General features: G+C 59.2%; 98 protein-coding genes, 1 tRNA gene and 7 pseudogenes (1 of these 106 running past the window's edge). 55 read left to right on the forward strand and 51 right to left on the reverse strand.

The genetic code is table 11. From position 1 onward, the window contains the following. The 9 genes from pdxA to KUIN1_RS24345 form a co-directional block, all read left to right on the forward strand. A protein-coding gene (gene pdxA, locus KUIN1_RS24305) for a 4-hydroxythreonine-4-phosphate dehydrogenase PdxA (protein ID WP_152092338.1) crosses the window boundary here: on the forward strand, positions 1–518 show its 3' portion. 472 nt of this gene lie to the left of the window's left edge; 518 of the gene's 990 nt are visible here — the last part of the coding sequence; its start codon lies beyond the left edge, outside the window; it ends in the stop codon at positions 516–518. Further along, a complete protein-coding gene (gene rsmA / locus KUIN1_RS24310) occupies positions 515–1,321 on the forward strand; it encodes a 16S rRNA (adenine(1518)-N(6)/adenine(1519)-N(6))-dimethyltransferase RsmA (RefSeq protein WP_011269133.1) in 807 nt (268 codons plus the stop codon). The genes pdxA and rsmA overlap by 4 nt, the downstream gene beginning before the upstream one ends. 116 nt (positions 1,322–1,437) lie before the next feature. Then, positions 1,438–1,818: a Co2+/Mg2+ efflux protein ApaG gene (gene apaG, locus KUIN1_RS24315; RefSeq protein ID WP_024639778.1), complete on the forward strand. Its 381-nt coding sequence runs from the start codon at positions 1,438–1,440 to the stop codon at positions 1,816–1,818. Further along, complete coding sequence (locus tag KUIN1_RS24320; protein ID WP_011269135.1) at positions 1,818–2,693, forward strand: symmetrical bis(5'-nucleosyl)-tetraphosphatase; 876 nt, start codon at positions 1,818–1,820, stop codon at positions 2,691–2,693. Before apaG ends, KUIN1_RS24320 begins: the two co-directional genes overlap by 1 nt. A 23-nt stretch (positions 2,694–2,716) precedes the next feature. Further along, positions 2,717–3,037, forward strand: coding sequence for a thiosulfate sulfurtransferase GlpE (gene glpE / locus KUIN1_RS24325; RefSeq protein ID WP_011269136.1), 321 nt, complete (start codon positions 2,717–2,719; stop codon positions 3,035–3,037). Between the two features lie 287 nt (positions 3,038–3,324). Further along, complete coding sequence (locus tag KUIN1_RS24330; RefSeq protein ID WP_003316247.1) at positions 3,325–5,247, forward strand: PrkA family serine protein kinase; 1,923 nt, start codon at positions 3,325–3,327, stop codon at positions 5,245–5,247. A gap of 120 nt (positions 5,248–5,367) precedes the next feature. Next, a complete protein-coding gene (locus KUIN1_RS24335) occupies positions 5,368–6,639 on the forward strand; it encodes a YeaH/YhbH family protein (protein WP_011269137.1) in 1,272 nt (423 codons plus the stop codon). Next, a complete protein-coding gene (locus KUIN1_RS24340; RefSeq protein WP_003402050.1) occupies positions 6,636–8,198 on the forward strand; it encodes a SpoVR family protein in 1,563 nt (520 codons plus the stop codon). The genes KUIN1_RS24335 and KUIN1_RS24340 overlap by 4 nt, the downstream gene beginning before the upstream one ends. Before the next feature lie 97 nt (positions 8,199–8,295). After that, on the forward strand, positions 8,296–9,522 hold the full coding sequence (locus KUIN1_RS24345) for a multifunctional CCA addition/repair protein (RefSeq protein WP_152092339.1): 1,227 nt from the start codon (positions 8,296–8,298) through the stop codon (positions 9,520–9,522). A gap of 98 nt (positions 9,523–9,620) precedes the next feature. Here the strand turns inward: KUIN1_RS24345 and folK are convergent, their stop codons facing one another. Together folK and folB are read right to left on the reverse strand one after the other, a co-directional pair. Beyond that, positions 9,621–10,145: a 2-amino-4-hydroxy-6-hydroxymethyldihydropteridine diphosphokinase gene (gene folK, locus KUIN1_RS24350; protein ID WP_096127038.1), complete on the reverse strand. Its 525-nt coding sequence runs from the start codon at positions 10,143–10,145 to the stop codon at positions 9,621–9,623. Continuing rightward, a complete protein-coding gene (gene folB, locus KUIN1_RS24355; protein WP_003316242.1) occupies positions 10,136–10,489 on the reverse strand; it encodes a dihydroneopterin aldolase in 354 nt (117 codons plus the stop codon). Before folB ends, folK begins: the two co-directional genes overlap by 10 nt. Before the next feature lie 74 nt (positions 10,490–10,563). On the opposite strand from folB, the gene plsY reads away from it, so the two are divergent. Then, on the forward strand, positions 10,564–11,133 hold the full coding sequence (gene plsY / locus KUIN1_RS24360) for a glycerol-3-phosphate 1-O-acyltransferase PlsY (protein WP_003402056.1): 570 nt from the start codon (positions 10,564–10,566) through the stop codon (positions 11,131–11,133). A 23-nt stretch (positions 11,134–11,156) separates the two neighbouring features. On the opposite strand, the gene tsaD is transcribed toward plsY, so the two are convergent. Beyond that, the gene (tsaD, locus tag KUIN1_RS24365) at positions 11,157–12,182 is read right to left on the reverse strand and encodes a tRNA (adenosine(37)-N6)-threonylcarbamoyltransferase complex transferase subunit TsaD (RefSeq protein ID WP_003394970.1); all 1,026 of its coding nucleotides are present in this window, start codon (positions 12,180–12,182) and stop codon (positions 11,157–11,159) included. Between the two features lie 198 nt (positions 12,183–12,380). On the opposite strand from tsaD, the gene rpsU reads away from it, so the two are divergent. From rpsU to KUIN1_RS28155, 7 genes and pseudogenes are all read left to right on the forward strand, one after another. Further along, a complete protein-coding gene (gene rpsU / locus KUIN1_RS24370) occupies positions 12,381–12,596 on the forward strand; it encodes a 30S ribosomal protein S21 (RefSeq protein WP_002551877.1) in 216 nt (71 codons plus the stop codon). Between the two features lie 476 nt (positions 12,597–13,072). Beyond that, entirely contained in the window at positions 13,073–15,028 is a 1,956-nt protein-coding gene (gene dnaG / locus KUIN1_RS24375; protein WP_032655936.1) for a DNA primase, read from the forward strand. Positions 15,029–15,095: 67 nt separating this feature from the next. Further along, positions 15,096–16,946, forward strand: coding sequence for an RNA polymerase sigma factor RpoD (gene rpoD, locus KUIN1_RS24380; RefSeq protein WP_003411788.1), 1,851 nt, complete (start codon positions 15,096–15,098; stop codon positions 16,944–16,946). 268 nt (positions 16,947–17,214) lie between these two features. Continuing rightward, a complete protein-coding gene (locus KUIN1_RS24385) occupies positions 17,215–19,701 on the forward strand; it encodes a bifunctional diguanylate cyclase/phosphodiesterase (RefSeq protein ID WP_024642071.1) in 2,487 nt (828 codons plus the stop codon). A 15-nt stretch (positions 19,702–19,716) separates the two neighbouring features. After that, a tRNA-Ile gene (locus KUIN1_RS24390) sits at positions 19,717–19,793 on the forward strand. A gap of 105 nt (positions 19,794–19,898) precedes the next feature. Further along, a pseudogene (gene trbL / locus KUIN1_RS24395) lies at positions 19,899–20,891 on the forward strand (P-type conjugative transfer protein TrbL); the annotation flags it as partial. Positions 20,892–20,958: 67 nt separating this feature from the next. Beyond that, positions 20,959–21,417: a hypothetical protein gene (locus KUIN1_RS28155; RefSeq protein ID WP_232059987.1), complete on the forward strand. Its 459-nt coding sequence runs from the start codon at positions 20,959–20,961 to the stop codon at positions 21,415–21,417. A gap of 123 nt (positions 21,418–21,540) precedes the next feature. On the opposite strand, the gene KUIN1_RS24405 is transcribed toward KUIN1_RS28155, so the two are convergent. Both KUIN1_RS24405 and KUIN1_RS24410 read right to left on the reverse strand, forming a co-directional pair. Further along, a complete protein-coding gene (locus KUIN1_RS24405; protein ID WP_003304103.1) occupies positions 21,541–21,891 on the reverse strand; it encodes a type II toxin-antitoxin system RelE/ParE family toxin in 351 nt (116 codons plus the stop codon). A gap of 12 nt (positions 21,892–21,903) precedes the next feature. After that, complete coding sequence (locus KUIN1_RS24410) at positions 21,904–22,152, reverse strand: type II toxin-antitoxin system prevent-host-death family antitoxin (RefSeq protein WP_002556076.1); 249 nt, start codon at positions 22,150–22,152, stop codon at positions 21,904–21,906. 337 nt (positions 22,153–22,489) lie between these two features. On the opposite strand from KUIN1_RS24410, the gene KUIN1_RS24415 reads away from it, so the two are divergent. Continuing rightward, on the forward strand, positions 22,490–23,452 hold the full coding sequence (locus tag KUIN1_RS24415) for a tyrosine-type recombinase/integrase (RefSeq protein WP_103714631.1): 963 nt from the start codon (positions 22,490–22,492) through the stop codon (positions 23,450–23,452). A gap of 25 nt (positions 23,453–23,477) precedes the next feature. On the opposite strand, the gene KUIN1_RS24420 is transcribed toward KUIN1_RS24415, so the two are convergent. The 5 genes and pseudogenes from KUIN1_RS24420 to KUIN1_RS28830 form a co-directional block, all read right to left on the reverse strand. Continuing rightward, positions 23,478–23,798 carry a hypothetical protein gene (locus KUIN1_RS24420; protein WP_011269145.1) on the reverse strand — a complete coding sequence of 107 codons (321 nt, stop codon included), beginning with the start codon at positions 23,796–23,798 and terminating at the stop codon, positions 23,478–23,480. A gap of 66 nt (positions 23,799–23,864) precedes the next feature. After that, on the reverse strand, positions 23,865–24,104 hold the full coding sequence (locus KUIN1_RS24425; RefSeq protein WP_011269146.1) for a hypothetical protein: 240 nt from the start codon (positions 24,102–24,104) through the stop codon (positions 23,865–23,867). A gap of 79 nt (positions 24,105–24,183) precedes the next feature. Next, entirely contained in the window at positions 24,184–24,630 is a 447-nt protein-coding gene (locus KUIN1_RS24430) for a GNAT family N-acetyltransferase (RefSeq protein WP_172980081.1), read from the reverse strand. A 55-nt stretch (positions 24,631–24,685) separates the two neighbouring features. Next, positions 24,686–25,429: pseudogene (gene tnpC / locus KUIN1_RS24435) on the reverse strand (IS66 family transposase); the annotation flags it as partial. A gap of 361 nt (positions 25,430–25,790) precedes the next feature. Continuing rightward, positions 25,791–25,901 (reverse strand): annotated as a pseudogene (locus KUIN1_RS28830) (TrfB-related DNA-binding protein); the annotation flags it as partial. Between the two features lie 405 nt (positions 25,902–26,306). Here KUIN1_RS28830 and KUIN1_RS24445 point away from each other — a divergent pair. Together KUIN1_RS24445 and KUIN1_RS24450 are read left to right on the forward strand one after the other, a co-directional pair. Continuing rightward, on the forward strand, positions 26,307–28,043 hold the full coding sequence (locus KUIN1_RS24445; RefSeq protein WP_232059988.1) for an S-type pyocin domain-containing protein: 1,737 nt from the start codon (positions 26,307–26,309) through the stop codon (positions 28,041–28,043). 1 nt (position 28,044) lies between these two features. Beyond that, complete coding sequence (locus KUIN1_RS24450; RefSeq protein ID WP_011269149.1) at positions 28,045–28,320, forward strand: bacteriocin immunity protein; 276 nt, start codon at positions 28,045–28,047, stop codon at positions 28,318–28,320. 138 nt (positions 28,321–28,458) lie between these two features. Here KUIN1_RS24450 and KUIN1_RS28160 read toward each other — a convergent pair. The 8 genes and pseudogenes from KUIN1_RS28160 to KUIN1_RS24485 form a co-directional block, all read right to left on the reverse strand. Next, positions 28,459–28,590, reverse strand: a pseudogene (locus KUIN1_RS28160) (IS5/IS1182 family transposase); the annotation flags it as partial. After that, positions 28,541–28,681: a hypothetical protein gene (locus tag KUIN1_RS28835; RefSeq protein WP_154686162.1), complete on the reverse strand. Its 141-nt coding sequence runs from the start codon at positions 28,679–28,681 to the stop codon at positions 28,541–28,543. The pseudogene KUIN1_RS28160 and the gene KUIN1_RS28835, both read right to left, overlap by 50 nt. Positions 28,682–28,784: 103 nt before the next feature. Beyond that, a complete protein-coding gene (locus KUIN1_RS24460) occupies positions 28,785–29,033 on the reverse strand; it encodes a hypothetical protein (RefSeq protein WP_011269150.1) in 249 nt (82 codons plus the stop codon). Between the two features lie 51 nt (positions 29,034–29,084). Then, entirely contained in the window at positions 29,085–29,336 is a 252-nt protein-coding gene (locus tag KUIN1_RS24465; RefSeq protein WP_024650832.1) for a hypothetical protein, read from the reverse strand. A gap of 136 nt (positions 29,337–29,472) precedes the next feature. Continuing rightward, a complete protein-coding gene (locus KUIN1_RS24470) occupies positions 29,473–29,769 on the reverse strand; it encodes a hypothetical protein (RefSeq protein WP_024650833.1) in 297 nt (98 codons plus the stop codon). An 81-nt stretch (positions 29,770–29,850) separates the two neighbouring features. After that, positions 29,851–30,207, reverse strand: coding sequence for a hypothetical protein (locus tag KUIN1_RS24475; RefSeq protein ID WP_011269152.1), 357 nt, complete (start codon positions 30,205–30,207; stop codon positions 29,851–29,853). Between the two features lie 282 nt (positions 30,208–30,489). Continuing rightward, a complete protein-coding gene (locus tag KUIN1_RS27845) occupies positions 30,490–30,789 on the reverse strand; it encodes a hypothetical protein (RefSeq protein ID WP_197739787.1) in 300 nt (99 codons plus the stop codon). Further along, positions 30,786–31,097 (reverse strand): hypothetical protein, encoded by a 312-nt coding sequence (locus tag KUIN1_RS24485; RefSeq protein ID WP_232059989.1) that lies wholly within the window; start codon positions 31,095–31,097, stop codon positions 30,786–30,788. The genes KUIN1_RS27845 and KUIN1_RS24485 overlap by 4 nt, the downstream gene beginning before the upstream one ends. A gap of 55 nt (positions 31,098–31,152) precedes the next feature. On the opposite strand from KUIN1_RS24485, the pseudogene KUIN1_RS24490 reads away from it, so the two are divergent. Beyond that, a pseudogene (locus tag KUIN1_RS24490) lies at positions 31,153–31,699 on the forward strand (IS66 family transposase); the annotation flags it as partial. Positions 31,700–31,743: 44 nt separating this feature from the next. On the opposite strand, the pseudogene KUIN1_RS24500 reads toward KUIN1_RS24490, so the two are convergent. Together KUIN1_RS24500 and KUIN1_RS28405 are read right to left on the reverse strand one after the other, a co-directional pair. Continuing rightward, positions 31,744–31,920 (reverse strand): annotated as a pseudogene (locus tag KUIN1_RS24500) (ExeA family protein); the annotation flags it as partial. A 181-nt stretch (positions 31,921–32,101) separates the two neighbouring features. After that, on the reverse strand, positions 32,102–33,652 hold the full coding sequence (locus tag KUIN1_RS28405) for an Effector protein hopAB1 (protein WP_152092341.1): 1,551 nt from the start codon (positions 33,650–33,652) through the stop codon (positions 32,102–32,104). Positions 33,653–34,377: 725 nt separating this feature from the next. Between KUIN1_RS28405 and KUIN1_RS24520 the strand changes: the two genes are divergently transcribed. After that, positions 34,378–35,193 carry a formate/nitrite transporter family protein gene (locus KUIN1_RS24520; RefSeq protein ID WP_011269155.1) on the forward strand — a complete coding sequence of 272 codons (816 nt, stop codon included), beginning with the start codon at positions 34,378–34,380 and terminating at the stop codon, positions 35,191–35,193. A 146-nt stretch (positions 35,194–35,339) separates the two neighbouring features. Here the strand turns inward: KUIN1_RS24520 and KUIN1_RS24525 are convergent, their stop codons facing one another. From KUIN1_RS24525 to KUIN1_RS24545, 5 genes are all read right to left on the reverse strand, one after another. Further along, on the reverse strand, positions 35,340–35,972 hold the full coding sequence (locus KUIN1_RS24525; RefSeq protein WP_152092342.1) for a 4'-phosphopantetheinyl transferase family protein: 633 nt from the start codon (positions 35,970–35,972) through the stop codon (positions 35,340–35,342). Continuing rightward, positions 35,969–40,009: a Pls/PosA family non-ribosomal peptide synthetase gene (locus KUIN1_RS24530; protein WP_116887015.1), complete on the reverse strand. Its 4,041-nt coding sequence runs from the start codon at positions 40,007–40,009 to the stop codon at positions 35,969–35,971. The genes KUIN1_RS24525 and KUIN1_RS24530 overlap by 4 nt, the downstream gene beginning before the upstream one ends. Before the next feature lie 255 nt (positions 40,010–40,264). Then, positions 40,265–40,768 carry a GNAT family N-acetyltransferase gene (locus KUIN1_RS24535; protein WP_103754745.1) on the reverse strand — a complete coding sequence of 168 codons (504 nt, stop codon included), beginning with the start codon at positions 40,766–40,768 and terminating at the stop codon, positions 40,265–40,267. 215 nt (positions 40,769–40,983) lie between these two features. After that, positions 40,984–42,210: a type II toxin-antitoxin system HipA family toxin gene (locus KUIN1_RS24540; RefSeq protein WP_103754746.1), complete on the reverse strand. Its 1,227-nt coding sequence runs from the start codon at positions 42,208–42,210 to the stop codon at positions 40,984–40,986. Continuing rightward, positions 42,210–42,533, reverse strand: coding sequence for a helix-turn-helix domain-containing protein (locus tag KUIN1_RS24545; RefSeq protein ID WP_003316216.1), 324 nt, complete (start codon positions 42,531–42,533; stop codon positions 42,210–42,212). The genes KUIN1_RS24540 and KUIN1_RS24545 overlap by 1 nt, the downstream gene beginning before the upstream one ends. 308 nt (positions 42,534–42,841) lie before the next feature. On the opposite strand from KUIN1_RS24545, the gene KUIN1_RS24550 reads away from it, so the two are divergent. The 11 genes from KUIN1_RS24550 (at position 42,842) to KUIN1_RS24600 (ending at position 55,231) form a co-directional block, all read left to right on the forward strand. After that, on the forward strand, positions 42,842–43,945 hold the full coding sequence (locus KUIN1_RS24550; RefSeq protein ID WP_032619928.1) for an FUSC family protein: 1,104 nt from the start codon (positions 42,842–42,844) through the stop codon (positions 43,943–43,945). 10 nt (positions 43,946–43,955) lie between these two features. Further along, positions 43,956–44,417: an Lrp/AsnC family transcriptional regulator gene (locus KUIN1_RS24555; protein ID WP_003402109.1), complete on the forward strand. Its 462-nt coding sequence runs from the start codon at positions 43,956–43,958 to the stop codon at positions 44,415–44,417. Positions 44,418–44,569: 152 nt separating this feature from the next. Beyond that, on the forward strand, positions 44,570–46,249 hold the full coding sequence (locus KUIN1_RS24560) for a flavin monoamine oxidase family protein (protein WP_024650573.1): 1,680 nt from the start codon (positions 44,570–44,572) through the stop codon (positions 46,247–46,249). A 15-nt stretch (positions 46,250–46,264) separates the two neighbouring features. Further along, positions 46,265–47,059 carry a carbon-nitrogen hydrolase family protein gene (locus KUIN1_RS24565; protein WP_060406099.1) on the forward strand — a complete coding sequence of 265 codons (795 nt, stop codon included), beginning with the start codon at positions 46,265–46,267 and terminating at the stop codon, positions 47,057–47,059. Positions 47,060–47,736: 677 nt separating this feature from the next. Continuing rightward, positions 47,737–50,025 carry a pyrroloquinoline quinone biosynthesis protein PqqF gene (gene pqqF / locus KUIN1_RS24570; RefSeq protein ID WP_152092343.1) on the forward strand — a complete coding sequence of 763 codons (2,289 nt, stop codon included), beginning with the start codon at positions 47,737–47,739 and terminating at the stop codon, positions 50,023–50,025. A gap of 135 nt (positions 50,026–50,160) precedes the next feature. Continuing rightward, positions 50,161–50,235, forward strand: a complete 75-nt coding sequence (gene pqqA, locus KUIN1_RS24575; protein ID WP_003422658.1) for a pyrroloquinoline quinone precursor peptide PqqA — start codon at positions 50,161–50,163, stop codon at positions 50,233–50,235. Positions 50,236–50,323: 88 nt separating this feature from the next. Continuing rightward, positions 50,324–51,235: a pyrroloquinoline quinone biosynthesis protein PqqB gene (gene pqqB / locus KUIN1_RS24580; RefSeq protein WP_024640643.1), complete on the forward strand. Its 912-nt coding sequence runs from the start codon at positions 50,324–50,326 to the stop codon at positions 51,233–51,235. Between the two features lie 8 nt (positions 51,236–51,243). After that, positions 51,244–51,999 carry a pyrroloquinoline-quinone synthase PqqC gene (pqqC, locus tag KUIN1_RS24585; RefSeq protein ID WP_003402120.1) on the forward strand — a complete coding sequence of 252 codons (756 nt, stop codon included), beginning with the start codon at positions 51,244–51,246 and terminating at the stop codon, positions 51,997–51,999. Next, positions 51,996–52,280, forward strand: a complete 285-nt coding sequence (gene pqqD, locus KUIN1_RS24590) for a pyrroloquinoline quinone biosynthesis peptide chaperone PqqD (RefSeq protein WP_011269164.1) — start codon at positions 51,996–51,998, stop codon at positions 52,278–52,280. The genes pqqC and pqqD overlap by 4 nt, the downstream gene beginning before the upstream one ends. Continuing rightward, positions 52,273–53,442 carry a pyrroloquinoline quinone biosynthesis protein PqqE gene (gene pqqE / locus KUIN1_RS24595; protein WP_011269165.1) on the forward strand — a complete coding sequence of 390 codons (1,170 nt, stop codon included), beginning with the start codon at positions 52,273–52,275 and terminating at the stop codon, positions 53,440–53,442. The genes pqqD and pqqE overlap by 8 nt, the downstream gene beginning before the upstream one ends. Further along, positions 53,405–55,231 carry a S9 family peptidase gene (locus KUIN1_RS24600; RefSeq protein ID WP_011269166.1) on the forward strand — a complete coding sequence of 609 codons (1,827 nt, stop codon included), beginning with the start codon at positions 53,405–53,407 and terminating at the stop codon, positions 55,229–55,231. The genes pqqE and KUIN1_RS24600 overlap by 38 nt, the downstream gene beginning before the upstream one ends. 55 nt (positions 55,232–55,286) lie before the next feature. On the opposite strand, the gene KUIN1_RS24605 is transcribed toward KUIN1_RS24600, so the two are convergent. The 10 genes from KUIN1_RS24605 to bioB form a co-directional block, all read right to left on the reverse strand. Next, positions 55,287–55,448 (reverse strand): YqaE/Pmp3 family membrane protein, encoded by a 162-nt coding sequence (locus KUIN1_RS24605; protein WP_002555565.1) that lies wholly within the window; start codon positions 55,446–55,448, stop codon positions 55,287–55,289. A 403-nt stretch (positions 55,449–55,851) separates the two neighbouring features. Then, on the reverse strand, positions 55,852–57,630 hold the full coding sequence (locus KUIN1_RS24610; RefSeq protein ID WP_011269167.1) for an acyl-CoA dehydrogenase C-terminal domain-containing protein: 1,779 nt from the start codon (positions 57,628–57,630) through the stop codon (positions 55,852–55,854). Positions 57,631–57,799: 169 nt separating this feature from the next. Continuing rightward, positions 57,800–59,098 (reverse strand): GGDEF domain-containing protein, encoded by a 1,299-nt coding sequence (locus KUIN1_RS24615; RefSeq protein ID WP_024650702.1) that lies wholly within the window; start codon positions 59,096–59,098, stop codon positions 57,800–57,802. 1,120 nt (positions 59,099–60,218) lie between these two features. Continuing rightward, on the reverse strand, positions 60,219–62,024 hold the full coding sequence (locus KUIN1_RS24630; RefSeq protein WP_011269169.1) for a phenylacyl-CoA dehydrogenase: 1,806 nt from the start codon (positions 62,022–62,024) through the stop codon (positions 60,219–60,221). A gap of 334 nt (positions 62,025–62,358) precedes the next feature. Continuing rightward, positions 62,359–62,655 (reverse strand): hypothetical protein, encoded by a 297-nt coding sequence (locus KUIN1_RS24635; RefSeq protein WP_003419817.1) that lies wholly within the window; start codon positions 62,653–62,655, stop codon positions 62,359–62,361. 153 nt (positions 62,656–62,808) lie between these two features. Beyond that, positions 62,809–63,489, reverse strand: a complete 681-nt coding sequence (bioD, locus tag KUIN1_RS24640; RefSeq protein ID WP_116829382.1) for a dethiobiotin synthase — start codon at positions 63,487–63,489, stop codon at positions 62,809–62,811. A 25-nt stretch (positions 63,490–63,514) separates the two neighbouring features. After that, positions 63,515–64,324, reverse strand: a complete 810-nt coding sequence (gene bioC, locus KUIN1_RS24645) for a malonyl-ACP O-methyltransferase BioC (protein ID WP_116886911.1) — start codon at positions 64,322–64,324, stop codon at positions 63,515–63,517. Then, positions 64,317–65,048: an alpha/beta fold hydrolase gene (locus tag KUIN1_RS24650; protein WP_116886910.1), complete on the reverse strand. Its 732-nt coding sequence runs from the start codon at positions 65,046–65,048 to the stop codon at positions 64,317–64,319. The genes bioC and KUIN1_RS24650 overlap by 8 nt, the downstream gene beginning before the upstream one ends. Next, the gene (gene bioF, locus KUIN1_RS24655) at positions 65,041–66,231 is read right to left on the reverse strand and encodes an 8-amino-7-oxononanoate synthase (protein ID WP_011269172.1); all 1,191 of its coding nucleotides are present in this window, start codon (positions 66,229–66,231) and stop codon (positions 65,041–65,043) included. The genes KUIN1_RS24650 and bioF overlap by 8 nt, the downstream gene beginning before the upstream one ends. Positions 66,232–66,295: 64 nt before the next feature. Further along, positions 66,296–67,354: a biotin synthase BioB gene (gene bioB / locus KUIN1_RS24660; protein ID WP_003372416.1), complete on the reverse strand. Its 1,059-nt coding sequence runs from the start codon at positions 67,352–67,354 to the stop codon at positions 66,296–66,298. 90 nt (positions 67,355–67,444) lie between these two features. Between bioB and KUIN1_RS24665 the strand changes: the two genes are divergently transcribed. The 3 genes from KUIN1_RS24665 (at position 67,445) to KUIN1_RS24675 (ending at position 71,080) form a co-directional block, all read left to right on the forward strand. Further along, the gene (locus KUIN1_RS24665) at positions 67,445–68,179 is read left to right on the forward strand and encodes a ComF family protein (RefSeq protein WP_003402142.1); all 735 of its coding nucleotides are present in this window, start codon (positions 67,445–67,447) and stop codon (positions 68,177–68,179) included. A 138-nt stretch (positions 68,180–68,317) separates the two neighbouring features. After that, complete coding sequence (locus KUIN1_RS24670; RefSeq protein ID WP_024641367.1) at positions 68,318–69,082, forward strand: TOBE domain-containing protein; 765 nt, start codon at positions 68,318–68,320, stop codon at positions 69,080–69,082. A gap of 81 nt (positions 69,083–69,163) precedes the next feature. Then, complete coding sequence (locus KUIN1_RS24675; protein ID WP_162885999.1) at positions 69,164–71,080, forward strand: PhoX family protein; 1,917 nt, start codon at positions 69,164–69,166, stop codon at positions 71,078–71,080. 268 nt (positions 71,081–71,348) lie between these two features. Here KUIN1_RS24675 and KUIN1_RS24680 read toward each other — a convergent pair whose 3' ends face one another. From KUIN1_RS24680 to KUIN1_RS24705, 6 genes are read right to left on the reverse strand one after another with little or no spacing between them, the layout of a single operon-like run. After that, positions 71,349–72,182, reverse strand: coding sequence for a phosphodiesterase (locus KUIN1_RS24680; RefSeq protein WP_152092345.1), 834 nt, complete (start codon positions 72,180–72,182; stop codon positions 71,349–71,351). A 25-nt stretch (positions 72,183–72,207) separates the two neighbouring features. After that, entirely contained in the window at positions 72,208–73,239 is a 1,032-nt protein-coding gene (locus KUIN1_RS24685; protein WP_011269175.1) for an ABC transporter ATP-binding protein, read from the reverse strand. Further along, complete coding sequence (locus tag KUIN1_RS24690; protein WP_003316181.1) at positions 73,236–74,030, reverse strand: ABC transporter permease; 795 nt, start codon at positions 74,028–74,030, stop codon at positions 73,236–73,238. The genes KUIN1_RS24685 and KUIN1_RS24690 overlap by 4 nt, the downstream gene beginning before the upstream one ends. Further along, on the reverse strand, positions 74,027–74,896 hold the full coding sequence (locus KUIN1_RS24695) for an ABC transporter permease (RefSeq protein WP_116800391.1): 870 nt from the start codon (positions 74,894–74,896) through the stop codon (positions 74,027–74,029). The genes KUIN1_RS24690 and KUIN1_RS24695 overlap by 4 nt, the downstream gene beginning before the upstream one ends. After that, positions 74,896–75,897: an ABC transporter substrate-binding protein gene (locus tag KUIN1_RS24700; protein WP_003402156.1), complete on the reverse strand. Its 1,002-nt coding sequence runs from the start codon at positions 75,895–75,897 to the stop codon at positions 74,896–74,898. Before KUIN1_RS24700 ends, KUIN1_RS24695 begins: the two co-directional genes overlap by 1 nt. Continuing rightward, positions 75,881–76,900, reverse strand: a complete 1,020-nt coding sequence (locus KUIN1_RS24705; RefSeq protein WP_011269176.1) for a LacI family DNA-binding transcriptional regulator — start codon at positions 76,898–76,900, stop codon at positions 75,881–75,883. Before KUIN1_RS24705 ends, KUIN1_RS24700 begins: the two co-directional genes overlap by 17 nt. A gap of 193 nt (positions 76,901–77,093) precedes the next feature. On the opposite strand from KUIN1_RS24705, the gene KUIN1_RS24710 reads away from it, so the two are divergent. Further along, entirely contained in the window at positions 77,094–78,068 is a 975-nt protein-coding gene (locus KUIN1_RS24710; protein WP_011269177.1) for a serine/threonine protein kinase, read from the forward strand. 813 nt (positions 78,069–78,881) lie between these two features. Beyond that, positions 78,882–79,769, forward strand: a complete 888-nt coding sequence (gene rarD, locus KUIN1_RS24725; RefSeq protein ID WP_024638690.1) for an EamA family transporter RarD — start codon at positions 78,882–78,884, stop codon at positions 79,767–79,769. 197 nt (positions 79,770–79,966) lie between these two features. On the opposite strand, the gene KUIN1_RS24730 is transcribed toward rarD, so the two are convergent. Next, entirely contained in the window at positions 79,967–80,509 is a 543-nt protein-coding gene (locus KUIN1_RS24730) for a glycine cleavage system protein R (RefSeq protein ID WP_103360286.1), read from the reverse strand. 322 nt (positions 80,510–80,831) lie between these two features. On the opposite strand from KUIN1_RS24730, the gene KUIN1_RS24735 reads away from it, so the two are divergent. Next, the gene (locus KUIN1_RS24735; RefSeq protein ID WP_152092346.1) at positions 80,832–83,009 is read left to right on the forward strand and encodes a malate synthase G; all 2,178 of its coding nucleotides are present in this window, start codon (positions 80,832–80,834) and stop codon (positions 83,007–83,009) included. A 66-nt stretch (positions 83,010–83,075) separates the two neighbouring features. Here the strand turns inward: KUIN1_RS24735 and KUIN1_RS24740 are convergent, their stop codons facing one another. Further along, positions 83,076–83,522 carry a response regulator gene (locus KUIN1_RS24740; protein ID WP_003402175.1) on the reverse strand — a complete coding sequence of 149 codons (447 nt, stop codon included), beginning with the start codon at positions 83,520–83,522 and terminating at the stop codon, positions 83,076–83,078. 231 nt (positions 83,523–83,753) lie between these two features. Here KUIN1_RS24740 and KUIN1_RS24745 point away from each other — a divergent pair, with 231 nt between their 5' ends. Both KUIN1_RS24745 and KUIN1_RS24750 read left to right on the forward strand, forming a co-directional pair. After that, positions 83,754–85,688 (forward strand): DUF294 nucleotidyltransferase-like domain-containing protein, encoded by a 1,935-nt coding sequence (locus KUIN1_RS24745; protein WP_152092457.1) that lies wholly within the window; start codon positions 83,754–83,756, stop codon positions 85,686–85,688. Then, positions 85,685–86,398, forward strand: a complete 714-nt coding sequence (locus tag KUIN1_RS24750) for a 3'-5' exonuclease (RefSeq protein WP_024641619.1) — start codon at positions 85,685–85,687, stop codon at positions 86,396–86,398. The genes KUIN1_RS24745 and KUIN1_RS24750 overlap by 4 nt, the downstream gene beginning before the upstream one ends. Positions 86,399–86,423: 25 nt before the next feature. Here the strand turns inward: KUIN1_RS24750 and KUIN1_RS24755 are convergent, their stop codons facing one another. Together KUIN1_RS24755 and KUIN1_RS24760 are read right to left on the reverse strand one after the other, a co-directional pair. Then, on the reverse strand, positions 86,424–86,726 hold the full coding sequence (locus tag KUIN1_RS24755; protein ID WP_003316170.1) for a cell division protein ZapA: 303 nt from the start codon (positions 86,724–86,726) through the stop codon (positions 86,424–86,426). Continuing rightward, on the reverse strand, positions 86,723–86,956 hold the full coding sequence (locus KUIN1_RS24760) for a hypothetical protein (RefSeq protein ID WP_003402183.1): 234 nt from the start codon (positions 86,954–86,956) through the stop codon (positions 86,723–86,725). Before KUIN1_RS24760 ends, KUIN1_RS24755 begins: the two co-directional genes overlap by 4 nt. 477 nt (positions 86,957–87,433) lie before the next feature. On the opposite strand from KUIN1_RS24760, the pseudogene KUIN1_RS28840 reads away from it, so the two are divergent. Beyond that, positions 87,434–87,850 (forward strand): annotated as a pseudogene (locus KUIN1_RS28840) (MCP four helix bundle domain-containing protein); the annotation flags it as partial. 90 nt (positions 87,851–87,940) lie between these two features. After that, the gene (locus tag KUIN1_RS28845; protein WP_404944247.1) at positions 87,941–88,993 is read left to right on the forward strand and encodes a methyl-accepting chemotaxis protein; all 1,053 of its coding nucleotides are present in this window, start codon (positions 87,941–87,943) and stop codon (positions 88,991–88,993) included. 162 nt (positions 88,994–89,155) lie between these two features. Here KUIN1_RS28845 and KUIN1_RS24775 read toward each other — a convergent pair whose 3' ends face one another. Further along, a complete protein-coding gene (locus KUIN1_RS24775; RefSeq protein WP_011269184.1) occupies positions 89,156–89,614 on the reverse strand; it encodes an REP-associated tyrosine transposase in 459 nt (152 codons plus the stop codon). Between the two features lie 126 nt (positions 89,615–89,740). Next, positions 89,741–90,844 (reverse strand): GlxA family transcriptional regulator, encoded by a 1,104-nt coding sequence (locus tag KUIN1_RS24780; RefSeq protein WP_003402189.1) that lies wholly within the window; start codon positions 90,842–90,844, stop codon positions 89,741–89,743. A gap of 783 nt (positions 90,845–91,627) precedes the next feature. Here KUIN1_RS24780 and KUIN1_RS24790 point away from each other — a divergent pair. The 10 genes from KUIN1_RS24790 (at position 91,628) to fdhA (ending at position 103,826) form a co-directional block, all read left to right on the forward strand. Further along, on the forward strand, positions 91,628–92,575 hold the full coding sequence (locus KUIN1_RS24790; RefSeq protein WP_011269185.1) for a choline ABC transporter substrate-binding protein: 948 nt from the start codon (positions 91,628–91,630) through the stop codon (positions 92,573–92,575). Positions 92,576–92,639: 64 nt separating this feature from the next. Next, entirely contained in the window at positions 92,640–93,488 is an 849-nt protein-coding gene (gene choW, locus KUIN1_RS24795) for a choline ABC transporter permease subunit (RefSeq protein ID WP_170846044.1), read from the forward strand. After that, a complete protein-coding gene (gene choV / locus KUIN1_RS24800; protein ID WP_011269186.1) occupies positions 93,485–94,663 on the forward strand; it encodes a choline ABC transporter ATP-binding protein in 1,179 nt (392 codons plus the stop codon). Before choW ends, choV begins: the two co-directional genes overlap by 4 nt. A 258-nt stretch (positions 94,664–94,921) precedes the next feature. After that, the gene (gene glyA / locus KUIN1_RS24805) at positions 94,922–96,175 is read left to right on the forward strand and encodes a serine hydroxymethyltransferase (protein WP_152092348.1); all 1,254 of its coding nucleotides are present in this window, start codon (positions 94,922–94,924) and stop codon (positions 96,173–96,175) included. 17 nt (positions 96,176–96,192) lie between these two features. After that, positions 96,193–97,443: a sarcosine oxidase subunit beta family protein gene (locus KUIN1_RS24810; protein WP_024640218.1), complete on the forward strand. Its 1,251-nt coding sequence runs from the start codon at positions 96,193–96,195 to the stop codon at positions 97,441–97,443. Positions 97,444–97,458: 15 nt separating this feature from the next. Next, positions 97,459–97,755, forward strand: coding sequence for a sarcosine oxidase subunit delta (locus KUIN1_RS24815; RefSeq protein ID WP_003316160.1), 297 nt, complete (start codon positions 97,459–97,461; stop codon positions 97,753–97,755). After that, complete coding sequence (locus KUIN1_RS24820) at positions 97,752–100,772, forward strand: sarcosine oxidase subunit alpha (RefSeq protein ID WP_003402200.1); 3,021 nt, start codon at positions 97,752–97,754, stop codon at positions 100,770–100,772. The genes KUIN1_RS24815 and KUIN1_RS24820 overlap by 4 nt, the downstream gene beginning before the upstream one ends. A gap of 50 nt (positions 100,773–100,822) precedes the next feature. Further along, positions 100,823–101,455 (forward strand): sarcosine oxidase subunit gamma, encoded by a 633-nt coding sequence (locus tag KUIN1_RS24825; protein ID WP_003402202.1) that lies wholly within the window; start codon positions 100,823–100,825, stop codon positions 101,453–101,455. Between the two features lie 205 nt (positions 101,456–101,660). Then, positions 101,661–102,518 (forward strand): formyltetrahydrofolate deformylase, encoded by an 858-nt coding sequence (purU, locus tag KUIN1_RS24830; RefSeq protein WP_152092349.1) that lies wholly within the window; start codon positions 101,661–101,663, stop codon positions 102,516–102,518. A gap of 108 nt (positions 102,519–102,626) precedes the next feature. After that, positions 102,627–103,826, forward strand: a complete 1,200-nt coding sequence (gene fdhA / locus KUIN1_RS24835) for a formaldehyde dehydrogenase, glutathione-independent (protein WP_003316157.1) — start codon at positions 102,627–102,629, stop codon at positions 103,824–103,826. Between the two features lie 31 nt (positions 103,827–103,857). On the opposite strand, the gene KUIN1_RS24840 is transcribed toward fdhA, so the two are convergent. Both KUIN1_RS24840 and KUIN1_RS24845 read right to left on the reverse strand, forming a co-directional pair. Then, the gene (locus KUIN1_RS24840) at positions 103,858–104,904 is read right to left on the reverse strand and encodes an RHS repeat-associated core domain-containing protein (protein WP_103378574.1); all 1,047 of its coding nucleotides are present in this window, start codon (positions 104,902–104,904) and stop codon (positions 103,858–103,860) included. Between the two features lie 109 nt (positions 104,905–105,013). Beyond that, positions 105,014–110,839: a hypothetical protein gene (locus tag KUIN1_RS24845; protein WP_152092350.1), complete on the reverse strand. Its 5,826-nt coding sequence runs from the start codon at positions 110,837–110,839 to the stop codon at positions 105,014–105,016. Positions 110,840–111,063: 224 nt separating this feature from the next. On the opposite strand from KUIN1_RS24845, the gene KUIN1_RS24850 reads away from it, so the two are divergent. Then, positions 111,064–111,627 (forward strand): DUF2780 domain-containing protein, encoded by a 564-nt coding sequence (locus KUIN1_RS24850; RefSeq protein ID WP_003402209.1) that lies wholly within the window; start codon positions 111,064–111,066, stop codon positions 111,625–111,627. Here the strand turns inward: KUIN1_RS24850 and KUIN1_RS24855 are convergent. After that, positions 111,607–112,653 carry an RHS repeat-associated core domain-containing protein gene (locus tag KUIN1_RS24855; RefSeq protein ID WP_232059991.1) on the reverse strand — a complete coding sequence of 349 codons (1,047 nt, stop codon included), beginning with the start codon at positions 112,651–112,653 and terminating at the stop codon, positions 111,607–111,609. The genes KUIN1_RS24850 and KUIN1_RS24855 overlap by 21 nt on opposite strands. Positions 112,654–112,724: 71 nt before the next feature. Continuing rightward, complete coding sequence (locus KUIN1_RS24860; protein WP_152092351.1) at positions 112,725–113,618, reverse strand: acyltransferase; 894 nt, start codon at positions 113,616–113,618, stop codon at positions 112,725–112,727. 193 nt (positions 113,619–113,811) lie between these two features. Here KUIN1_RS24860 and rloA2 point away from each other — a divergent pair, with 193 nt between their 5' ends. Continuing rightward, positions 113,812–114,315: a retropepsin-like aspartic peptidase RloA2 gene (gene rloA2, locus KUIN1_RS24865; RefSeq protein ID WP_003402218.1), complete on the forward strand. Its 504-nt coding sequence runs from the start codon at positions 113,812–113,814 to the stop codon at positions 114,313–114,315. Positions 114,316–115,343: the final 1,028 nt, after the last annotated feature.

Consider the following 115,343-nt stretch of genomic DNA (forward strand, 5'->3'; position numbering starts at 1 on the left):
TGCGCGTGGCACTGGTGACCACTCACCTGCCGTTGCGCGATGTGGCCGACGCTATCACAGCGGATCGTCTGGAGCGCGTGACACGCATCCTGCACGCTGATCTGGTCACCAAGTTCGGCATTGCCCACCCACGCATTCTGGTCTGCGGCCTCAACCCTCATGCCGGCGAAAGCGGGCATCTGGGTCGTGAGGAAATCGACATCATCGAACCTGCTCTGGAGCGCCTGCGCAGCGAAGGCCTGGACTTGCGCGGCCCGCTGCCTGCAGACACTCTGTTTACCCCCAAATATCTGGAGCACTGCGATGCAGTGCTGGCGATGTACCACGATCAGGGCCTGCCCGTGCTGAAATACAAAGGTTTCGGCGCAGCGGTCAATGTGACGCTCGGCCTGCCAATCATCCGCACCTCTGTCGATCACGGCACGGCGCTGGACCTGGCTGGCACCGCGAACATCGACACCGGCAGCCTGCACGTCGCACTGCAAACCGCCTACCAGATGGCCGAGCCCCATTCATGACCGAGCAATACCAACACCGGGCGCGCAAGCGCTTCGGGCAGAACTTCCTGCACGACGCAGGCGTTATCGACAAGATCCTGCGTGCCATCCGTGCCAGACCTGAAGACCGGCTGCTGGAAATCGGGCCGGGCCAGGGCGCACTGACCGAGGGCCTGCTCGACAGCGGCGCTCAGCTGGACGTGGTCGAGCTGGACAAGGACCTGATCCCGATCCTGAACGGTCAGTTCGCCAGCAAGCCGAACTTCAACCTGCATCAGGGCGATGCACTGAAGTTCGACTTCAACACCCTCGGCGCAGACCCGCGCAGCCTGCGGGTGGTGGGCAACCTGCCGTACAACATCTCGACACCGCTGATTTTTCACCTGCTGCAGAACGCCAGCCTGATCCGCGACATGCACTTCATGCTGCAAAAGGAAGTGGTCGAGCGCATGGCTGCCGGACCCGGCGGCGGTGACTGGGGTCGTCTGTCGATCATGGTCCAGTACCATTGCCGCGTGGAACACCTGTTCAACGTCGGACCGGGTGCGTTCAACCCGCCGCCGAAAGTGGACTCGGCCATTGTGCGCCTCGTCCCATACGAAACACTGCCGCACCCTGCCAAGGATCACCGTGTGCTGGAGCGCATCGTGCGTGAAGCGTTCAACCAGCGTCGCAAGACCTTGCGCAACACGCTCAAGCTGCTGTTGACCAGCGATGAGATCACCGCTTCCGGAGTAGACGGCAGCTTGCGCCCCGAGCAGCTCGATCTGGCTGCATTCGTTCGTCTGGCGGACACTCTCAGCGAAAAAGTTGTGACAGAGTGAACCCTGGGGACAAGTAAACGGCAGGCTCAGTCGTCATTTTCCGCTTACTTGTCCTAGACTGATCTACCTGCCGCACACGCCCTTTTTTCGCAGCTATGGATTTCAAGGCCTATTGCATGCCCGATTCTCGTTACAAGGTCGACGTCAGCGTCGTCACACGCTTCCTCTCGGAACAATCACAACCCGAGCAGAACCGCTTCGCTTTCGCCTACACCATCACCGTGCACAACAACGGCGAGTTACCTGCCCGACTGCTGTCGCGGCACTGGGTCATCACCGACGGTGATGGCAATGTCGAGGAAGTGCGTGGCGAAGGCGTGGTTGGCCAGCAGCCACTGATCAAGAACGGCCACAGCCATACCTACAGCAGTGGTACGGTCATGACCACCAAGGTCGGCAACATGCAGGGCACCTATCAGATGCTGGCCGAAGACGGCAAACGCTTCGATGCCGTCATCGAGCCATTCCGGCTGGCCGTTCCGGGCTCGCTGCACTGATGGCGGTGTACGCCGTGGGTGACCTGCAAGGCTGCCTCGAACCTCTGCAATGCCTGCTCGAGCACGTTCACTTCAACCCGGAGCAGGATCGCCTCTGGCTGGTAGGTGACCTCGTCAACCGTGGTCCGCAATCGCTGGAAACGCTTCGCTACCTGTACAGCCTTCGCGAATCGCTGGTGTGCGTGCTGGGTAATCATGACCTGCACCTGCTTGCAGTGGCGCGCAAAAAAGAGCTGCTGAAAAAAGGCGACACGCTGCTTGAAATCCTTGAAGCGCCTGACCGTGACGACCTGCTCGGCTGGGTGCGTCGGCAAAAGCTCATGCATTACGATGCTCAACGCAATGTCGCCATGGTGCATGCCGGTATCGCACCACAGTGGACGCTGAAAAAGGCCTTGAAGCACGCTGCCGAAGTCGAGCACGCGCTGCAGGACGAGCAGTTGTACGGCGCCTTTCTTGACGGCATGTACGGCAATGAACCGACCAGGTGGGACAACGACCTGCAAGGCGTGACGCGTCTGCGGGTCATCACCAACTACTTCACGCGTATGCGCTTCTGCACCAGCGACGGCAAGCTCGATCTGAAGAGCAAGGAAGGGGTCGGCACCGCGATACCTGGCTACGCGCCCTGGTTCAGCCACCAGAGCCGCAAGACCCGCGACGTGAAAATCATTTTCGGCCACTGGGCTGCGCTTGAAGGCCGCTGCGACGAACCGGACGTCTTTGCCCTGGACAGCGGATGTGTCTGGGGCGGTTCAATGACGCTGCTCAATGTCGATACGCTTGAACGCCATCAGTGCAATTGCGATGCTATGGGCAATGCCGCAGACGGGCTTGTTACCCGAGTGCAACCCGGCGCTACTCCCCTTCCGTAACCTCAGGCTCAGGAGCCCAGGCAATGACTGAATTCAAACGTATCCCACCCGAACAGGCCCAGGCTCTGCGCGAGCAAGGCGCCGTGCTGGTCGATGTCCGGGATCCGCAGGCTTTCGAGAGCAATCACATTCCCGATTCCGTGCATCTGGACAACCACTCGATCGCCGACTTCATCCGCGAAGCCGACCTGGATAAGCCGCTGGTGGTCGTCTGCTACCACGGCAACTCCAGCCAAAGCGCTGCAGCCTATCTGGTCGGCCAGGGTTTCTCGGATGTGTACAGCGTGGACGGCGGTTTCGAGCTGTGGCGCACCACTTACCCGCAAGAAACCGTGCAAGGCTGATAGAAAATATTTTTATGACAGCTGATCCCGCGTTCTACGCGGGCTCGCGAGCCATCTGACGAACGGTCAGCCCGTCTTCTCGCGCATCCCTTCTTTATCTTTCCGAATCCGAACTATCCTTAGCCTAGGCCATCCGTATTCAGGGGAGAGCCGGTACACCGGCGCGTGGGTCATCGGTAGTTACTTTTAGGGTGTTCTGGGGGGAAACAGCGACCGTAGTAATACGGTTGTTGCCAGCATCGACTGACGATCCGCCGCCGGCTCCACGTATCGAGCGAGGTGACGTCATGAGTATATTCAGCCACTTCCAACAACGCTTCGAAAGCACGAGGCAAGAAGAGCTCTCGCTACAGGAGTACCTTGAGCTCTGCAAACAGGACCGCAGCGCCTATGCCTCTGCCGCAGAACGTCTTCTGCTGGCTATCGGCGAACCTGAACTGGTGGATACCTCCACCAACTCCAGGCTGTCGCGCATTTTCTCCAACAAGGTCATACGCCGCTATCCGGCCTTTGCCGACTTCCACGGAATGGAAGAATGCATCGACCAGATCGTTTCGTATTTCCGCCATGCCGCCCAAGGCCTGGAAGAGAAGAAGCAAATCCTGTATCTGCTCGGCCCGGTGGGTGGCGGTAAATCGTCCCTGGCGGAAAAACTCAAGCAACTGATCGAAAAAGTCCCGTTCTACGCCATCAAGGGCTCGCCAGTCTTCGAGTCGCCCTTGGGCTTGTTCAACGCCACGGAGGACGGCGCGATTCTCGAAGAAGACTTCGGGATTCCGCGACGCTACCTGAGCACCATCATGTCGCCCTGGGCGACCAAACGCCTGGCCGAGTTCGGCGGCGACATCAGCCAGTTCAAGGTGGTGAAGCTCTATCCGTCGATTCTCAACCAGATTGCCGTGGCGAAAACCGAGCCTGGCGACGAAAACAACCAGGACATCTCTGCGCTGGTCGGCAAGGTGGATATCCGCAAACTGGAAGAATTCCCGCAGAACGACGCCGACGCCTACAGCTACTCGGGCGCGCTGTGCCGGGCCAACCAGGGCCTGATGGAATTCGTCGAGATGTTCAAGGCACCGATCAAGGTCCTTCATCCGCTGCTTACCGCAACCCAGGAAGGCAACTACAACAGTACCGAAGGGCTGGGCGCGATCCCGTTCACCGGTATCCTGCTGGCGCACTCCAACGAGTCGGAATGGCACAGCTTCCGCAACAACAAGAACAACGAAGCCTTCATCGACCGTATCTACATCGTGAAGGTGCCGTATTGCCTGCGTGTCAGCGACGAGATCAAGATCTACGACAAGCTGCTGTTCAACAGCTCGCTGTCCAAGGCGCACTGCGCGCCGGACACCTTGAAAATGCTTGCGCAGTTCACCACGCTCTCGCGCCTCAAAGAGCCGGACAACTCCAACATCTACTCCAAGATGCGCGTGTATGACGGCGAGAACCTGAAAGACACCGACCCGAAAGCCAAGTCCATCCAGGAATACCGCGACAGCGCGGGCGTCGACGAAGGCATGAATGGTCTGTCTACCCGCTTCGCGTTCAAGATTCTGTCCAAGGTCTTCAACTTCGATCCGCATGAAATCGCGGCCAACCCGGTGCATCTGCTTTACGTGCTGGAACAGCAGATCGAACAGGAGCAGTTCCCTGCCGAAACGCGCGAACGCTATCTGCGCTTTATCAAGGAATACCTGGCACCGCGCTATATCGAGTTCATCGGCAAGGAAATCCAGACGGCGTACCTGGAATCCTACAGCGAGTACGGTCAGAACATTTTCGACCGCTATGTGCTGTATGCAGACTTCTGGATTCAGGATCAGGAATACCGCGATCCGGAAACCGGCGAGATTCTCAACCGTGTGGCCTTGAACGAAGAACTGGAAAAGATCGAGAAACCGGCTGGCATCAGCAACCCGAAAGACTTCCGCAACGAAATCGTCAATTTCGTGCTGCGTGCCCGCGCCAACAACAATGGCAAGAACCCGACCTGGCTCAGCTACGAGAAGCTGCGGGTGGTGATCGAGAAAAAAATGTTCTCCAACACCGAGGACCTCCTGCCCGTCATCAGCTTCAATGCCAAGGCCAGCAAAGAGGATCAGCAGAAGCACAACGACTTCGTGACACGAATGGTCGAGAGGGGCTACACGGACAAGCAGGTACGTCTGCTTTCCGAATGGTATCTGCGCGTGCGGAAATCGCAGTAAAGCAGCTGCAAGCTTCAAGCTATCAACTGCAGGCGAAAAGCGATCACCACCCGGGCTCGGGATTGATCGCGGCTCGCCTGCAGCTTGAGGCTTACAACTTGAAGCTCCCCGGAGGAGCCTATGAGCTATGTGATCGACCGACGTCTCAACGGCAAGAACAAGAGCACGGTAAACCGCCAGCGGTTTCTGCGGCGTTACCGTGACCACATCAAGAAGGCAGTGGAGGAAGCGGTCAGCCGACGCTCCATCACTGACATGGAACACGGCGAGCAGATCAGCATTCCCGGACGTGACATCGACGAACCGGTCCTGCACCACGGTCGCGGCGGCAAGCAGACCGTTGTTCATCCTGGCAACAAGGAGTTCACCACAGGTGAGCACATCGCCCGCCCTCAAGGCGGCGGTGGCGGCAAAGGCCCCGGCAAGGCAGGCAACTCCGGCGAAGGGATGGATGAGTTTTCGTTTCAGATTACTCAGGAAGAATTTCTCGAATTCATGTTCGAAGACCTGGAGCTGCCGAACCTGGTCAAGCGCAACCTGACCGGCACCGATACCTTCAAGACCGTGCGCGCCGGGATCAGCAACGAAGGCAACCCGTCGCGGATCAACATCATCCGAACCCTGCGCTCTGCGCATGCACGCCGCATCGCGCTGTCCGGCAGCAGTCGCGCGAAACTCAGGGAAGCGACCGCCGAGCTTGAGCGCATGAAGCGCGAAGAGCCGGATAACTTTGGTGACATTCAGGAACTGGAAGTAGAGATCGACCGACTGAAGGCACGCATTCGTCGTGTGCCCTACCTCGACACCTTCGACCTCAAGTACAACCTGCTGGTCAAGCAACCCAACCCCAGCTCCAAAGCGGTCATGTTCTGCCTGATGGACGTCTCCGGTTCCATGACCCAGGCGACCAAGGACATCGCCAAGCGCTTCTTCATCCTGCTGTACCTGTTCCTCAAACGTAACTACGACAAGATCGACGTGGTCTTCATTCGTCACCACACCAGCGCCCGCGAAGTGGACGAGGAAGAGTTTTTCTATTCCCGGGAAACCGGCGGCACCATCGTTTCCAGCGCCTTGAAACTGATGCAGGAAATCATGGCCGCACGCTACCCGAGCAGTGACTGGAATATCTACGCGGCACAAGCGTCGGATGGCGACAACTGGAACGATGATTCGCCCATCTGCCGGGAAATCCTCACCAAACAGATCATGCCCTTCGTGCAGTACTACACGTACGTGGAAATCACGCCGCGTGAGCATCAGGCCTTGTGGTATGAATACGAACGCATCGGTGAAGATTTTGCCGACACGTTTGCCCAGCAACAGCTGGTCTCTGCCGGTGATATCTACCCGGTATTCCGCGAACTCTTTCAGCGAAGGTTAGTGTCATGACCGCCAGAGAGCAGAAGCGCCAACCCCTCTCCACGGGGTCAGAGTGGACATTCGAACTGATCCGCGCCTACGACCGCGAAATCGGCAGGATTGCCGAGCGGTATGCGCTGGACACCTACCCCAACCAGATCGAAGTGATCACGGCCGAGCAGATGATGGATGCCTATGCCTCGGTGGGTATGCCTTTGGGCTATCACCACTGGTCCTACGGCAAACACTTCCTCAGCACGGAAAAATCCTATTCGCGAGGCCAGATGGGCCTGGCCTACGAGATCGTCATCAACTCCGACCCGTGCATCGCCTACCTGATGGAAGAGAACACCATCTGCATGCAGGCGCTGGTCGTGGCTCATGCGTGCTATGGCCATAACAGCTTCTTCAAGGGCAACTACCTGTTTCGCACCTGGACCGACGCCAGCTCGATCATCGATTACCTGGTGTTTGCCAAGCAGTACATCATGCAATGTGAGGAACGGCATGGCATCGATGCCGTGGAGGACTTGCTCGACTCCTGCCATGCACTGATGAACTACGGGGTGGATCGCTACAAGCGCCCCTACCCGATTTCCGCCGAAGAGGAGCGGCGTCGGCAGAAGGACCGGGAGGAGCACCTTCAGCGGCAAATCAACGACCTGTGGCGCACCATCCCGAAAAGTGCCGACAAGAGCAGCAAGGAAGACAACGCGCGCTTTCCGGCAGAGCCGCAGGAAAACATTCTCTACTTCATCGAGAAACACGCCCCGCTGCTGGAGCCATGGCAGCGTGAAGTGGTGCGCATCGTGCGCAAGATCGCGCAGTATTTCTATCCACAGCGCCAGACCCAGGTGATGAACGAAGGCTGGGCGACGTTCTGGCATTACACGCTGATGAATGATCTGTACGACGAAGGCCTGGTCACCGACGGCTTCATGATGGAGTTCCTGCAGTCGCACACCAGCGTGATTTTCCAGCCCGGTTTCGACAGTCCGTATTACAGCGGTATCAATCCCTACGCGCTGGGCTTTGCCATGTATCAGGACATCCGCCGGATGTGCGAAAACCCTACTGACGAAGACCGCCAGTGGTTTCCGGAAATTGCCGGCAGCGACTGGCTCACGGCGATCAAATTCGCAATGACCAGCTTCAAGGACGAGAGCTTCATCCTCCAGTACCTGTCGCCCAAGGTGATTCGCGACCTCAAGCTGTTCAGCATCATGGACGACGACCAGCAGGAGGACCTGCTGGTGCCCGCCATTCATGATGAAAACGGCTATCGGACCATTCGCGAAATACTCGCTGCGCAGTACAACCTGGGCAATCGGGAGCCCAATGTGCAGATCTACAGCATCGACCGCCGAGGCGATCGCTCGCTGACCCTGCGCCATCAACAGCACAATCGCAAACCACTCGGTGACTCGACAGACGAGGTGCTCAAGCACCTGCACCGGCTGTGGGGCTTTGACATCCACCTGGAAACCCTGCAGGGCGATCAGGTGGTCAAGACTCATCACGTCCCCCCGAAAGGCGAGCATGCCGACAGTGAATATCCCCGGCTTGATATGGCGGTCGTTCACCTTTAAGCACTAGGGGAATAGGGTTTTAAACGCTTGTTCATGCAGCTTTAGCCTCCGCAAGTACGACACAAGGTTTATCCTGTCGCGCTTACGGAGGCTTTTTATGCAGATTTATAAAGTGGGCGGTGCTGTACGCGACCGTCTTCTGGGTCAACCTGTCACGGACATCGACTGGGTCGTGGTCGGCGCAAGCACCGAGGACATGCTGATCAAGGGCTATCGCCCGGTCGGTACAGATTTCCCGGTGTTTTTGCATCCGCTGACCAATGAGGAATACGCGCTGGCACGCACCGAGCGCAAGAGCGGCGTGGGCTATGGGGGCTTTATTTTCCACGCCAGCCCCGAGGTGACGCTTGAGCAGGATTTGATTCGGCGTGACCTGACCATCAATGCCATGGCTGAAGACAAGGACGGCAATTTAACCGATCCCTACAACGGCCAGAAGGATTTGCAAGCGCGGATATTGCGTCACGTTTCACCCGCATTCGCCGAAGATCCGCTCCGGGTCTTGCGTGTGGCTCGATTCGCAGCACGCTACGCCGGTTACGGTTTTACCATCGCGCCCGAGACCCTGGGACTGATGCGACAGCTCAGTGCATCCGGCGAACTCAAGGCGCTGACTGCCGAGCGAAGCTGGAAGGAAATCTCGCGCGCGCTCATGGAAGAACAGCCTCAGGTGTTCATTCAGGTGCTGCACGACTGCGGCGCGCTCAAAGAGCTGATGCCCGAAGTCGAAGCGTTGTTCGGTGTACCGCAGCCGGCGGCGCATCACCCGGAAATAGACACCGGCGTACACGTGCTCAGTGTTCTTGAGCAATCCGCACGCCACAAACACCCGCTGACGGTGCGCTGGGCCTGCTTGCTGCACGACCTCGGTAAAGGGCTGACGCCGGAAGCCGAATGGCCAAGGCACATCGCTCATGAACACACCGGCCTGCGCCTGATAAAAGCGGTCAACGAGCGTTTTCGTGTGCCGAGGGACTGCCAGGAACTGGCGCTGCTGGTCGGCCAGTACCATACCCACGGCCACCGTGCGCTGGAGTTGAAACCTTCGACCCTGCTGGAGTTGCTGCAAAGCTTCGACGTCTACCGCCGCCCGCAGCGCTTTGAAGAGTTCATTGCGGCGTGCGAGATGGACGCCCGAGGACGTCACGGCTTCGAACAACGCAGTTATCCACAGGCCGACTACCTGCGCGGCGCCGCCGAGGCCGCACGCGCGGTATCAGTACAGCCGTTGCTGGAACAGGGTCTGAAGGGCAAGGAACTGGGTGACGCGCTGAAGAACGAGCGCTTGAAGGCACTGAAAACCTACAAGACCAGCACTGTGTGACGCGGAGCGTGAGGAACGAGAGGTGTCCGGGGGAGCACCTTTCGTACCTATGCGCAGCCATGGACGCTCTGCACTCGGGCTGAAAGACGAGGATGACCTCAGCTACGCAGCAAATCCTCAGGCGTCAGTGCCAACCCACGCCATTCAAACGCCACCGGCCAAAGCTGCTGATCGATCTGCGCGTCAGCCCAGAGTTTGCTGAAGGCAATGCCCACACCGGGATGCAGACGTTCAGGGGCAATCAACGCCAATGGCCGCAACACAAAGGCATTCTTCAGAATTTCCGCCCTCGGCAAGATCAGCCCGTCGAAATTACCGACCTGCTCGCCGTACAGCAGCACATCGATATCCAGCGGCAAACCTTTGCGATCCGGGGCGTAGCGGCCATTGTCCGCTTCGATGAATTTCAGGCGACGATCCAGCTCCATCAGGGGCAAATCAGTCAGCGCCGATACGACGAGATTGAAGAACGGCCCGCTCTTGATACCCACGGCATGGCTTTCAAAAACCGGCGAACAGCTCAGATCGGTCAGGAAGCCATCCAGCGCATCGAGCCCCGCAATCAGGTGGCGCTCACGCTCGATGTTGCTCCCCAGGCCGAGGAAAATCCGCGTCAGCGACATCCGCGCTCGATCTCCACGCCCACACCGGCAGCGGCCGCTACCGCACCGGGCTTGGTCAGTTTCAGGCGCAGCCAGGGAATATTGAATTCACCCATCAGCACTTCAGCCAGTCGCTCGGCGAAGGTCTCCACCAACTGGAACTGTGCCTGCTCGGCGAACGCCTGAATACGTGTCGAGACACTGGCGTAGTCGAGGGCCTTGCTCAGATCGTCGCCTGCGGCTGCGGGGCGATTGTCCCAGGCGAAGCTGAGGTCCAGACGCAGGCACTGACGAATGCCGCGCTCCCAGTCATAGGCGCCAATGACCGTATCGACCTCAAGGCCCTCGATGAAAACTCTGTCCAAGCACTACTCTCCACTGCACGACAAGGGCGCGATGCGCCGTTAGAATCAGGGCATCCTCGCCCGGAATGGTTCGCATGTTTTGGTTACTGGCCACCTTCGCCTACCTGCTTGGCTCGCTGTCCTTCGCCATCCTGCTCAGCCGCCTGAGCGGCAGGCCGGACCCGCGCGCCAGTGGCTCCGGCAATGCCGGCGCGACCAACATGCTGCGTCTGGCCGGGAAAAAACTCGCCATCCTGACCCTGCTCGGCGACCTCTGCAAAGGCCTGGTACCGATCCTGATCGCCAGCACCTTGAGCATGGACATCGCACAACAGGGCTGGATCGGCGTCTGCGCAGTGCTGGGCCATCTGTTCCCGGTGTACTTCCGCTTCCGCGGTGGCAAAGGCGTAGCGACCGCCGCCGGTGTGCTGCTGGGCCTGTATCCGCCCGCCGCTGCCCTGGCGATAGTCGCCTGGCTGCTGACGCTCTACCTGACCCGCACCAGCTCGCTTGCCGCCCTGATCGCCACACCCCTGACCCTGCCATTGCTGGCGTGGCAGGAGCCTCATGCGCTGCTGCCGATGAGCGTGTTGACCCTGCTCATCGTCTGGCGCCATCGCGGCAATCTACGCGACCTGCTCGCCGGGCGCGAACGACATTTCTGAGGCGTACCCCGCCTGGTCTGCCGTCACAGCCCCGACAACTGCTCCATGGGCCAGCGTGCCTGCACGCTGATGCTCAAATCTTCCTTCTGCCCGACCTGCAAACGCTGGCACCCGGCAAACGCGATCATCGCGCCGTTATCGGTACAAAACTCGGGCCGTGCGTAATAGACATGGCCGCGCAGGTCGCCAAGCATGCTTTCCAGCGAAGCGCGCAGTGCCTTGTTGGCGCTGACGCCACCGGCAATCACCAGGCTCTTGAGGCCGGTCTGCTTGAGCGCGCGCTTGCATTTGATGGTCAAAGTCTCCACTACCGCCTGCTGGAAGGCCAGAGCGATGTCGCAGCGGGTTTGCTCACTGTCGTCTCCAGCATTCCGGCATTGCTGCCAGGTATTGAGCGCAGAGGTTTTCAGGCCGCTGAAGCTGAATTCCAGCCCGGGACGATCGGTCATCGGCCGAGGGAAGACAAACCGCCCCGCCACACCCTGCATGGCCGCCTTTGAAATCTCCGGGCCGCCGGGGTACTGCATGCCCATCATCTTGGCGGTCTTGTCGAAGGCCTCGCCTGCGGCATCATCCAGCGTCTCGCCCAGCAGTTCGTACTGACCGATGCCGTCGACGCGCACCAGTTGCGTATGGCCGCCCGACACCAGCAAGGCGACGAACGGGAACTGTGGCGGGTTTTCTTCCAGCATCGGGGCCAGCAGATGACCTTCCATGTGATGCACGCCCAGCGCCGGGATATCCCAGGCGAACGCCAGTGCCTGAGCGCACGAAGCGCCGACCAGCAAGGCGCCGACCAATCCAGGGCCGGCCGTGTAGGCAATGGCGTCGATATCAGTGGCCACGCAGTCCGCCTCGGCCAGTGTCTGGCGAATCAGGGGCAGCATGCGCTTGACGTGATCGCGCGAAGCCAGCTCCGGTACCACACCGCCATAGGCACGATGCAGGTCGATCTGGCTGAATAATGCGTCCGCAAGCAAACCGCGTTCGCTGTCGTATAACGCGACGCCGGTTTCGTCGCAGGAGGTTTCTAATCCCAGTACTAGCATGGGGTTGCGCCTTGTAGGGGGCAGATTTGAAGGCGCGCATAATAGTCGCCGACCGAGGTGCCGACCAGCGGTTTTCGATCAGAGGCTTTGCATTCCTCTCAATGAGGGGTTAACATCCGCAACCCTTAAAAACCGACGTACTTTTGTGCAGTGTTTGCACTGAGCGTTGACCCCGGTAATGAATGAAGGTAGCTCTGGATGCCAGCCGTCAAAGTTAAAGAGAACGAACCCTTCGACGTAGCTCTGCGTCGTTTCAAGCGCTCCTGCGAAAAAGCCGGTGTTCTGGCTGAAGTTCGTAGCCGCGAATTTTACGAGAAGCCGACTTCGGAGCGTAAGCGCAAGGCAGCAGCTGCTGTCAAACGCCACGCCAAGAAAGTCCAGCGCGAACAGCGCCGCGCCGTTCGTCTGTATTAATTTACAGACCTTCGTCGCAAGCTTCTGCCTTGCCCGGCCAACCAGCCGGGCTGTCGGCAGTTACAGCTTCGCTGTTTTGCGTTCGCCTTATTGATTGACCCTGTCCAGGCCGCCGATGCGACTCAGACATTCATTCAAGCACGTCCAGCCTGCTCACAGGCTACATCGGTCATGCCCACTCGGGCAGCACATCGACCGATGACAAGACGAGTATGCCTTGATGACTTCGCAAGAAGCTCAGCCAAGGCAGCGTCTCCGTGTCCCCAGGCTCTGACCACTCGCGTGGGCAGCGAAGCTTGGCCTTTCCGATCCTCTCGCGGGATCAAGCTTTATTCCTTTCAGGCCAACACCGTCCTTCGGATGCAAAGACGTGCCCGTTTATTGCCGACGTCTTCAAAAAAGACGGCTGACAGGCTGACGGAACGCTCGTAGAGTCGTCCGATACTTTTGCACCACGCTTGAATGATGAGAACGCCATGGCCGGGCTGATTCCCCAGAGCTTTATCGACGACCTTCTGAACCGCACCGATATTGTCGATGTTGTCAGTTCGCGCGTGCAGCTCAAGAAAGCCGGGAAGAATTACACCGCGTGCTGCCCGTTCCACAAAGAGAAAACCCCCTCTTTCAGCGTCAGCCCGGACAAGCAATTCTATTACTGCTTCGGTTGCGGCGCAGGCGGCAACGCGCTCGGCTTCATCATGGACCACGACAACCTGGACTTCCCCCAGGCTGTCGAAGACCTGGCCAAGGCCGCCGGCATGGAAGTGCCTCGCGAACAAAGCGTAAAAGGCCAGAAGCCCCGGCAACCGACCGATTCCCCGCTCTACCCGCTGCTGACCGCCGCCGCCGAGTTCTATCGCCAGGCCCTGAAAAGCCACCCGTCACGCAAGGCTGCGGTGGATTACCTCAAGGGCCGCGGGCTGTCCGGCGAAATCGCCAGAGACTTTGGCCTGGGCTTCGCCCCTCCCGGCTGGGACAACCTGTACAAGCACCTGAGCAGCGACTCCTTGCAGCAAAAGGTGATGATCGATGCCGGGCTGCTGATCGAGAACGCCGAAACCGGCAAACGCTACGACCGCTTCCGCGACCGGGTGATGTTTCCGATCCGTGATTCGCGCGGGCGCGTCATTGCCTTTGGCGGCCGCGTACTGGGTGATGACAAACCCAAGTACCTGAACTCCCCGGAAACACCGGTGTTCCACAAGGGTCAGGAGCTGTACGGGCTGTTCGAGGCGCGCAAATTCAATCGCAACCTCGATGAAATCATCGTCGTTGAAGGCTACATGGACGTCATCGCCCTGGCCCAGCAAGGCTTGCGCAATGCCGTGGCGACGCTGGGTACTGCAACCAGCGAAGAGCATTTGAAGCGCCTGTTCAGGGTGGTGCCCAACGTGCTGTTCTGCTTCGACGGCGATCAGGCCGGACGCAACGCTGCATGGCGTGCGCTGGAAGCGACCCTGTCGAACCTGCAGGACGGACGCCGGGCGCGCTTTCTGTTTCTTCCCGAAGGCGAAGACCCGGACACGCTGGTGCGCTCCGAAGGCACCGACGCGTTCAAGGCACGCATCAATCAGCACGCGCAGCCGCTGGCCGATTATTTTTTCGAGCAACTGACCAAAGAGTCCGACCCGCGCTCGCTGGAGGGCAAGGCGCACATGGCCACCCTCGCCGCGCCATTGATCGACAAAGTGCCCGGCGCGAACCTGCGTATTCTGATGCGTCAGCGCCTGACCGAAATTACCGGGCTGACCGGCGAGGCCGTCAGCCAGCTGGTGCAGAGCGCGCCGGCAGAGGCGCCACCGAGCTACGACCCGTATGTCGACTACGACGCCATGCCTGATTTTGCCGATTACCAGCCACAAGGCGGTTACGAGCCTCAGCAGGAATGGACGCAAAAGAAAACCGGCGGTCAGAATCAAAAAAAATGGGACAACAAATCCTGGGGCAAAAAAGGCAAGCGCCAGGACTTCGAACCTCGAACGCCGCGTGTACCCACCGCCGTCGAGCCGCCCATGCAGGCCGCACTGAGAACCTTGCTGCATCACCCCGAATTGGCGGAAAAGGTCGAAAATGCCAGCCATTTCGCTGCAGAAGACCAATCCAACGCACAACTGCTGGTCGCTCTTATCGAGGCCCGGCAAAAGAATCCGAACCTTCGGTCGTTACAGTTGATAGCGCGATGGCACGGGACTGAACAGGGCCGCTTGCTGCGCGCACTGGCAGAAAAGGAATGGCTGATTGAGGCCGATAACCTTGAACAACAGTTTTTCGACACTATAACTAGCTTATCCGCTCGCCAGCGCGAGCGCAGTCTGGAACATCTGATCAGCAAGGCTCGGCAGACCGAGCTGAGCGCAGAAGAGAAAATTCAGCTTAGGGAACTGCTAAATCGCAATGTTCCCGCACAAACCCCGACCTCAACTGGCGCGTGAGGTCATAGCTCGGGTATAATCCTCGGCTTGTTTTTTGCCCGCCAAGACCTTCAGTGGATAGGGTGTTATGTCCGGAAAAGCGCAACAGCAATCTCGTATCAAAGAGTTGATCACCCTGGGTCGTGAGCAGAAGTATCTGACTTACGCAGAGGTCAACGACCACTTGCCCGAGGATATTTCAGATCCCGAGCAGGTGGAAGACATCATCCGCATGATCAACGACATGGGGATCCCGGTACACGAGAGTGCTCCGGATGCGGACGCCTTGATGCTGGCCGACGCCGATACCGACGAGGCAGCCGCAGAAGAAGCGGCTGCAGCGTTGGCAGCGGTCGAGACCGACATCGGTCGTACCACCGATCCTGTTCGTATGTACATGCGGGAAATGGGCACCGTTGAACTTCTGACCCGTGAAGGCGAAATCGAAATCGCCAAACGTATCGAAGAAGGCATCCGTGAAGTGATGGGCGCAATTGCGCACTTCCCAGGCACGGTTGACCACATTCTCTCCGAATACACACGCGTCACCAGTGAAGGCGGTCGCCTTTCCGATGTCCTGAGCGGCTATATCGACCCGGACGACGGCATTGCGCCGCCTGCCGAAGTCCCGCCGCCTGTCGACCCCAAAGCCGTCAAGGCCGAAGGTGCCGATGACGACGAGGAAGAGTCGGCAGACGCCAGCGACGAAGAAGACGAAGTCGAGAGCGGTCCTGATCCGGTCATCGCCCAGCAGCGCTTCGGTGCGGTTTCCGATCAAATGGAAATCACCCGCAAGGCTCTGAAGAAATTTGGTCGCGACGACAAGCACGCCATTGCCGAAATGGTTGCACTGGCCGAACTGTTCATGCCGATCAAACTGGTTCCAAAACAGTTTGAAGGTCTGGTAGAGCGTGTACGCGGTGCCCTCGAGCGTCTTCGCGCCCAGGAACGCGCCATCATGCAGCTGTGTGTACGTGATGCACGTATGCCGCGCGCCGATTTCCTGCGCCAGTTCCCGGGCAACGAAGTCGACGAAAGCTGGACTGACGCACTGGCCAAGGGCAAGAGCAAATACGCCGAAGCCATCGGTCGCCTGCAGCCTGACATCCAGCGTTGCCAGCAGAAGCTGTCTGCACTGGAAGAAGAGACTGGCCTGAAAATCGCCGAGATCAAGGACATCAACCGTCGCATGTCGATCGGTGAGGCCAAGGCCCGCCGCGCGAAGAAAGAGATGGTTGAAGCGAACTTGCGTCTGGTGATCTCCATCGCCAAGAAGTACACCAACCGTGGTCTGCAATTCCTCGATCTGATCCAGGAAGGCAACATCGGCTTGATGAAGGCTGTGGACAAGTTCGAATACCGTCGTGGCTACAAGTTCTCGACTTATGCCACCTGGTGGATCCGTCAGGCGATCACTCGCTCGATTGCCGACCAGGCACGCACCATTCGTATTCCGGTGCACATGATCGAGACGATCAACAAGCTCAACCGTATTTCCCGGCAGATGTTGCAGGAAATGGGTCGCGAACCGACCCCGGAAGAGCTGGGCGAACGCATGGAAATGCCTGAGGATAAAATCCGCAAGGTATTGAAGATCGCGAAAGAGCCGATCTCCATGGAAACCCCGATCGGTGACGACGAAGATTCGCACCTGGGTGACTTCATCGAAGACTCGACCATGCAGTCGCCAATCGATGTCGCCACTGTTGAAAGCCTCAAAGAAGCGACACGCGAAGTGCTGTCGGGCCTTACCGCCCGTGAAGCCAAGGTTCTGCGCATGCGCTTCGGCATCGACATGAATACCGACCACACGCTTGAAGAGGTTGGTAAGCAGTTTGACGTGACCCGCGAGCGGATTCGTCAGATCGAAGCCAAGGCACTGCGCAAGCTGCGTCACCCGACAAGAAGCGAGCACCTGCGCTCGTTCCTCGACGAGTAATCGCACCCGCGAGTCAACAAAACCCCCGGCATGCCGGGGGTTTTGCGTTTCCGGGCAGAAGAAAATTCAAAATTTGCAGGCCCAGTTGTCAATTCACCGAATCAATAAGAGGTCAGACATCAGTCTAATTGCAGCGCCTGAAAAATTGACCTACAACTATGTATCACACCAGACACCAGCGCTCTTCGAATCAAGCCTTGGATCATTGTAGTTACAAGGTTACGCCACACCATCATCAGCGATAGTCAGACACGGACGTAAGCCGCATATGCGTGGAGTAATCAACACCAGTGACCGGGAAGCGTCATGCCTGTCCGAGGGGAAATTCGCCTCGATCTTCGCTCAATGCCCGGATGCCATGCTTATCGTCAGCCTTGCTGACGGGCACATCATGGATGCCAACGAAGCGTTCGTAGAGCGAACCGGTATCCCCCTTGATGAAGTGATTGGCAAGACACCCACAGAACTGAATCTGTGGGCAGTGCCAGGCATCGGCCCAAAAGTCTTGCTGCAATTGCAGACCGGCGATATCCATAATCTGGAGATACCCTTTCGGCGCAAAAACGGCGAAACCTTTTCAGGACTCATGTCCGCCCAGCCGTTCGAGCATAGCCCGATACCTGCCGTGCTGGTGATAGTGCGTGACATCACCCAGCTCAAACTGGCCCGACAACAATTACAGCTTTCCGAAGAGAAGTTCGCCAAAGCCTTTCATGCCTCGCCTGAGGGGATGGCGATTACCCGGCAGCAGGACGGCATGCTTCTGGAGGTCAACGAGGGGTTCTGCCGCTTGACCGGTTATAGCGAAAAGTACTGCCTTGACCACTCGACATTCGAGCTGGGCATTTGGGTCGACCTGAGCGAGCGTTCAAAGCTCATCGAACGTATGAAAAAGCATGGCTTCGTCAAGGACTTGCGGGTCCGGATTCGTCACAACAATGGTGATATTCGACTGTGCGAACTGTCCTCTCAACCCCTCATCATTTCGGGTGAAGACTGTCTGCTGACGATTACCCGGGATATCACCGAAAGCAGGCAAATGCAGGAGAAGCTCCATCTGGCGGCGACAGTTTTCGAGAGCACTGCCGAAGGTGTGCTCATCACCAATACCGACCAGAGCATCAGCGCCGTCAACCGCGCGTTCACGGAAATCACTGGCTACAGCGAAAGTGAAGCCATCGGCCAGACCCCTCGCCTGCTTGCCTCTGGCCAACATGACAGCGCGTTCTATGCCGCGATGTGGCATCAACTGGCAGCCGAGGGCCACTGGCAGGGCGAAATCAGCAACCGTCGAAAGAACGGCGAGCTTTACCCGAGTTGGCTGACCATCAGCGCCGTGCGCAATAAAGACAACCTCTTGACCCACTTCGTCGCCGTGTTCGCCGATATCTCCAGCCTCAAACAAGCACAGGCGCGGCTCGACTACCAGGCGCATCATGACCCGCTCACCGGCCTGCCCAACCGAATACTGTTCGAGAGCAGGCTTCAAGCCGCTCTGCTGCACAGCGAAGAATCCGGCAGCCTCGGTGCAGTTCTGTTTCTCGACCTGGACCGCTTCAAGCACATCAATGACAGCCTGGGCCACCCGGTCGGCGATCTGCTGCTCAAAGGCATCGCACACCGGCTCAAGGAGACCCTGCGCGACATCGACACCGTTGCACGCCTGGGTGGCGACGAGTTCATCGTCCTGCTGCCCGGCCTGCTGCAAACCAGCGACGCACAGGCCATCGCCAATAAATTACTGGCCTGCTTCAGCACGCCCTTTGAAGCTGGCGAACATGAGCTCTACATCAGCCCCAGCATCGGCAGTTGCGTGTTCCCCACCGACGGCACCGACGTGGCCACGCTGGTCAAAAATGCCGATGCGGCGATGTACCGCTCCAAGGCAAAAGGCCGCAACCGGGTCGAAAGCTATACCTGCGACCTCAGTGACCAGGCCAGCGAGCGCATCGCCCTCGAGCAGGAACTGAGAAGAGCTCTGGAGCGCAATCAACTGACACTGGCCTACCAGCCCAAAATCGACCTGCTGACCCACACAATGGCAGGCGCAGAAGCCCTGATCCGCTGGAACCACCCAACCTTTGGCGAAGTGCCGCCCGAGCACTTCATTCCCCTGGCTGAAGAAAACGGCATGATCCTGCAGATCGGCGACTGGGTGCTGGAGCAGGCCTGCCGCCAGATGGGTGTATGGCGCAAGACCTGTCAGCCGTTCGGCCCGCTGTCGGTGAACCTGGCAGGCGCGCAACTGCGCCAGACCAACCTGCTCGAACGCATCGAACAGCTGCTCACGGACAACGGCCTGGAACCCGGTTGCCTGCAACTGGAGATCACCGAAAACTTCATCATGAGCCAGACCCAGGAAGCACTGGCCGTGCTGCACCAATTGAAAACACTCGGCGTGCAACTGGCGATCGACGACTTCGGCACCGGTTACTCCTCACTGAGCTACCTCAAACGCCTGCCACTGGACATCCTCAAGATCGACCAGTCCTTCGTCCGCGGCCTGCCGGAAGACACCCACGACGCCGCTATCGTCCGCGCCATCATCGCCCTAGGGCGCAGCCTGCAACTGACCGTGATCGCCGAGGGCGTGGAGAACAGCGAACAGCAGCAATTCCTGACCAGCGAAGGCTGCGAACAGATCCAGGGCTACATCATCAGCCTGCCCCTCGACGCCGAAGAATTCCGCGCAAGATTTCTTCTGATGAATCTTTCGGACTTTTCGGATAGCACAGCCGCGAAACCGCCGTTATAATCCGCGACCTACTGAGGGCCCATAGCTCAGTTGGTTAGAGCAGAGGACTCATAATCCTTTGGTCCACGGTTCGAGTCCGTGTGGGCCCACCACCTTTGAAAGCCGCGCATTGCGCGGCTTTTTTGTTTTTGGGTAAGACGTCACGAATACAGGCTTCATGGTCATAGCCTTCTGTGCCATAGAGCGGATTTTCGCCATCAAGCACCGTAGAGAACGGCTTGAGTATCCTCACCACAGTCAGCAGACCAGCCTCATTACTATACCCGGTCAGCATCTTGATGCTCCTAACAGCTATCGCAGTGCCGATGATCCTTGCACTGATCGCGCTGAACATGCTTCTGCTGCTCATCTCGGCATGGTTGCTGGCCTACGCCGGGATCTTCCTTCTAGGGTTTGGCGGTAGCCAATGGGTCTCGGATATAGCGATCAACTACTACAAAACTGTACTTGGCGTCGGCATCCAACTTTTCACCATGACGTTTCTGATCGGTGTAGAAAAATCATTTTTGGGCCAGTACTACCAGGCCTTTTCAGTTGGGACGCCTGACCTGAATAGCCTATGCGTACTGCTGGTCGCATCCGTGGTATTGCTCACCTTGATCAATAAGCTACCTCCAATGTTTGCCGGCATCATCAGCTCTGGAGGGCAGACTTCAGACATCGGTAGTTTCGGCGCTGGAGCTACGATAGGAGCAGCAACCATGGCTGCTTCTACCGTATCTTCGGCAGCGAGCACCGCGTTGGCGGTAGCCAACGAGATAGCTGGAGGCACTTCAGCACTCAAGGCTGCCTTTAAAGCTGCCGAAGCTCACATGGACAGCGGCTCCACTGACACAGGTAACTTTGAATATGGTTCCGGCAGCGAGCAGGACACAGCGAGTGGTTCGGGACAATCGGCTTTTGGGCAAGCCACGGGCAATGGACAGAACACAGGCTATGCTTCGAGAGTGGCCCAGACTGGAAGGTTGGCAGCAAGTGCCGGGGCGCTCATCGCTGAACAAGTGGGCCAGAGCATAAGCAGTCGAGCCAGTGCAGCGGTAGCAGATACGGCGGGCGGCAGGGTCGCGGTTTCGATCAATGATAATAGCAAAACGTTACATTCCGACAAGACCGAGAGGTTCGACGGTGATAGTGTGAGCGGATCCGATGAGTTTGCAGATTTTATTGATAGAGATCCTACTCCGGATTAAGTATTACGGAGACCGCCGCAACTGAGCTGCTGCGGGTATCTGTGTCATTTAGGCTCAAGATGAAATCATGGAAAAACAGACACCTACTACAGAACCACGATTCGTGGATGATAAAAACGGTCTAATCGAGCCTCTACCTATCTTCGTCACGCGCACGACCCTACGAGCGATTCTCAACAAACAAGGAGCAAAAATATCGGATTGTGACACGGGTTCAACATCTTCAAAGACTGACGAAATGATGCCCTCCGATGCAACAATGGATGAGCTGTTGCCTGGGAAAATAGATAGTCATTCGCGGCAAAGGAGCTGCCCAACGGGGCCCACGTTACCTGACGGCAAAAGCTCAGCGTGGTCCGAGGCGTCTTCGCATCCCTCCTTTTTGTCGCTAGAATCACAGGAACACTCAATAGCAATCTGGCGAAGGCGAATGAACAGAGGCTTTTTATCATCCGTGGTCAACACCAAGGCCTACATGGATGTTGCCGCTGATGCAGAATTGACCCAGCTGCCGAAATTTCGCTGACCCAAGCTTCTACTTCGTAAAGCGTTTGCAGGTCTGACTTAATGCTGAGTGCTTATGGGCAACACCAAGTCGGCAGCTGGGTAAATTCTGCATCAGTGATAACAGTGTCGATGCCATATACTGCTATATAGCCTGAAGCAGGCAGTAGCGGATGAGGGCCTGTTCAACACTTTGCTTGCTACCTAACACGAGCGCCACGACGATGACATTTATATCGCCTGCGTCCCTCACCTCGTAAAAGATCCGGTATCCGTCAGTGTTCAGCTCACGATAGTGCAGTACACCCAGCTCACTCAATTGATGACTGACCGGGTAACCCAACGGGGTAGACAGGAGCTTGTCTTGGATGGCATCGATAAGGGTATCTATACGTTGAGCAGCTGATGAGAATCCCTGATGGACAGCCAGGTGTTCAACCTGATCCTCAAGGCTTTGCTGGGCAACATCGGTAAAGCGCAGTGCAAACGTATTCATTAATGCTCCTATTTATTTCTGGGTAAACCTCCTGCTCAATCGGGCTTTGAGTTCGTCAGTGGAACAGTGCTTGCCTTGGGAGTACTCGCGGGAGCTGATTGCCAGGAGCTTCACCAAGGCGATTGACTCATCGCGGCGCTTACGATCAGCGTAAGACTCCACCACGTAGGCCGGGACACCATTTTGCGTGACGACCAATGGCTCATCGAGAGGCAGGTCGGCTGCGTTGCGTTTCAGAAAACTGATTGTTTCAACTCGCATGAGTTGAGACCTCCTTCATGTTTGTATTTGCACCGCGAAAACTGGTGCATAACGCTTGGTTGTCTTAGGCCGAGGATCACCTAAGCTAATGTTAGAAGCCCAAATATAGACCAAATATAGGCTATTCACTAGTTTTATTTTTCCTTCAGAGTCAAGACCATTGTTTGGTAATGCAAAAATATCACACCGTCTAATTTTTATGGTTACTGGTGATAAAATACGTTATCAACACTTATTTCGTATTTTTCAGGATCGTGTACGCTGCTGGGCATTGGCGTATTTTTTGTGACCGAAATGACGATTCTTGTTCGCCGATGATCCAAAAGATGGGTTACACATACAGGAAGTGACAAAAGTAGTCTCCGACGACCACCGCAGGCTAACGGCGGTCGAATTTCAGCAGCTGGCCAGAGTCCCGTCAGCGGTCGAGTGGTTTGCCAACTTGGACAACCCGCGCACACGCCGTGCTTATCAAAATGACCTGACGGATTTCTCTTCCTTTATAGTGCTCGCCAGCGCCGATGATTTTCGCCAGGTCACCCGGTCGCACGTATTGGCCTGGCGCGCCGATCTGGAACAACGCGGCCTAGCCGGGGCCACCATCCGGCGCAAACTGGCCGCGCTGGCCAGCCTCTTCGATCACCTTCTGGAAAACAATGCCGTCGTCGGGGGCAACCCGGTGCACGGGGTCAAAAGACCCAGGATAGAAAGCAACGAAGGCAAGACCCCCGCGCTGGGCGATCACCAGGCCAAGGCCCTGCTCGATGCACCGGATGAAAGCACGCTGAAGGGACTGCGTGATCGGGCCATGCTGGCCGTGCTGCTCTACCATGGCCTGCGCCGCGAAGAAGCCGCGCAGTTGCAGGTCAGCGACATCCAGGAAAGGCGGGGTATCCAGCACTTGAAAATCCACGGTAAAGGCGGGAAGGTGCGGTATTTGCCACTGCACCCCGTCGCGGCCGGGCGCATCCATATGTATCTGGAACGTTCGGGGCATCATCTGGTAGACAAGAAGGTCCCGCTATTTATATCGCTACGAGGCAAATCGACCGGTGCCGGCGTTTCGGCCAACGGGATCTATACCGTGGTCGGTGCCTACGCGAAGAAGGCAGGGATTAAGGTTGACGGCTTGGGCGTTCATGGCCTCAGAGCAACCGCAGCCACCAACGCCCTGGAGCACGAAGCAGACATCGCAAAGGTCCAGGCATGGCTGGGTCATGCCAACATCAGCACGACCAAGATCTATGATCGGCGCGAGAACCGGCCGGAGGATTCACCAACCTTCAAAGTGAAATACTGAAACACTGCCTGTGTAATTAGCAGATTTAATTGGCGTGCTTGACCGATACCAGCTTCACGTGCCTGTATTTCTTGCGTGCAATCTTCATCGCATCGATTTCAGCCTGAAGGCGGCTGAGCGTGTCAGCTTCGTGTGTGATCAACTCTGTGGTGCCTTCATACTCGTTACCCACACGGAGCGTGACTATGAGCCTGGGCACAAAATTCTTGGCTATCTTTCGCTTGGCAGCTGCCTTCGCAGATGGGTTGTTGCCTGTATTTGTCTGGGGCTGTGGAGCGGCTAAGCGCACTGTCGACCCTCCCGAGCCAAACAATGCTTGACGCATTTCTTCTTCGGTCATAGTCATTCTGTTTCCTTTGTACGTTGAGCTGGTGGTGGACGGGGGGCTTGCCGCGTCTTGGTTCGGCCCCCTTTATGAGTAGCGTCCCTCGCCCATCTTGACCAGCATATGCACAACGCGGCCTACTTCCTGGGCGGCAACTCGCCAGGCCTCACGCGCCCTTTGTTCCGCTGCGCGAGCTGCTTCGCAGGCGGGCTCGTCATCATTTTCTTCAGCCAAGGCCAGCGCCTTCGACGCTTGATCAAAAGCCCATGCGGCAGCATCCATGTCGGCCAACTGGGCGGCATACGGAGATGTATCAATCATCGGCATGGTGGGAATTCCTCATGGTGGTAAGCGTCCTGGGAAGTCACATTGCGATGGCCTAGCTGCAACCCTTTTAGGGGTGAGGTCACTGCCTCGTCCACACCATAGTCTGAACAGTAATATGCGGATGACTTTCCAATGGCTCCCATTCATCCAGGAAGACAAAACCCTGTTTCAAATAGAAGCTTGAGGCTCTAACGTTTTCAGGAGAGACATCCAGAAAAACGCCGTCAAAACCTCTCTCAGTGGATCGAGCCTTTACGATATCCACCAGTTCTTTTGCGATGCCAGACCCCCGAGCTGCGGGCTCAACCCACATCCCAATCAAATTGAAGTGCTCTGACTCACTGACTGCGGCACCGACCATCCCGACGGGCCTGCCTTCCTCGAACGCCAGCCAGAACTCAGTGCCCTTAGATGAGGCTCTTTGTTTCCACTGGTCACAGTCATAGTCAGCAGCAGTCTTGTAACTGACGCCAAAGGCTGTTGGCGTATCCAGAAGCGCGGCAAGCCCGACGCGCTTGAGTAGCATATCTGTCCTTAGTATCGTTTGTCCGTGAGGGTACGGGAAATAGGCCTCGCGCAGATCAGCCACCTATCCAATGATGCGGCAGCAGTTGTTCGATCTGACTTGCCTTTTGCGTTGGCACCCGCGTCAGTACATCCTTGAGATAGGCATACGGATCATGCCCATTCATGCGCGCCGACTGGATCAAACTCATGATCGCGGCCGCCCGTTTGCCACTGCGAAGCGATCCGGCAAACAACCAGTTTGAGCGCCCAAGTGCCCATGGTCTGATCTGGTTCTCCACTTGGTTATTGTCGATGGGTACAGCACCATCGTCCAGGCAGCGCGTTAGCGCTACCCAGCGTTTAAGGCTGTAATCCAGGGCTTTGGCTATTGCCGATCCGTTGGGCACCAGATCACGCTGGGCCAACATCCAGTCATGCAGCGTTTTGATGATCGGGGCTGCCTTTTCCTGGCGTATTCGCCAACGATCCTCATCGCTCATGTCCCGAGCCTGGCGTTCAACTTCGTACAAGCCGCCAATCGAGTACAGCGCTTTTTCAGCCAGCTGGCTTTTGTTCGCCACGTGCAGATCGAAAAACTTGCGACGGGCGTGGGCCATGCAGCCAATTTCGGTGATGCCTTTCTCGAAACCGGCTTTGTAGCCAGCGAAATCGTCGCATACCAGCTTGCCGTTCCACCGCCCAAGGAAGTTGCGCGCCTGCTCGCCTGCACGACTGGGACTGAAGTCATAAACCACAGCCTTGAGCGCCGAAAACGGCGTGGTGCTGTAGGCCCAGACGTAAGCGCGGTGAGATTTCCGTCAACTTTTCGGTGATTGATCTTTTGAGGCCAACAGGCGCTCGTCGCACCACAAATCCAGCCCACCTGCACGGTGCACCGTCGTTCCTTCCCCGATCCGCAAGGTGCGCAGCAAAGCCTGCAGGTGATACGGGAGGTACAGGCAGCGACGGCAAGCGGAGCGCGCAGGCCGAGAGGCCGGAGGCGTTAGTGCCGGCTTGCCCGCGAGGATTGAAGCCCGAAGGGGAGAGACGGGCCGGCTTCATGGCTTGGCTCGATGCGCAGCACGAAAGCCCGGCCCTGAGCGCAGCGAAGGGAACGCACGTCAGAGGTTGTCAACGATCGAGCTGCACCGAGGCCCAAACAGCCAGGGCACTCCTTTCCTATTGCGATTGAGCAGATCTGAGTGATTGAGCTAGTGCCAGAACATCACCTGCAGCTGCAGGGGGCAGACAGGCTTCGACATTGTCCCAATCAGCCGGCACACCCTCTAGAAGCACGAGCAGGCCCAACGTATTGACGATCAAACTCCGTTTAAGCCACTTCACTTTTTGCCTACGCCGTCTTCAGATATGCGAAGCCTATAGATCTCTGAGTTGACGACCGTCATTTTTACTGTATATATATACAGCTATCTCATGCCTCGATACTATCCGTGCTGAGAGTTAGATTTAGCAAGGTGACCCACAAATCAAGGAGAAAGACATGTCACAGAACGAGATTACACTGCCCCCTATCATCGTTACACCTGATCCACCACTGCCTCAGCCTCCAGGTCCTATTCCAGGAGGTGGTGTGATTGCCAAGCCGCTGCCATGGGACGGTAAAGTGCCTGCAGACGCTGAAATTGATAAGTTCTTTAGTCAGCAAGGAAAGGTGAGCAGTACACGATTTCTGTGGTGGCAACGGTAGCCACTACTCAACGAAACATTGAGCAAGCCTTTACGGCCTATTTGCCGCAATTACCGGCAGACATTGACGCAGAAATTGCTGCTGCAGTCGGGCCCAATCCTTTATCCGCACTTGAAAAGGCCAAAACTGAAAAAAGTGTGGTGGATAACCTGATCACGCAGAACACTGCAGAACTGGCAAATGCCAACGCAGCAGCCAGCGCTTTTTTTGGCAGAAATGTGTTGGCAGTAGAAATTAAAAAAAGCGCAGTAGATTTTGTAAATATCTTTCAATCAAGACAAGATCGTGGCACCCCGCTCGAGGTTTTCAAAAGTTGGGAAGCGTCAGCTACCGCCGCCTATGCTGCGAAAATTATTGAGGAGAAGATCCGAATACTCACGGAAAAGTCAGCTGCACTTTTACAGACCGTGGCTACGGCGCAGGCTGAAGAGGATGCTCGCATTGCTGCAGAGGCAGAAGCTAAACGTTTGGCTGATGAAGCAGCGGCTGCAGAAGCCAAACGCTTGGCTGATGAGGCAGCGGCTGCAGAAGCCAAACGCTTGGCTGATGAAGCAGCAGCTGCGGAAGCCAAACGCATTGCCGAAGAGCAGGCTCGTATTGCTGCAGAGGCCGTTCGGACAGCTAATACATTCCGTGCGCCTGGCCCGCTTTCAGCTACCGCTCCCGTTATCATGACGGCTGCGGGAACGATTGCCGTTATCGAAGCAGCGACAGTTACCTTGCAAGCAGCTATCCGCTCCGCTGTTGCCGCGCTAACTAATTTAGCCGCTGGTACGGCTTCGGGGCTTTTGGTCGGCGTGTCAGCTTTGGTCTATTCACCCAAACTGGCTAACGGAGAGTTACCTGAGCGTTATGCTTTCAACACACCATTGTCGGATCTGACGCCTGAGCTTGGTAAAGACTTGCCAGCGATTGCGGCATCTGGTGGTACTGTTGATTTGCCATTTCGACTTAGCTCTAAAACAGCAGCAGATGGGCAGTCTGAAGTTTTTGTTGTCAAGACCGATGCTTTGACAGCATCCTCGAAAGTAAGAGTGGTATCAGCTGTTCTTGATGTAGAGCAGAACACCTATAGCGTGACAACGGGAGATGTACCACCCAGGATATTGACTTGGACACCGATTGTCAGTCCTGGGAATAGCTCAACAACATCGCCTGCTGAACAGCCAGCTCCACCCGTGTATACGGGGGCTGCAGTAACGCCCGTTGAAGGGAGGATAGATGCATTCCCGGCTGTTTCAGAAGCCAGTTTTGATGATTTCATTACGGTTTTTCCGGCAGACTCTGGTTTACCACCCATCTATACGATGTTCCGGGATCGGCGAGAAGATCCGGGCGTTGCAACAGGTGTCGGTCAACCTGTATCGGGGATCTGGCTAGGGGCTGCATCGCAAGGTGAAGGGGCTCCCATTCCATCGCAGATTGCTGATCAGCTTCGCGGCAAGGAGTTCAAGAACTTCAGAGACTTTCGGAAAGCTTTCTGGCTCGCTGTCGGTGCTGATCTAGAGTTGTCAAAACAATTCAAAGGTTCAAATAATACTCTGATTAAAGGAGGCACTGCGCCATTTGCAATTCCGAGCGAGCAAGTTGGAGGGCGTGGTCAATTTGAGATTCATCACGTCATACCTGTTCATCCAGCCGGAGCGGTTTACGATGTGGAAAACATGCGTATAATGACCCCCAAACTACATATTCAAACTCACACCAAGAAAGAGGGATCGTGAAATGGAATTTAAAAATAAATATGAAGAGTATACAGAGGCTGAATTTTTAGCGTTTCTTGAAGAGTTTTTTGTCAACAAACAAAATCTAGAGGGTGATGAGTACGGACAGTACATAAGTAAGCTTGCTAAGCACTTTGATGACATCAGTGAACATCCAGAGAAGAATGGGCTTATTTTTTACCCCGCAGAAGGTGTAGAGGACAGTCCTGCAGGTGTATTAAAGGTTCTTAAAGAGTGGCGAGCCGCCAACGGTAAGCCAGACTTCAAAAAAGCTTAGTTTAAGGAAATGCTGTTTTATTTATTGCCCGCTACAAATCAAGGCGTGAGGCTTGACGGAGTGAAAATGGAATAAATCCACGGTTCCTCAAGTCAATTTAACCCAGTTACCGAGTAAACTTCGGTAACTGGTTTTTTGTTAGGCTTTGTACGTAAAGTATTGTCGCAAGCACCGCATAGCACATGCCAATGAGACTATCGCCGCAAAACTTGTTGCGCGTTTATCGAAGCGCGTCAAGATGCGCCTGTTCTCCTTCAGCCAGCCGATCATCTGCGCCGGCAAACATCTCCGTTAGGCTTACCTGCCGCTGATCAAGTACCAGCATGCCGGCAGGGGCATCGGGGGTTTTGTGGTGGCTCATGAGGTTTTTCCGTTGTTCGTGGAGCTGGTAGTGGACGGGGGCAACGTCACCCTATAGAACAGCTGCCTGCAAGCCTGCGAGTGCTGGATGGTTTGTAAAGCATTTAGCACCTCCTGCGGGGCCTCATCTTCCACCAAAAAAAAGATGCTGTGATCACTGCGCCGATTACGGTTGCAGGTGCGACAACGAAGAGTCCTATGATGCCAAGGCCAAAGTCATCTGCCAGCTCAGCTCTTGATTTGGCTCCCGTGCTCGCCATTTCAAACATCATTGCCGCTTCGCAGAGCAACCAGTAGATTGATGGGAGTGCGATCAGGAAGGCCATTGTTGTAATTGCAGCGCGCTTCATCATTCCTCTTTTTCCTTCCTGGCTGGATCAGCGACCCACCCTCTTAATTCTGCCTTACACGGTAACGCGAGGCCTGACCTCGACAGAGCTTTCCACTTTGGCAGCCAACTCGTCATAGACTGTAATGCTCAACACCTCACACGTTCGTAGGGCGAATAGGTAGCCCAGTTCCCACATCACAGCACTGTGCATCAGCTCTGTCCCGTGCTCGTCCATCTTGAGCTCCAATTCAGCGTGACGCTGTTGCGCTGCGGCGATCACCTTGGGGTCGTCTTGTTCGATTTGGATCAGGGTGGTGGTTGCCATGTATTCATCCCTTCGATTGGGTGGATCTGCGTGCCGAAAGTGGCCTGTCTTTACGGCCTCGGCCCAGCGCATGGCTGGGCTTGGGCGTACCTGGGCGCTTTCCTATGCTGGAGCGTTGACTCAGGATTTTGCTCGGCTACCTGCCCGTGTCGCTCAACACCCCTTCACGGTCTGCTTGTGCGGCGTCGTAGATGTCATACAGCTTTAAAGCTTGGGCTGGCGTGATGTTGCCACCTACCTCCAAGCCTCGCACCAAACCTTTCGCATATGTATGGTGCTGCCACACCTCTGCGTCGGTTGCCGCCTGTAGGATTTGGTCCCGCCGCACCTCCAGCTCGTTGTGAAGATTCCTGTGAAGACTCATGTCACCGATGTCAGTTTGAGCAAATTCGGGGGAACGATGGATCTGGTTGCCAGTTATGTCAGTATTCATTCTCTAATTACCAATTAGTGATGCAGCGATTTTTTATTGAAGATCGGCTACAACTGCTATTGAGCCTCATTTTCCGTGGATTCAGTTCTGATTGCGCAGGGCTGCGCTTGCCATCCCTGCAATGTCTGCTTTCGCAAGGTTTGCGGCGTGCTTCAGCCAGAGAGGGAAAAATTGATCGAAGGTAAATTCGATCACCTTGTCTTCGTCCAGCGAATCGGACGAACCGAAGTCTATAAACTCGGCCGTGTCACCAACACGGCAAAGCCCGTACTCGTTTTTCTGGTGAAACCATGACAAAAAAGCCTCGGCCGGGCCGTGTTCCACCGTCACAGTGAAGCTGTCGAATTCAGGCCCGCTGTAGAAGTCAGCGGGGTCATCGCAGGGTTCGACGTTCTCGACATGGCGAATTGTTGCCCGAACAAAGCTATCCAGAATCATGCGGTTTTTTCCTCTGTACCTACATGCGGTGTCGATCGCAGCTGCCGACGACACAAGATGTAGTGTCGCCGGCAATTACCGCTACCGGACCTTGGAAGCCGTCGGTATGTGCTGAAGAGTGGCCAAGTCGCTGTCCAAGGACCAGACAAAAATTTCGGTCATCGGGAAGCGTGCTACGCATTTCTCGTACTCTTTGATAATGCTCATATCGCCAAAGCTTGTGCCTTCATTGGTTCTGGCAGGCGATTTGTTCTGACCGGCCTTTTCAGGGAACTCCGCCAACTAGCCCATTACATCTGCCGTATTGGGAAACTCCGTTAAACGATAAGGAGGTTCATCACTAAAGGCTGCCGCCACGGCTTCGCAAAAACGCTGTGCCGTTTCGCGACGGACCGAACCATTGCCGTTCTGGGCAATATGGTTGCCGGTTTCCAGAATAGTCGCCATTGGTAGAATGAAGGTGCAGTTGATAGCGGCGTATTCTCCAAAAGCAGTTACGACCGCAGCCGCATCCTGACTTCGTCCAGGCACCTTCAGCAAATTGAGAAGCACGCTAGTGTCGATCAGACAGACCGCACTCATAGAGAGTCTCCCTGCATTCGCTTCAGCCAAGCCAGCGCATTCTGGCGCTTCTGCTCCACCGTAATTGGCGATTTCACAAAGCGATCCACCACCCCGCGAGTCACTAGCTCGCCTAGTGGTCCTTGGGAGACCAATCCGGCGTAGTCCTCCAGATCGGCAAGGCGAACCAAACGGCTATCCCCGTCTTGCGGATCGCGGTAGCAAAACATTACGTCTCCCAGCGCACTGTCGGGCAGGGCATCCATCAATGCCGGATTATGCGTGGTTAAGAGTAGGCGCACGTTACGTAGTTCGGCCTGTTCACGCATGGTGCTCAGCAGTTGCTTGGCCCTGGAGGGATGCACACCGTTATCGACTTCCTCAAAGTTCGTGGAGGCAAAGAAAGTGCAGCCTCAAGGCAAAACGGGCCGCGCCGATGCTGCACTGGCATGCATTAAACAAACTGTACGGCATCGAGCGTGAACTCAAGGATGTCAGCGATGAGCAGCGTTACATCGGCCGTCGGGAAAAAAGCCTGCCTGAGTTGGCGAAGCTGAAAGCATGGATGGAAAAAACGCAGCCGCAGGTCACGTCGCAAAGTGCCTTGGGTAGAGCGGTGAGTTATCTGGCCAACAACTGGACCCGGCTGGAGCGTTATATCGAAGCTGGTTTTTTACCCATCGATAACAACGCTGCCGAAAGAGCAATCAGGCCGTTTGCCATAGGAAGAAAAGCCTGGCTGTTCAGCGATACGCCCAAAGGCGCCACAGCCAGCACCCAGATCTATAGCTTGGTCGAGACCGCCAAACTCAACGGCCAAGAGCCTTATACGTGGCTGCGCCACGTACTTGAGCGTTTGCCACATGCCTCGTCGGTAGAAGACTACGAAGCGTTGTTACCGTGGCACTGCTCGCCAGAGATGCCTCGCTAAACCCAGTCCTCATTTTTTGCCAGGTGGGGTTTGTGGCGCGGATACATTTCCTCCATCGTTGGGCGACGCAGATCGTTGCGCAGCTTGGGATGCCTGGCCAGCACTACCGACAATCGACCCTCGCCGTCCTCAACCAGCTCAATCAAGCGCTTAAGCCCTGTCAAGATGTGGCCGTTGAGGTCATGGGCCTCATCGACGAACAGGGCCACTGGGCGTTTGTTCACCCTGCAAGCTGCTGGATACGCTTGTCACCCAGGTTGACCAGTAGCTGCACGGTGGCGAAAGCTATGTATCGGGTGACGCTGGATACTCCGGTGTGGCCAAGCGACCGGAGCATGCAAGCGCTGCCATCTGAGGATGAGGTGCTGCCGTCTCCCCAGGTGGCGGCAAAGACTGTCTGGTTCAGTCAGGAACGACTCTAAAGGCATAACCAGCGATATTTTTGTCGTCAAGCCTGTCTCTGTTCATGGGATGCACAGGTTTGCTCGCTAGGTGTTCAGCAAGTTTCTTCATATCCATGAACCTCAGGGCTTTATTTCCCTCTTGGCTATAAGGCTGCAATATGTCTGTCGATTCACCCGCCAGGCCGATCACCTGCTGATGCGGATTACTCAGTGACAAATCTTCACCAAAAAGGCAAGACGTCGGGTCGTCCGGGTAATCTGCCGCATCCCTGAAGTCCTGAGACTCAGCATCGGCCTTCGAAATCGTACGCAGTTGTCTGAATTGTGAAGTGATAGAGCGTAGTACTGCGTGGATGTCGGCCACAACTTCCGGCCGAGACGACGGGTCGGTTATAAAGGCTTCAACGACCCTTTCTACCTCCGCTTCAGGGTTCAGCCTAAGCAAACGCACTCCGTAAGCAACGTTATTTTCGTTGTCCTCCCGCTCCGGCATTACCGGCAACGTCCTGACACGCGTGTCACCTGCTCGGCTTGGGAAGACCGAGCTCGACTCGGTAGTGGCCTGACGCGACGCCAGCATGCGATTCAGCGCAACATTGAGGTTCAATACGGGGTTATTCACCAAGGTCAACTCCTCTGGTATATCGGGGTCAATGCCCACACTTTCTAACACGCGCCTCAAATCTGGGGGTGCCGGTTGAAACGAATGTATATAGCGGCCAAGGGAGGTGCTCAGGCGCTCCATATCCACTCCCGCTTGAGTCAATCTGCGCAGGGCTTCGTCAGTGTCAGTCTGGTTGGCACTACGATTACGCCTCTCAGCATCGGCGAGGCGTAGTGACTCCAGCTGGTTGAGGTCTTGAGGATGCCTGTCGACCGATGTACTAGAAGTCGCCTGGCTCGAAGACGATGTTTGACGCGGTGCCATCCATCCAGTGAACCGCCCAAGTAACGTACGCTGACTGCTTCTCGATGATGAAGCTACGGGGCGGGAAGGGGCTGGCGAAAGTATCGGTGCTAACGCTCTCTGAGTTCTCTGTTGGTGAACCACCTGACGAAGCGTTTGACGGAGCTCGTTAGCGAGCACCGAATCACTGCTGATTCCATTCGTATGCATGTCAGGAAAATGCTGAAGCAAGATATTCCATTCGACTCGAGAAAAAGCTACCGCGTTGTTATCCATTACATTTCTGAGCATGGTGCGAACACTATTAAGATTAGCGCCCGCCCTGACCAACTCCTGAACGATGCGCTCTGCAACGATGCGCTCTGCCGGTTGTGCCTCCGGCGGCTGCCTGGGCTCTACAGGCGGAGTGCCACGCTCGGCACTGGCAGACGTCGTCTCCTGCCATTCTCTGGTTTGTCGCGACAACGCGTTGGATCGTAGCAGCCTCCTCCCGGATACTGTCGGGGATTCGGGCCGCAACTGCGGACTGTTCGTCAAGTTCGCACCGCTACTGGAGTCACGTTCGCGCTCCGTTACTGGCTCGTCGTCTGCGCGCCAACGCCAAAAAAAGTTTGATGGCCCTGCTCCGTTGATACCCGACATATATAGACTCTCCACTCATGATTTCATGGCTGCGGACTGTTCCGTCCTCCGCAATTGGACATGAGTCGGCGATCGGACAAGAAAGGTTCCACTGATGCGTATCGGGGTCTGGCGAGCAATGGAACAGGGAAGTCAGTTAAGCGCAATTTTCTGATGGTCAGTGCATCGTTGGGGAATTGTATCCGCAGCCATGCTTGAATTTGCGTCCATGCATAGGGATTTCAAAATGCCTATGCATCAAGTTGATGCTATGAAAAAGGCTTCATGTCTTCATAGGGATGCGTAGGCAGACCTACGTTACTCTACAGACGGTTTTATTAAGCTTGCGTTTATAGGCAGCTCATAATCCGTTGGTCCACGGTTCGGTCCGTATGGGCTCACCACCTTTGAAAGCCGCGCATTGCGCGGTTTTTGTGTTCTTTGGCGATTCAATTGCAGCTCATCTGCTAACTACAAAAAAACCTCGTAAACTCGTCCCCAAAAACAGTCCGTTGTCGCACTCGAAACGGAATCTACAGACCTCAACAACCTGCTCACCAACGCTACCACAAGCCCACCCCCCACATAAACCTGCCCAGTCATCGACCCTCTCAATCACCCGATCAAAACATCCGATTGGCCATCTTCCGAAACATTCCGTAACGTTGTTTCCCGGTGCGACAGATGCGCGCACCGCTTGAGCTTTTAATCCCCACGCTCAGCCCACGACCACGCACGAGCCCACCATGTCTTTGAACACCCCGCAGCAAATCGCTGAAATTGCCGTCGAAAGCGGCGTCAAGAAGGCCCACTTGGGCCTGTCGTCGTTGATGATCCTGGGCTTTCTGGCAGGGGCTTTCATTGCCCTCGGGTTTCTTCTCGATATTCATGTCAGCACCATGATCCCTCACGAGTGGGCGTCGCTGGGCAATCTGCTTGGCGCTGTGGTGTTCCCGGTCGGGCTGATTCTGGTGGTGCTGGCGGGCGGTGAATTGCTGACTGGCAACATGATGAGCCTGCCCATGGCGCTGTTCGCCGGGCGTATCGGTCTGGGTCAGTTGGTGCGTAACTGGGTGCTGGTGACGCTGGCCAACCTGATCGGTGCGCTGTTCGTCGCCTATTGTTTCGGCCATGTGGTGGGGCTGACTGAAGGCGCCTTCATGGCCAAGACTGTGGCCATCGCCAATGCCAAGGTCGGGGCCAGCTTCGAACAGGCCTTCATCTCGGGTATTGGCTGCAATTGGCTGGTGTGCCTGGCGGTGTGGCTCAGCTACGCGAGCAAGGACGTGATCGGTAAAGTGGTCGGCATGTGGTTTCCGGTGATGGCATTCGTAGCAATCGGCTTTCAGCACATCGTCGCCAACATGTTCGTCATTCCTGCAGCGATCTTCGCTGGCGCCTTGAGCTGGGCGCAGTTCGGTGACAATTTCGTTCCGGTATTTTTGGGTAACGCAGTGGGCGGCGCGGTGTTCGTCGGCCTGGCCTATCATTTGGCCTTTTCCAATAAGGCAACCCAACCTGCTGAGCTGTCCAGGACCAGTGGCGCGCAAACACCGGAATAATCCGGTCCAACGCCATACAGACGCTGCGGTGATAAGAGATTCTGACCGCAGAGCGAAAAGCTCTGCGGGGTTAGTGTCAATGCGGCTCAACAGGCCACAACCCCTGATAGCGGAGAGCAACGCCTGAGTTCAGAGGGCGAGATCAATCAAGGTGCCGTGCGCCGCTCAGCCTGATTCATGTACTCCATCAAAACCTGACTCAACGCCACCACACCCACCATCCCCTCCTCCAATTCAACCTCAACCCCCACACCCTGCAACCCTCCGACTGCCGTCCATTCCTCAAGCGCCAAGCCGTGCAACTTCAAAAACGCTTCGCGCCTGCACCATGCCTTGGCGAACGCAATCGTGCGAACCGACTCGGGTAAGCCTGACAGACGGGTAGCAACATCAGCCCCCAGATAATCCTGCGCGACAGCATGCCAGTCCGGAACCGCCTGAATCTGCATCAAGTCCACGCCGACTGCGCCTTGGAGATTGATGGCAGCCAGCGAGCATCCCGCTTCGTGGCTGATGGAAAACCCGGGCTCCGGCAGCCCGTCGATAAGCAGTCGCGGCGCGGCACCTGGAGCGCTGATGAACGTGATCGCGCCTGATGGCAATTCGAGCCACTGTTCCACGGCGGTACGCAAGCAGGCTCGAATGTGGCTTCTGGCCTCATCTCTTGCACAACCCGGCCTGGTAACGCAGCTGACCAGCAATACATTCTGCCGAGGGAAAGGCTTTGGCGGGGCAAGCTGGCCATCTTCATCGAATGCCCAGCTTGCCCCGCGCTTCATGCCCTGTCAGGTGACGCGGGACAACCGGCCCAGCGGCTGCCGGCAGGGATGTGCTCGCCCTTCATCACCAGGGTCAGTGCGCCAAGGTGCGCATCGTTGCCGACGACGGCGCTGTATAGCACGGCGCTGCGTGGGCCCATGTACACGCGTTTGCCGATGCTGACGTGGTCGATTTTCATGACTCGGTCTTCGAACAGGTGGGTCTGCGGGCAGGCGCCGGCGTTCAGTTCGCTATCTGCGCCGATGCTGACGCAGTCGAATTCAGTGATGTCGGTGGTGTCCATGTAAACCCCGCGACCAATCTTGCAGCCGAGCACATTGAACGCCAGTGGCAACCATGGTGTGCCGCGCAGGTAGCGCATGAAGTTTGGTGCGGCCATGCCTTCGTACAGACTGGTGATGCCCTCTGAAAGCCATACGAAGGGCGTCCACATCGGGTCAGCGCGTTTGCGATAGCGGCCCATGACCAACCACTTCAAGGCCACGATCAGCAGAAAGTTACCCACGCTGTACGCCATGCCGATGACGGCGAGGTAGGCCAGCACGGCGCCCCAGCGCTCGTCATCAGCGAGAGGCATCAGGTCAAGCATGACCGTGTAGCCAACGGCGATCACTACCGCGTGCGGGGTGACGATGCGCACGCCTTCGACAAGACCTCGGGCCAGGCGGCGCAGCGGTGAAGGCTTGAAGGTCAGCGACTCGGGGGCGCCACTGACCTGCTCGCGGGCCGGCAGATGGATCGGTGGTGAGCCCAGCCAGGTGTCGCCGTCGACTATTTTGCTGTTGTGCGGCGCACAGGAATGGACGCCGATCAGGACGTTTTCCGGCAGTACTGTGCCGTCCGCGATGTATCCGCCATTGCCGACAAAGCTGCGATGCGACACGACCGTGGGTTGCATGGTCATCCAGCCGCCGTCGATGCGCTCATCACCGAGCATCACCGCATCGGCGATAAAGGTTTCATCGCCCAGGGTCAGCATTTCCGGGATGACGCCTTGTGCGCTGGAAATCTCGGCGTCGCGCCCTACTTTCGCGCCCAGCAGCCGATACCAGAAGGGCGAATACACTGTGGCGTAGATGCCGGACAGCACGTTGAGGCTCGCTTCCTGAATCTGGCTGATCAGCCACTTGGCGCAGTAGGTATTGCTGTGCACCTCATAACGGCCCGGTTTGAGGCGCGGGAAAACGAGCCAGCGCAATGCCGCAGATGCCAGAACAGTCGCGACAATCAGCACCGCACTGGCCGGGAACGCGAGCAGGAAATAGCGCGCCAATTGTCCCAGTGGTCCGCTGCCCTCGAACCATGGCAAGACGTTCTGTGTGTCGAACCAGTCGATCAGGAAGAAGGTCGGGAAGACCGGGATAAAGAATAACGTCGCGATCAGCAGTACGCCGAAGGCGAAGAACAGTTTTTCTGCCCGCAAACGCGCAGGGCTGGTCACGGGCCGCGCAGGTTGACCGAGCGTATCGAACGCGCCGACATCACGCGCTGGCGAGCCCTGCCAGATGCGCCCGGCTGGAACCTCCCGACCGTCAGCCATGGCCGATTGGGCTTCCAGATGCCCCCACGGGCCTACGGCAGTATTGCCTTCCATGATCACGTAAGAGCCGACACAGGCATTGTCCTGCAGGGCGATACGCCCCAAATGCAACTGGCCCCGTTCGACGCGCGCGTTTTCAAAGCTGACACCGTTGCCGACGCTGACCCCGTCGCCGATTTCCAGCAGGTCATGAGCCCGTACTGTCGCCCCGCCGATAATCACGTCCTGCCCGATCTTCGCGCCCAGTGCGCGCAGCCACAGGGGATAAAGCGAGGAACCGCTCAGCAGGTAAGTCGGTGCCGATTCGACCATGCGGTCTGCGGCCCACCAGCGAAAGTAAGTAACGCCCCACAACGGATAGATCCCAGGCTTCAGGCGGCCGACGATCAGCCACTTGGCCGCCAGCGCGATGAAAAACTGCAGAACGGTGGCAATCAGGAACACCGAGATCGACGCCAAAGTCGCCAAGGTGACAGAGTCGTCGGGCGAGCCGGTGAGCAGGTGATAGGTAAAGAACGGTGCGAGCCATTGGGTCATGCGCAGGCTGACCATGACAGGCAATGCCAGCGCCTGGGCCACGCCGCAGCGCCAGCGACGCCAGGCTGACGGAGGCGTCCAGTCCACCGGCGCATCCATCTCTTGTGGCGCCTGATCCAGCACTTCGGCAATCGCACCGATACGCCGATGCTGGTAAATGTCGCGCACCGTGACTTGAGCGAAACGCGGGTTGGCACGCAGCGCCGAGGCCAGACGCGCAGCAAAGAAGGAATGCCCACCCAGATCGGTGAAAAAATCCGCATCGCGGCGGATCGGCATGCCAGGGAACAGTGTGCTCAGCGCAGCAAACAGTGCAATCTCACCTTCGGTTTGCGCCACATCGGACTCTGCACTGGCAGCCTTGGCGTCGACCGTCAATGGAAGGACCTTGAGCGCTTTACGGTCGATTTTGCCGGAGGTGAGGCGCGGCATGCTGTCGAGCAGTTCGAAGTGCCCCGGCACCATGTACGGCGGCAACTGCGCCTGCAGGGTTTTGCGCAACTGGCTCGTGAATGCGGAAGGCGTCGATGTGTCGCTCACCAGGTAAGCAATCAGCTGATCAACGCCCGCCTCGTTGCGCAACAGGACGGCCACAGTGCCCACGCCAGGCTGCTGCGCCAACAGCGCTTCAATCTCGCCCAGCTCGACGCGAAAGCCACGAATTTTTACCTGATCATCGGCACGCCCCAGGCACTGCACCTGGCCATCATGGTCGATTCGGGCAAGGTCGCCGGTTCGATACAGGCGCGCATCGTGATAGCCGGTGGACCACGGGTTCGGCAGGAATTTTTCCTCGGTCAGGTCCGGCCGTCCCAGATAACCCTCGGCCAGACCGGGGCCAATAATGCACAGCTCGCCAACTTCACCACGCGGCAGCAGGCTGGGCGCCAGGCTGCTCCCGACCGCAGGGTCATTGGCGATGACCAACAGCCCGTAATTGGGTAGCGGTGTACCGATCGACACCGGGCGACCACGCGACAGACGCGCCAGGCTGGCCGATACGGTGGCTTCGGTAGGGCCGTAGGTGTTGAACATCTGCCGGTTCGGCGTGGCCCAGCGATCGACCAGCGATTCAGGGCACATCTCGCCGCCCAGATTGATCAGGCGCAAGCCGGGAACGTCTTCGCTGAACAGCGCCAGTAAAGTCGGCACCGCATGCAAAACGCTGATGCGCTGCTCGTTCAGCAAGCGCGGCAGGGTTTCCGGGTCACCGCTGGTTTCCTTCGGGCCTATCCACAGCGTCGCGCCCACCAGATAGGCAATCCAGATTTCTTCGAAGGACATGTCGAAGGCCACGGAAAAGCCCTGGTAAACACGGTCGTTGGCCCGAATGCCGAGTATCGCGTTCTCGCTGCGTAGAAAATGGCAGATGCTGCGCTGGGAAATCAGAATGCCCTTGGGCTTGCCCGTGGAGCCGGAGGTGTAGATCACATAGGCAGGATGGTCGGGAAGCACCCCACTGCGGCGCACCAACGCTGCGTCGGTCGGCGTCAACAAGTGTTCGGCAGTCCACACCTTCAAACCGGTATCGGCCAACACCGGCATCAACGCATCGCAGGAAACCAGCCCCACTGCACTGGCGTCGTCCAGACAAATCTGCAGGCGCTCCACCGGCGTGTCCTGATCCAGAGGCAGCCAGGCGGCGCCCGCCTTGGCGATACCGGCCTGCATGACCAGCAGCTCGATGCCGCGCGGCAGCCACAGACCGACAATGTGCCCCGGTCGAACACCCGTACCGATCAGCGCCGAAGCCACCTGATCGGCCTGCCGGTCCAGCTCGCCATAACTGATCTGGCGCTCGCCGAAGATCAATGCCACGTGCTGCGGATTGCGCCGGGCACTGGCTTCGAGCAAATCGGCCAGCACTTCCTCGCGTAGCAGCTCATGTTGAATAGGACCGTAAATCACGTCCAGCGATTGTTCGTTCTGGCCTAGCGTCGACAGGTTCAGGTTATTCATGGCAGCAGGTATTAGCTCGTCTGAAGGAGGTGCCTGAGATTTTCTGGTTATGAGCCGGTCCGTCAGCGATTGGCGCGAATTCTGTGGTGGCGGTTACGTGTCCGGTATATGTCAGTTTTGATACATTCTGGCTGGAGCGCTGCAGCTCTCACCGGGGCAAGAGAACAGGCTGACAAGGCGAATATGGCAAAGGCTGGCTGTACGAATCTTGAACAACAAAACGAAGGTGGCGGATTGCCCCCATTGCTGCGCGGGTTACAGCAAACGCCACAAGGTCTCACGCGTTGCAGGGTTGAAAGACTGCGCCTGACGGTCCATGACGCCTCTCAGTCCATCGCCAATACGCTCCGTCGGCATCGGGTGAAAGCCATGTTGCCGAAACCATGGACCGTTCCAGCGCGGCTCGCGAAATGTCGTCAGGCTGATCGCGTGCAACTGGCAAACCTGCGCGTACGCCTCGACAGACGCCAACAGGCTTTTTCCGACACCCTTGCCGGATGCACCTGGCTCGACCGAGATGTTGTCCAGGTACAGGAAGTCATCCAGCAAGCGCATGGCTGCAAAACCGATGATGTCACCGCTGAGCCTGTTGACAGCAACCACCACCCGGCAGGCTTCGAACCTGTTTGCGCCCAGCGGAGGGTTTTCGGCGACATGCGCCAGGGAAGGAATGCTTTTGTAACGGTGACGCGCCTGCACTGACAGGCGCTGTAACGAGTCCAGGTCGCTGTGTTGCGACACACGCAGATCAAATTCCACCCGCTTTTCCTCCCTGGCCTGATATTTAAACCAGACGCCGATGAGCACATCTGGACGGTGAGCCGAATAATCACCACAATCGGCTCATCCCATAAGCCGATTAACTTTACCTGCTTGCCAAAAACTGCCTGGTTCGCCTGCCCGGTGGAGGCCGCAGCACTCGCTACCAGATCAATCGGCCCTTGCCATAGAGCGCTACGCAGCAGAAGGGACTGCTAGCGCTTCAGACGTGCGCCACTGGTCGCATCGACCGCAGCATCCAGTTCCGCACCGGACAGAAACTGGCTGTAGTAATCATGCAGTTCGGCTTCCCAACCGGCCACCTCGTCCAGCGCCGCCTCGGCTTGTTCCTTGCTCAAGGCAAAGTGAGCGTGCTGACTGAGCAGATTGCCTCGGTTGAGCCGCGACCCTTCGATGCCGACTGACATGGCAAGTGCCTGAGCAGGCCCTTCGTCCAGAATGGGCAGTACGTCGTACATCGGCGATAACCTCCAGCCACCTTCTTTCCAGATGACTGCATGGTTACGGGGATGATCATCGGCATTGCCGACGAGCACGTTGTAGGCCATGCGCCGATACAGCTCCTGCCGATCAACGTCAGGCGCACCACGACGATACAGCTCATCGGCGAGTGCCGCATATTGCCAGTCGGGGTGCGTACGGGCCTTCCACTCGGCGTCCAGCAAGGTCAAGCCGCTGAGCATCGGCAGTCGGCGGAAACGATGGGTTTGCTCATCAAAAGCGCGGTCGAAACGCTCGACCAACAGTGTATTGATCCGCTCGCCGCGATACAGAGAGGTGTTGGCCGCCTGCAACCCTTTAAGCCCTGCGAAGGTCATGCAGGCGTGCTCAACGGAGGGCAGGTCATAGTGATCGAATTTGTCGCGAGGCTTGGCCAGAATCAGTTTTCTGTCGCCCAGATAAGTTCGCTTGGGGCGTGCGCCGCCAGCGGAAGATCGCTGATCCCTTACCTTCAGAACCTCCAGCTGCTCGGCGCTGAGCTGGCTGTCATAGATCGCTTCACAGGCATCGACGAAATGATCAAGCCCTTTGGCATGAAAGGCCTTGGGAGGCGTGTGGCCCAGCCCGTCCTGCGCGACACGAGACAGGCCGGCCATGATATTGCCCGCTCTGTCGCTGTTGGGCGACTTGAGCAGCAGCTGTATCGAGTCCAACGGACCTTTTTCGACCCGGTGCAGCAACCGCTCTCCCCAACCATCGGGCATGGCATCATCGATAAAACCCGGGACGCCACCATTTTTAGTCACGGTGTAGGACCGCGTAGACAGCGGATACCTGAAAGGGTCCGGCACCCAGATGTTTTCCTGCACCGCGTCCGGTGCATATTGGAATGTTCCGACGCCAGCCTGAATCGTCAGCTTGCCCAGCGTCAGTGTCTCTCCGCTGACAGGGCATTCCATGTAGATATAAGCCTGGGCCATCAGAAGTCCTCCGGCTTGTGTCGAGGCAGGCGGACACGCTTTCGGTCGGCAGCTTCAAGCTGCTCGACACTGAACGACTCGTCATCCCGAAGCCCTTGAAACAATCGCTCCGACACCCCCAGCCCCCAGACCACCAACATGAAGTCACGCAGCGATACGCCTTCGGCATTGCCTGCCTCGATACGTCGAAACGTACGAAGCGAGATGCCCAGCCTTTCGGCAAGATCGACCTGGCGGATGCCTTGCTGCAACCTGGTCTGCTTTACCAGCAGCGCAATGCGCAAAAGCGTGTCAGTGCACTGAACGGGGAAAAAAGCCTTCATGAGCAGTTACCAGCGGGCATGCGCAGGAGTTCGAGAAAACAAAGTAACACGGATAGCTACGTGGACCCGAAAATAATAGCTCACGAAAGAACACATTAACTCTCATAAAGTGTCATTAAGTAACATCTTAATGGCTCATAAAAATCGTGATGACTGCCTTCAATACATCATTCCTACACCTTGAATGCGCAATACCACGTCACTGATCATCGACATACGTCACCCATCCCCCATCAAAATGTGGCTTACTGCGGACTGCCATCATCCAATCAGGGAATCTCTTCCCTACCCTCGCGGTCTCTTTACGCATGACGAATTCGCGCTCTGCTTTCATACCCTCCTGGCTTCGCCCTGTTCTGCGTCCTTTGCTGGACCCGTATCGCCGTTATCGGCATGCGCGGCTGATCCACGCGGCGCGGATTGCGGTGGGCTTGCTGGTGACTATCCTGTTGACCACCGGCCTCAACCTGCCCCATGGCGAGTGGGCGTCGGTGACCATGCTGATCGTGATCGGCGGTTTGCAGCATCACGGCAATATCGGCAAGAAGTCGGTCGAACGTGCCTATGGAACGTTGATCGGTGCCGGCCTCGGTCTGATCGTGGTGGTCCAGCAGGGCTATCTGGAAATGCCGCTGCTGACCTACGCAATGATGTCGGTGATGTGCGGTTTCTTCGCCTATCACGCCATCGGCAAAGGGGGTTACACCGCGCTGCTGTCGGCGATCACGCTGTTCATCGTTGCCGGTCATGGTTACAACCCGATCAGCGACGGGCTGTGGCGTACTGTCGATATTCTGATTGGTATTGCGCTGGCCCTGGCGTTCTCCTTCGCTCTGCCGCTGTATGCGGTGTTTTCCTGGCGCTACAACCTGGCCAGCGGTTTGCGTGACTGCGCCAAGGTCTACGGGCGCATCGTGCAGGGCCAGCCGGTTACCGCCGATGAGCATTTGAAACTGACCGCCAGGCTCAACGGCACGATGCTGCAATTGCGCTCGCTGCTGCCGTCGGTGTCCAAGGAAGTGAAGATGTCCATGGTCGAGCTGGACGCCATTCAGGGCCACTTCCGCATGTGCCTGAGCACCCTGGAGATTCTCGCCAATATTCGCCCTGCGAATCTGAATCAGCTTGCTGACGAGACGCTCAAGGCATCGCTGGACGCTGACTACCGCCAGATTCGCCGGCAACTGATCGGCATGGCCCGCGCCCTGCAAACCGGCGCCACCGAACGTCTGGCACGCACGACCGAAACACCTGAGACACCTGAGACACCTGAGACACCTGAGACACCTGCAGTGAAGGCCGTGATTCCTACCGAGTTGAAGGGCTACCACTTGATGACCCAGCAGTTGGCGCTCAACCTCGACGGCCTGCAGGCGCGTCTGGCCAAGACCGCCAAACGCTGGAAGTTTTAAGGAACCGCCCGTGCCCGATACCCGCCCGCCTGTGCTGGATGAAATCGATCGCCAGCTGATTGCCGCGCTGCAAATCAACGCGCGCGAAAGCGTCGCCATGCTCGCCCGGCAACTGGGCATCGCCCGCACCACCGTGACCTCGCGGCTGGCACGCCTGGAAAGCAGCAAAGTGATTACCGGTTACGGCGTGCGCCTTGGCCAGCGCGTGGTCAGTGGCGGGTTGCAGGCGTATGTCGGCATCACCGTGCAACCTCGCTCAGGCAAGGAAGTGGTGCGGCGCCTCAGTGCCATGGCGCAGGTTCAGCAACTCTGTGCCGTGAGCGGCGAGTTCGATTATGTCGCTTGGTTGCGCACGGATTCTCCCGAGCAACTGGACCAGTTACTCGACCTGATCGGCAGCGTGGAGGGTGTCGAGAAGACCACCACATCGATCATCCTCAGCAGCAAGATCGACCGCGGCCAGCCGGTGTAACCGAACGCTTCTATCAAGCAGCCATACAAACCGACCAGCAGATTCGTCACTTAGCCCAAACAAACAGCATATCGACGACACTTTGCGTCTTATTAACGTGTCCGCCCTTCTCTAGACTGTTGTTTTTTCGCCGTTGCCCATCAAGGTCCGTCATGAAGAACAACCGTCACCCCGCCAACGGCAAAAAGCCGATCACCATGTTCGGCCCCGACTTCCCCTTCGCCTTCGATGACTGGATCGAGCACCCTAAAGGCCTGGGCAGCATTCCGGTGGAGAACCACGGCGCTGAAGTGGCAATTATCGGTGCAGGGATAGCCGGTCTGGTGGCAGCCTACGAATTGATGAAGATAGGCCTCAAGCCGGTGGTGTACGAAGCCTCGAAAATGGGTGGCCGCCTGCGCTCCCAGGAGTTCGAAGGCGCCAAAGGCATCGTGGCCGAACTGGGCGGCATGCGCTTTCCGGTGTCCTCGACGGCGTTCTTCCATTACGTCGACAAGCTGGGCCTTGAGTCCAGGCCGTTCCCCAACCCGCTGACTGCGGCGTCCGGCAGCACCGTTATCGACCTGGAAGGCACCACCTACTACGCCCAGATGCTCTCGGACCTGCCGGCGCTGTTTCAGGAAGTCGCCGACGCCTGGGCCGACGCCCTGGAAAGCGGCTCGCAGTTCGGCGACATCCAGCAGGCGATCCGCGACCGCGATGTGCCGCGTCTCAAGGAACTGTGGAACAAGCTGGTGCCGTTATGGGACGACCGCACGTTCTATGATTTTGTCGCTACTTCCAAGGCCTTCGCCAAGCTGTCTTTCTTTCACCGCGAAGTATTCGGCCAGGTGGGCTTCGGTACTGGCGGGTGGGATTCGGACTTCCCCAACTCGATGCTGGAAATCTTCCGCGTGGTGATGACCAACTGCGATGAACACCAGCACCTGATCGTCGGCGGCGTGCAGCAAGTGCCGGTCGGCTTGTGGAGCCATGTACCCGAGCATTGCGCGCACTGGCCCAAGGGCACCAGCCTGTCGTCGTTGCACCGCGGCGCACCACGTCCCGGCGTGAAGCGCATTGCACGCGCAGAGGATGGCAGTTTTGCGGTGACCGACAATTGGGGCGACACCCGGCAGTACGCCGCTGTGCTGACCACCTGCCAGAGCTGGCTGCTGACCACGCAGATCGAGTGCGAAGAGTCGCTGTTCTCGCAGAAGATGTGGATGGCCCTGGACCGCACCCGCTACATGCAGTCGTCAAAGACCTTCGTGATGGTCGACCGCCCGTTCTGGAAGGACAAAGACCCGGAAACCGGCCGCGACCTGATGAGCATGACCCTCACCGACCGGCTGACCCGTGGCACGTACCTGTTCGATAACGGCGACGACAAGCCAGGCGTGATCTGCCTGTCCTACTCGTGGATGAGCGATGCACTGAAGATGCTCCCGCAGCCCATCGAGAAGCGGGTGAAGCTGGCGCTGGATGCCTTGAAGAAGATCTACCCGAAAGTGGACATCGCAGCGCGGATCATCGGTGATCCGATTACCGTGTCATGGGAAGCTGATCCGCACTTCCTGGGTGCGTTCAAGGGTGCGCTGCCGGGCCATTACCGCTATAACCAGCGCATGTACGCGCACTTCATGCAGCAGGATATGCCCAGCGAACAGCGCGGCATGTTCATCGCCGGCGACGATGTCTCCTGGACACCGGCGTGGGTCGAAGGCGCTGTGCAGACCTCACTGAACGCCGTGTGGGGGATCATGAACCACTTCGGCGGCAAGACTCACGCCGAGAACCCCGGCCCCGGTGATGTGTTCCACGAAATCGGCCCGATAGCACTGGGCGACTGACAGAAGGAAAACCCCATGCGCGTTGCGCTGTATCAATGCCCGCCATTGCCGCTGGATGTCAGCGGCAACCTGACTCGCCTGGAACAGCAGGCTCAGGCCGCCGCCAAGCAAGGGTCACAGGTGCTGATCTGTCCGGAAATGTTCCTCAGCGGCTACAACATCGGCGCTCAGGCTGTCGGTGAGCTGGCGCAGGCGCAGGACGGTCCGGCAGCGACGCGCATTGCCGCCATCGCGCAGGCCAGCGGCATTGCGATCCTCTACGGCTATCCGGAGCGCGCGGGCGATGGGCAAATCTACAACGCCGTGCAGTTGATCGACAGCCAGGGCACGCGCCTGTGCAACTACCGCAAAACGCACCTGTTCAGCGAGCTGGACAAGTCGATGTTCGCCGCAGGCGACGATCATTACCCGGTGGTCGAATTGAATGGCTGGCGCCTGGGCCTGCTGATTTGCTACGACGTGGAATTCCCCGAAAATACCCGTCGGCTGGCCCTGGCCGGGGCCGAATTGATTCTGGTCCCCACCGCGAACATGCTGCCTTACGATTTCGTCTGCGACGTGACGGTTCGGGCGCGGGCTTTCGAGAATCACTGCTACGTGGTGTACGCCAACTACTGCGGCAGCGAGGGCGCGATTCGTTACTGCGGGCTCAGCAGCCTCTGCGCACCGGACGGCAGCCGCCCGTTGCTGGCAGGTCAGGACGAGGCACTGCTGGTCGGCACGCTGGACAAGATACTGCTGGCCCAGGCCAGAACCGCGAACGACTACTTCGTGGATCGCCGCCCGGCGCTTTATACGTCGCTGACTTGATCAGATTAGCCGGATGGATAATTCCCACGCAGGAGCGTGCGGAATAATCCTATAACTATCGTGCCCACGCTCCGCGACCATCGTCATACACAAGCCCGCTTTTGATTCTGGCCGGAGCCCGTAGCGAACTTGTTCGCGAAGACGGTCGCATCAGGCGATGCATTTTCGGAAAGCTTGACGGCCCCTTCGCGGACAAGTCCGCTCCTACGCCCGTTGGGCAGAATCAAAAACGGCCTCCTGCCCGAGGGGTAGGGGCGAACTTGTTCGCGAAGACGGTCGCTCAGGCGATGCATGTCCGGAAAGCTTGGCGGCCCCTTCGCGGACAAGTCCGCTCCTACGCCCGTTGGGCAGAATCAAAAACGGCCTCCTGCCCGAGGGGTAGGAGCGAACTTGTTCGCGAAGACGGTCGCTCAAGCGATGCATGTTCGGAAAGCTTGGCGGCCCCTTCGCGGACAAGTCCGCTCCTACGCCCGTTGGGCAGAATCAAAAACGGCCTCCTGCCCTAGGGGTAGGAGCGAACTTGTTCGCGAAGACGGTCGTTCAGGCGATGCATTGTCGGGAAGCTTGACGGCCCCTTTGCGTCCTCTATTTCGCAGGCTTGAGCAGCAGGCTCGCGAACGGGTCGGCTAATCCGCTAGCATGACGCTTCGCCTTGCAACGCTTTCCGGACGCCCCTCATGCCTGCCGCACACTCCGCCGACACTCAACGCCTCACGCTGGCCAACGGCCTGAATGTGCTGCTGTGTCACGAGCCACGGCTCAAGCGCTGTGCGGCCTCATTGCGCGTGGCAGCCGGCAGTCACGATGCGCCGCAGGCGTGGCCAGGGCTGGCGCATTTTCTGGAGCACCTGTTTTTTCTCGGCACCGAACGCTTCCCGGCCGGGGACAACCTGATGACCTTCGTGCAGCGTCATGGCGGGCAGGTCAATGCCAGCACCCGCGAGCGCACCACCGACTTCTTCTTCGAACTGCCACAGGCGGCCTTCGCCCAAGGGCTGGAGCGACTGTGCGACATGCTTGCCCGGCCGCGCATGGACATCGCAGATCAATTGCGCGAACGCGAAGTGCTGCACGCCGAGTTCATCGCCTGGCTCGGCGATAGCGCATCCCGCGATCAGGCGCGCCTGCTGACAGCGATCACGCCTCAGCATCCGCTGCGTGGCTTTCACGCTGGCAATCGCTACAGCCTGTCAGTGCCTAACCCGGCGTTTCAGCAGGCATTGCATGACTTTTATCGAGGCTTCTATCAGGCCGGGCAGATGACCCTGTGCCTGACTGGCCCGCTGCCGATGGCTGAATTGCAGGCGCTGGCGATAAACCACGGCGCGGTTTTCGCCACTGGGATAAAGGTCACACAGCGCCCGCCTCCAGCATTGATGACCAGCCCTCGACAGGCTGGCGAGCAAAACCATCTGCTGTTTGCCTTCGAGGACTTGCCGGACAAGGCTGACGAAGCGGTGGCCTTCTTCTGTCACTGGCTGAACGCAGCGCAGCCTTGCGGGCTGGTTGCCGAGCTGGTCCGCAGGGGCCTTTGCACTTCACTGCACGCCGCGCCGCTTTACCAGTTCGGCGGACAGCTTTTGCTGGATATCGACTTTAAGGGCGCCCCGGCGAACGCGACCGCTATCAGCAGCCTGCTTTTCAGCTGGCTCGGTTTCTTCGAGGCTCACTGGCCGACGCGAATTGAGGAATACCACCGTCTCGAACAACGCCGTCTGCAGATGTGCGGAGCATTGGCTCTGGCCAACCATCGCTGTCGCGAAACGCCCGCGCAGCTGAGCGAGCAAGGCCAAAAAGCCTTAAGCGCATTTCTCGCAAAACTCACGGCTGACGTGGATAACCTCGATCCAGAGCCGGTCGACTGGCGCCTGCCCGCCCCGAACCCGTTTCTTGGTACGGCAGTGGACGACCCCGCTGAAGCCGCGCTGTACCTGCGCTGGCAACTGCCGTCCCCACAGCCCGCCTTTTGGCGGATGCTCGACGCCGCGCTCAAGCCACTGGCCGAAGACGCACGTCAGGCCGGGGTAACACTGACCTTCACCGCGTACGGCCCCTACTGGCAGCTACAGTTGAACGGTTTGCGCGAACCCATTGTGGGAGTCCTGCAACAGAGCCTGCTGCGCTTGCAGCACCCCGATGCCCGCGCGCAGGAACACGACGAGCCAGTGTTGATCCCGATTCGTCAGTTGCTCAAGCAGCTTGCCGATCACTTCCTGCGCAGTAACCCGGAGGTGAGCATAAGCGACCTGCCAGGCGTATGGTCGGCTTCGCGCTGGATCAGTTTCACCAGCGGTTTCGGCCCGGCCAGCCAGTCAATGCTGGACGCGGTGTTGAATGCAGCACCCGGCGTTCGGCAAACTTCCCCGGCCGATCTGCCAACCATTCGCGCTGGCAAGCACTGGGCAGCGCAAGCATCGTCTTCCTCGGAAGACGCCGTGCTGGTGTTCTGCCCGGCGCCCACGACTTCCATCGAAGATGAAGCCTCCTGGCGTTTGCTCGCGCACCTGGCCCAGACGCCGTTCTATAAGCGGCTGCGGGTCGAGCTGCAATTGGGTTACGCGGTGTTCAGTGGCCTCAGGCAGATCGACGGAAAGACCGGCTTGCTGTTCGGTGTGCAATCGCCCACCTGCAATGCGCAGCAACTGTTTGAGCACATCGAGGCCTTTATCGGCAGATTGCCGCAACTGGTTCGCGGCGCAGATTTGCCTGAACAGACAAACGCCCTTGCAGCGCAGTTCGAGCCGTCGAACCTGCCGCAGCAACAGCGTGCCGACCTGCAGTGGCAGGCACACCTTGCCGGGCATCAGAGCGACCATGCGCCCACCTTGCAGCGGGCGCTGTCAAATCTGGAAACACACTCGTTGCTGGCCTCTGCGGATCAATTGATCAAGGCCACAGGTGGCTGGCTGATTGTGGCCAATCGCCCTGCCAGCGCGGCCGTTCCGCAATCCTTACCTGAACAGTAACGGTCTTTCATGCAGATTCTAGCCCTGCTGAATTGTGAAAATGAGTAACATAGCTCCCTAAGCATCTGAACGTATGCCTCCAGCGATGCACTAAGATGTAGTCACCCACCGCTGCACTTATCCGAGGAGATTTTTATGTCGTGGACTAAACCTGCTTACACTGATCTGCGTATCGGTTTTGAAGTCACCATGTACTTCGCAAGCCGTTGATTTCAGTGCGCTGTGAAGCCTCGGTTCGCCGGGGCTTTTTTTATGGTTGTGGCTGTTTTTTATTTCAGAGCGTGTCCCAGGAGCTGTCATGTACATCCAGATTCTAGGTTCTGCTGCTGGCGGTGGATTCCCCCAGTGGAACTGCAACTGCGTCAATTGCGCGGGCTTTCGCGACGGCAGCCTGCGTGCCCACGCGCGGACCCAGTCGTCCATTGCGCTGTCCGACGACGGTATCAACTGGGTGCTGTGCAACGCCTCACCGGACATTCGCGCGCAATTGCAGGGCTTTGCGCCGATGCAGCCGGGTCGCGCATTGCGCGACACCGGCATCAGCGCGATCGTGTTGATGGACAGCCAGATCGACCACACCACCGGCCTGCTCAGCCTGCGTGAAGGCTGCCCGCATCAGGTGTGGTGTACCGACATGGTCCATGAGGACCTGAGCACCGGCTTTCCGCTGTTCGAAATGCTCAAGCACTGGAACGGCGGCCTGAGCTGGAACCGCATCGAGTTGCAGGGCAGCTTCGTGATTCCTGCCTGCCCGAACCTGCGCTTCACGCCCTTCCCGCTGCGCAGCGCCGCGCCGCCCTACTCGCCACACCGTTTCGACCCGCACCCGGGCGACAACATCGGCCTGCTGGTCGAAGACACCCGTACTGGCGGCAAGCTGTTCTATGCCCCGGGCCTGGGCAAGGTCGATGAGGCACTGGCCGAGAAGATGCGTGACGCCGACTGCCTGCTGGTCGACGGCACAATGTGGGACGACGACGAAATGCAGCGCCGTGGCGTGGGCACGCGCACCGGCCGGGAAATGGGCCATCTGGCACAGAATGGTCCCGGCGGCATGCTCGAAGTCCTCGAAGGCTTCCCCGAGCAGCGCAAGGTGCTTATCCACATCAACAACACCAACCCGATTCTCGACGAAGACTCCCCGGAACGCGCGGAGCTGGTTCGTCGCAACGTCGAAGTGGCCTTCGATGGCATGAGCATCGAGCTTTAGGAGCTGACATGAGCGAAGCGACTGCGCTGTCCCCCGCCGAATTCGAACAGGCCTTGCGCGCCAAGGGCGCCTATTACCACATCTATCACCCGTTCCATGTGGCGATGTACGAGGGCCGAGCGACCCGCGAGCAGATTCAGGGCTGGGTCGCCAACCGTTTCTACTATCAGGTGAACATTCCGCTCAAGGACGCGGCGATTCTGGCCAACTGCCCGGATCGCGAGATCCGTCGCGAGTGGATTCAGCGCCTGCTCGATCATGACGGTGCGCCCGGCGAAGACGGCGGCATCGAAGCCTGGCTGCGCCTCGGCCAGGCCGTGGGACTGGACCCGGACCAGCTGCGCTCGCAGGAACTGGTGCTGCCAGGCGTGCGCTTTGCCGTCGACGCCTACGTGAACTTCGCCCGCCGCGCCAACTGGCAGGAAGCCGCCAGCAGCTCGCTGACCGAACTGTTCGCCCCGCAGATCCACCAGTCGCGTCTGGACAGCTGGCCGCAGCACTACCCATGGATCGACCCGGCAGGCTATGAGTATTTCCGCACTCGCCTGGGTCAGGCCCGACGCGATGTAGAGCACGGCCTCGCCATCACGTTACAGCACTACACTACGTACGAAGGTCAGCAGCGTATGCTGGAAATCCTGCAGTTCAAACTCGATATCCTGTGGAGCATGCTCGATGCCATGTCCATGGCCTACGAGCTGAACCGCCCGCCGTATCACAGCGTCACAGACCAAAGGGTCTGGCATAAGGGGATTACCCTATGAAGCACGATCCGCAGTTCCGAGCGTTGACACCCAAATGGCATCAAGGCTATCGCTTTCAGTACGAGCCTGCGCAAAAGGCGCATGTGGTGCTTTACCCTGAAGGCATGATCAAACTCAATGAAAGCGCGGCCCTGATTGGCGGGCTGATCGATGGCAAGCGCACCATCGCCGCCATCATTGATGAGCTTCATCAGCAGTTCCCCAATGTTCCCGAACTGGGCATGGACGTCGACGAGTTCATGGAAGGCGCCAAAAAGAAAAACTGGATCGATCTTGTCTGACATAGCACCCGTCACCAACACCCCGTACATACCGCCCACTCCCGAGGTCGGGCTGCCGCTGTGGCTGCTCGCCGAGCTGACCTATCGCTGCCCGTTGCAATGCCCGTATTGCTCCAACCCCCTGGATTTCGCCAAACAGGGCCAGGAGCTGAGCACCGAGCAGTGGTTCAAGGTCATGCAGGAAGCGCGGGAAATGGGTGCGGCGCAGATCGGTTTTTCCGGCGGCGAGCCGCTGGTGCGCCAGGACCTCGCCGAACTGATCGCCGAGGCGCGGCGTCTGGGCTTCTACACCAACCTGATCACCTCGGGCATCGGCCTTACCGAAGAGAAGATCATCGCCTTCAAGGAAGCAGGCCTGGACCACATCCAGATCAGCTTTCAGGCCAGCGACGAGCAGGTCAACAACATGCTCGCCGGCTCGAAAAAAGCCTTCGCGCAGAAGCTGGAAATGGCCCGAGCGGTGAAAAGGCATGGCTACCCAATGGTGCTGAACTTCGTGACCCACCGTCACAACATCGACCGTATCGACAAGATCATCGAGCTGTGTCTCGCGCTGGAAGCGGACTTCGTCGAACTGGCGACCTGTCAGTTCTATGGCTGGGCGCACCTGAATCGCCTCGGCTTGCTGCCGACCAAAGATCAACTGGTCCGCGCCGAAGCCGTCACCAACGAATACCGCGCCCGGCTGGAGGCAGAAAATCATCCGTGCAAACTGATTTTCGTCACCCCTGATTATTACGAAGAACGTCCCAAAGCCTGCATGAACGGCTGGGGCAATATCTTCCTGACCGTGACACCGGATGGCACGGCGCTGCCCTGCCACGGCGCGCGGCAGATGCCGATCCAGTTCCCCAACGTACGCGATCACAGCATGCAGCACATCTGGTACGACTCGTTCGGCTTCAATCGCTTCCGCGGCTACGACTGGATGCCCGAGCCGTGCCGTTCGTGTGACGAGAAGGAAAAGGACTTCGGCGGCTGTCGCTGCCAGGCCTTCATGCTGACCGGCGACGCCGCCAATGCCGACCCGGTGTGCAGCAAATCCTATCACCACGGGATTATCACTCAGGCTCGTGACGAGTCCGAAACCGCTACTCAAACCATTGAAGAGCTGGCCTTTCGCAATGACCGAAACTCACGACTCATCGCAAAATCCTCCTGACCGCCTGAGCGCCGCCCAGGCGGTCGCTGCAGGCGTCGACTTCGCCGAACTGGATGTCAGCTCGGCGGGCCTGTTCTGGAACGAATACCGCCCCGAAGACGGCGCGAGCCGCATCTGGCACTGGTACGCCAACAGCAAGCGCTGCCTGACGCCACAAGGTTTCAGCGTACGCAGTCGGGTGTATGAATACGGTGGTGGTTCGTTCTGCCTCGCCGACGACGCCGTAGTCTTCGTCAACGAGCGCGACCAGCAACTGTATCGACAGGCCCTGGACGCCAGCGAGCCGGTGGCGCTGACCGAGGGCGACAAGCGCTACGGCGGCGTGTTCTTCAGCGGCGGCCGGATTCTGGCCGTTGAAGAGGACCGCAACACGCATCGACTGGTGGCTATCGAGCTGGCTGACGGCAAGCGCCAGTTACTGGCCGAAGGCGCTGATTTTTACTCATCGCCAATTGTCAGTGCCGACGGCAGGCGCCTGGCCTGGATCGAATGGCAGCGCCCGCATCAGCCGTGGACCAGCACCCGTTTGATGTGTGCAACGAAACAGGACGACGGCAACTGGGCCGCTGCGCAGTGCATCGCAGGTGACGGTGCGCAAGAGTCTCTGCAACAGCCGCGCTTCGATGCCCATGGGCGTCTGTATTGCCTGACTGATCGCGCGGGTTTCTGGCAGCCCTGGGGCGAATCGCCTTCCGGGTTTGCGCCGCTTCCCGCCCGTCCGGCGGATCATGCTTCCGCGCCGTGGCAAATGGGCAGTTGCACCTGGCTGCCGATCAACGATGGTTACCTGGCGAGCTGGTTTGCAGACGGTTCAAGTGTTCTTGGGCTGTGTCAGGCCAGCGGCAGCGTCGAGGATTTCAGCGCGGGTTACAGCCGCTTTCGCAGCCTCGCCATTGACGAAGAGTTCGTCTATTGCATCGCCGCCTCGGCCATCAGCACCTCAGCGGTACTGGCCATTTCTCGCCACGACGCCAGTGTTCAGGTGCTTGCCGGAGGCGGGTCGCCGCTGCCGGCCGATCAGATCAGCCGTCCTCAGACGTTGCGTTACCCCAGTGGCGGGGCCGAGGCTCATGGCTACTTCTATCCGGCCATGACCGGCGCAGAAAAACCGCCGCTGGTGGTGTTCATCCATGGCGGCCCGACCTCTGCGTGCTACCCGGTGCTGGACCCGCGCATTCAGTACTGGACGCACCGCGGCTTCGCCGTCGCAGACCTCAATTATCGCGGCAGCAGCGGCTACGGTCGCGTGTACCGGCAAGGCCTGCACCTCACCTGGGGCGTGGCGGACGTCGAAGATGCCTGTGCAGTCGTGAAACATCTGGCCGAGCGCGGCTTGATCGACGAACGACAGGCTTTCATTCGCGGCGGCAGTGCCGGTGGCTACACCACGCTCTGCGCGTTGGCCTTCCGCGACGTATTCCGCGCAGGGGCCAGCCTTTACGGCGTCAGCGACCCGGTAGCACTGGCCAGGGCGACGCATAAATTCGAGGGTGATTATCTGGACTGGCTGATCGGCGATCCCGACAAGGACATCGAGCGCTATCAGGCTCGTACGCCCCTGCTGCACGCCGACAGCATCAAAGTGCCGGTGATTTTCTTTCAGGGCGAACTGGATGCCGTGGTGGTTCCGGAACAGACCCGGTCCATGCTCAAGGCCTTGCAGGACAACGGTATCAAGACCGAAGCGCACTTCTATGCGGACGAGCATCATGGGTTCCGCAAGGCAAACAACCTGGCAGATGCGCTGGAGAAGGAATGGCGTTTCTATCGGGATGTGCTGGATGCCTGATCAGGCCGTGTGATCGTTCCCGCGTCAGGGAACGATCAGCGTGTGCAGCGAGGTGTTACTTGCGCGAAACGATGATGTAGATCGCGTGGATGATGCCGGGGATGTAACCCAGCAGGGTCAGCAGGATATTCAACCAAAAAGCGCCAGCAAAGCCTACTTGCATGAACACGCCTACCGGAGGCAGCAGAATGGCGAAAATGATACGAATGATGTCCATGAAAAGCTCCTGATTGATTGGCTCTGATTGGCCATACAGCTAATCGACCCTGCCCGGCGGCGAGGGTTCAACCAGCTCTGGCACCGCGCCATTATTCTTTCTCGGGAGAGGATCAGGACAAGCATTGCACTGCGGGCACAACATCGTGTGCTGCGAGCAGAAAGAACATCGAATCGTTAAAACGCAAACAAAGAAAACCCCGCCGAAGCGGGGCTTTCCAGACTGTTTCCCTGATTTCCCTTTCACCCCGCCATCCTGGCAGGCTTCCCTACGTGTCCCTGTTATGTCTTGTTGCGCGTCCTGCGCTACGTCCATGAACAAAGATTAACTTTGGATCCCTTTCTTGGGAAGAGGCCAATTGGCGTCACGTAGTGTAAGCAAATGCTTACAAGACTTTTCCAGGTCAGAATTGTGACGCCTTCAACAGGTACAGCGACTCGCTGCCCGCGCGTACCGAGGCATCCAGCGAGTGAATACGCGGCAGCAGACGTGCGAAGTAGAAGCGTGCGGTCCCCAGTTTGCTTGCGTAGAACTCCTCCTGCTGCTCTTTACCCAGTGCTGCCTTGGCCATCATGGCCCACATGTAGGCATACGCGGTGTAACCGAACAGATGCAGATATTCCACAGAGGCCGCACCGATTTCATTGGGGTTGTTGCGCGAGCGATCCAGCACCCAGCCGGTTAGCTCATCGAGCATGTTCAAGGCTTTGCTCAGCGGCTGAGTGAACTCGCTGAGCGCGTTGTCCGAGCCGGTGATGAACTGGCGGACTTCATCGGAGAACAGCTGATAGAACGCGCCATTCGAGCCGACGATCTTGCGCCCGACCAGGTCCAGCGCCTGAATGCCGTTGGTGCCCTCGTAGATCTGCGTGATACGCACGTCACGCACCAGTTGTTCCTGGCCCCACTCGCGGATGTAACCATGGCCGCCGAATACCTGCTGGCCATGCACGGTGGTTTCCAGACCGATATCACTCAGGAACGCTTTGGAGACCGGTGTCAGCAGCGCCGCCAGATCATCGGCACGCTTGCGCGCGGTATCGTCTTCGCTGAACTTGGCAATATCCAGTTGCAGGGCGACGTAGCTGGAAAACGCCCGACCGCCTTCGTTGAAGGCTTTCATGGTCAACAGCATGCGACGCACGTCAGGATGCACGATGATCGGGTCAGCGGCCTTGTCCTTGTTCTGCGCACCGGTCGGGGCGCGGCTCTGCAGACGGTCCTGCGCATACTCGACGGCGGCCTGATAAGAGCGCACGCCAGACGCCAGGCCCTGGATACCGACGCCGAGGCGCTCGTAGTTCATCATCGTAAACATCGCCGCCAGCCCTTTGTTAGGCTCGCCGATCAGGTAACCGGTGGCGGCGTCGAAGTTCATCACGCACGTCGCCGACGCCTGGATGCCCATCTTGTGCTCGATCGAGCCACAACTGACGGTGTTGCGCTCGCCGAGGCTGCCGTCGTCACCAACCATGAACTTGGGCACCAGAAACAGCGAGATGCCCTTCGGGCCAGGCGGAGCATCCGGCAACTTGGCCAGTACCAGATGGATGATGTTTTCGGTCAGGTCGTGTTCGCCACCGGTAATGAAAATCTTGCTGCCGGTGATCTGGTAGGCACCGTCCGCCTGGGGTTCGGCGCGCGTGCGAATAATGCCCAGGTCAGTACCGGCGTGGGCCTCGGTCAGGCACATCGACCCGGCCCAGACGCCCGAATACATATTGGGCAGAAATTTGTTCTTGAGCTCCTCGGTCGCGTGGGTGTCTATCGACACGCAGGCGCCGGAGGTGAGCATCGCGTACAGACCGAACGCCAGGCTGGCAGAGTTGAGCATCTCTTCGACCTGAGCCGACACCACCTTGGGCATGCCCATGCCGCCAAATTCGGGGTTACCGCCCACACCGACCCAGCCGCCTTCGGCGTAGATCTTATAGGCCTCGGGAAAACCGGCAGGTGTGGTGACGACGGTGTCCTTCCAGTGGCAGCCCTCCTCGTCACCGTTGCGGCTCAGCGGCGCAATGGTCTTGCTGGTCACTTTACCGGCTTCTTCGAGAATGGCTTCGACCGTTTCGACGTCGACTGTTTCGGCCAGCTCGGGCAGTTGAGCCCAGAGCTTTGAAACCTCGAAGACTTCATTGAGGACGAAGCGCATATCGCGCAGTGGCGCTTTATAGTCAGCCATGGCAAACCTCGTGAACACGGATCGAAATGCTTTGGGAAGCCGATCGATGCATCCAGCGACGCAGATCAGCAGTCGAGTTCCACGAGTCTAACCGAACAACATTTCAGAGACATAGGGTCGTGTCATGACTGAATAGTCATAACAGGTCACGGGAAGTACCAGGGTTTGCTCAGGTTGCCGCTTCAGTCGTGCGCACAGCGCCGCGTCGGTTCAACTGCCCGTAAGCCACCACACAATTGCGCCCGGCGCCCTTGGCTGCATACAGCGCCTGGTCGGCGCTTTTGAGCACTTCTTCGGGCGTGCGATGCTCCGGCTGGCGTTCGGCAACGCCGATACTCACCGTCACCGACACGCTGCCAGCCTGCGCGCCGCTTCGACGCTGTCGGCCTTGCTGGTCGTCCTGAGGGCGATTGTCCTTGTTGCGCAGCTGAATCTCGTAACTGGCGATGGTCTCGCGGATGGCTTCCAGATGCGGCATGCACTCATCGATGCTCTTGGCGGCGAACACAATGGCGAACTCCTCACCCCCATAGCGATAGGCCTTGCCGCCACCATTGGTGATTTTTGACAGCTTGCTGGCCACCAGACGCAGCACCTGATCGCCCACATCGTGGCCGTGGGTGTCATTGAATTTCTTGAAGTGATCCACGTCGCTCATCGCCAGCACATAGTTGCGACCCAGACGCTGCATGCGCTCATTGAGCGCCCGACGCCCAGGCAGCCCGGTAAGCTCGTCGCGGAAGGCCATCTGATAAGCCTCGTGAGCGACGGCAGCGGCAATCATCAGCATCACCTGGCTGCAAAGTATGTTCAGCGTGAACGGCAGGATGAAGGTCTTGGGCAATGCCCAGAGCAAACCCAGCAGGCCGACGATCTGCGCCGCATGCAGCGGTCGCGGCTTTTCCAGGTATTGCCAGATCAGCACCGCGAACGACACCAGAAACATCGCATAAGACAGCTGAATCAGGCTCATCCATGCGCCATGCAGGACAGGCCAGCGGATGTCGGCCAGCCAGACTTGCAGCTCGACCGGATAACTTTGCTCAAGCCCCACCGCCACGCCGCCCAGCGCCACCAGCACCGCGAGCCGCGCAACCATGTCCTGGAACAGATGCGTTCGTTCCTCCCATGCCGCATATAACCCGAACAGCAGCGGCAGCAGCAGGCAGACCAGGTGAAAGATCACCGCCGCATCCTCGCGGACCTTGCCGTGGTCGCGGTAGTAATCGGTCTGGGTGTCGAGCAGGTAGTAGGCGATATACACCGTGAGCATCAGAAACAGCTCGCGCTGACGTCGATAAACACAGCAATACGCACCGCCCAACAGAAGAACCAGAGTAGGAAGCACGTTGAACAGCGAGGTGAAGAAGACGTTCAGGTCCTTTACGTACGCAGCCGCCAGCCCCGCCACCAGCAAACCCAGTGAAGGCAGAAAATGACTCAAGCGTGCAGCTGATGGACGCAACAAAAGGGGTTATCTCCTACCCGGCATCTGGATGACTGGCTGGCCTAATGGCATTGTGCCCTTCGTCAGCGAACAATGCATCGGCAGGATCAATAAACAACTTAATTTCTGTAACGGCAGGAAGTGGGAAATGTTTATTGCGGGCTTCCCGTGCCCGTACGTTGGCATGCAGTTCGTGACGCTCTAGGTCGTGCTGCAGCGCAAAGTCATGCTTTACCTGTCATCACTGCACATAAAAGCGCTTTGTTATCGCGATGGCACAGACGACGCAGAGTGCGACGTTAGTGACGGCTGAGTCCTGGCGCTGATCCGGCGGTAACTCGGCAAGGATGCCGAGTTAGCCGCATCCGGGCCATGGATGGCCCGTTGCGGCGACCCCCGGATCAGTGACAGGGCAAAGGAACCCGACGAAGTCGGGCCGGAAACGGAGCTGCGGGCTTTGCCTACTTTGGCCCCATCAAAGTAGGTCGCCGAGGGGCGAAAAGGTGACCTGAGTCGAACCCCAATCCACCCGACATCGCAGAGCCCTGTGTGACGCAGAGCGTCACGAACTGCATTCCCACGCGGAGCGTGAGGAACGATAGTCATCAGGTTCCGGGCCGTGCCTCTAGCCCGACTACTCTAAAGTGCTTTTCGGACACGATGGCATAGACGACGCAGAGTGCGACGTAAGTGACGGCTGAGTCCTGGCGCTGATCCGGGGGTAGCCTGGCAGGACGCCAGGCTAGCCGCACCGGGCCATGGAGGGCCCGTTGCGGCGACCCCCGGATCAGTGACAGGGCGAAGGAACCCGACGAAGTCGGGCCGGAAACCGGAGCGAAAGGTTTTGGTTACTTTGGCCTCATCAAAGTAACTCGCCGAGGGGCGAAAAGGTGACCTGAGCCGAGCCCAAACCCACCTGATGTCGCAGAACCGCTGTGTGACGCAGAGCGTCACGAAATGCATTCCCACGCGGAGCGTGCGGAACGAGAGGTCTCCTGGAGAACACGCCTCGTGACTATGCGCGTGGCCAGGGTTCCTTCTCAGGTCTCGCCAGGGATTCGATTACAGCCATGCGCTAAAACGCACCCATAAAAAAACCGCCTGATCAGCGATCAGGCGGTTTTCATGACAGCAGCGACGCTTAGTAAGCCAGGCCGAAGTCTTCTTCTTTCATGTCCATCAGGTTGGCAGCGCCCGACAGAATGGCCGCCACGTGGGTGCGGGTGCGCGGCAGGATGCGCTGGAAGTAGAAACGCGCGGTCTGGATCTTCGCGCGGTAGAACGCCTCGTCCGACGCACCGGCCGCCAGCTTCTCGGCCGCAACACGCGCCATATCAGCCCAGAAGTACGCCAGGCAGGCATAGCCGGAAAACATGATGTAATCCACCGATGCAGCACCCACTTCTTCGCGATCCTTCATCGCCGCCATGCCGACTTTCAGAGTCAGGTCGCCCCACTCCTTGTTCAGCGCAGCCAGTGGCGTCACGAACTCCTGCACAACTTCGTTGCCTTCATTGCTCTGGCAGAACTTGTGCACGATCTTGGTGAAGCCCTTGAGCGCTTCGCCCTGGGTCATCAACACCTTGCGGCCCAGCAGGTCGAGCGCCTGGATACCGGTGGTGCCTTCGTACAGCATCGAAATCCGGCTGTCGCGAACGTTCTGCTCCATGCCCCACTCGGCAATGAAGCCATGGCCGCCGTAGATCTGCACACCGTGGTTGGCGGCTTCAAAGCCCACTTCCGTCATGAACGCCTTGGCGATCGGGGTCATGAACGCCAGCAATGCATCAGCGGCTTTCTTTTGCTCCGGGTCTTCGCTGTACTTGACGATGTCGACCTGCTTGGCCGTGAAGTACACCATGGCACGCGTGCCTTCGGCGAACGCCTTCATGGTCAGCAGCATGCGACGCACATCAGGGTGAACGATGATCGGGTCAGCGGCTTTTTCCGGTGCCTTGGGGCCGGTCAGCGAACGCATTTGCAGGCGATCACGGGCATATTGCAGGCCGCCCTGGAAGGCGACTTCGGCGTGCGCCAGACCTTGCAGTGCAGTGCCCAGACGCGCAGTGTTCATGAACGTGAACATGCAGTTCAGGCCCTTGTTCGGCGGACCGATCAGGTAGCCGGTAGCGCCGTCGAAGTTCATCACGCAGGTGGCGTTGCCGTGGATGCCCATCTTGTGCTCGATGGAGCCGCAGTTCACCGCGTTGCGCTCACCGATGCTGCCATCGGCAGCCGAGAGGAACTTGGGCACGATGAACAGCGAAATGCCTTTGGTGCCAGCCGGTGCGTCCGGCAGGCGAGCCAGCACGATGTGGACGATGTTATCGGCCATGTCGTGTTCGCCGGCGGAAATGAAAATCTTGGTGCCGGTGACCTTGTAGGTCCCGTCAGCCTGAGGTTCGGCCCGGGTGCGCAGCATGCCCAGGTCGGTACCGCAATGCGACTCGGTCAGGCACATGGTGCCGGTCCATTCGCCGGACACCAGCTTGGTCAGGTACGCGTCCTGCTGCTCGGGCGTGCCGTGCTCGGAGATCGTGTTCATCGCGCCATGCGACAGGCCCGGGTACATGCCCCACGACCAGTTGGCTTCGCCGACCATCTCGCTGACCGCCAGGCCCAGCGACTCGGGCAGCCCCTGACCGCCGTGCGCAACGTCATGCGCCAGACTCGGCCAGCCGCCTTCGACGAACTGTTTGTAAGCCTGTTTGAAGCCGTTCGGCGTCTTCACGCCCGACTCGCTCCAGGTGCAACCCTCGGTATCGCCCACACGGTTCAGCGGCGCCAGCACCTGCTCACAGAACTTGGCGCCCTCTTCAAGAATGGCGTCGACCATGTCCGGAGTGGCGTCATGACAGGCTGGCAGACTCTGATAGTGCGCTTCATAGCCGAGCAGTTCATCACGAACAAAACGAATATCACGCAAGGGGGCCTTGTAGTCAGGCATAGCGATAACCTCTGCTGATGAATCCTGGAACGAATGACCGGGCGGTCGCTGGAGAGACACCCTCAAGCGCCAGACAATCTCGTATGCCTCGCGGTCAAACAGGTGTTTGAAACATACGTTTACGCCCAAACCTTGTCAATAGCGCAGCACGCACCATTCGTCCACGGCCCGTGCATGGACCACGCAGACGTACGTCGTGCGCGGATCAAGAGAAACGTAAGCGAAAGTCTAGTGGAGGGCGAAACCAGGTGCAGGCGTGATACAGGACAATGATGCGGAGAAATTCAGAGGGCAACGCCGTGCGCTGGAGGCACGGCGGGAAGTGCAGCGAAAATCAGGCGTAGGTGTCGATCAGCGTGCCAAGCATTTCATTGCTGGCTTTCTGCGCAGCCAGTCCGGCTGCAAACTGATCCTTGCCGGCTTCGAGTTCGACCATGTTGGACGACAGGTCCGAGCGCTGGCTACGGTCGACCGAGCGCAGGTTCTCGAGCTGAAAGTCCGAAGACTGGCTTCTGCCCGACACTTCGATATTGGAGCTGGCAATCTGGGTGGCCGCCTGATCCACACGACTTTGCCCGACCTGCATTGCGCTAAGGCCCGGGTAGAGGGTGTTGTTCATGGTGATTTGCATAAGCCGATCCTCAGTTCAAAAAACGAACACAAGCCATTGAACCAGCATTTGTCCGGAAATACTCGACAAACAGACTAATGGCACTAGGCCGCACGATAGCCTGGGTCTTGAAAATCCAAAACTGTCTTGCTGGTCAGCCACATAGCGGCGCTGTCAGCTCAACACCTTCAAATCAAGATACTGCGCCACATTTTCGGCACTTGCCTCATCCAGTCGCGGCACCCGCCCCAGACAAGGTGCGGGCAGACGCTCGACCAGCGTGGCGAGGTTTTCTTCAAGCCGCGAGGTGTCGGCATCCACGATGTTGGCCACCCAGCCAGCCAGACGTATACCGTCGCGGGCAATCGCTTCAGCAGTCAGCACCGCATGATTGATGCAGCCCAGACGCACGCCCACCACCAGAATCACCGGTAGATCCAGGGCAATGGCCAGATCGGACAACGTGCTCTGCCCGGACAGCGGCACACGCCAGCCGCCTGCCCCTTCGATCAGGGTGAAATCGGCCTGTCTGGCGAGCATATGCCGCATGGGTTGCAGCACCGAGTCGACCGTCAACGCGACGCCGGCTTCGCGTGCTGCCAGGTGCGGAGCGATGGCCGGTTCGAAGGCCAGCGGATTGACTTCAGCGTAATCCAGCTCGACAGAACACTCGGCCAGCAACGCCAGGGCATCCGGATTACGCAGCCCCTGTGGCGTGACCAAACAACCGGACGCGACGGGCTTGCCGGCTGCCGTGCTCAGGCCGGACGAACGGGCGGCATGCAGCAAACCGGCAGCCACCGTGGTCTTGCCAGCGTCGGTATCGGTTCCGGTGATGAAGTAGGCGGCAGTCATCTCAGCAGTCTTTCCTGTCAGTCCATCAGTTTTTTTCAAGCACCGCGTACAGCACTTGATAGGTGGCGGGCAGCCCGGCGTCCTGGCGAAAGCCTTCATAGGCCTGAACCATGCCCATGATCCGCTCGCGCCCGGTCAGGCCATTGGGCCGTCCGGGGTTGAGATTGTGCGCACCGAGCGCCTTCAACTCGTGCGTCAGGCTGCGCACGTCCGGGTAATGCAGCACCTGCGGGCGAACGTCGAGGCTGCGCACTTGCAGGCCGCTCGCCGCGCACAGCTGGCGATAGTCATCCTCATGACGAAAGCGGTTCACATGCACCCGCCCGTCCACGGCCTGCCAGCTGTCGCGCAGTTCGTATAATGTGCCGACACACAGGCTGGCAAAGGCGAATACGCCGCCTGGCTGCAATACGCGGTGAGCTTCACTGAGCACCGCAGCGAAATCGGCGCACCACTGCACCGCGAGGCTGGAAAAAATCAGCCCGCAACTCTGCTCACGCAGCGGCAGCTGCTCGGCGTCACCCGCAACGAAGTGCTGTGCGCCGCCCAAGGGCTGGGCATGGCGCAACATGCCTTCGGCGATATCCAGTGCAATACCTTCGCTGCCACTGAACGTCTGCGCCAGCGACCGGCTGAAATAGCCGGTGCCGCTGCCTAGGTCCAGCCAGCGAGACGGCTTGCATTGCGCAGGCAGACGCGCCAGCAACTCATTACCGACGTTGCGCTGCAATTCGGCAACGCTGTCATAACTGCCCGCCGCGCGGGAAAACGACGCAGCGACCTGACGTTTGTCAGGCAAAACAGAAGGTGGTTTGGGGATTGAAAGATCAGTCATCGTCCAGCTCGTGCAGAAAGGCGTGGATCGCAGCCGCTACCCCGTGAGGGTTTTCCAGCAGGAATGCATGACTGGCCTGCTCGATCAGGCCCACTTCGACATCCGGCAACAAGGCCAGCAGATCACCTGCTGCCTCGGCGGGCACGAAGGCATCCAGCCCGGCGAACAAATGCAGTTGCGGGCCACGATAGGTTTGCAGCGCGCTGCGGGTGTCGAGTTGCCGGAGTATTTTCAGGCCGTCGAGCAATGCCGTTCGCGACAAGTGCGGCGCGCCGGCCTTGAGCAGCCGTGCCAGACCGCGCGGGTCTTCTGCACCTTGCGTGCACAGCAGGCTGAAACGCTTGAGGGTCAGGTCCGGATCATCGGCACAACCAGCCAGAAATGCCTCGAAGTCCTGCGCGGGCATCGCATTCGGCCACGCCCCCTGGGTGACGAAACAGGCGTTGCTGGCCAGCGTCAGCAACCCGCAGCAACGGTCGCCACGACGCGCTGCCAGTTCAGCCGCGAGCATGCCACCCAATGACCAGCCGCCCAGCCAGGCGTCGTCTGGCAGGTTGGTGTCCAGTTCGTCGAGCCAGTCTGGCAAATCGCAACTGTCGATATCCGGCAACGGCTCGATTTCAACCCGCAAGTGCTCGTCCAGTCCGCGCAACGCAGCGGCAAGCGGCTCCAGCGGCGAAACGCCAAGGCCCCAGCCTGGCAACAGAATCAGACGATCACGCATGAACAGGCTCCGAGGAGTGGCTGGCATCCAGCAGCGGGTAGCACTGCTCCAGAGTGTTCAATAATAGCTGCACGTCGGCTTCGCTGTGCGCGGCAGACAATGTCACACGAAGCCGCGCGCTGCCCGCAGGCACAGTGGGCGGGCGAATGGCGGTGACCAGCAGACCACGCTCGCGGAGCAACTGCGAGAGGTGCAACGCCCGACCGGCATCACCGATCATGATCGGCTGGATCGGGGTAAAGCTGTCCATCAATTGCAGCCCGATCTGCTCGGCACCGCGACGAAACTGCTGAATCAGACGCGTCAGATGCTCGCGACGCCAATGCTCGGTACGCAGCAACTGCAGACTTTTCAAGGTGGCGCAGGCCAGCGCGGGCGGCTGGCTGGTGGTGTAAATGTAAGGCCGGGCGAACTGGATCAGGGTTTCGATCAGTTCTTCACTGCCGGCCACGAACGCCCCGGAAGTGCCGAACGACTTGCCCAGGGTGCCGACCAGCACGGGCACGTCATCCATGCTCAGGCCGAAGTGCTCGACGATACCGGCGCCGTTGGCACCCAAAGGGCCGAAGCCGTGAGCGTCATCCACCATCAGCCAGGCCCCTTTGGCCTTCGCCGAACGGGCCAGCGCGGGCAGATCGGCGATGTCGCCGTCCATGCTGAACACCCCGTCTGTCACTACCAGGGTATCGCCCACGGATTTTTCCAGCCGGGCTTCCAGGCTGCTCACATCGTTGTGCAGATAGCGCGAGAAGCGTGCACCGCTGAGCAGACCGGCATCCAGCAGCGAGGCGTGGTTGAGACGGTCTTCCAGCACCGTATCGCCCTGCCCGACCAACGCGGTCACTGCGCCGAGGTTGGCCATGTAGCCATTGGAGAACAACAGTGCGCGCGGACGACCGGTCAGCTCGGCCAGCGCCTCTTCCAGTTCGTGGTGTGGTGCGCTGTGGCCGATCACCAGATGCGAAGCCCCGCCTCCCACACCCCAGCGCTCGGCACCCGCCTGCCAGGCAGCGATCACTTCGGGATGATTGGCCAGCCCCATGTAATCGTTGTTGCAGAACGCCAGCAACGGCTGGCCGTCGACGATGACCTGCGGGCCTTGCGGGCTTTGCAGCAGCGGGCGCTGGCGATAGAGGTGTGCGGCGCGACGGGCATCGAGGCGCGTGCGGAGATCGAAAGACATGCAGGCCCCGGTCCGGAAGATGACAATTCAAAACGGGCCGGAACATGCCAGCCCGTTCAACGGATCAGGCAGAGGCAGCGTCGTAGAACATCGAGCTGCTTTGCTGCTCGACCAGCGCCTGTTCGATGGCGGCCTGATGCACTTCGTCGGCGTGCCCTTCGCCCGCTTCGGGTTTGATGCCCAGACGCGAGAACAGCAGCATGTCCTTGTCGGCTTGCGGGTTGGCGGTGGTCAGCAGCTTGTCGCCGTAGAAAATCGAGTTGGCCCCGGCGAAGAACGCCAGCGCCTGCATTTGCTCGTTCATCGCTTCGCGACCGGCAGACAGGCGCACGTGGGATTTCGGCATGAGAATACGTGCCACGGCGAGCATGCGAATGAAATCGAACGGGTCGACATCTTCAGCATTTTCCAGCGGCGTACCGGCAACCTTGACCAGCATGTTGATGGGCACCGACTCCGGGTGCTCCGGCAGGTTCGCCAGCTGAATCAGCAGCCCCGCGCGGTCGTCGAGGGACTCGCCCATGCCCAGAATGCCGCCGGAGCAGATCTTCATCCCCGCATCGCGCACATAAGCCAGGGTTTGCAGGCGTTCGCTGTAGGTACGGGTCGTGATAATGCTGCCGTAGAACTCCGGCGAAGTGTCGAGGTTGTGGTTGTAGTAATCCAGCCCCGCGGTGGCCAGCGCTTCGGTCTGTTCCTGATCGAGGCGGCCCAGGGTCATGCAGGTTTCCATGCCCATGGCTTTAACGCCTTTGACCATCTCCAGCACGTAAGGCATGTCCTTGGCGGAAGGATGCTTCCAGGCTGCGCCCATGCAAAAGCGCGTCGAGCCAATGGCCTTGGCGCGCGCGGCTTCTTCAAGCACCTTCTGCACTTCCAGCAGTTTTTCTTTCTCGAGACCGGTGTTGTAGTGGCCGGACTGCGGACAGTACTTGCAGTCTTCCGGGCAGGCGCCGGTCTTGATCGACAGCAGCGTGGAGACTTGCACGCGGTTGGCGTCGAAATGAGCGCGGTGCACCGTTTGCGCCTGAAACAGCAGGTCATTGAATGGCTGTACGAACAGCGCCCTGACCTCGGCTAAAGTCCAGTCGTGACGCAAAGTGGCGGTGGTGCTGGCGCTCATCGGGCGGCTCCTTGGTGTTTCTGGGCAATGCGCGAGGGCGGGAAAGACCCCACTCGCTACACGGATGTCGGGCATATTTAAGGAAGAGTCATGCGCTGTCAACCCAGCTACCCGCACGAGGTTTACATCTGGTTAAAAAACAAACAATCCTGTTTGTTATGTGATGAACGCAGTGAGGTGCCCGCGCCCATCTGCGTGCCCTGCGAAGCAGAGCTGCCGTGGCTGGGCAACGCTTGCGAGTGCTGTGCGCTGCCGTTACCCCGTTCAGGCATGAGCTGCGCGCAATGCTGCAAGCAACCGCCCGGCTTTACCCAGGTCATCGCGCCCTGGCTGTACGATTTCCCGGTCGACGGTTTGATCACCCGCTTCAAACATAACGGTAAATGGCCCATGGGACGACTGCTGGCGGAACTGTGCGCGCACTATCTGCAGCATCGTTTCGAGGAAGACCTGCCACGTCCCGACTGCCTCATTCCGGTGCCGTTGGCCAACAAACGCTTGCGCCAGCGCGGCTACAATCAGGCGGCAATGCTGGCCGGCTGGCTGGGTAAACAACTGCAACTGCCTGTCGACGAAGGGCATGTGTTGCGCAGCCGCGAGACAACCGCGCAACAGGGCCTGGACGCCAAGGCCCGCAAACGCAACCTGCGCGGTGCTTTCACCCTGATTGATCCCGACTGGGTAAAAGGCCGGCACCTGGCGCTGGTCGATGACGTTCTGACCACCGGCTCGACAGCAGAGGTCATTGCAGGTTTATTGAACACCGCCGGTGCGCGGCGGGTGGATGTGTATTGCCTGGCGAGGACGCCCAGGCCGGGGGATTGATTGGGCGCTGCGGCCTAATGTTCTCATCGCTCCCACGCTCCGCGTGATAGCGCGGCCCTGGACGCTCCGCGTCCGGTTTCGACGTCATGCACAAGAGCGATCATACTGCCCTCTCCTACTCGACCGCCCCGGATTTCCATGTCCCTACCCACCTTGCTGACGCAACACATGGTCCGCCGCCCGCAACGCATTGCGCTGCTGCAGCATATTGCCGAACAGGGCTCGATCACCCGTGCGGCGAAAAGCGCAGGGCTGAGTTACAAGGCGGCCTGGGACGCGATCGACGAGCTGAACAATCTGGCGCAAAAACCGCTGGTAGAGCGCAGTGTCGGCGGGCGCGGCGGTGGCGGCGCTAAGTTGTCGGTCGAGGGCGAGCGAGTGCTGCGTCTCTATCAGCGCGTTCAGGCCTTGCAGGCGCAGGTGCTGGAAGCCGCCGAAGACAGCAGCGACCTCGACCTGCTCAATCGTCTGACCTTGCGGACCAGCGCACGCAACCAGTTGCTGGGGCGGATCGTCAGTATCACGCGCCAGGGGCACAACGATCAGGTTCGCCTGCAACTGGCCGACGAGGTATTTATCGAAGCACAGGTCACCCATGACAGCACGCTGCGTCTGGAGCTGGAGAACGGCACGGAAGTGGTTGCACTGATCAAGGCCGGCTGGCTGGAACTGCACGCAGACAGCAGCGAAGAAACAAATGGAAACAATTCCCTGACCGGCCGAATCGACAGTGTGACCGACGCTCAAGATGGCCCAAGCGAAGTACGCATCACACTCCCCGGCGGCCAGACGCTGTGCGCCCTGGCGACACCTGAGCACCTGCGTGCACAGCAGTTGAAAACCGGCGTCACGGTGCAGGCAAGATTCGCAGCTTCACTGGTGTTGCTGGGCATACCGCTGTAAGCGCTGGCAGGTCATCACCACGACACAATTTCGTCATATGCGCGCACTAAGGTGGCTGCCATATTCGAGGGAGCCGTGATGATGAAACTATTAGAAGAAAACCAAACCACCGATCTGGAAAACATGGTCGGCGACGATAAGGTCGGCCTCACCCGCCGCGGTTTCATCAGCGCCGGCGCCCTGTGTGGCGCGGCGATGTTCCTGGGCGGCAACCTGCTCAGCCGCACCGTCCTGGCGGACAGCGTCAGCGCGGCGTCTGGCAGATTGCTCGGCTTCCAGAGCATTCCTGCTGCCACCGCCGACAGCATCAGCCTGCCCGCAGGTTACACATCCTCGGTACTGATCAGTTGGGGCCAGCCTCTGCGCGCGGGCGGTCCGGCGTTCGACCCGAGTGGCAAGGGTACCGCCCAGGCTCAGGAGGTGCAGTTCGGCGACAACAACGACGGCATGTGCCTGTTCCCGATGCCGGGTCGCAAAGACCGTGCCTTGCTGGCGATCAACAACGAATACACCAACTACCGCTACCTCTTCGAGCATGGCAAGGAGCCGCAATCGGCTGAAGAAGTCCGCAAGGCACTCGCCGCAGAAGGCGTGTCAGTGATCGAGATACAGCAGAAAAACGGCAAATGGCAGTTCGTGCAGGACTCGCGTTACAACCGTCGCGTGCATGGCAATACGCCGATCAGGCTAAGTGGCCCGGCGGCCGGTCACGACTGGCTCAAGACTGACGCCGACAAGACCGGCACCCGCGTGCTGGGGACTTTCCAGAACTGCTCCAGCGGCCAGACACCGTGGGGCACTTACCTGACCTGCGAAGAGAACTTCACCGACTGCTTCGGCAGCAGCAACGCGGAGCAGACATTCGATGCGGGCATGAAGCGCTATGGCGTCGTGGCTGCCAGTAAAGAGATCAACTGGCACCCGCACGACCCGCGCTTCGACGTGGCGAAGAACCCCAACGAGGTCAATCGTCATGGCTGGGTGGTCGAGATCGATCCGTTCGCCCCCGACGCGACGCCGGTCAAGCGCACGGCGCTCGGGCGTTTCAAGCACGAAAACGCCGCCTTCACGCAAACCAGGGACGGGCGCGCCGTGGTGTATATGGGCGACGACGAGCGTGGCGAGTTCATCTACAAATTCATCAGCCGCGACCGGATCAATCGCAAGAACCCGAAAGCCAACCGCGACCTGCTCGACCACGGCACCTTGTACGTGGCGCAATTCGACGCAGGCAACGGCAACCCGGATCATCCAAAGGGCAATGGCCAGTGGATCGAACTGAAACATGGCAAGAACGGCCTCGATGCTGCTGCCGGTTTCGCTAATCAGGCTGAGGTCTTGATTCATGCACGGCTGGCCGCCAGTGTGGTCAAGGCCACGCGCATGGACCGTCCGGAATGGATCGTGGTCAGCCCCAAGGATGGCCAGGTGTATTGCACCCTGACCAATAACAGCAAGCGTGGCGAAGAAGGTCAACCTGTCGGCGGGCCGAATCCACGCGCCAAGAACCAGTACGGGCAGATCCTGCGCTGGCGCGAAGGCGGCAACAATGCGTCGGCAATGGCGTTCGAGTGGGACCTGTTTATGGTCGCGGGCAACCCGACTGTGCATGCCGGTACGCCACAGGCCGGGTCAAGCAACATCAACGCGCAGAACATGTTCAACAGCCCGGACGGCCTGAGTTTCGATCGGTCGGGTCGGCTGTGGATCCAGACCGATGGCGATTCCAGTAACAAGGGCGACTTCGCTGGCATGGGCAACAACCAGATGCTCTGCGCCGATCCGGCCAGCGGCGAGATCCGCCGCTTTCTGGTCGGGCCGGTCGGTTGCGAAATCACCGGTATCAGCTTCGCGCCCGACTACCGGACGATGTTTATCGGCATCCAGCATCCCGGTGAGAACGGCGGCTCTACCTTCCCCGAGCATTTGCCCAACGGCAAACCGCGCTCATCGGTGATGGTCATCACCCGGGAAGATGGCGGCGTTATCGGCGCCTGATCGGCAATCAGGAAGAGGACGCAGATCGCTCATCGTTATATAAAGGTCTGCTATTGATTCTGGGCGGAGGCCGTGGGAGCGAACGTGTTCGCGAAGAGGGCTGTATGATCGCCGAAAATGCATCGACTGAAACACCGTCTTCGTGAGCAAGCTCACTCCCACAAGGATCTTTACTCCGCCTGATACTGCGCGTCGAGCCCCGCTTTCCGGACTCATCAAGACTTGTGTATCACACCGCGCGCAGAGCGTGGGAACGATGAGCAATCAGTCAGTCGATCAACCCGTTCACATCGTAGAACGGGTACGGCCCTTCATAGTCGCCGAACACGGCGTTATGGCTGACAAATCCCTGCTCCGATTGCCAGCGGTGCAGCACGTAGCCTGCCGGTTCCAGATTGAAATGCGCAGGCGCGGCTTCGTCGAGGTCGAGGACGATCTGGTGTGAGGTGCCCGGGCAGATGCTCGCCAGGCTGCCGCCGAAACGTCGCTGCATCGGTCGATGCAGATGTCCGCACAGCAAACGTTCCACCTGCGGATGCTGGGCGATCACACGCTCCAGCGCCGACGCATTGCCAAAGGGCTCGCGGTCCATGTGCCCTATGCCGGTAATGAACGGCGGGTGGTGCATGACGATCACGGTCGGCACATAAGGACGACGGGACAGCTGCGCGTGCAACCAGTCCAGCTGACAGTAATCCAGTTGCCCGCCATGCTCGCCGGGAATGGTCGTGTCCATGCCGATCAGGCGCACCGGGTATTTCTCCACCACCCAGTCCAGAGGCCCGCTGGCCGACAACGGCAGGTACACCTGCTCGGCAAACGCAGCCAGCAGGTTGTGCCGATCGTCATGATTGCCGGGCACCAGATAAAACGGCATCTGCAGACGCTCCAGCTCTGGCTTGAGTACGGCGTATTCGTCCTCACGACCGAAGTCCACCAGGTCACCGCTGATCACCACGATGTCGGGGCGCTGCTTGCTGGCATTGATGTGAACGACAGCGCGGCGCAACGCCCCCAGAGTATCGACCACGCCATAGGTCAGGCGCCCGTCGGCTTTGAGGTGCAGGTCACTGATCTGGGCAATAAGAAACGGACGATTCAAAATAATCTCTCTACGAAAAACGGTTTCACGAATGCAGGGTAAACAGCACTTGCGGGTCGACACTCAAGGCAATGACTGCGTTTGCGGCGTAAATCACGTTGTCGGTGCTGTCTACCAGCAGCGGCTGCGGGCCACCGACATCGACCAGCAAGCGACTTTGCGCGCCCTGAAAAAACTGCCCGACCAGACGCCCATGAAGATGGCCGCTTCCAGACATCAAACGCAGGTGCTCGGGGCGGCAGTAAACAGTGCCCGGTACGTCAGCACCGAGCCACGGCAGCTCGCCACCGCTCACCTTGAGGCCTGAGGTGGTGCGCTCGACCACACTGAACGCGTTCAGATTGCCGACAAACCCGGCGACAAACGCATTGGCAGGCTGTTGATAGATTTCCCTCGGCGTCGCCAATTGCGAGACGCAACCTTTTTCCATGACCAGAATCCGGTCGCCCAGGGCCATTGCCTCGCCCTGATCGTGAGTGACGAACACCGAGGTGATGCCCAGCCCGCGCAGCAGCTGGTCCAGCTCACTGCGCAAGCGCTCGCGCAACTGCGCATCCAGTGCTGCCAGCGGTTCGTCGAGCAACAGCACCCGAGGACGCGGCGCCAGTGCCCGGGCCAGTGCGACCCGTTGCCGTTGACCGCCAGACAGCTCGTTGACGCGGCGATTGCCGTGGCCGGTCAAACCGACCAGTTCCAGCAACTCATCGCAACGCTTGTTACGCTCGGCAGCCGACAGACCACGAATCTTCAGGCCGTAAACGATATTGCCGGCCACATCGAGGTTGGGAAACAACGCGTAGTTCTGAAACACCATGCCCACGTCGCGCCGCTCGATGGGCAGACGTGTCACGTCCTGATCATCGAAGAGCACCTGGCCGACGTCCGGGCGTTCAAGCCCGGCAATCAGCCGCAAGGTGGTGGTCTTGCCGCAACCGGACGGACCGAGGATCGCCAGCGTTTCGCCGGGTTCGATGGTCAGGTGCAGATCCTTTACAGCAACGGTGCCGTCGGCAAATGCCTTGCGGCAGCCTTTCAGGCGAATGGTGGTTCCGCTCATCGGCTCTCTCCACGGGCAAGACGCGCGCTGATGGCCTGCAACGCAATCAGCAGCGGCACAATCAGCAACAGAAAAAGAAGGGTGTAGGCGCTGGCGACTTCCAGTCGGGCCGAGGCGTAGCTGTCGGCCAGACCCACCGGCAGGGTTTTGGTCATCGGCGTGTGCAACATCCAGGTCAGGTTGAATTCGCCCAGCGACAGGGTCACGACCATCAGCACGCCAGCGAGAATCCCGGCGCGGCAGTTAGGCACCACCACACTGAAGAAACGCTTGATCGGCCCGGCGCCCAGACTGGCGGCCGCCTCTTCGAGCACCGGCAGTTGCTGACGCTGCATCACCGCCATGACCGGGCGCACCAGGAACGGCAGGGTGAACAACACGTGGCCGACCAGAATGAACAACCAACTGCTGCGAAAGCCGCCGAACTGGCCGTAGGTCAGCAGTAACGCAAGGGCGCTGGCCAGACCGGGCATGGCGACGGGCAAGACCATCAATTCCTCGAAGGCCCGGCTGAAGCGATTGTTCATGCGCACCAGTGCATACGCGGCTGGAACACCCACCAGGCACACGCAGATCGCGCACGCCACGGCCAGTTGCAATGACAGCCAGACGGTTGGTGAATAGGCCTGCCAGACCTGCACCAGCCAGTCGAAGGTCAGACCGCTCGACAGACCGAGAAAATAATTGCGCGTCAGGCCGGCCAGCAGTGACAGCACCACCGGCACCAGCATGAACGCACAGACCAACAGGGTGAACGCCAGTTGCGCCACGAACAGCGGTGAACGTTTCACAGGACAACTCCCGATTCACCGACCATACGACGCGCCAGCAACAGCACTGCCCACGTCACCAGCCCGAGGATCACTGACAGCGCGGCGGCCACGGTGAAGTTGGCGTAATTGGTGAACACGTTGTAGATCGCTACCGGCGTGACGTTCAGGCGCGTGCCCAGGGTAAAGGCGGTGCCGAAGGCGCCCATCGACGTGGCGAAGCAGATCGCGCCGCACGACACCAGCGCGGGCGCCAGCCCCGGAACGATCACATCGCACACAACCCGCCAATGACCGGCACCCAATGAATGCGCGGCTTCTTCAAGGCTGCGGTCCAGGCTTTCGCAGGCCGCCATGACGGTCAGAATCACGCGCGGAATCGAGAAATACAGATAGCCGATGAACAGCCCGGTCAGCGAGTAGGCGAACACCCAGCGCTCGCCCGCCAGGTGCAGCCCGAGCGCGGCGAAGATGCCTTGGCGACCAGCCAGCAGAATCACCAGAAAGCCGACCACCACACCGGGAAACGCCAGCGGGAAGGTCAGCAAGGCCACCAGCGCAGAGCGTCCGAAGAAATGATTGCGGGCCAGAAACACACCGCTGATGCCGCCGACCAGCAACGCTGCGAGCGTCACCACCAGCGCCAGCAGGCAGGTTTGCACCAGGCTGCCCAGGTACTGAGCACTGCTCAGGACCTGCCAGTAACCGCTGGCATTGCCATCGGTACTTTTTGCACCGAGCACGATCAAGTGGGTCAGCGGCAGCAGCCAGAATGCCAGCAATACGGCCATCGCCGGGGCCAGCGCCACCGCAGCGGTCGGGCGCAGCCGCAGCCTGAAAAATCCGCCCTTGCGCAGAGCCAGCGCTTGTTCCGGCGAGGCCGACATTACTTCACCTCACGCAGATAACGGGCGGCGAAGGCTTCCTGCACGGCGGCCATGTGCTGGTAATCCACCACGCCGGCACGGGCGTAATCGCTGTCCGGCAGGAACTGCGCAGCCACCTCGGCAGGCATCTTCGAGCGCACCGGACGCAGGTAAGCCTTGGCCCACAACGCCTGCCCTTCATCGGACAGCACGAAATCCAGCACCTTCTCGGCGTTGGCACGATGCGGCGCCTTGGCGACCATGCTCATCACGTACGGAACGCCGATGGTGCCTTCCTTGGGAATCACGAAGGCGACGTTGGCCTTGTCCTTGTAGCGAGCGCGATAGGCGTTGAAGTCATAGTCGACCAGAATCGGCAGTTCGCCGGACAGCACGCGTGCATAGGCGGTTTGCTTGGGCACAATGGGCGAGTTCTTCGCCAGTTTCTGGAAGTAGTCGATGGCCGGACCGAAGTTGTCCAGCGTGCCGCCCATGGCCTGGTTGATCGCCACGGCGGACACGTAACCAACGAACGCACTGGACGGGTCGAGGTAGCCGACCATGCCCTTGTACTCGGGCTTGAGCAGATCCGCCCAGCTTTGCGGCACCGGCAGACCGCCCAGTGCGTCGACGTTGACCATGATGCCGAGGGTCCCGGAGTGAATGGCGAACCAGTGCCCTTCAGGGTCTTTCAGGCCTGCCGGAATCTCGTCCCAGTGCTTGGGTTTGTAGGTGTCGACCACGCCGGCCTTCTGCGCCTGCAGGCCGAACGTCACGCCGTAATACACCACATCAGCGACCGGCGCGGCTTGCTCGGCAACGATCTGTGCCAGCGCCTGGCCCGAGTTCTTGTTGTCCAGCGGCACCTGGACACCGGTGCTGTCGGCAATCGCCTTGAGCTGCGTTCCCCAGTCGGCCCATTCGGGCGGGCAGTTGTAGCAGATGGCGGTTTCGGCGGCCTGGGCGAGGCTGGCCGCACCGCATAACAGCAGTGCCGCGAGGGTTTTACTGAGGCTGAGCATGAAGCATCTCCTGGTAGGGCTGGGTGCTTTCGCCGGGCCGGATGTGGCACGGCAGACAATGAGAAACCGGTACTGCGCCAGCAATCCGTGCCAGTAGTTGGTCGATGACGATATGCGCCAGCTCGGCGATAGGCTGAACCACGCTGCACAAGGTCGGGTGCATCTGCGTGCCGAGTGCGATGCCGTCGAAGCCGATCACCGACAGACGCTCGGGAACGCCCCAGCCGTTGCGGCGCAATTCGGCAATCAGGCTGATGGCCAGCAAATCGTTGGAACAGACCAGCGCGCTGGGCGCGTCCGGGCCACGTAACAGGGGTTCGAGTGCAGCGAAATCGGCGCTTGTATGAGCAGGCATCTCAATCACTGGTCGCGCTTCAAGCCCACACGCGGCCATGGCGTCGCGGTAGCCTTCATAACGCAGTCGGGCGCGGTCGGACTGCATGGCCGGGCCTGCGACCATGGCAACGCGCTGATGGCCTGCATCGATCAGGTATCGAGTAGCCAGCGCCATGCCCGCCCGGTTATCCACAGACACCGCGCTGTAATCCGGATTGCCGGTCTGGTGATAGGCCAGCACGAACGGGGTGTCTTCATTGATCAGGCTTTGCAGTACCCGGTTGTGCTCGGCATCGGTCACCGTCAGCACCAGCCCGTCGACCCGCTGACGCAACAACTCCTCAACCACAGCGCTTTCACGCTCTGCGGTGTAGTCGGTGGTCGCCAGCAGCAGGTTATAGCCCCGCGCCCGCGCCGCCCGCTCCATGGCCTGAAACTGCTCGGCAAACACCGGGTTGAGCAGGTTGGGCACCACCACGCCAATCAGGTTGGTGGTTTGCAGGCGCAACTGGCGGCCCAGCCGGTTGGGGCGAAAACCCAGGGCGCGGGCAGCGGCGAATACCCGCTCGCGGGTCTCCAGGCGCACTACGTCGGGGCTTGCGAAGGCTCGTGCCGCCGTGGCTCGGGAAACCCCGGCCAGATGCGCTACCTCTTTCAGATCAGTCATGGTCGCTCGCTTGAGATCGATCTCATTGGCGACAACTCTAAGCGGCGAACATGGCCAAACCGCGACCGGGTGATGACCGTTTGGTGACAATCCGACCCTTGAGCACTTTAATCGGATGGGTTTGGCGAAGCGGGACCGGTCTGCGTTACCATCAGCGGTCCGACGCGGCAACCTGCTGCGCGCAGGAGTAGTCATGGCTCACCCGTTTGCAACACTTACTCCCGATCTGGTTCTGGATGCTGTCGAAAGCATCGGTTTTCTCAGCGATGCCCGCATCCTGGCGCTCAACAGTTACGAAAACCGCGTGTATCAGGTCGGTATCGAAGACGGCCAACCGCTGATCGCCAAGTTCTACCGCCCACAGCGCTGGACCACCGAAGCCATCCTTGAAGAGCACAGCTTCACTGCTGAACTGGTCGAGGTCGAAGTGCCCGTGGTCGCGCCCATGGTGCACAACGGCGCCACCCTGTTCGAGCACGCCGGTTTCCGTTTCACGCTGTTCCCGCGTCGCGGTGGACGAGCGCCGGAGCCGGGCAATCTTGATCAGCTGTATCGCCTGGGCCAGTTACTGGGCCGTCTGCATGCCGTCGGCTCGACCAAACCGTTCGCCCATCGTGAAGCCCTGGGCGTGAAGAACTTCGGCCATGATTCGGTCAACTTTCTACTGGAAAACGACTGCATTCCGCGCAGCCTGCTGCCGGCTTACGAGTCGGTGGCCCGCGACCTGCTCAAGCGTGTCGAAGACGTTTACGCGGCCACACCGCACACCAACATCCGCATGCATGGCGACTGCCACCCCGGCAACATGATGTGCCGCGACGAGATGTTCCACATCGTCGACCTTGACGATTGCCGCCTTGGCCCTGCCGTTCAGGATATCTGGATGATGCTGGCCGGCGACCGTCAGGAACGTCTGGGTCAGCTGTCGGAGCTGATGGACGGCTACAACGAATTTCATGATTTCGACCCACGCGAGCTGGCGCTTATCGAGCCATTGCGAGCCCTGCGCCTGATGCACTACAGCGCCTGGCTGGCCCGGCGCTGGGATGACCCGGCGTTCCCGCACAGCTTTCCGTGGTTCGGCACGGAGCGCTACTGGGGCGACCATATCCTGGCCCTGCGCGAGCAGATGGCAGCACTGAATGAAGAGCCGTTAAAACTGTTTTGACCTGATGAGCGTGCAGAACGATAACCCCGACTATCGTGCGACGCTCCGCGTCGCATGCAGTTCTGGACGCTCCGCGTCCGATCCTGAATGTGCGGAGCGACGCAAATCTGTGACGCGGAGCGTCACGAACGGCATTCCCACGCTGGAGCGTGAGGAACGATAGTTCTGTAACTATCGTGCCGACGCTCCGCGTGGGCATGCATTTCTGGACGCTCCGCGTCCTATCCGGAGCATGCGGCGCGGCGCAGATCTGTGACGCGGAGCGTCATCCAAGGCATTCCCCCGCTGGAGCGTGAGGAACGATAGTTCTGTAACTATCGTGCCGACGCTCCGCGTGGGCATGCATTCCTGGACGCTCTGCGTCCTATCCGGAGCATGCGGCGCGGCGCAGATCTGTGACGCGGAGCGTCATCCAAGGCATTCCCCCGCTGGAGCGTGAGGAACGATAGTTCTGTAACTATCGTGCCGACGCTCCGTGGACTGCCCCCCGAAAGTTGGACAGTTTTAACTATCGTGCGGCGCTCCGCGTCGCATGCAGTTCTGGACGCTCCGCGTCCTATCCGGAGCATGCGGCGCGGCGCAGATCTGTGACGCGGAGCGTCACCCAAGGCATTCCCACGGAGCGTGAGGAACGATAATCTCAACTATCGTGCGACGCTCTGCGTCCGATCCTGGGCAAGCGGCGCGGCACAGATGTCGTGAATCGGTCGAACCTGTGTATAACATCGAGCGCTGCAGCGTGAGTACGATCAAAACCATCAACTGCATCACCCCACAATAAAACCGGAATTTTCTGTATTAAAGGGACGCTCCATGCAAGCTGCCAATCCACGCCGTGGGTACATTCTGGGCCTGAGTGCTTACATCATCTGGGGACTGTTCCCCATCTACTTCAAAGCCATTGCCGCCGTTCCGGCCATCGAGATCATCATCCATCGCGCGCTCTGGTCGGCGCTCTTCGGCTCGATCGTGCTGATGTTCTGGAAGCATCCCGGCTGGTGGCGCGACCTGCGCAACAACCCGCAACGGCTGGCCGTACTGGCGCTGAGCGGCACCCTGATCGCCAGCAACTGGATCATCTACGTCTGGGCGGTGAATAACGGACGCATGCTTGAAGCCAGCCTCGGGTATTACATCAACCCGCTGGTCAACGTGCTGCTTGGCATGTTGCTACTGGGCGAGCGCCTCAGACGCCTGCAGATGCTGGCGGTCGCCTTCGCCGCCATTGGCGTCGCCCAGCAGGTCTGGCACGTCGGCAGCCTGCCGTGGGTGTCGCTGGCGCTGCCATTGACCTTCGCGTTCTACGGGCTGATCCGCAAACAAGCCCCGGTCGCCGCCCTGCCCGGCCTGGTCGTCGAAACCTGGATGCTGGTGCCGCTGGCGCTGATCTGGCTGGCGATCAACCCGACGGCCGTGAGCGTCCAGCCAGAATTCTGGACCACGACTCAAGCCATCTGGCTCGCCGCAGCCGGCCCGGTCACGCTGGTACCGCTGGTGTGCTTCAACGCCGCCGCCCGTCATTTGCCTTTCACCACTCTGGGCTTCCTGCAGTACGTCGCGCCCACACTGGTCCTGCTGCTGGCCGTGCTGCTGTATGGCGAACACCTGACCACCAGCACCCTCATCACCTTCGCCTTCATCTGGGCCGGGCTGGCGATCTACAGTGTGGATATCTGGCTGAAATCCCGCGGCCGTCACTGATCAAAAAACACACAAATACTTGCAGGCCACGCCCACTGTGGCCTGCAAGAGGTTCTCCAAGGGTTATCCACAGGCAGACTGACCTTATCTGTGCACAAGCCCTTGAAACTGTTGAATTTTTGATCAATACGCGCCAGGCCTCGGCGGGTATGGCCCGCAAGGCTATTCCCCCAGGTTATCCACAGGCAGGTGCACGATTAACTTGGATAACCCGAAACGGATGACTCCTTGGCCCCCAGCACCAACTCCACCATCAAATCATCCGCCAGGGTCTCGAGCGCCATCTGCAGGTCATCCAGGGACAAGTCCTGCGGGACGCCCAGCACTGCTTTGGCCTGGAACAGTAGTTCGCTGCTCATGGGCGCAGGGGACACGTCGGTGATCAGGTGTTCGACGTTGACGTTCTGCCCGGCCAGCAAACGGGTGATGTCACGCACGATGCCGGGGCGGTCGTTGCCGACCAGCTCCATGCTGATCATTCGAGTAGTATCAGTGGTCTCGACCACACTCTCGGCCAGCAGCATGCGGATGCCATGGGCTGACAGGCCGTTCAGCGCCTTGATCAAGTCATCGTACTTTTCGGCCTCGACGCCGACCTTGAGGATCCCGGCAAATTGTCCGGCCATCCGCGACATGCGGCTTTCCAGCCAGTTGCCGCCGTGCTCGGCAATGCACTTCGAGATGCGTTCGACCTGACCCGGTTTGTCGGGAGCAACCAGCGTTACGACGAGATGATCCACGGTCAATTCCTCTTTCTGCACAGATGATTAGGAGACAGCGTCGGTCATACGAGTATAGGCATGCCCGACGGGCACCTGGCTCGCGGTAAATCGTGTACCGTTTGCCACGCTTTATGGAACAATCCTGAGCGCCTTTGGGGACACGGTGACTATCATCGTGACCCGATATGAATATCCAATCGTTTAGTGACATATTCAGCGACGTTTTCACGCGACGGCGGCTCATGTAGTATCCCGAATTTCGCACTACATGACACCCGGATCAATAACAGAGCGCTCCCCGAGTGTGCTCGACCCTGCTGAGCAGAGTGAGGCAAGTGCAATGACTGAGTACGTTCAAGTCGGTGACCTGCAAGTCGCCAGAGTCCTGTTCGACTTCGTGCAGAACGAAGCCACCCCCGGAACCGGCGTCGATGCCACTGCGTTCTGGGCCGGTGCGGACAAACTGATCCACGACCTTGCGCCAAAGAACAAGGCACTGCTCGCCAAACGTGATGAGTTACAGGCGAAAATCGACGCCTGGCACCAGTCGCATGCCGGGCAGGCTCACGACGCCTCGGCCTACAAAGCCTTCCTTCAGGAAATCGGTTACCTGCTGCCAGAAGCAGCGGACTTCCAGATCACCACGCAAAACGTCGATGAAGAAATCGCCACCCTGGCTGGCCCGCAACTGGTCGTGCCGGTGATGAACGCCCGGTTTGCGCTCAATGCGTCGAATGCCCGTTGGGGTTCGCTGTATGACGCGCTCTACGGCACCGACGCCATCAGCGAAGCAGGCGGCGCGCAAAAGGGCAAGGGCTATAACAAGGTGCGTGGCGACAAGGTGATTGCTTTCGCTCGTGCCTTTCTCGATCAGGCTGCGCCTCTGTCAGCAGGTTCACACGCCGACTCGACAGCTTATAAGCTGATCGACGGCAAGCTGGTCGTCAGTCTCAAGGGTGGCAGCAATACCGGCCTGCACGATGACGCCCAACTGATCGGTTTTCAAGGCGATGCCCTGGCGCCGTTTGCCTTGCTGCTCAAGCACAACGGTCTGCACTTCGAACTGCAGATCGACGCCGCCAGCCCGGTCGGGCAGACCGATCCGGCGGGCGTGAAAGACATCCTCATGGAAGCCGCGCTGACCACCATCATGGACTGCGAAGATTCCATTGCCGCTGTGGACGCCGACGACAAAGTGGTCGTCTACCGCAACTGGCTGGGCCTGATGAAGGGCGACCTGGCCGAGTCGGTGTCCAAGGGCGGTGAAACCTTTACCCGCACCATGAACCCGGACCGCGTCTACACCACGCCAGAGGGCGGCGAAGTCACCCTGCACGGTCGCTCGCTGCTGTTCATTCGCAACGTGGGCCACTTGATGACCATCGATGCGATACTCGACAAGCATGGCAACGAAGTGCCGGAAGGCATTCTCGACGGCCTGCTGACCAGCCTCGCCGCCCTCCACAACCTCAACGGCAACACCTCGCGCAGCAACAGCCGCAGCGGTTCGATGTACATCGTCAAACCGAAGATGCACGGTCCGCAGGAAGCGGCGTTCACCAACGAACTGTTCGAACGTATCGAGCAGGTACTGGGCTTGCCGCGTAACACCTTGAAGGTCGGGATCATGGACGAGGAGCGCCGTACCACGGTCAACCTCAAGGCCTGCATTCAGGCCGCCAGCGAGCGCGTGGTATTCATCAACACCGGCTTCCTCGACCGCACCGGCGACGAAATCCATACCTCCATGGAAGCGGGTCCGGTGGTACGCAAGGCACAGATGAAAGCCGAGAAGTGGATCACTGCCTACGAGAACTCCAACGTCGACATCGGCCTGAAATGCGGCCTGCAAGGTCGCGCACAGATCGGCAAAGGCATGTGGGCCATGCCGGACCTGATGGCCGCCATGCTGGAGCAGAAAATCGCTCATCCACTGGCTGGCGCCAACACCGCCTGGGTCCCCTCGCCTACCGCGGCTGCGCTGCACGCCCTGCATTATCACAAAGTCGACGTGTTCGCCCGTCAGGCCGAGCTGGCGCAGCGCGAGCAAGCCTCGGTGGATGACATTCTGACCATTGCGCTGGCACCGAACACGGACTGGACGCCGGAAGAAATCCAGAACGAACTGGACAACAACGCGCAGGGCATTCTTGGTTATGTAGTGCGCTGGATTGATCAGGGCGTGGGGTGTTCGAAAGTACCGGACATCAACGACATCGGCCTGATGGAAGACCGCGCCACGCTGCGTATCTCCAGCCAGCACATGGCCAACTGGCTGCGTCATGGTGTCGTCAGCGAAACTCAGGTTCTGGAAAGCCTCAAGCGCATGGCCCCGGTGGTGGATCGCCAGAACGCCAACGACCCGCTGTATCGCCCGCTGGCACCCGACTTCGACAGCAACATCGCCTTCCAGGCGGCGGTCGAACTGGTCATCGAAGGTACCCGGCAGCCCAACGGCTACACCGAGCCGGTATTGCACCGCCGCCGTCGGGAGTTCAAGGCCATCAACGGCCTGTAATGCGCCGCACACCCTCCTTGCGGGTTCTGGTCCTTGCCGGACCAGAACCCGCAAGGGCTCACCGCCTCAACTTATCCCCAATTCCCGCTTGACCAGCTTCACCAACTGCTTGGTATTGAGCGGTTTGAGAAGGAAGTCCACCACGTTCAGGTGCATGGCATCGATGGCATCGCGCACGTTGGCGTCGCCGGACACGATGATGATCGGCAGTTCGGCACGATCCGACTCACGAACCTTGCGAATCAGATCCAGCCCGTCAAAAGGCGCCATCCGCAAGTCGGTGATCAGCAGTCCGATGGACTGACGCGAGTGGATCATCTGCAGCGCCGTATCGCCACCGGGCGCGGTCATGCAACTGATGTCATTGAGGCTCAGAATTTCGGCCAGCAGCTCGCGCGCGTCGCTGTCGTCATCGACGATCAGGACCCGTTGCGGGGCGTCACGTGCAGGCGTGAGCATGACCTCATGAAGGGCATCGCGCTCATCGTCGCTCAGAATATCGTGGTCAATCATTGCAGTCTCATCATTCCCTGAACTAATCCGACAGCAGATACGGGTCAATCTGCGATGCATTTCGTCGGCATCCTGGCCAATCTTCGCTCGCAATCCATTGCGCTCGTCAAATCAGTTATGCCGCAACCGTCACGGCGGTGTCACTGGGTTCAAGGTAAGACTTACGTCCAATGGGCACCTGGCTGCAAGCGGCCGACCATGAGCACCAATAACAAGAACGCGGAACAGGCCATGAGCAAGGCAGATGCTTTCACCCAGGCAGGCAAGACAGCCGTGCTGCAGAACATACACGGCACCATGCAGTTTCTGCAAAAATTCCCGCCATTCAATCAGATGGAAAACGCCCATCTGGCGTATCTGGTCGAGCAGTGTCAGCTGCGCTTCTACGCGGCCGGTGAAAGCATCATCAAGCCTGGCGACGGACCGGTGGAGCACTTTTACATCGTCAAGCAGGGTCGCATCGTCGGCGAGCGCCCGCATTCTGCCAAAGGCGGTACGGAAACAACATTCGAAATAACCACGGGCGAGTGTTTTCCACTCGCCGCCCTGCTCGGCGAGCGCGCCACTCGCACCGAGCATCTGGCTGCCGAAGACACGTTCTGCCTGCAGTTGAACAAGCAGGCGTTCATCAAGCTATTCGCGCTCTCCACAACCTTTCGCGACTTTGCCTTGCGCGGTGTCAGCAGCCTGCTCGATCAAGCCAATCAACAAGTCCAGCAGCGCGCCGTCGAAACCCTGGGCACGCAGTACTCTCTGAATACCCGGCTGGGTGAACTTGCCATGCGCCATCCGGTGATGTGCAGCCCGGAAACGCCCATGCGCGACGCCGTGCGGCTGATGCACGAGCAGCAGGTAGGCAGCATCGTGATTGTCGACGAGCGGCAGGCGCCGCTGGGCATCTTTACCCTGCGCGACCTGCGTGAGGCGGTTGCCGATGTGGATGCCGACTTCAGCGCACCGGTCAGGCACGCCATGAGCCTGTCACCGTTCCACCTGAGCCCGGACGCCAGTGCATTCGACGCCGCCATCGCCATGACCGGTCGCCATATCGCCCACGTCTGCCTGGTCCGGGACGGGCGGTTGTGTGGCGTGGTGTCGGAGCGGGACCTGTTTTCCCTGCAACGGGTCGACCTGGTGCATCTGGCGCGGACCATCCGCAACGCGCCACGCATCGAAGCGCTCGCCGGCTTGCGCGGCGATATTGTCCAGCTGGTCGATCGCATGCTCGCCCATGGCGCGTCTTCAACCCAGATAACCCAGATCATCACCCTGCTCAACGACCACACCGTATGCCGGGTGATCGAGCTGACGCTTGCAGAGAAAGGCGACCCCGGCATTGCCTTCAGCTGGCTGTGCTTTGGCAGCGAAGGCCGTCGCGAGCAGACGCTGCATACCGATCAGGACAACGCCATTCTGTTCGAGGCCCGAGATGCAGCAGAGGCAGAGCAGATTCGCCGATCACTGCTGCCGATCGCCGAACGCATCAATCAGGGTCTGGCGCAGTGCGGTTTTACCCTGTGCAAGGGCAACATCATGGCCGGCAACCCCGACCTGTGCCTGTCCCGACTCGAATGGTCGCAGCGCTTCTCGACGTTTATTCGCGAGGCGACACCGGAGAACCTGCTGGCCTCGAGTATCTATTTCGATCTGCGCGTGGTCTGGGGGGATGAAAGTGGCGTCGAGCAACTGCGCCGCAGCATTCTTGATCAGGTCGCAGACAACCGGCTGTTCCAGCGCATGATGGCCGACAACGCACTGCGCCAGCGTCCGCCAGTGGGGCGCTTCAAGGATTTCGTGCTGGCCCGCAAAGGCAGCGAAAAGGATACGCTGGACCTCAAGGTCGAAGGCCTGACGCCCTTCGTCGACGGTGCGCGCCTGCTGGCACTGGCCAACGGTATCGGCGTCAACAACACGCAGGAACGCCTGCGCCAACTGGTCGAGCGCGAAGTCATCGACCCGCTCGACGGTGCTGCGTATGAGGAGGCTTATCACTTCATCCAGCAGACTCGCATGCAGCAACATCAGCTGCAAAGTCGCCAGAATCTGGCTTATTCCAACCGCATCGACCCCGACACACTCAACCATCTGGACCGGCGCATTCTGCGCGAATCGTTTCGCCAGGCGCAGCGATTGCAAACCAGCCTGACCCTGCGTTATCAGCTATGAACCTGTTCGAATGGCTCAAACCACGGCCGAAAAAGACACGCTTGCACGCGCACCAACTGGAGCGCCTTAAACGACTGCCGGTGTGCGCGAACCTCAGTGACACGTCACTGCGTGAACAGCGCTGGGTCGTGCTGGACCTGGAAACCAGTGGCCTGAACATGAACCGCGATCAGGTGCTGTCCATTGGTGCTGTGGTGATTGAAGACGGCGCCATCGATCTGGGCCAGCAGTTCGAGCGCACGCTGTTGCGCGTCGACCACAAGATCAGTCCGGCCGTTCTGATTCATGGGCTGGCGCCCAGTGCGATTGCCGCTGGCAGTGAGCCGGTCGAGGCCTTGCTGGACTTCATGGAGTTCGTCGGCGACAGCCCGATTCTCGGCTTTCATGCGCCATTCGATCAGCACATGCTGTCGCGCGCCTTGAAGGAAAGCCTGGGCTATCGCTTGCAGCACGCGTTTTTCGACGCCGCCGAAATCGCCCCGATGCTCTGCGAGCACGCCAACCTGCGTCATGCCGGGCTGGATGACTGGACCCGTTTCTTTGGTCTGCATGCCGAACAGCGTCACCATGCCAGCGCCGATGCGCTGGTTACCGCAGAACTGGCGCTGATCCTGTTCAGCCACGCCCGTCGTCAGCAGATCGACAGCCCCTTGCGGCTGGAGGAAGCACTCGGGCAGTGGCGCAGGCGCAGACAGTCGCATTCGTTCTGACTGCGACTTCGTCAGCGCCTCCCGTTCAGTTCGGGGCGATGGTCTTGGCGATCACATCCACCGTCGCTTCAACCTGCTCCCGGTAGCGCTTGAGCTCGACCTTGTGCAGTTGCTCGAGCTCGATCTGCTGTGAGCAGAGGTTCAGCGCTGCAAGGACCAGCAGACGGTCACCGATCAACGTCGGGTATTTGCGTTTGGTGTCGGCCAGCGACGCATTGAGCATCGCAGCGGCCTTCATGAGGGTCAGGTCTTCGCCAGCCGGCGCCTTGACCGAGTACTCATTGCCCAGAATGGTGAGAACGGTTACACCGCTGCCATCGACGTTCATGCGCCGACAGCACTTGCGCTGGTGGCGCGATCAACCAGTGCCTGGATACGCGCGGCAGTGCTGCCATGCTTCTCTTCCTGCTCCATCAGACTCAGTTGCAAGTTCTCGTTCTCGTCCTTGGCTTTTGCCAGCTCGGCACTGAGCTGTGCATTTGTTTCCTGAAGGGCCTGGTTCTGCTGCACCAGATCGCCGACAAGTTGTTCCAATTGGCTAAGGGAGGCTTCCAACATTTTGATTTCTCGAGCAAATTTCAACGGGCGCGTACGATAAAGAAAAGTCGCTGCGCATACCAGCGCTCACCGCTCTGTCATCACATCGACACATCGATAACGTAGACGCGTAGGGGGCTTGTGACTCCTTATTCGGTATCCGGTTCCTGCTGTTCGTCAGACCGTCTGAAACTGCGACAAATGCGCGCAGGCAATGGGCAGACTGCCATCGTGAAAAAAGCATCCGCCTCGTCTTTTCAAAGGCTTGCGCCCGATCGGCGAAAGAAATGAAGAAATCGTCACGATTAAGTCACACGCAATACGTGCCTATCGGCTCAAGACTTTAGTCGCACGTCCGATAGGCACCCCACTTACGGCTTTATCTCCGTCTCTAAATCGCATGGAACGCGTAAATGACCCTGGAAGCTTTCTATGTCCCTGCGAAATATGAACATCGCGCCTCGAGCGTTTCTTGGATTTGCCATGATCGGCACCCTCATGCTGATTCTGGGCGTCTTTGCACTGTCACAGATGAGCAAGATCCGCAGCGCCACCGAGGTGCTGGCCGACAGCAACGTGCCCAGCATCAAGAGCCTCGATCGCTTCGCTGAAGTCAGCATTCGTCTGCGGGTGCTGTCCTATCGATTGCTGGTCAATCGCGATCCGGAAACCCAGCAGAAAACCATCGAGCTGATGGCGATGCGCAACAAGCAGATCACTGACGCTCAGACCGTTTACGAGAAGCTGATCAGTACCCCCGACGAGCGCAACCTCTATAGCCAGTACGTGCAGTTGCTGGGCCAGTATCGCCAGCTTGAAGACCGCCTGAAAACGCTGACCCGTGCGAACAACATCGACGAATTGCAGGGCTTGCTCAACAACGAAATGGTCAGCAACTCCGACCAGATGAACGTTGTGCTGCGCAAGCTGGTGGATATCAATACGGCGCAGTTGAATGAGGTCAAGGAGCAGGCCTCCATCGAGTATGACTCGGCATTCAATATGGTGATCGGACTGCTGATCGCCGCCACCCTGCTGACCCTCGTGTTTGCCTGGATGCTGATCAAGAGCATTACCACACCGATTGCCACCGCACTGCTCGCAGCGGAGACCATCGCGCAAGGCAACCTGACCCGGCCGATCAGTATCGACGGCACCGATGAAGCCGGTCGTCTGCTGCTGGCCATGAAAACCATGCAGGACAAGCTGCGCGATACCTTGCAGGGTATTTCCGGCTCGGCCACGCAACTGGCTTCGGCAGCCGAAGAACTGAATGCCGTCACTGACGAAAGCGCACGCGGGCTGGTGCAGCAGAACGACGAAATAGAACAGGCTGCCACTGCGGTCAACCAGATGACCAGCGCCGTGGAAGAAGTGGCGCGCAACGCCACCAGCACCTCGCAGGCCTCGCGCAGCGCGGCGACCTCTGCGGGCGATGGCCGCGACCTGGTTCAGGAAACCGTCAGCGCCATCGAGCGTATGAGTGGCGACGTGCAAGGCACCGCCGAGCTGATCATCAGCCTGGCCAATGAGTCGCGTGATATCGGCAAGGTGCTCGACGTGATTCGCGGCCTGGCCGACCAGACCAACTTGCTGGCATTGAACGCCGCCATCGAAGCAGCGCGGGCCGGTGAAGCCGGACGTGGCTTTGCCGTCGTGGCCGACGAAGTCCGTGCCCTGGCCCATCGCACCCAGCAATCGACCAGCGAAATCGAACGCATGATCAGCAGCATTCAGACCGGCACGGAACAGGCCGTCAGCTCGATGCGCAACAGCACCGAACGCGCCGAATCGACGCTGAACATCGCCAAGGGCGCAGGCCAGGCCCTGAACACCATCAACAGCGCCGTGGAAGAGATCAACGAACGCAACATGGTCATCGCCAGCGCCGCCGAAGAACAGGCACAAGTCGCCCGCGAAGTGGACCGCAACCTGGTCAACATCCGCGACCTGTCGGCACAATCCACCAACGGCGCCAACCAGACCAGCGCAGCCAGCACCGAGCTGTCACGCCTGGCAATCGACCTCAACGGCATGGTGGCACGCTTCGCGCTTTGATGCTCGAAAACGGGCGTTTTATTTCCGGAAGCTATGTTGTGTGAAAGCCAGTCTTCGCGAACAAGTTCGCTCCTACGCCCTTCGGGCAGAAGCAAACCGTGATCCCTCAGCTTCTGGCCGCAGGCCGTAGGAGCGAACTTGTTCGCGAAAGCTGCCCGTGCCTCAAACCCAGATAGCATCCCACAGCGGGTAATCCCCAAGCTTTTTAACCAAGCCCGCACGTAAAGGATTGGCCACGATATAACGGGCTATCGGCGCAATATCCTCTTCGTCGCGGATTGCTCTGTCGTGGTACCCGGATTGCCACAAAGCGTGAGGACGGACACACAGTTTTCCAACTGCAATCGAGCTTCGGGCCTTTAATTGTTTCATCAAGCTGGGCAAATCACCGGCCTTGAGTTCAAAAAGCCAGTGGAGATGGTCAGGCATGACTACCCATGCCATAGACTTGACCAGCCCCTGCTCTTCGCAACGCTTCATTTCTCGTACGAGCAGCCGTCCCAGCTGCATTTCGGCGAACACAGGTACACGGCCCTTCGTTACTGAAGTGACCATGTAAATCTGACCAACTGCCGAGTATCTGCCTTTGCGCAGGTGTCGTGTCGTTGCGCAATGAGGCATTCCATCGCCCTCCAGAACCGGTTCAACGTTGAACCTTAGCGTCTGTAGGGCGATGAGCAGAGCGAATGTTTTACAGCCTGTGAGAGATGCTTTCTCGTCGTGAGCATTTGCAAACCGGACGTTTTGTTACAGCCTCACACTCGCAAACGTCGACTCATTACGCGCCTGACTCAGGGCCGACATCGGCCCGGACAGCGGGGCGAGTACCAGGGCCTGCGGGATCGGCATCATCGCGACCTGCTGTGCGGTGTTGGACCCTACGCGCTCGTCACGTGGCGGGATGCCGAAGTATTCGCGGTAGCATTTGGAGAAGTGTGGTGTGGACACGAAGCCGCACACTGACGCCACTTCGATGATCGACATCGGGGTCTGCTTGAGCAGTTGCCGGGCGCGAATCAGGCGCAGTTTCAGGTAGTAGCGCGATGGCGAACAATGCAAATACTTCTGGAACAGCCGCTCCAGCTGCCTGCGCGAAACGGCGACATACACAGCCAGCTCGTCAAGGTCGATCGGCTCTTCAAGATTGGCTTCCATCAGCGCCACGATTTCCTGCAGCTTCGGCTGATTGGTACCGAGCATATGCTTGAGCGGCACGCGCTGGTGGTCCTGTTCGTTGCGAATGCGCTCGTAGACGAACATTTCGGAAATGGCTGCCGACAACTCGCGCCCATGATCACGACTGATCAGGTGCAGCATCATATCCAAAGGTGCGGTGCCACCCGAACTGGTGAAACGGTTGCGGTCCAGCGTGAACAGCCGGGTGCTCATCGACACGCGCGGAAAGGCTTCCTGCATCGACGCCAGACATTCCCAATGCACGCTGCACTCGAAACCATCCAGCAAACCCGCGCACGCCAGCGCCCAGCTGCCGGTGCACACAGCGCCCAGACGGCGCGACTGACGTGCCTGGCCCTGTAGCCAGCTGACGTGTTCACGCGTGACGGAGCGCTGAATACCGACACCGCCGCAGACGATGACCGTGTCGAGCAAAGGAGCCTTGTGCATCGCCGCATCCGGCGTGATCTGCAGACCATCGCTGGCCCAGACCTGGCCGCCGTCGACACTCAGCGTGGTCCAGCGATACAGCTCGCGGCCCGATAACTGATTGGCCATGCGAAGGGGTTCTACCGCCGATGCGAGGGAGATCAGGGTGAAGTTATCCAGCAGCAGAAAGCCGATGGACTGAGGCGCGCGGTTCTGGGGTTGAGTCCCTTGATTGAACGATGTCATCACACTATCTCCTCTCATATGGCAATGGTTGGCCCCAGGACAGGCTCTTCTTGTAGCCCTCGTTATTGCAGGGCTTGGTAATGACATCGCAAATCCCATGCCGGAATTTGATCGCTCATTCAAGAACACCTGAAAACGACGTCGCGAAGCGTCTACCCGGCTGCGACCCTCATACCTGTTTGCGACGGCGAGGCCGCCGCACGCGGAGTTCGATGAGCAGTTCGGTAGCACTTCAGGGAAACGATCGAGGGGCGTTCACACGCCGAGTGCTACTCAAGGCACATCCCGAGGCAGCCGTGCCGAGGGCAGGCGTTCGCGCTAAAAAGTGGCGGCCTGCAGGGCGCGTGATCGAAAAGCGCGCAGCCGCAAAAAAAGGGCACGCGACCTGGCATGACCACTGGCGGATCCGCCCCGATAATGAACTTGTCGGCGTTACTCCCCTCCAAAGCACCGCGTTCGCGCAGGCACCGACCTGCCAACCGACCGCTGCCGACCTGCGCAGCAACCGTGTAACGTACTGGCCGTTTTTTCGCAGTTCCGACACTGCAACCGGGCGTGCGTACGATGCAACGAATCTGTAAGCGACCTTGCGCGCACTGGATACGACGCCTCCTGCACTGGATACGACGCCCCCTGTAGGCGTTTGATTTTCCCTGTTACATGATCGGTTCCGACTCGATCGCCCGGCGCAGTGATGGAGCTTCGCGAAAAGCCTCGCCAACCCATAAGCCGCGTCAGCGTTCACCTGCTGATGACCAGAAGAAACTCACAGGAGTCCACCCCATGAAAGGTTCCAAATCGTTGCTGTTGGCCGCTACGCTCTGTATGCCGGTGCTAGCCCAGGCAGCCGAGCCAGAGGCCTGTCATACGGTCAACTTCTCCGATGTCGGCTGGACTGACATTACCGTCACTACTGCGGTAACCAGCGCCGTACTCGAGTCACTGGGTTACAAGACCAAAACCACCATGATTTCCGTACCGGTGACCTACAAGTCGCTGGCCGACGGCAAGAACATGGACGTGTTCCTCGGCAACTGGATGCCGACCATGGAAAACGACATCAAGCCCTATCGCGAAGCAGGGACCGTCGAAACCGTGCGTGCCAACCTGGAGAACGCCAAGTACACCCTGGCGGTCCCGGAAGCGCTTTACGACAAAGGCCTGCATGACTTCGCCGACATCGCCAAATTCAAGAAGGAACTGGGCGGCAAGATCTACGGTATCGAGCCTGGCAACGACGGTAATCGCCTGATCCAGAGCATGATCGACAAGAACGCCTTCGGCCTCAAGGACGCAGGCTTCAAGGTCGTTGAATCCAGCGAAGCCGCAATGCTTTCGCAGGTCGACCGCGCCGTGAAACGCAAAAACGATGTGGTGTTCCTCGGTTGGGAACCGCATCCGATGAACACCCGCTTCAAGATGAAATATCTGACTGGCGGCGATGACTTCTTCGGCCCCAACTACGGCCAGGCGACCATCTACACCAACACCCGCAAAGGCTACAGTCAGGAGTGCAGCAACGTAGGTCAGTTGCTCAAGAACCTGTCCTTCACGCTGAACATGGAAAGCACCCTGATGGGCAACGTGCTGGACGACAAGATGAAGCCTGATGCCGCCGCCAAGGCGTGGATCAAGAAAAACCCTCAAGTACTCGACACCTGGCTCGCAGGCGTAAACACCGTCGATGGCAAGCCAGGCCTGGAGGCAGCCAAAGCCAAGTTGACCCAGTAAGCCGACAGCAGGCGGGACTGACCCGCCTGCTGCCCTCTTCACCTTCCGCAAGCGGACACCCGAAATCATGCTGACTGACCATAAAATCCCTCTGGGCGAGTACATCGCCGCATTTGTCGATTGGTTGACGGCCAACGGCGCCGATTACTTCGACGCGATAGCCTCGACACTGGAAATGATGATCCACGGGTTCACTTTCGCGCTGACCTGGTTCAATCCATTCGTACTGATCGGCCTTATCGCCGCCCTCGCGCACTTCATCCAGCGCAAGTGGGGCCTGACGGTTTTCGTCATCCTTTCGTTTCTACTGATCCTCAACCTGCACTATTGGCAGGAGACCATGGAAACCCTGGCGCAGGTGCTCTTCGCCACGCTGGTCTGTGTCGTCATCGGCGTGCCGCTGGGCATCATTGCCGCGCACAAGCCGCTGTTCTACACCATCATCCGGCCGTTACTCGACCTGATGCAGACCGTGCCCACCTTCGTCTATCTGATTCCGACGCTCACGCTGTTCGGTCTGGGCGTGGTACCCGGCCTGATCTCGACGGTGGTTTTCGCCATTGCCGCGCCGATTCGCCTGACCTACCTGGGTATCCGCGATGTGCCTCAGGAGTTGCTGGATGCCGGCAAGGCCTTCGGCTCGTCACGCCGCCAGTTGCTGACACGCATTGAACTGCCCTACGCGATGCCCAGCATTGCAGCCGGCATTACCCAGTGCATCATGCTGTCGTTGTCGATGGTGGTTATCGCCGCCCTGGTCGGCGCCGACGGCCTCGGCAAACCGGTAGTCAACGCGCTGAACACAGCCGACATCGCGCTCGGTTTCGAAGCCGGTCTGGCAATCGTATTGCTGGCCATCATGCTCGACCGCATCTGCAAACAACCCGAAGCCAAGGTAGGGTCCGACGCATGAGTATCATCAAATTCGACAAGGTAGACGTCATCTTCTCCAAGGACCCGCGTGAAGCCCTCAAGCTGCTCGATGAAGGCCTCACGCGTGACCAGATCCTCAAGAAAACCGGACAGATCGTCGGCGTCGAGAACGCCAGTCTGGACATCGAGAAGGGCGAAATCTGCGTCCTGATGGGCCTGTCGGGCTCCGGCAAATCCAGCCTGTTGCGCTGTATCAACGGCCTCAACACCGTCAGCCGTGGCTCCCTGTTCGTCGAGCATGAAGGCTCGCAGATCAACATCGCCAACTGCAGCGCAGCCGAACTGAAAATGATGCGCACCAAGCGCATTGCCATGGTCTTTCAGAAGTTCGCCCTGATGCCCTGGCTGACGGTGCGCGAAAACATCAGCTTCGGCCTGGAAATGCAGGGTCGCCCCGAAAAGGAGCGACGCAAGCTGGTGGATGAAAAGCTCGAGCTGGTGGGCCTGACCCAGTGGCGCAACAAGAAGCCCGACGAACTGTCTGGCGGCATGCAGCAGCGAGTGGGCCTGGCGCGAGCATTGGCGATGGACGCCGACATCCTGCTCATGGACGAACCCTTCTCGGCGCTCGACCCGCTGATCCGCCAGGGTCTGCAGGACGAACTGCTTGCCCTGCAAACCAAGCTGAGCAAGACCATTGTGTTCGTCAGCCACGATCTGGACGAAGCACTGAAGCTTGGTAGCCGGATCGCCATCATGAAGGATGGCCGCATCGTGCAATACAGCGTGCCGGAACAGATCGTTCTCAATCCGGCCGATGAATACGTGCGCACCTTCGTTGCACATACCAACCCACTGAACGTGCTGTGCGGTCGCAGCCTGATGCGTACCGTCGAGGAGTGCACCCACGTCAACGGTTCGGTGTGCCTGGACCCGAGTGGCGACTCATGGCTCGATCTGGCCGAAGGCAACGTGATCAAAGGTGCACGGCAAGGTGCCTCGGCCCTCGATCTGCAGAACTGGACCCCCGGCCAGGACGTCGCCTCCCTGGATCGACGCCCCACGCTTGTGCATTCCAACATCGGCATGCGCGACGCGCTGCAGATCCGCTACCAGACCGGCAACAAACTGGTCCTGCAGGACGGCAATAAAGTGGTCGGCATTCTGGGTGATACCGAGCTGTATCACGCGTTGCTGGGCAAAAACCACGGCTGACAAGGCCTGCAACCGACAAGCCCGCTCCACCGCGCTGGACTCATCCAGCCGGGAGCGGGCTTTTTTTCGTCCACAGCCTTCACCCGGGTAACTCCCCTGCCGCTATTTCTGCTCCCTCAGCCGCCATGTCGTAAACGCACCTTTGTGTGGCGTCCATAGGCATTTGGCGTCTTCGGTCCGGCCCTACCATCGCTCTCAGAGGGCTCTGTTCCGCCCGAACGACAAGTCAGGCGCCGCGCCGCCGCTGGGAGATCCGCGATGTTCAGCAAGCAAGACCAGATCCAGGGTTATGACGATGCACTGTTGTCGGCGATGAACGCCGAGGAGCAGCGTCAGGAAGACCATATCGAGCTGATCGCCTCGGAGAACTACACCAGCAAACGCGTGATGCAGGCGCAGGGCAGCGGCCTGACCAACAAGTACGCAGAGGGCTATCCCGGCAAGCGTTACTACGGCGGTTGCGAGCACGTCGACAAGGTCGAGCAACTGGCCATCGAACGCGCCAGACAGCTGTTTGGTGCCGACTATGCCAACGTTCAGCCGCATTCCGGAAGTCAGGCCAACGCAGCGGTCTATCTGGCGCTGCTCCAGGCCGGCGATACCGTGCTGGGCATGAGCCTGGCGCACGGCGGTCACCTGACTCACGGCGCCAAGGTCAGCTTCTCGGGCAAACTCTATAACGCCGTGCAGTACGGCATCGACACCGCGACCGGGCTGATCGATTACGACGAAGTCGAGCGCATCGCCGTCGAGTGCCAGCCGAAAATGATCATCGCCGGGTTTTCAGCCTACTCCAAGACCCTGGACTTCCCGCGCTTCCGCGCAATCGCCGACAAGGTGGGCGCCTACCTGTTCGTCGACATGGCGCACGTCGCCGGTCTGGTTGCCGCCGGTCTTTACCCGAATCCGCTGCCTTACGCAGACGTGGTCACCACCACGACCCACAAGACCCTGCGCGGCCCACGCGGCGGCCTGATTCTGGCCAGGGCCAACGAAGAGCTGGAAAAGAAATTCAATTCCGCCGTCTTCCCCGGTGGTCAGGGCGGCCCGCTGATGCACGTCATCGCCGCCAAGGCCGTGTGTTTCAAGGAAGCCATGGAGCCCGCCTTCAAGGCCTATCAACAGCAGGTCATCGACAACGCGCAAGCGATGGCGCAGGTGTTCATCGAACGGGGCTTCGACGTGGTCTCCGGCGGCACCGACAACCATCTGTTTCTGGTCAGCCTGATCCGTCAGGGCCTGACCGGCAAGGACGCCGACGCCGCGCTGGGCCGTGCGCACATCACCGTCAACAAGAACTCGGTGCCCAACGACCCGCAGTCGCCGTTCGTGACGTCCGGCCTGCGCATCGGCACACCGGCCGTTACCACCCGCGGCGTCAAGGTGACCCAGTGCGTCGAGCTGGCCGGCTGGATCTGCGACATCCTCGACAACCTCGGTGATGCCGATGTCGAGGCCGACGTCGCCAGCCAGGTCGCCGCCCTGTGCGCCGATTTTCCGGTTTATCGCTGAGTCAGGAGTAGCCTCACATGCAGCATTACTCAGGCTTCGGCCTTCTCAAGCATTCCCTCAGCCACCATGAAAACTGGCAGCGCATGTGGCGCACGCCGACCCCGAAAAAGATCTACGACGTGGTCATTGTCGGCGGCGGCGGGCACGGTCTGGCGACGGCCTATTATCTGGCCAAGGAGCACGGCATCACCAACGTCGCCGTGGTCGAGAAAGGCTGGCTGGGCGGCGGCAACACTGCGCGCAACACCACCATCGTGCGCTCCAACTACCTGTGGGACGAGTCGGCCCACCTGTATGAACACGCGATGAAACTGTGGGAAGGCCTGTCCCAGGAACTGAACTACAACGTCATGTTCTCCCAGCGCGGCGTCTACAACCTGTGCCACACCCTGCAGGACATGCGCGACTCCGAGCGCCGCGTCAGCGCCAACCGGCTTAACGGCGTGGACGGCGAATTGCTCAACGGCCAGCAGGTCGCCGAGGAAATCCCGTACCTGGATTGCTCGAAAAACACCCGTTACCCGATCATCGGCGCAACCGTTCAGCGCCGTGGCGGCGTCGCCCGTCACGATGCGGTGGCCTGGGGCTTCGCCCGCGCGGCCGATGCGCTGGGCGTCGACCTGATTCAGCAGACCGAAGTCATCGGCTTTCGCAAGGAAAACGGCGTGTGCATCGGTGTGGAAACCAACAAGGGTTTCATCGGTGCCAAACGTGTCGGTGTGGTCACCGCCGGCAACTCCGGGCACATGGCCAGGCTGGCAGGCTTCCGTCTGCCCATCGAATCACATCCGTTGCAGGCACTGGTTTCCGAGCCGATCAAGCCGATTATCGACAGCGTCATCATGTCCAACGCGGTACACGGCTACATCAGCCAGTCCGACAAGGGCGACCTGGTGATCGGCGCCGGTATCGACAGTTGGGTCGGCTACGGCCAGCGCGGCTCGTACCCGGTGATCGAACACACCATCCAGGCCATCGTCGAGATGTTCCCGGTGCTGTCCCGCGTGCGCATGAACCGTCAGTGGGGCGGCATCGTCGACACCACGCCGGACGCCTGCCCGATCATTTCCAAGACCCCGGTGCCGAACATGTTCTTCAACTGCGGCTGGGGCACAGGCGGCTTCAAGGCCACGCCGGGCTCGGGCAACGTGTTTGCCGCCAGCCTGGCCAAAGGCGAGATGCATCCGCTGGCCAAGCCGTTCTCCATCGACCGTTTCCACAACGGCGCACTCATCGACGAACACGGCGCTGCAGCCGTAGCCCACTAACAGGAGAACCCGACCATGCTGCATATCTTCTGTCCTCACTGTGGCGAACTGCGCTCCGAAGAGGAATTCCACCCGTCAGGTCAGGCGCACATCCCGCGCCCGCTGGACCCCGGTGCCTGCACCGATGAGCAATGGGGCGACTACATGTTCTTTCGCGATAACCCGCGCGGCCTGCATCACGAACTGTGGATACACGCCGCCGGTTGCCGCCAGTATTTCAACATGACGCGCAACACCGTGACCTACGAGATTCTCGAGACCTATCCGATCGGTACCAGACCGCAGTTCACGGATCAGGGAGACAAGGTATGAGCCAGACCCATCGCCTGCCCAACGGCGGCCGTATCAATCGCAGCAAGGTGCTCAACTTTACCTTCAACGGCCAGACCTACCAGGGCTTTGAAGGTGACTCGCTGGCCTCTGCCCTGCTCGCCAACGGTGTCGATATCATCGGCCGCAGCTTCAAATACTCCCGCCCGCGCGGCATCTTCGCAGCGGGTTCGGAAGAGCCCAATGCGGTGCTGCAGATCGGCGCGACCGAAGCGACGCAGATCCCCAACGTGCGCGCTACGCAACAGGCGCTGTACTCGGGACTGGTCGCAACCAGCACCAACGGCTGGCCGAGTGTGAACACCGACGTGATGGGCATTCTGGGCAAGGTCGGCGGCAAGCTGATGCCGCCGGGTTTCTACTACAAAACCTTCATGTACCCGCAATCGTTCTGGATGACTTACGAGAAGTACATCCGCAAGGCTGCCGGCCTGGGGCGCTCGCCGACCGAGAACGACCCGGACAGCTACGACGCGATGAACCAGCACTGCGACGTGTTGATCGTCGGCGCAGGCCCGGCCGGTCTGGCCGCCGCGCTGGCAGCAGGTCGCAGCGGTGCCCGCGTGATCATTGCCGATGAACAGGAAGAGTTCGGCGGCAGCCTGCTCGACAGCCGCGAAAGCCTGGACGGCAAACCGGCCGCCGAGTGGGTGTCGACGGTCGTCGCCGAGCTGAAAAGCCTGCGCAACGTCACCCTGCTGCCGCGTGCCACGGTCAATGGTTACCACGATCACAATTTCCTCACCATCCACGAGCGCCTCACCGACCACCTGGGTGATCGCGCGCCGATCGGCATGGTCCGCCAGCGCATGCACCGGGTACGTGCCAAACGCGTAGTGCTGGCCGCCGGTACTCACGAGCGTCCGCTGGTCTATGGCAACAACGATGTGCCCGGCAACATGCTGGCCGGTGCCGTATCGACTTACGTTCGTCGCTATGGCGTGGCCCCGGGCAAGAAACTGGTGCTTTCCACCAACAACGATCACGCCTATCGCGTCGCTCTGGACTGGCTCGACGCCAGTCTGCACGTGGTCGCGATTGCCGATGCACGGCATAACCCACGCGGTCCGCTGGTTGAAGAAGCGCGGGCCAAAGGCATTCGCATCCTGACCGGCAGCGCGGTCATCGAGGCCCGCGGCAGCAAGCGCGTGACGGCTGCCCGCGTTGCCGCCATCGACGTCAAGACGCACAGCGTGACCAGCCCCGGCGAATGGCTTGAATGCGACGTGGTTGCCAGCTCCGGCGGTTACAGCCCGATCGTGCACCTGGCCTCGCACCTGGGCGGCAAGCCGGTCTGGCGCGAGGACATCCTCGGCTTCGTACCAGGCGAGGCACCACAGAAACGTATCTGCGTAGGCGGCGTCAACGGCGTCTACAGCCTGGCTGACAGTCTTGCCGATGGCTTCGAAGGCGGCGTGCGCGCTGCCAGTGAAGCGGGCTTCAAGGTGGTCGAAGGCGTGATGCCCAAAGCCCTCAGCCGTGCTGAAGAGCCGACGCTGGCGCTGTTTCAGGTGCCGCATGAAAAAGGCACCGCTCGGGCACCCAAGCAGTTCGTTGACTTTCAGAACGACGTCACCGCCGCCGCCATTGAACTGGCAACGCGCGAGGGTTTCGAGTCGGTCGAGCACGTCAAGCGCTACACCGCGCTGGGTTTCGGCACCGATCAGGGCAAGCTGGGCAACGTCAACGGCCTGGCCATCGCCGCCCGTTCACTGAATGTGTCGATCCCGGAAATGGGCACCACCATGTTCCGTCCCAACTACACGCCGGTGACCTTCGGCGCGATAGCCGGACGTCATTGCAAACACATCTTCGAACCCGTGCGGTTCACTGCGCTGCACGCCTGGCATGTCAAAAACGGTGCCGAATTCGAGGACGTCGGTCAGTGGAAACGGCCGTGGTACTTCCCGAAAAACGGCGAAGACCTGCCCGCCGCCGTTGCTCGCGAATGCAAGGCGGTGCGCGACAGCGTCGGCCTGCTGGACGCATCGACGCTGGGCAAGATCGATATTCAGGGCCCGGATGCACGCGAGTTCCTCAACCGTATCTACACCAACGCCTGGACCAAACTGGACGTGGGCAAGGCGCGCTACGGCCTGATGTGCAAGGAAGACGGCATGGTCTTCGATGACGGGGTCACTGCCTGTCTCGCTGACAACCACTTCCTGATGACCACCACCACGGGCGGCGCAGCGCGCGTCCTGCAATGGCTGGAAATCTATCAACAGACCGAATGGCCGGACCTGAAAGTGTATTTCACCTCAGTGACCGATCACTGGGCGACCCTGACGCTGTCCGGTCCCAACAGCCGCAAGCTGCTCAGCGAAGTCACCGATATCGATCTGGGCCGTGAAGCTTTCCCGTTCATGACCTGGAAGGAAGGTCTGGTCGCCGGAGTGCCGGCCCGGGTATTCCGCATCTCGTTTACCGGCGAACTGTCCTACGAGGTCAACATTCAGGCCGACTACGCCATGGGCGTTCTGGAAAAGATCGCCGAGGCAGGCAAACAGTACAACCTGACGCCTTACGGCACCGAGACCATGCACGTGCTGCGCGCAGAGAAGGGTTTCATCATCGTCGGTCAGGACACTGACGGCTCGATGACGCCCGACGACCTGAACATGGGCTGGTGTGTCGGCCGTACCAAGCCGTTCTCCTGGATCGGCTGGCGCGGCATGAATCGCGAAGACTGCGTGCGCGAACAGCGCAAGCAATTGGTCGGCCTCAAGCCGGTGGACCCTGCCAAATGGCTGCCGGAGGGTGCGCAACTGGTCTTCGACACCAAACAGACGATTCCGATGAGCATGGTCGGCCACGTGACCTCCAGTTACGCGCACAACTCGCTGGGCTATTCGTTCGCGATGGGCGTGGTCAAAGGCGGCCTGGCGCGTATGGGCGAACGGGTCTTCGCGCCTCTAGCCGATGGCAGCGTGATCGAAGCCGAGATCGTTTCTTCGGTGTTCTTCGATCCGAAGGGCGAGCGGCAGAACGTCGAGTAGCACACGATGAGCCGATCATCCGCAGCACACAGAATTCAAGCAGGTGAATCATGAGCACAGCCAACGTTTACCAGCAGCGCCCGACCTCCGATGTCAAAGCCGAGTCGCCGCTGTTCCATGCAAACCTCGACAGCCTGATTGGCAAGGGGCGCGCCAGTCCGGGGGTTTTCCTGCGCGAGAAAAAGCTGCTGGGGCATCTGACGATTCGTGGCAATGCCCACGATCCGGCCTTCGCCGCTGGCGTCCACAAGGCGCTGGGCATGGAATTGCCCGCCGCGCTGATGCTGGTCATCAGCGGCGAGAGCTCGCTGCAGTGGCTTGGCCCGGACGAGTGGCTGCTGATCGTGCCGAGCGGCGAAGAGTTTGCGGCAGAACAGAAGCTACGCGACGAACTGAGCGGGCAGCACATCGCGATCGTCAATGTCAGCGGCGGGCAGTCGATTCTTGAACTGAGCGGGCCGAAGGTGCGCCAGGTACTGATGAAGTCGACCAGCTACGATGTGCACCCGGACAACTTCCCGGTGGGCAAGGCAGTCGGCACCGTGTTCGCCAAGTCGCAACTGGTAATCCGCCGGACCGGAGAAGAAACCTGGGAGCTGCTGGTCCGCCGCAGCTTCTCGGATTACTGGTGGCTGTGGCTGCAGGATGCGAGTGCCGAGTACGGGCTGAGCATTCAGGCGTGAAGCGCCCGGAACCGGGGCTGAAACCGCAGCGTCAGTCTTAATGGAGACTCCTGCGGGAGCATTGGCACGATAGCCGACCCGATGATTATCGTCCCCACGCTCCGCGTGGGAATGCAGTTCCGGACGCTCTGCGTCCAGCTTGAGCAGGCTGGCTGACACTGTCAGTCAGATTTGCGGATAACGAATACTCTGGAGCATTCATTTAATGAGCCGCGCGCCCGACACATGGATTTTGACCGCCGACTGCCCCAGCATGCTGGGCACGGTAGACGCAGTGACGCGCTTTCTGTTCGAGCAGGGTTGCTACGTCACAGAACACCACTCCTTCGATGACCGCCTCTCGGGACGCTTCTTCATCCGTGTGGAGTTTCGTCAGCCCGAGGCTTTCGACGAACAGGCGTTCAGGGCCGGGCTGAGTGAGCGCGGCGAAACGTTTGGCATGATCTTCGAACTCACCGCGCCCAACTACCGGCCAAAAGTAGTGATCATGGTCTCGAAAGCCGATCATTGTCTCAATGACCTGCTCTATCGCCAGCGTATCAATCAACTGTCCATGGACATGGTCGCGGTGGTGTCCAATCACCCTGATCTTGAGCCACTGGCTGGCTGGCACGGCATTGCGTACTACCATTTCCCACTGGACCCGAACGACAAGCCTGCGCAGGAAGCCAAAGTCTGGCAGGTCATCGAAGAGTCGGGGGCAGAACTGGTGATTCTAGCCCGCTACATGCAGGTCCTGTCGCCGGACCTGTGTCGCAAGCTGGACGGCAAGGCGATCAATATCCACCACTCGTTGCTGCCCGGTTTCAAGGGTGCCAAGCCCTACCATCAGGCGTACAACAAGGGGGTGAAGCTGGTCGGTGCCACGGCGCATTACATCAACAACGATCTGGACGAAGGCCCGATCATTGCCCAGGGCGTGGAAGTGGTCGATCACAGTCACTATCCCGAAGACCTGATCGCCAAGGGTCGAGACATCGAAGGGCTGACACTGGCCCGCGCGGTGGGTTATCACATCGAACGGCGGGTGTTCCTCAACGCCAACAGGACAGTGGTTTTGTAGGCGCAAGCTGCAAGCTGCAAGCGATCCGTATTTCTCGCCGCTTGAAGCTTGCAACTGTTCTTCTCTGCTCTAAATCTGCTTCATCACAATAAAAGCGAGGTGACATGTATGTCTGGTAATCGCGGTGTAGTGTATCTCGGCGCTGGCAAGGTCGAAGTGCAATCAATTCCTTTCCCGAAAATGGAAGATCCACGCGGCAAGCGCATCGAACACGGCGTGATCCTGCGCGTGGTCTCCACCAACATCTGCGGCTCGGACCAGCACATGGTACGCGGCCGCACCACGGCGCAAACCGGGCTGGTACTCGGTCATGAAATCACTGGCGAGGTGCTGGAAGCCGGTCGTGACGTGGAACATCTGAAAGTCGGTGACCTGGTTTCTGTGCCATTCAACGTGGCGTGCGGTCGCTGCCGCAGTTGCAAGGAACAGAACACCGGCGTCTGCCTGACGGTCAACCCTGCGCGCCCCGGTGGTGCCTATGGTTATGTCGACATGGGCGATTGGGTCGGCGGCCAGGCTGAATACGTGCTGGTGCCTTACGCCGACTTCAACCTGCTCAAACTTCCGGACCGCGATGCGGCGATGGAAAAAATTCGCGACCTGACCTGCCTGTCCGACATCCTGCCCACCGGCTACCACGGCGCAGTGACTGCCGGGGTGGGGCCGGGCAGCACAGTCTACGTTGCAGGCGCTGGCCCGGTCGGCCTGGCTGCGGCGGCGTCAGCACGCTTGCTGGGCGCTGCGGTGGTGATCGTCGGCGACGTGAACCCGACGCGTCTGGTTCACGCCAAGGCCCAGGGCTTCGAAATTGCCGACCTGTCCCAGGACACCCCCTTGCACGAGCAGATCGCTGCCCTGCTCGGCGAACCTGAAGTGGATTGCGCCATCGACGCCGTAGGCTTCGAAGCACGCGGTCACGGCCATGCTGGCGCTCAGGCCGAAGCACCCGCCACCGTTCTCAACTCGTTGATGGGCGTAGTGCGCGTCGCCGGCAAGATCGGCATCCCCGGCCTGTACGTCACCGAAGACCCGGGAGCCGTTGACGCCGCCGCCAAAATGGGCAGTCTGAGCATTCGCTTCGGCCTGGGCTGGGCCAAATCCCACAGCTTCCACACCGGCCAGACCCCGGTCATGAAATACAACCGCCAACTGATGCAGGCGATCATGTGGGACCGCATCAAGATCGCCGACATAGTGGGTGTCGAGGTGATCAGTCTGGATGATGCTCCGCGGGGTTATGGCGAGTTTGATTCGGGCGTGCCGAAGAAGTTTGTGATTGATCCGCATGGGTTGTTTGGTGCTGCGTAAGCATCAACAGTAAAGTCGGTTTCTTGGCTACTTACCTTGGCAGATTCGAAGCGGGTTGCTTAACCCCTCGAATCTGCTCCATTATCAACTCCAACTCCTTATCACCCTTGATTTCACGGGCGAGTTTGTAAGAGGGTGGTGTCGACAGATCCTGAATAGGATTAGCAAGTTTTCGCTGCTCTCTTATGTATTGTTGAACATGTGTATATTCATAAACGAGATCATCCTCATCATAAAAACTTAATCCAACTTGCGTATCACTTTTCAGCTTTTTAGACTTGTCGATATATTCACTATAAAGCTTATCATTGGCCTTAAACTCTTTTGCGGCTTTTACAGAGTCAAGACCTGCTTCTTTATTCAATTTTTTTACAGACACACTCACTAATTCAACTTGTCGCACCGCTGCAGAGTGACTTAACTGTGGCGCACTCGTACTTAATCCTGAGTTTATTCCGTCAGAAAGAGGCTGCAGGGAAGTACCCGTAACGTTGCCCGAAGATAAACGCCGAGAAGGCTTCATTACTTTCAAAAATCTTAACACCCCCTTCAATAACGCGGGTGTACTCCCTGTCCAGTCAACCCAGTTAACCGGATCCCCCCCACAATACCCATACGCATTCACCCCACCCTCACCAAACGGGCTCAGACTGTCCGGGCTGTTAAACCTCATCAGCACGGGGTTAAACGCCCGATACCCGTTCCCCAGCAAATAGTGCCCCGTCACCGGATCAACCCGCTGGCCGGTAAAGCCCGGCAGGTTTGCGGTGCCTGAAGGATGACGATGCCCGTAAGGCGTGTAGGCAAACTCCAACCCCTGAGCGACGGTCACTGACTGCTGTTGATCCGTAGCCAACAACACCCCGTCTCGCTGATTATTTTCTGCACTCAAGCACGCCAGCAATTGCTCGTCCGTGCGCATAAGCGAGTGCTGGGCCTGCCCCTGAATCTGCGTAGCCAAGTGAGTCTTCTGATAAAAAAAGCGAGTGCTGCCCTGCCCCGCAGGCGAACAATCGGCCAGGCGATCCAATGGATCGTAGCGATAGACGCAGAGCACGGATTGCCCGGACGAAGCCATGTTGTCACTCCTTTGAAGTCACCCTATGGCAGCCAGTCTGGGCTGACGCCCAGCTAGCAGAACTACTAGGCTGTTCCGCCTGCGGGACAAAAAACGCTGGGGAAGCGCCCTACTCGCGCACAGCCCTCACCAATACCGAGTAGTAATGCTCCTGCACGTAGGCGTTGCTGTCAGGTTCCGGCGCCCCGCGCATGCTGTCGATTGACGGGAAAAGCCCCAGATTCCAGTTCCGTCTGGCCGACAATTGCGGCGTGACTCCGTCTTGATCAGGCTCACGTGCAGGCTCGGACAAATCCGAGGCCAGCACGCCGGTAACCTGCCCGTTCTGGTCCAGCACTTTCCCGGCCACGAACATGAAATGAAACGGGTAGTCCGATGACGGGTTGCTCTCCAGCCCCCCTCGCTCGATGAAACCGATACCTTCACCGATCTCGGGAAATGACTGCTCGCCGACGAAGTAATCAGAGTGGCCGCGTGCATTTATCCAGTCATCGAGCGCTGTTGTCGTGATATTCAGGCTCACCGGCTGACCATCCTGCAGGGCGACGACTTCGACATTGGGCACCACGGGCGTCGGATCGTTAAGGCTCTCGCCCTGGTAATCGAACGCGACTTGTCCACCGGCATATTTCGACACCAGAAACTCGGTGCTGGAGATGCAGCTTTCAGGCACCGCTGCCCTGGCTTCGAGCCTCACGTAGCCGTCACGATCCGCTGCGATGGAGTGGAACAGGCTTGATGGCACGTTAAGCTTGCCGGGCACCAGAACGTCGTCGTTCATGATGTGCAGGTCTTCATGGTGAACCTGAAGCGTTCCGCTTGCTGTGTCATGAGCGGAATGGGACTCGTGGGTTGCGAAGCTATCGGTCGGCCGCCGGGTGCGGATGCTGCAGATCATTTGATCGACGACATTGCCGCCCTTGAGCGTTGGCCGGTTGATCAGCGTGAACTCATGCCCGCCGATGTGACGCACCCAGGGCAGTGCCAGGCTCTCGGCGCGCGACCTGCCCTGCGGCGGCACCAGCAGAAACACCCGGTTGCGCTCATCCCATTCGGCCCGGTAGATCCTGCCGTTATCCAGCTTGATGTAGTCACGCCCCTCAATCGAGTAACTGCCGCGCTTTGGCCCGCTGCTGATCGCCTCGGCACCTGTCAGGTCGACAGCCGCGCTGGCAATCCCCACACCTCGGGTTCGCTCGGGATAAAGGGCATCGTCGATGTGCAGTTGCAGTTGCGCACCGCTCAGATGTGCATGCTCGGCCGGCTGCTCCAGGCTGGTGACCGACTCATAGGTGTAGCCGCGCTGCGAGGAAAGAAAAATGCGTCGCGCATCGGTTTCCGAGACGTCATCGAGCGACAGCACGGCGATACTTTCGATTCTCGACGGGTCGCTAAAACAGGCTTCGACATGATCGATGACCGACCCCGCATGACTCAGGTAAAACTCATCGTGCAGATGCCCCGCCAGCATGCCGAGATGCCTGGCAGGCGAATGGGCGAACCAGGCTTTTTCCCCTGACTTCAGGCTGACTTCAGCCATCATCAGGTTGTTGCGGGCCAGCTTCTCCTGAAGCTGACTGACCAAGGCAGCTCGCTCGCTGGCGTGCGGCGGAATGTTTTCCTGCGCGGCCAGCAGCGGCCCGTTCAGACGAAGCTGCTTGAGGATATTTTCCCCCAGGCTTAACTCCCTGGACCTCGATGCCGCTCCCCATTCAATGGTATGGCCCAGCAAGGTATTGGCCAACGCCGCCTGGTTGCGCGCAGCAAAAAGAATGGCCAGTTCCTCGGGGGTATCGAGTACATAGTATGGATTTTCCACCGAGGTAATAGACGAGGGCAGCCGCGACTTGATTTTGGCCACGGCGTCGATGTTCCTGGCGACCCACTGAGGGTTGCGTGCATAGGCTTCGTTCGCCGCTTTCGCGCCATAGAACAGCTCCAGTGCAAAGTCATCATGGGCGATGCCGTCGCGATAATCCGACTGGTCGTGCCACAGGTGAGGCAACGCCCGTTTGGGATCGGCTTGCGGGCTGATTTTCTGCAGGGTCAGGGCAACAGGCCGCTGGTCGTGCAACGTCTCGCCCGGCGCCAGCGCCAGGAAGTGCTCGATGGGCAGCGTGCCGCGATAGTGAACGCCGCGATCCGCTTCGATCACCAGTTCCTGCCCGCGGCCATCACTGAGCGTCGCCAGAACGCCGGCCACGGTTTTTCTGCCGACCAGACCTTGCAGCGTATCGCTTATCCGGACAGTCACGAACATGCCCTGAGCGGCAACAATCTGTGCCTGAATTTCAGGCTTGTAGGTCGGGATTGCGGGCAAGACCCTGGCGACGTCCATGCGGCTGCCGTCAGCGCGAATGAAGGCGGTCGTCTCAACATCGGTGCCCGCATGTTCGAGTACTTCGACATGACCCTTACGCTCGGTGACGTATTTGTGCTCGATCACGCCAAGCGCCACGCTCTGCTGGCTTACCCTGCCATCTGCGTCGATGACCCGCACGGAGGCTGTTTCAAGTGTCACCACGCAGTTGTCATACCAGCTGACCGTGTTGGCGGGAGCCAGAAAACGCTCCGGTCGGCCGCTGAAGCCAAGCGGAAAATCTTCGGTGTGGGCAAAACGTGAAAGCTGCGGGGCGTCGACCGTTGACTGCGGATGCCTGCGCCATTGCCCTGCTTCCAGGTCCAGCGTATGCAGCGGTCGCAATTCCGTTCCCGCCAGCCCGCTGACCATCCGGCAGGCATAGCCGTTGAGCATGTAAATCTTCTCGCTTATCCCACCCAGCAGCACCGCCCGAGCACCGCCCTCGACCATCGCGTTGCCGTTCCAGTCGAGGCGCGTGACCTTTCTGCCCGTGGGCCTTTCGGATATCTGTCCATCCTCGGAGACCCGCCAGTGCGAGCTGCTTGTCGACGGCCGACGCCTCGCGAGGTGTTCGCCCTCGGCTTCGCGCTCGATGGCATCGCTGTGCTCAGGGTGTCGAGCCGTTTCGGTCAGATCAGACCTGTCAGACACGCCGTGCTCGCTGACGATCTGTTGATAATGCAGTGTCGCGGAGCGCAGCCCTTTCACCGCCGATATGCCGCAGTGCAGCGCCGAACGCAGACCGACCAGCAGAAAACCGAAGTTCTTCACCGACGCCTCGTAGTCGTTGGCCCTGATCGACTCGCCGAGGGCCTGGACCTGCTGGCTCATCGTCCAGCTGTTGGTGCCTTGCAGCATCAGCACACCCAGCACCCTGGGAGGGAGCGTGCGCAGCTTGCACAGCACCAGCTCGGCAATGATGTTGAGTGCATCCATCGCGATGCCTTCATCATTGCCGTCGTAAATATCGAACCCCAGGTTGATGAAGTTGCCCAGCACAGGAATCAGTCCGCCGACCTGATGCACCAGTTGCAGCACATGCTGCGCGCTGGTCGACATGTTCTGAATGTCATCATCGTTAGCTCGGGCACTCAACATCTGCCTGAACGCCAGAGCACTGGCTTCAAGGCGGACCTTCTCGTCGGCGCTCAATAACTCGATGCAATGAACCGGCCTGTCACTGTCCGACAGCGTGGCCCCTTCCAGAGATTGCAAGCGCTCGGCGGCAGTACCGGAGACCAGCACGAGCCGCTCGGCCTCCAGCGCCCGGTAGATTTCGGTCGCCTGGATGGCGTAGTTCTCGGCCTCGCGCTTGAACGCTGCTTGTGGTGCGGTCAGTCGAGCAGGCAGAAGGCTGTTGTTGACGAAGGCAATGTTCGCCTCGAATAAACCGGTCAGCTTCGCCTGCAACGCGTCCAGACTTGCGGTGTAACGGGTTTTATCGGCGAGCGCCTGAGCCAGCTGCCCGAGCCGTTCATCACGATTGTCGGCAAGCGCCAGCTCGCGGCGCAGGTCTTCGTCATACACCACACTCAGCAGGGTTCGATAACCAAGCGACTCTTCGTGCCTGAAGAACGTGCCGGTATTGATCCAGCCGGCCTGGTAACTGATATCGAACGAAGACCGCGCAATCACCGGCCAGCAGGATTCGTTCAGCCCCAGATAACGGCACAGTTCACGCGCCACGAACTCCGGCTGGGTCGGCTGCAGAACGACTTGCAGTCGCTGTTGGTCCTCGAGGTTCTGCGCAATCACGCTGTAATAGGCGTTGACGGAATCATTCAAGCGCCGGGTATAGGCCGCCTGACGCTGCGCGTGCGGCAACGCCGGCAGGTCCTCCTGGTAATGGGCCAGCAGATAACGGACCGCGCGCTGCAATGTCACAGCGCGGCCGGCGTCCCATTGCACCTCGCGCAGCTCCTCGGTCAGCGCCACAAACCGCGACCTGATGACGTCATAAGCGCCCAGTGCAAGCGGGTCTACGTACAGAAACGGAGGTTCTTTGCTGCGGATATCGAAGGCTTCGATGTCGATATCGCTCAGCGGATGACGACGCTGGACAGGATTGGGCACGATCACTTGCACGATCAGCCGTTCGATATTGATCGCCCCCTCGGCCTCGCCATAGCGAATGGTATTGATCATGTAAGACGACAGTTCCTGGCGCGCCACGTCTAAATATTCGGCAAGATCTTTCGCGCGCCAGGGATTGACGGTGTGCTGCTCCCGGTAGATATCCTGGTGGCCGTCGCTGTCGTAAACGACCAGTTTCAGGGTGATGCCACCGGCTTGCTGGAACATTGTCAGCAGCGCGTTTTCGTTGTCTTGCAGCGATGCACCGAAATGCCGGTAGCTGTTCAGCAAGGTGCGGCATCGACCCAGATGCCACTGCATCTCCTTCTCCAGCTCAAGGTCGATGACACCGTAATCGTCAGTGCCATGCGCCTGGACCTTGTGCTGCCGAAAGGTGTAGACCTGCGACGTATCGAGCATGAAACGCTGGTGTTCTGCCAGGGTGAAAGGCAACGCGGGCGCCATCACTGCGGGGTCGGCTTCGCGCTCTCCGGGCAACAGCGCAGTGATCGCCTGCAGCAGATCGTCTCGGGTGGCAGCCAGGGGAATGTCGACACCGTAGTAATCGAGCAGGCCGTGCAATGAGACGGTTCGATCGTCGCGAATGGCCAGAATGCACCTGGCATCTGCGGACTCCAGATGCGGCGCCAGCGGGGCCAGGCAGTCCGTGAAACGGATCACTCGCAGGTGCAGGTCTGACAGCGTGGCGTGCGCAGGTTGCCGGCCCTCGGAAATGCCCTGCAGTTGCAGCGAGTGAACCGGCCTGCCCTCATTCATCCTGACATGCAGCACACAGGTGAAAGGCTGCCTGAAGTCCACCTGAGTCGTGTTGACCAGATCAAGAACGTAGCGCAGGTCTTTAAGGCGTACCCCGGGCAACAGATCTTCATCGATATCGCCAGCAGGGTCCACGCCGGCGATAGCCCGGAGCAACACCTTGAACTGCTGCACGATAGAACCGCCAAAAGCGACGCTCGCAAACAACGGCGAGTCATCGGCCACGGCCATGAACACTCTGTTGGTCGCACAGGTGCCGGTCGTCACGTCCCGTATTCGTGCCCGCAGCGTATTCAGCAACCTGCGGTAATCGCCCCGGGTACGATCGATGCGCTCGCTTCGGACACACGACGAATGTGACTCGCGCTGATGACTCTGCGCAATATCGAACGCCGCTTTGGCCAGTTCGTGCTCGGGGCCTTCCCCCGATGCCGGCGAAGCGACAGAACGGGTGACGCGTTCTGCGCTGTCGCTGAGGGCGTTCAGGTCGTCATCGAACAGCATTGATTTCAGGGTACTCAGGAGTTCGATGTCGTCGGCCCATCGCCCGAACGAGCTGGCAGCCCCAAGTACCTGGATCTCGTCCAGTAGCGTGAAACCTTCGGGTCGGGGACGTTGCAGAATGGCGGCCAGTTGCTCGTTACCTTCGGTTGCCAGTACGTGCTGAAGGCTTTCCCTGGTGGCAGCTGGCATGGAAGGAAGTGAGGTGTAGGTGTCGGTCATTGCTGATGCTCCGTGCATTCCAAATGACCGACACCATGCTGTTTCGCGGAAAAAGCGGGGTAATACATAGATGTTTCAGGACGACCCAGGTCCAGTCACCGAGCAAATACCGGACGTTGCCGTGGTTCGCGGCCTCGCCCCGGGAACAAGCTTCTGTTCCTCCAGTCAAACCCTCTGCTTCATCGCCCACTCACGGGCGGTTCGAGTTCGATAAAGGTGACGCAATGAAAACTGCACGCGCAATGGCTTTGGCAACGTTGATGGCTGTGGCGGCAAGCCCGGCATTTGCCTTCAATCTGAATGACGCCGCGAACGCGGTCTCCAATGCCACCAATGGCAATCAGAAAGCCACGGCGGCACCCGAAGTCGCGGGGCTGCTCAATACCCTGGGTACGCAGCTCAATGTCACCCCGGAACAGGCGGTTGGCGGGACGGGCGCATTGCTCGGGCTGGCGAAGAACAAACTGACCAGCACCGATTACTCGCAGTTGGCCAAATCGGTCCCGGGCCTGGAGCAAATGTCCGGCACGTCCGCGCTGGACAGTCTGGGCGGCGCCAACGGGCTGGGCAGTCTGCTGGGCGGCAAGTCAGGCAATAGTTCGATGCTCAACAGCGCACTGGGCAACGTGCAGAGCATGGGTGATGTGAACAATGCCTTCAAGGCGTTGGGCATGGACAGCACGATGGTCAGCCAGTTTGCCCCGCTGATTCTGCAATACCTGGGACAGCAAGGTGCCAGTGGTTCGGCGTTGCAGAGTCTGAGTGGGTTATGGGGTACCGGGAGCTGAGCCGGACCTTATACGCGTAGCCTTCCTCAATATATCTCCGCTCTTGTACTGCTTTTTTTGCATAGCGCCCGAGATCATCGCACCTGCTGAATTGAAGGCCGCGCCAACCATGGCGGTGCTGCGGCCTTCAGGTAATTGCCGAGCCCATTTGAAAGCAGCCGCCCCAAACGCTGTCGAGTCGTTTTTTTTCCCGGAGTACACTTGCGACGCCAGTCGCGCGTAATACTCGGCCTGCTCAAAACTCAACCCTGAGTCTCCGTGACTGGCAAAATTGCGATTCACTTGACGGAGGTTTTTGATGAAGGAAGACTGGCTGTCATTGAATGGTTCAAGCGCGTCATCAAGCCATTTTCTACTGCCTTGCAGAGGCATCGGTGAGCTAGCAGCAGGGATTAAGCCTTTGCGGGTTGTTTCAATCACATCGCCAAATTGCGCGCTGATCAGTTTTACCGACTTTAGCGCACGCGGAATGAACACTGCCAAAACCATCCGAAATACTTGTCCCGTCGGATCGACGTTATTGACAGGATCTCCTCCACAGTAGGCATAACCATTTATCCCGCCTTCACCAAACGGGCTCAGCGTATCCGGGCTGTTAAAGCGCATCAGCGTCGGGTTGAACGCGCGAAGTCCATTGCCCAGCAAGTAATGTCCAGTGATCGGATCAATCGTCTGCCCTGTAAAACCAGGTACGCCCAGTGCGGCTGTTTGCAGGGATCGCCTGCCATAAGGGCTGTAGACAAACGCCTGATTGCGCATGGCATCAAGGCTGTGCAGCACCGATCTGGCTTGATCTGTGGCAAGCAGGTCGAACAGGAGCTGATCAGATTCCACACGGCGCAATGCCAGTAAAAGATCTTCTGTCTGAACGACAGACTGGCGGGAAGTGCCCTGTATTGCTGTGGTCAGGCGGTTGTTTCGATAGAAACGCCTGACGACCTCCTGCCCCGCTGGCACTATGCTTGCCAGTCGGTCCAGTCCGTCGTAACGGTATAAGCCGATCAGCGAAACATCGGGCGATGACATGAGAGCGGATTCCGGCAACATTAAAGGCCAGTCTCATCCGCCCGTTTCGCCTCGTCTACCTGTCAGAACTGTCAGTGCCCGGGCAACTCCAGCCGCAACGCCGCAATACGCGCGTCCTTTTCGTCCCAAAGCTGATTGACCCAGCCCTGCACTTTCTCGCGAAACACAGGGTCGTTTTCGTAATCGCCCTGCCACAGCGCCGGGTCCAGTTCACGGGTCTTGATATCGACGATCACTTTGGAGACCCGACCGCAGAGCATGTCCCAGAAACCGGGAATGCCTGAATCGGGATAGACGACCGTGACGTCCAGAATGGCATCGAGTTGCTCGCCCATTGCCGCCAGCACGAAGGCTACGCCGCCGGCCTTGGGTTTGAGCAGATGGGTGTAGGGAGAGCCCTGGGCAGCATGTTTGGCTGCGGTGAAGCGCGTGCCTTCCAGATAGTTGACGATGGTCACCGGCTGGCGCTTGAACAGCTCGCAGGCGGCCTTGGTGATTTCCAGGTCCTTGCCCTTGAGCTGCGGATGCTTCGCCAGGAACGCCTTGCTGTAACGCTTCATGAACGGGTAGTCCAGCCCCCACCATGCGAGGCCCAGCAGCGGTACCCAGATCAGTTCCTTTTTCAGGAAGAACTTGAAGAACGGCGTGCGCCGATTGAGTGCCTGGACCAACGCGGGAATATCCACCCACGACTGATGATTGCTGATGACCAGATAGGAGGTGTCACCACGCAGCCCCTCATCGCCACGAATGTCCCACTGCGTCGGTATGCAGGTGGCGAAGATGACCTTGTCGATCTCGGCCCAGGTTTCGGCGATCCACATCACCGCCGCTGAATAGCGATCGCGCATCCGGCCTCTGAACAACAGCTTGAGCAACGCAAAAATCAATAGCGGACCGATAAGCAGCAGCGTATTGATCAGTAACAGCAGGGCAACAAAACAGCCGGTGAACAGACGGCGCATGACGGACTCTTGAAGGTTCAGGGGCGGCAATAATAAAGATCCTCGCGTTTTACGCCAATTACACAGGTACTTACAAATGTTTCACGTGTCGGCCTTTATGCTGACGTCACATTTATCCTGACGAACCTACCGCAGGTTCGCTGTCTAAAACCGGGCGCCAATCGGGCGCTGACTATTGCGAGGAACCTCCCACGTGAAACCGATCCTGGCGCTATTGTCTTTGCTGGCCCTGCCGGTCATGGCCGCTGAACCGACGTTGTATGGTCGCTACGAGAACATCAAGGTTGCGGAAATAGGCCAGACCTTCAAGGCCAAGATGGACACCGGCGCACTGACCGCCTCGCTGTCGGCTAAGGACATCGAGTTGTTCAAGCGCGATGGTGATGACTGGGTACGTTTCCGCCTGGCAACCAAGGGTGCAGACAACAAGGTGTATGAGCACAAGGTGTCGCGGATCAGCAAGATCAAGGGGCGTGCAGAAGGTGACGACGATGACGACGAAAGCATCAACCCTGCCAAGCGCCCTGTCGTTGACCTGGAACTGTGCCTGGGCGACAAGAAGCGTACGGTCGAGGTCAACCTGGTGGACCGCAGCCACTTCAACTTCCCGCTGTTGATCGGTGCCAAGGCACTGCGTGAGTTCGACGCCGCAGTCAATCCGGCCCGTCGTTATACCGCTGACGAGCCTGATTGCTGAGGTTGTTCATAGTCCTCAGTATCGTGTGACGCTCCACGCCCGATCCGGGACGTGCGGCACGGCGCAGATCTGTGACGCAGAGCATCACCCACGGCATTCCCACGCTGGAGCGTGAGGAACGATAGCCGCCCGCGAGAACACCATCGTACCCATGCTCCGCGTGGGTATGCATTTCTGGACGCTCCGCGTCCTATCCCGAATGTGCGGCGCGGCTCAGATCTGTGACGCAGAGCGTCACCCACGGCATTCCCACGCTGGAGCGTGAGGAACGATAGCCGCCCGCGAGAACACCATCGTGCCCATGCTCCGCGTGGGTATGCATTTCTGGACGCTCCGCGTCCTGGCTTGACTGTGCAGCGCGGCGCAGATCTGTGACGCAGAGCGTCACCCACGGCACTCCCACGCTGGAGCGTGAGGAACGATAGCCGCCCGCGAGAACACCATCGTACCCATGCTCCGCGTGGGTACGCATTTCTGGACGCTCCGCGTCCTGGCTTGACTGTGCAGCACGGCGCAGATCTGTGACGCAGAGCGTCACCCAAGGCATTCCCACGCTGGAGCGTGAGGAACGATAGCCGCCCGCGAGAACACCATCGTACCCATGCTCCGCGTGGGTATGCATTTCTGGACGCTCCGCGTCCTATCCCGAATGTGCGGCGCGGCGCAGACCTGTGACGCAGAGCGTCACCCACGGCATTCCCACGCTGGAGCGTGAGGAACGATACCGCCCGCGAGAACACCATCGTACCCATGCTCCGCGTGGGTATGCATTTCTGGACGCTCTGCGTCCTGGCTTGACTGTGCAGCGCGGCGCAGACCTGTGACGCAGAGCATCACCCACGGCATTCCCACGCTGGAGCGTGAGGAACGATAGCCGCCCGCGAGAACACCATCGTACCCATGCTCCGCGTGGGTATGCATTTCTGGACGCTCCGCGTCCTATCCCGAATGTGCGGCGCGGCTCAGATCTGTGACGCAGAGCGTCACCCACGGCATTCCCACGCTGGAGCGTGAGGAACGATAGCCGC

The sequence above is a fragment of the Pseudomonas sp. KUIN-1 genome (assembly GCF_009176725.1).
Taxonomy (GTDB): Bacteria; Pseudomonadota; Gammaproteobacteria; order Pseudomonadales; family Pseudomonadaceae; genus Aquipseudomonas; species Aquipseudomonas fragariae.

Excerpts from the sequence above, each read along its gene's own strand:
- KUIN1_RS24320 (WP_011269135.1), top strand. The coding sequence starts at position 1,818 with ATGGCGGTGTACGCCGTGGGTGACCTGCAAGGCTGCCTCGAACCTCTG.
- plsY (WP_003402056.1), top strand. The coding sequence starts at position 10,564 with ATGTTTTGGTTACTGGCCACCTTCGCCTACCTGCTTGGCTCGCTGTCC.
- tsaD (WP_003394970.1), bottom strand. The coding sequence starts at position 12,182 with ATGCTAGTACTGGGATTAGAAACCTCCTGCGACGAAACCGGCGTCGCG.
- KUIN1_RS24610 (WP_011269167.1), bottom strand. The coding sequence starts at position 57,630 with ATGGCTGACTATAAAGCGCCACTGCGCGATATGCGCTTCGTCCTCAAT.
- KUIN1_RS24860 (WP_152092351.1), bottom strand. The coding sequence starts at position 113,618 with ATGCGCCGTCTGTTCACCGGCTGTTTTGTTGCCCTGCTGTTACTGATC.
- KUIN1_RS28155 (WP_232059987.1), top strand. The coding sequence starts at position 20,959 with ATGGAAAAACAGACACCTACTACAGAACCACGATTCGTGGATGATAAA.
- KUIN1_RS24550 (WP_032619928.1), top strand. The coding sequence starts at position 42,842 with ATGACGAATTCGCGCTCTGCTTTCATACCCTCCTGGCTTCGCCCTGTT.
- KUIN1_RS24650 (WP_116886910.1), bottom strand. The coding sequence starts at position 65,048 with ATGCGTGATCGTCTGATTCTGTTGCCAGGCTGGGGCCTTGGCGTTTCG.
- KUIN1_RS24780 (WP_003402189.1), bottom strand. The coding sequence starts at position 90,844 with ATGACATCGTTCAATCAAGGGACTCAACCCCAGAACCGCGCGCCTCAG.
- KUIN1_RS24605 (WP_002555565.1), bottom strand. The coding sequence starts at position 55,448 with ATGGACATCATTCGTATCATTTTCGCCATTCTGCTGCCTCCGGTAGGC.
- KUIN1_RS24450 (WP_011269149.1), top strand. The coding sequence starts at position 28,045 with ATGGAATTTAAAAATAAATATGAAGAGTATACAGAGGCTGAATTTTTA.
- bioC (WP_116886911.1), bottom strand. The coding sequence starts at position 64,324 with ATGACTGATCTTTCAATCCCCAAACCACCTTCTGTTTTGCCTGACAAA.
- pqqB (WP_024640643.1), top strand. The coding sequence starts at position 50,324 with ATGTACATCCAGATTCTAGGTTCTGCTGCTGGCGGTGGATTCCCCCAG.
- pqqF (WP_152092343.1), top strand. The coding sequence starts at position 47,737 with ATGCCTGCCGCACACTCCGCCGACACTCAACGCCTCACGCTGGCCAAC.
- KUIN1_RS28835 (WP_154686162.1), bottom strand. The coding sequence starts at position 28,681 with ATGAGCCACCACAAAACCCCCGATGCCCCTGCCGGCATGCTGGTACTT.
- pqqC (WP_003402120.1), top strand. The coding sequence starts at position 51,244 with ATGAGCGAAGCGACTGCGCTGTCCCCCGCCGAATTCGAACAGGCCTTG.
- KUIN1_RS24430 (WP_172980081.1), bottom strand. The coding sequence starts at position 24,630 with ATGCTACTCAAGCGCGTCGGGCTTGCCGCGCTTCTGGATACGCCAACA.
- bioB (WP_003372416.1), bottom strand. The coding sequence starts at position 67,354 with ATGAGCGCCAGCACCACCGCCACTTTGCGTCACGACTGGACTTTAGCC.
- KUIN1_RS24540 (WP_103754746.1), bottom strand. The coding sequence starts at position 42,210 with ATGGCCCAGGCTTATATCTACATGGAATGCCCTGTCAGCGGAGAGACA.
- KUIN1_RS24560 (WP_024650573.1), top strand. The coding sequence starts at position 44,570 with ATGAAGAACAACCGTCACCCCGCCAACGGCAAAAAGCCGATCACCATG.
- KUIN1_RS24630 (WP_011269169.1), bottom strand. The coding sequence starts at position 62,024 with ATGCCTGACTACAAGGCCCCCTTGCGTGATATTCGTTTTGTTCGTGAT.
- KUIN1_RS24745 (WP_152092457.1), top strand. The coding sequence starts at position 83,754 with ATGAGCAAGGCAGATGCTTTCACCCAGGCAGGCAAGACAGCCGTGCTG.
- rarD (WP_024638690.1), top strand. The coding sequence starts at position 78,882 with ATGCAAGCTGCCAATCCACGCCGTGGGTACATTCTGGGCCTGAGTGCT.
- KUIN1_RS24425 (WP_011269146.1), bottom strand. The coding sequence starts at position 24,104 with ATGCCGATGATTGATACATCTCCGTATGCCGCCCAGTTGGCCGACATG.
- rpsU (WP_002551877.1), top strand. The coding sequence starts at position 12,381 with ATGCCAGCCGTCAAAGTTAAAGAGAACGAACCCTTCGACGTAGCTCTG.
- KUIN1_RS24685 (WP_011269175.1), bottom strand. The coding sequence starts at position 73,239 with ATGAGCGGAACCACCATTCGCCTGAAAGGCTGCCGCAAGGCATTTGCC.
- KUIN1_RS24790 (WP_011269185.1), top strand. The coding sequence starts at position 91,628 with ATGAAAGGTTCCAAATCGTTGCTGTTGGCCGCTACGCTCTGTATGCCG.
- KUIN1_RS24710 (WP_011269177.1), top strand. The coding sequence starts at position 77,094 with ATGGCTCACCCGTTTGCAACACTTACTCCCGATCTGGTTCTGGATGCT.
- KUIN1_RS24545 (WP_003316216.1), bottom strand. The coding sequence starts at position 42,533 with ATGAAGGCTTTTTTCCCCGTTCAGTGCACTGACACGCTTTTGCGCATT.
- KUIN1_RS24775 (WP_011269184.1), bottom strand. The coding sequence starts at position 89,614 with ATGCCTCATTGCGCAACGACACGACACCTGCGCAAAGGCAGATACTCG.
- KUIN1_RS24600 (WP_011269166.1), top strand. The coding sequence starts at position 53,405 with ATGACCGAAACTCACGACTCATCGCAAAATCCTCCTGACCGCCTGAGC.
- KUIN1_RS24670 (WP_024641367.1), top strand. The coding sequence starts at position 68,318 with ATGTCCCTACCCACCTTGCTGACGCAACACATGGTCCGCCGCCCGCAA.
- KUIN1_RS24635 (WP_003419817.1), bottom strand. The coding sequence starts at position 62,655 with ATGCAAATCACCATGAACAACACCCTCTACCCGGGCCTTAGCGCAATG.
- KUIN1_RS24420 (WP_011269145.1), bottom strand. The coding sequence starts at position 23,798 with ATGACTATGACCGAAGAAGAAATGCGTCAAGCATTGTTTGGCTCGGGA.
- apaG (WP_024639778.1), top strand. The coding sequence starts at position 1,438 with ATGCCCGATTCTCGTTACAAGGTCGACGTCAGCGTCGTCACACGCTTC.
- KUIN1_RS24735 (WP_152092346.1), top strand. The coding sequence starts at position 80,832 with ATGACTGAGTACGTTCAAGTCGGTGACCTGCAAGTCGCCAGAGTCCTG.
- KUIN1_RS24405 (WP_003304103.1), bottom strand. The coding sequence starts at position 21,891 with ATGAATACGTTTGCACTGCGCTTTACCGATGTTGCCCAGCAAAGCCTT.
- KUIN1_RS24525 (WP_152092342.1), bottom strand. The coding sequence starts at position 35,972 with ATGAAGCGCGGGGCAAGCTGGGCATTCGATGAAGATGGCCAGCTTGCC.
- KUIN1_RS24345 (WP_152092339.1), top strand. The coding sequence starts at position 8,296 with ATGCAGATTTATAAAGTGGGCGGTGCTGTACGCGACCGTCTTCTGGGT.
- purU (WP_152092349.1), top strand. The coding sequence starts at position 101,661 with ATGAGCCGCGCGCCCGACACATGGATTTTGACCGCCGACTGCCCCAGC.
- bioF (WP_011269172.1), bottom strand. The coding sequence starts at position 66,231 with ATGTCTTTCGATCTCCGCACGCGCCTCGATGCCCGTCGCGCCGCACAC.
- KUIN1_RS24465 (WP_024650832.1), bottom strand. The coding sequence starts at position 29,336 with ATGGCAACCACCACCCTGATCCAAATCGAACAAGACGACCCCAAGGTG.
- KUIN1_RS24695 (WP_116800391.1), bottom strand. The coding sequence starts at position 74,896 with ATGTCGGCCTCGCCGGAACAAGCGCTGGCTCTGCGCAAGGGCGGATTT.
- KUIN1_RS24470 (WP_024650833.1), bottom strand. The coding sequence starts at position 29,769 with ATGAATACTGACATAACTGGCAACCAGATCCATCGTTCCCCCGAATTT.
- KUIN1_RS24460 (WP_011269150.1), bottom strand. The coding sequence starts at position 29,033 with ATGATGAAGCGCGCTGCAATTACAACAATGGCCTTCCTGATCGCACTC.
- KUIN1_RS24840 (WP_103378574.1), bottom strand. The coding sequence starts at position 104,904 with ATGGCTTCGTCCGGGCAATCCGTGCTCTGCGTCTATCGCTACGATCCA.
- rpoD (WP_003411788.1), top strand. The coding sequence starts at position 15,096 with ATGTCCGGAAAAGCGCAACAGCAATCTCGTATCAAAGAGTTGATCACC.
- KUIN1_RS24520 (WP_011269155.1), top strand. The coding sequence starts at position 34,378 with ATGTCTTTGAACACCCCGCAGCAAATCGCTGAAATTGCCGTCGAAAGC.
- KUIN1_RS24565 (WP_060406099.1), top strand. The coding sequence starts at position 46,265 with ATGCGCGTTGCGCTGTATCAATGCCCGCCATTGCCGCTGGATGTCAGC.
- KUIN1_RS24665 (WP_003402142.1), top strand. The coding sequence starts at position 67,445 with ATGCGCTGTCAACCCAGCTACCCGCACGAGGTTTACATCTGGTTAAAA.
- KUIN1_RS24740 (WP_003402175.1), bottom strand. The coding sequence starts at position 83,522 with ATGATTGACCACGATATTCTGAGCGACGATGAGCGCGATGCCCTTCAT.
- glpE (WP_011269136.1), top strand. The coding sequence starts at position 2,717 with ATGACTGAATTCAAACGTATCCCACCCGAACAGGCCCAGGCTCTGCGC.
- fdhA (WP_003316157.1), top strand. The coding sequence starts at position 102,627 with ATGTCTGGTAATCGCGGTGTAGTGTATCTCGGCGCTGGCAAGGTCGAA.
- KUIN1_RS24335 (WP_011269137.1), top strand. The coding sequence starts at position 5,368 with ATGAGCTATGTGATCGACCGACGTCTCAACGGCAAGAACAAGAGCACG.
- KUIN1_RS24815 (WP_003316160.1), top strand. The coding sequence starts at position 97,459 with ATGCTGCATATCTTCTGTCCTCACTGTGGCGAACTGCGCTCCGAAGAG.
- KUIN1_RS24820 (WP_003402200.1), top strand. The coding sequence starts at position 97,752 with ATGAGCCAGACCCATCGCCTGCCCAACGGCGGCCGTATCAATCGCAGC.
- KUIN1_RS24700 (WP_003402156.1), bottom strand. The coding sequence starts at position 75,897 with ATGCTCAGCCTCAGTAAAACCCTCGCGGCACTGCTGTTATGCGGTGCG.
- KUIN1_RS24475 (WP_011269152.1), bottom strand. The coding sequence starts at position 30,207 with ATGATTCTGGATAGCTTTGTTCGGGCAACAATTCGCCATGTCGAGAAC.
- KUIN1_RS24855 (WP_232059991.1), bottom strand. The coding sequence starts at position 112,653 with ATGTCATCGCCCGATGTTTCGCTGATCGGCTTATACCGTTACGACGGA.
- KUIN1_RS24750 (WP_024641619.1), top strand. The coding sequence starts at position 85,685 with ATGAACCTGTTCGAATGGCTCAAACCACGGCCGAAAAAGACACGCTTG.
- KUIN1_RS24850 (WP_003402209.1), top strand. The coding sequence starts at position 111,064 with ATGAAAACTGCACGCGCAATGGCTTTGGCAACGTTGATGGCTGTGGCG.
- bioD (WP_116829382.1), bottom strand. The coding sequence starts at position 63,489 with ATGACTGCCGCCTACTTCATCACCGGAACCGATACCGACGCTGGCAAG.
- KUIN1_RS27845 (WP_197739787.1), bottom strand. The coding sequence starts at position 30,789 with ATGAGTGCGGTCTGTCTGATCGACACTAGCGTGCTTCTCAATTTGCTG.
- KUIN1_RS24340 (WP_003402050.1), top strand. The coding sequence starts at position 6,636 with ATGACCGCCAGAGAGCAGAAGCGCCAACCCCTCTCCACGGGGTCAGAG.
- KUIN1_RS24675 (WP_162885999.1), top strand. The coding sequence starts at position 69,164 with ATGAAACTATTAGAAGAAAACCAAACCACCGATCTGGAAAACATGGTC.
- KUIN1_RS28405 (WP_152092341.1), bottom strand. The coding sequence starts at position 33,652 with ATGTCGGGTATCAACGGAGCAGGGCCATCAAACTTTTTTTGGCGTTGG.
- KUIN1_RS24755 (WP_003316170.1), bottom strand. The coding sequence starts at position 86,726 with ATGAACGTCGATGGCAGCGGTGTAACCGTTCTCACCATTCTGGGCAAT.
- pqqD (WP_011269164.1), top strand. The coding sequence starts at position 51,996 with ATGAAGCACGATCCGCAGTTCCGAGCGTTGACACCCAAATGGCATCAA.
- KUIN1_RS24825 (WP_003402202.1), top strand. The coding sequence starts at position 100,823 with ATGAGCACAGCCAACGTTTACCAGCAGCGCCCGACCTCCGATGTCAAA.
- KUIN1_RS24485 (WP_232059989.1), bottom strand. The coding sequence starts at position 31,097 with ATGCGTGAACAGGCCGAACTACGTAACGTGCGCCTACTCTTAACCACG.
- KUIN1_RS24410 (WP_002556076.1), bottom strand. The coding sequence starts at position 22,152 with ATGCGAGTTGAAACAATCAGTTTTCTGAAACGCAACGCAGCCGACCTG.
- rsmA (WP_011269133.1), top strand. The coding sequence starts at position 515 with ATGACCGAGCAATACCAACACCGGGCGCGCAAGCGCTTCGGGCAGAAC.
- glyA (WP_152092348.1), top strand. The coding sequence starts at position 94,922 with ATGTTCAGCAAGCAAGACCAGATCCAGGGTTATGACGATGCACTGTTG.
- choV (WP_011269186.1), top strand. The coding sequence starts at position 93,485 with ATGAGTATCATCAAATTCGACAAGGTAGACGTCATCTTCTCCAAGGAC.
- KUIN1_RS24330 (WP_003316247.1), top strand. The coding sequence starts at position 3,325 with ATGAGTATATTCAGCCACTTCCAACAACGCTTCGAAAGCACGAGGCAA.
- KUIN1_RS24845 (WP_152092350.1), bottom strand. The coding sequence starts at position 110,839 with ATGACCGACACCTACACCTCACTTCCTTCCATGCCAGCTGCCACCAGG.
- dnaG (WP_032655936.1), top strand. The coding sequence starts at position 13,073 with ATGGCCGGGCTGATTCCCCAGAGCTTTATCGACGACCTTCTGAACCGC.
- folK (WP_096127038.1), bottom strand. The coding sequence starts at position 10,145 with ATGTCGCTGACGCGGATTTTCCTCGGCCTGGGGAGCAACATCGAGCGT.
- KUIN1_RS24760 (WP_003402183.1), bottom strand. The coding sequence starts at position 86,956 with ATGTTGGAAGCCTCCCTTAGCCAATTGGAACAACTTGTCGGCGATCTG.
- KUIN1_RS24705 (WP_011269176.1), bottom strand. The coding sequence starts at position 76,900 with ATGACTGATCTGAAAGAGGTAGCGCATCTGGCCGGGGTTTCCCGAGCC.
- KUIN1_RS24810 (WP_024640218.1), top strand. The coding sequence starts at position 96,193 with ATGCAGCATTACTCAGGCTTCGGCCTTCTCAAGCATTCCCTCAGCCAC.
- KUIN1_RS24385 (WP_024642071.1), top strand. The coding sequence starts at position 17,215 with ATGCGTGGAGTAATCAACACCAGTGACCGGGAAGCGTCATGCCTGTCC.
- KUIN1_RS24530 (WP_116887015.1), bottom strand. The coding sequence starts at position 40,009 with ATGAATAACCTGAACCTGTCGACGCTAGGCCAGAACGAACAATCGCTG.